The sequence below is a fragment of the Pseudaeromonas paramecii genome (assembly GCF_039540575.1).
Classification (GTDB): Bacteria; Pseudomonadota; Gammaproteobacteria; order Enterobacterales; family Aeromonadaceae; genus Pseudaeromonas; species Pseudaeromonas paramecii.
The window spans coordinates 56,051-161,556 of the sequence record NZ_BAABFC010000029.1 but is presented as its reverse complement, the minus strand read 5'-3'; the positions used below and the strand labels follow the sequence as shown (position 1 = coordinate 161,556).

Genomic DNA, 105,506 nt, shown 5'->3' with positions numbered 1-105,506 from the left:
CCACTGAAATAGAGCCCTTAGGTTATCTGACCTAAGGGCTTTTTGTTTTGCCAAGGGCCCGTGTTTGCCTGGCTTTGACGGTATCTAGTGACATGGTTCGGATCCTGGCGCCTGTGATGATAGACTGTCCGCTTAACTCTTGAGGCGGCGGCTCATGATCGACATTTCTCAGCAACAACATCTGCTTGCGCAGGTTTCGCGCAGTTTTGCCCTCACCATTCCCCTGTTACCCGCGCCGCTGCAGGACTATGTGGGCAATGCCTATCTGCTGTGTCGTATCGTCGACACCCTGGAGGACGAACCCGCCCTCGATTGCCAGCAAAAGCAGATCCTGTTGAGCCAGTTCCTGGTTGCGTTAGCGGATCAAGGTGTTGCCGCTGATTTCACCTCGGCGGCTTGCAGAGCACTGAGTTCGGCCACACCGGCGGCAGAACAGGAGCTGATGGCACTGACACCAGCCGTTCTGGCGCGTTACCGCAGTTATCCGACCGAGGTGCAAGCCGTGTTGGCTCGTTGCGCCACCATCATGAGTCGGGGCATGGCCGGCTATCAGCAACAGGACTGTTCACAGGGGCTGCCGGATCTGGCCGCCCTGGATCAGTACTGCTATTTCGTTGCCGGTGTGGTGGGCGAGATGCTGGCGGAGTTGTTCATTTTGCATTGTCCAGAGCTGTTACCGCAGCGCGATCAGCTGTTGGCCTTGGGCGTCTCGTTTGGTCAGGGCTTGCAGATGACCAACATCCTCAAGGACATGGCCGATGATAGGGCGCGCGGTGTCTGCTGGTTGCCCCGTGAATTGGCGCTGCGCCAGGGACTGGATCTGGCCCTGGAGGGGTGGGGCCAGGATCAGGCCGGCTGTCAGCGTCTGCTGGATGAGCTGGCCGGGTTAGCCCAGGGGCATCTGCAGGATGCCATGGACTTCACCTGCCGGCTGCCGGTCTCGCAGCAGGGGATACGGCAGTTCTGCCTGTGGGCCATCGGCATGGCGGCCTTGACCCTCAAGCGAGTGGTGAGCCAGCCAGGTGAGGCCAAGATTACCCGGCGCCAGCTCAAAGGGGTGGTGCTGGCGTCGCGCCTGCTGGGGCGCTCCGATACCCTGTTGCAGTGGTGGCTGGGCTGGTTGCGGCGCGGTTGTACCATTCGACGCCGTAGCCCCCAGGCGCTACGGGATCTCACCAGTCAGTGGGATCATCTGATGATGTCAACGCGCTAGGGCGGCCATGCAGGTCAACGAGCAAGTCATCACCAAGGTCAAACAGGAGCTGATCTCCTACCTGTACGACAATGGCTTCTATTCTCTGATCCTGATGCTGGTGCTGACGGTGATTGCCGGCTGCCTGTTGGTGGGACAGGTGGATGCCAATGGTTTGCTGGGCTGGTTGACCGCCATGCTGGTTGCTCTGGTGCTGCGTGGCTGGCATCTCATCTGGCGCCACAAGACCCGTCACCCCTCCCTGAACTGGTTGGAGTACGAGTATTTTGTTGGGGTGACCTCTACCTCCATTCTGTGGGGGATGGGGCTCTTGATGCACATGAGCCAGACCGGTGATACCCAGCGCGGCATCTTGATCCTGCTCTCCTGTCTCGTCATGGCCGAATCCTGCGTCTCGCTGCTAAGCAGCCGTCGCTGTGTCTATGGTGCCCTCATGCCCATCGTCCTGAGCCTGCTGCTGGAGCTGGCATCTGAACCCTTGTGGGGACTGATCTCGGTGGCGGTGTTTGTGCTCACCTTGATGCTGGCCATGCGCCGTCTCTCTCATTGGCAGCTGGAATCCCTCTATCACAGGTTCAACAATGCCAAGCTGGCCCAGGTGTTGCGCCAGCAGAGCGATGAATTGCGGCTGGCCTCCCAGCGCGACGGTCTCACCGGACTGGCCAATCGCAGTTGCTTTGACCTCTCCCTCACCGCCGCCTGGCGCCGCTGCTGTCGCACTCAGGCACCCATCTCCCTGATCCTGGTGGATGTGGATTTCTTTAAGCAATATAACGACTACTATGGCCATCTGGCCGGGGATGACTGTCTGCGCAAGTTGGCCCATGGTCTGGCGCGTATTCCGCGGCGTGACGATGACCTGGCGGCCCGCTATGGCGGCGAGGAATTCGTTCTGCTGCTGCCCTTTACCGCCGAGGCGGGGGCGTTGGCCCTGGCCAATCAATTGCGGGAGTGGCTGGCGCACCAGGCGATTCCCCATGCCGGCTCCGCCGCGGCCGAGGTGGTCACCGTCAGCCTGGGGGTGGCGACCCTGTATCCCCATCCGGGCGATCCGGCCTCCAGCCTGATTGCCCGGGCGGATGGCGCCCTGTACCGTGCCAAGTCGGCCGGGCGTAACCGTATCAGTGTGGCCTGAAGCCCAAGACCCAAGACACAGGAGAAGATTATGCAATGTCATCGTATTGAAGAGCTGTTGGAGTTGTTGCAACCGGCCTGGATCAAGGACCAGGATCTGAACCTGCTGCAGATGCTGCAAAAATTGGCCGATGAGGCCGGCTTCGATCGCCCCCTGAGCGAGCTGACCGACGATGTGCTCATCTATCAGCTGAAGATGCGCGACAAGCAGAATAACGAGATGATCCCCGGCCTGGCCAAGGATCATGTGCCGGACTTCAAGGAAGCCCTGCTCAAGGCCCGCGGCATCAAGCCCTGAGGCTGTGCATGACGGCGTCGCCGTCGTATTCCCCCCGATACAGGAGCCTCAGTGAGCCAGTTTCACTTCCAACAGTTGACCCCGGATCTGATGCTCGACGCCCTGGCCGGTGTGGGGCTCTACCCCGACAGCGGCCTGTTGCCGCTCAACAGTTACGAGAACCGGGTCTATCAGTTCCGTAACGAGACGGGCGAGCGTCTGGTGGTCAAGTTCTATCGCCCCGAGCGCTGGACGGCCGAGCAGATCCGGGAGGAGCATGCCCTGGCCGCGTTTTTGGCGGAGGAGGAGGTGCCGGTCGCGGTGCCGCTGTCGCAGGATGGAGCTACCTTGCATCGCCATGGCGACTACTGGTTTGCCCTCTGGCCCAGCCTGGGTGGCCGTCACCTGGAGCCGGATAACCTGGATCAGCTGGAGGCGGTAGGCCATCAGCTGGGCCGCTGGCATGCGGCCGCCAGTCGTTTTCAGCTGCAGGCGCGACCCCGGCTGGATCCGCGCCAGAGCCTGCCTCTGGCCCTGGCGCAGTTGGAGGCTGCCGTGCCCTGGCCGATGGGCCTGGCGGAGCAGTTGCGCCCGCAGCTGGCACGCCTGGTGCGGCAGGTGGGCGAGCGCTGGCAGACGGACTGGGCACCGCTGGCGCTGCATGGCGACTGCCATCTGGGCAATATTCTGTGGCGGGATGGCCCCCTGTTTGTGGATCTGGATGACTGTCTCACCGGGCCGGCGGTGCAGGACCTCTGGCTGCTGCTCAGCGGCGATCAGGCCGAGCAGCGTCTGCAGCTGGATACCCTGCTGGCCGGTTATGAGGAGTTTGCCGAATTCGACCATCGCCAGCTGGCGCTGATCGAGCCGCTGCGCACCCAGCGCCAGATCCAGCACCTGGCCTGGCTGGCGCGCCGTTGGGCCGATCCGGCCTTCCCGGCGGCGTTTCCCTGGTTTGCCACCGAGGCCTTCTGGCTGCAGCAGCTGCAGCAGCTGGCGGAACAGGAGCGCGCGCTGGCGGCACCGCCAATCTCGTTGACGTTCGGCCTCTAGGTGAATAGGCTGTCTTGGCCCGGCGGACAGCCGGTAATCCGTATCCCACTGGTAGGAAATAAGATGAAGAAAATCATATTGATCTGTCTGGCGATGCTGCTGGCACCGCTCACCCAGGCCGCGCCTCTGTTCAAAGAGGGTGTGAACTATGACGTGCTGCGGCAGACCGGCACGGCCAAGCCCGAGGTGATGGAGTTTTTCTCTTACTACTGTCCGCACTGTTACCAGTTCGAGCCCATCATGCAGAGCCTGCGGGCTGATCTGCCGGCCGAGGTGGCCTTCGTCCGCAATCCTGTCTCCTTCCTGGGCCGGGAGATGGGGCCCGAGCTGCAACGCGCCTACGCCTTGGCCATCATGCTGAAGGTGGAAGACAAGCTCACCCCCATCCTGTTTGATCTCATCCAGGTGAAGCGTCAGCCGCCCAAGGATCGCGCCGCGGTCAAGGCCATCTTCGAGCAGATCGGCGTGACGGCCGAAGAGTTTGATGGTGCCATCGACAGCTTTGCCGTCACCGGCCAGGTGGCCCAGTACGATCGCAACACCGCCAGCCTGAATATTCGCGGCGTGCCCAGTACTGTGGTAAACGGGAAATACCTGGTGAAGAGCGAGTCGCTCAAGAGCCAGGAGGAGTACAACCAGCTGGTGAAGTTCCTGCTGAGCAAGGCGGACTAAGCCGCGCCAGGCGGAACAACCCAGGGGCTTAGGCCTCGAGACCAAGGGAGCTGCGGCTCCCTTTTGCATTATTTGCACTCAAGGAGCCAAGGATGAAGAAGATTTTGGTCAGTGCCTGCCTGCTGGGGCAGCCGGTACGCTACGACGGCCAGGGCAAGGGGCTGACCGATCCTCGCTTGGCCCGTTGGCAGGCGCAGGGGCGCCTGGTGAGCGTCTGCCCTGAACTGGCCGGTGGCCTGCCGGTGCCCAGAGCGCCGGCGGAGCGGCAGGAGGCGCGGGTGGTGACGGTGCAGGGGGAGGATGTGACGGCGGCCTTTGCCTGCGGCGCCCAGGCGGCCTTGCAGCTATGTCAGGCTCAAGGCATCCGCCTGGCGCTGCTCAAGGAGGGCAGTCCCTCCTGCGGCAGCCAGCAGATCTATGACGGCACCTTTGCCGGCCAGCGGGTGGCCGGCGAAGGGGTCACGGCGGCCCTGCTGCGAGCCCACGGCATCCAGGTCTATGCCGAGACGCAGCTGGCCGAACTGGCGTTGGCGCTGGGCGAAAGTTGAGCCTGGCCGCCGGCCGGGTCGATTATGCGAGTCTGCCCGAGCGAGATGCCGGGCGGCGCGGGGCCATGGGTACAGTGCACAGGGTCAGACCGACTGATTAAGCCGATGCAGCAGCCGGTCCATGGCCCGGTAGCCCAGGGCCTCGGCCAGGTGTTGCCGGCGGATCTGCGGACTTTGCTCCATGTCCGCCAGGGTACGGGCGACCCGCAGTATCTTGTGCCAGGCCCGCAGGGAGAGCCCCAGCTTGTGGATGGCACTCTCCAGAAACTGGCTGTCGCTCTCGCTTAGCGGGCAGTAATGATCCAGGTCCCGGCTGTCCAGTTCGGCGTTGAGCTTGCCGGCACGCTGCAGCTGCAGGGCCCGGGTGCGGGCCACCCGCTCACGGATCTGTTCGCTGCTGTCGCCCCGCTCTGCCGGACGGGACAGGCTGCCCGGCGGCAGGGGTGGTATCTCCACCGCCAGATCGAAGCGATCTAAAAACGGGCCGGAGAGCTTGCTCAGGTAGCGCAAGATCTGCTCCGGGCTGGCCCGGCGCTGGGGCCCCTCGGCATGGCCGCAGGGGCTGGGGTTCATGGCCGCCACCAGCTGGAACCGGGCCGGAAACTCCACCTGACGGCTGGCGCGGGAGATGGTGATGTTGCCGCTCTCCAGCGGCTCCCGCAGGCTGTCCAGCACCTTGCGCTCGAACTCCGTCAGCTCATCGAGAAACAGGATGCCGTTGTGGGCCAGGGAGATCTCCCCAGGCTTGGGCTGGCTGCCGCCGCCCACCAGGGCCACCGCCGAGGCGGTGTGGTGGGGCGCGCGGTAGGGGCGCTGCCGCCAGGCGTGGTGATCGGGCATCAGGCCGCCGATGGAGTGGATGGCGGCGGTCTGCTGAGCCTCGTCTTCGTTCAGCGGCGGCAGCAGTCCCGCCAGCCGGCTGGCCAGCATGCTCTTGCCGGTGCCGGGCGGGCCGATGAGCAGCAGGTGATGCTGACCACTGGCGGCGATCTCCAACGCCCGCTTACCCACCTGCTGGCCGATGACATCCTGCAGATCACCGCGGTAGGCCGCCAGGGGCAGCTCGGCGGCGGCCTGGGGGCGGGGCAGGGGCGTACCGCCACTCAAGGCGGCGCAGAGCTGGAGTAGGTGGCGGCAGGTGTGCACCTGCGCCTCGGGCAGCAGGCTGGCCTCCTCGCCGTTGGCCTCCGGCAGGATCAGCTGCCGGCCGGCCTTGCGGGCGGCCAGTATGGCGGGCAGGGCCCCGATAATGGGTCGCACCTCACCGGTGAGGGCCAGCTCGCCGAGAAACTCCAGCTGGGTCAGTGACTGGCTGGGCAGTTGATCCGAGGCGGCCAGTATGCCCACGGCGATGGCCAGATCGAAGCGCCCGCCCTCCTTGGGCAGATCCGCCGGTGCCAGGTTGACCGTGATGCGCTTGGCCGGGAATTCGAAGTTGGCGTTGAGCAGGGCGCTGCGCACCCGCTCCCGCGCCTCCTTCACCGAGGCCTCCGGCAGGCCCACGATATGGAAGGCCGGCAGGCCATTGGAGAGGTGAACCTCCACGGCGATCTCCGGCGCGTCGATCCCCAGGGCCGCTCGGCTAAAAACGACAGCTAATGACATTATCTCGTCCTTGTTTGGTTTCTAATTCTAATGATGAATGTTTATGTGGTTATATATTCTTATTTCGATGAGTCTGAGCGGCCGCCGGCAGCACAAGCTAATCAGAAAAGCGCTTGTGTTAAAAAATAGCCTGTGCTAGTTATGTAGGCCACCCGCGGCGAGGCCGCCGCGATCCGAATCAAGTGGTTGAGTCATGCATCCGGTTATCAGCGTTGTCAGCATTATTATCGTGCGCCTAGTGGTGGTGATTATTCCCACCGCTCGGGGACTCGCAGGCTGACGGAAGAGCTAGACTCAACCAAAACCAGATAGAAACCCCCGAGCCGCCCAGACGCTCGGGGGTTTTTTTATTTTCGCAGTACAAGGAAGCACAGCATGAACGGCGCGCAATACATAGTGAACGCACTCCACCAACAGGGGGTCAGCCAGGTGTTTGGCTACCCGGGAGGCGCCATCATGCCGGTCTACGATGCCCTGTATGACGGCGGCATCCCCCACCAGCTGTGTCGGCACGAGCAGGGCGCCGCCATGGCGGCCATCGGCTACGCCCGGGCCAGCGGTCAGGTGGGCGTCTGCATCGCCACCTCAGGCCCCGGCGCCACCAACCTGATCACCGGTCTGGCGGATGCCCTGCTGGACTCTGTGCCCGTGGTGGCCATCACGGGTCAGGTGGGACGCGACTTCATCGGCACCGATGCCTTCCAGGAGATCGATGTGCTGGGCCTGTCGCTGGCCTGTACCAAGCACTCCTTCCTGGTACAGGATCCGGCCGAGCTGGGTCAGGTGTTGGCCGAGGCTTTCCGCATCGCCCAGGAGGGTCGCCCGGGCCCGGTACTGGTTGATGTGCCCAAGGACATCCAGATGATGGCGGCGGAGCCCACGGCGCCTGTGCACCTGGTGAGCCAGTGCCCCGAGCCCGAGGCCGCTGATCTGGCCTCCGCCCGTGCCCTGCTGGCCCAGGCCGGCAAGCCGGTGCTCTACGTGGGCGGCGGCGTGGTGCTGGCCGATGCGGTGGACGAGCTGCGCGCCTTCGCCAGCCAGACCGGCCTGCCGTCGGTCACCACCTTGAAGGGCATAGGCACCCTGGATCCTCATTGCCCGCAGTTTCTCGGCATGCTGGGCATGCACGGCAGCAAGGCGGCCAACCTGGCGGTGCAGGAGTGCGATCTGCTGCTGGTGGTGGGTGCCCGCTTCGACGATCGCGTCACCGGCAAGCTGGATACCTTCGCCCCCCATGCCAAGGTGATCCACCTGGACATCGACGCCGCCGAGCTGGGCAAGCGCCGTACCCCCGAGGTGGCCCTGGCCGGCGATCTCAAGACCCTGCTGCCGGCCCTGGCCCAGCCGCTGACCATCGCCGACTGGCAGGCGCACTGCGCCGCCATGGCTCGCGACTTTGCCTGGGATTACGCCCACCCCGGCGATGCCATCTACGCGCCTGCGCTGTTGCGTCACCTGAGTGACGCCCTGCCCGAGCAGGCGGTGGTCACCTGCGACGTGGGTCAGCACCAGATGTGGGTGGCCCAGCACATGCGCTTCGCCCACCCCAGCCAGCACATCTCCAGCTCGGGCCTGGGCACCATGGGCTTCGGCCTGCCCGCCGCCGTGGGCGCCAAGCTGGCCCGTCCCGAGGACGAGGTGGTGCTGGTGAGCGGCGACGGCTCCTTCATGATGAACGTGCAGGAGCTGGGTACCCTCAAGCGTGCCCAGCTGCCGGTGAAGATGGTGCTGCTGGACAACCAGCGGCTGGGCATGGTCCGCCAGTGGCAGGAGCTGTTCTTCGACGGCCGCTTCTCCGAGACCCTGCTGACCGACAACCCTGATTTCGTCGCCCTGGCGGCCGCCTTCGGCATCGCCGGTGAGACCATACACCGCAAGGAAGAGGTGGCTCCGGCCATCGCAAGAATGTTGGCCTGCCCGGGTGCCTACCTGTTGCACGTGGCCATTTGTCCGGAAGAGAATGTCTGGCCCCTGGTACCCCCCGGCGCGGCCAACCAGCAGATGTTGGAGGCAAAAGCATGAAGCAGCACCAGTTCAAGATCCTGACCCAGAGCCGCCCCGAAGTGATGGAGCGCGTGCTGCGGGTGGTGCGCCACCGGGGCTTCGCCCTGCAGGGCTGCCAGATGGAAAGCAAGAGCGACAGCAAGCAGTTGCAGATCACCCTGACGGTGGCGAGCGAACGGCCCGCCCACCTGTTATTCAGCCAGCTGGACAAGCTGGTGGACGTTACCCATGTGGAGGCCCGCGAGCTGGCCCAGGCCGCCGCCCCCCAATCTCTCCAAATTCGGGCTTAAGAAGGAAGAAGTGACAATGGCACAGACTACCAAGTACATCTGGTTCAACGGCGAGCTGGTCGAATGGGACAAGGCTCAGGTTCACGTCATGACCCACGCCCTGCATTATGGTTCCTCCGTGTTCGAAGGCATCCGCGCCTACGACACCCCCAAGGGCCCGGCCATCTTCCGCCTGAAGGAACACATCCAGCGCCTGTTCGACTCCGCCAAGATCTACTGGATGGCCATGCCCTACAGCCAGGAGCAGATCTGTGAAGCCTGCCGCGTCATAGTGCGGGAGAACGATCTCAAGTCCGGTTACCTGCGTCCGCTGGCCTTCGTCGGCAACGTGGGCCTGGGGCTGCATCCGCCCAAGGACGCCCACACCGACGTGATGATCGGCGCCCTGCCCTGGGGAGCCTACCTGGGCGAAGAGGGGCTGAAGAACGGCGTGGACGTGGCGGTCTCCTCCTGGAATCGTCTGGCACCCAATACCATACCCACCGGCGCCAAGGCCGGCGGCAACTACCTCTCGTCCCAGCTGATCTCCCGGGAAGCCAAGCGCCACGGCTATGTGGAAGGCATCGCCCTGGACGTCAACGGCTACCTGAGTGAAGGGGCCGGCGAGAACATCTTCCTGGTGAAGAACGGCGTGCTGCACACCACCCCGGCCACCTCCGCCATCCTGCCCGGCATCACCCGGGATACCATCATCACCCTGGCCCGGGACATGGGCCTGACGGTGAAGGAGGAGGCCCTGCCCCGCGAGGCCCTCTACCTGGCGGACGAAATCTTCATGACCGGCACCGCCGCCGAAGTGACCCCGGTGCGCTCCGTGGATCAGATCCAGGTGGGTGCCGGCTGCCGCGGCCCCATCACGGAGCAGATCCAGAAGGCCTTCTTCGGTCTGTTCAACGGCGAGACCCAGGACAAGTGGGGCTGGCTGACACCGGTCAACGACTAACCATATGGATGAGGAGGCGCCAGGGCGCCTCCTGTGTTTTTCATCAAAGGATTAAAGGGAGCCCAAGATGCCCAAGTACCGTTCCGCCACCACCACCCAGGGCCGCAACATGGCCGGTGCTCGCGCCCTGTGGCGTGCCACCGGCATGACGGATGCCGATTTCGGCAAGCCCATCATCGCCGTGGTCAACTCCTTCACCCAGTTCGTGCCCGGTCACGTGCACCTCAAGGATCTGGGCCAGCTGGTGGCCCGGGAGATCGAAGCCGCCGGTGGCGTGGCCAAGGAATTCAACACCATAGCCGTGGATGACGGCATCGCCATGGGTCACGGCGGCATGCTCTACTCCCTGCCCAGCCGGGAGCTGATCGCCGACTCCGTCGAGTACATGGTCAACGCCCACTGCGCCGACGCCATGGTCTGCATCTCCAACTGCGACAAGATCACCCCCGGCATGATGATGGCCGCCCTGCGCCTGAACATCCCGGTGATCTTCGTCTCCGGCGGCCCGATGGAAGCCGGCAAGACCAAGCTCTCCGACCAGCTGATCAAGCTGGATCTGGTGGACGCCATGGTGATGGCCGCCGACAGCAAGGTGAGCGACGAGGACACCGCCGAGGTGGAACGCAGCGCCTGCCCCACCTGCGGTTCCTGCTCCGGCATGTTCACCGCCAACTCCATGAACTGCCTCACCGAGGCCCTGGGCCTGTCCCAGCCGGGCAATGGCTCTTTGCTGGCCACCCACGCCGATCGCGAGCTGCTGTTCAAGAATGCCGGCCGCCGCATCGTCGAGCTGGCCAAGCGCTACTACGAGCAGAACGATGAGAGCGCCCTGCCGCGCAACATCGCCACCAAGGCCGCCTTCGAAAACGCCATGACCCTGGACATCGCCATGGGCGGTTCCACCAATACGGTGCTGCACCTGCTGGCCGCCGCCCAGGAAGCCGAGGTGGACTTCACCATGGACGACATCGATCGTCTGTCCCGCAAGGTGCCGCACCTGTGCAAGGTGGCGCCGTCCACCCAGAAGTACCACATGGAAGACGTGCACCGCGCCGGTGGCGTGGTGGGCATCCTGGGGGAACTGGAGCGTGCCGGCCTGCTGAACACCGAGGTGCGCAACGTGCTGGGCCTCTCCCTGCTCGAACTGCTGGAAGCCTATGACGTGACCCGTGGTGCCTCCACCCTGGTGAAGGACTTCTACCGCGCCGGCCCCGCCGGTATCCGCACCACCCAGGCCTTCAGCCAGGATTGCCGCTGGCCGGATCTGGATGTGGACCGCAAGGAGGGCTGCATCCGCGCCAAGGCGCACGCCTACAGCCAGGACGGTGGTCTGGCGGTACTGTTCGGCAACCTGGCCGAGAACGGCTGCATCGTGAAGACCGCCGGGGTGGATGAGTCCTGCCTGGTGTTCGACGGCCAGGCCCGGGTCTACGAGAGCCAGGACGCCGCCGTGGCGGGCATCCTCAAGGGCGAAGTGGTGGCCGGCGATGTGGTGGTGATCCGCTACGAAGGGCCCAAGGGCGGCCCCGGCATGCAGGAGATGCTCTATCCCACCTCCTACCTGAAATCCATGGGCCTGGGTAAGGCCTGTGCCCTGATCACCGACGGTCGCTTCTCCGGCGGCACCTCCGGCCTCTCCATCGGTCACGTCTCCCCCGAGGCGGCGGCCGGCGGCACCATAGGTCTGGTGGAAACCGGTGATCCCATCGCCATCAACATCCCTGAGCGCCGCATCGAGCTCAAGGTGAGCGACGCCGTGCTGGCCGAGCGCCGCCAGGCCAAGGATGTTGCCGGCTGGAAGCCGGATCGGGAACGTCAGGTCTCCCTGGCGCTGAAGGCCTACGCCATGCTGGCCACCAGTGCCGACAAGGGCGCCGTGCGGGATCGCAGCAAGCTGGAGGGCTAACGCCATGGCCGAGCAACCCACGGCGGCGGAGTACCTGCGCAAGGTACTCTTGTCGCCCGTCTACGAGGTGGCCAAGGTCACCCCGTTGCAACCGCTCAAGCGCCTGTCGGATCGGCTGGGCAACACTGTGCTGCTCAAGCGCGAGGACATGCAGCCGGTGCACTCCTTCAAGCTGCGGGGGGCCTACAACAAGATTGCCGGCCTCACCGCCGAGCAGAAGGCCAAGGGGGTCATCGCCGCCTCCGCCGGCAACCATGCCCAAGGGGTGGCCCTGTCCGGCATCAAGCTGAACATACCGGCCACCATCGTCATGCCCCTGTCCACCCCGGACATCAAGGTGGAGGCGGTGCGCCGCATGGGCGGCAACGTGCTGCTGCATGGCAACAACTTCGACGAGGCCTACGCCGAGAGCCGGCGGCTGGCCACCGAGAAGGGCTTCACCCTGATACCGCCGTTCGATGACGCCGACGTCATCGCCGGGCAGGGCACCATAGGTCGGGAGCTGCTGGAGCAGGACACCCGCCTGACCCATGTGTTCCTGCCGGTGGGCGGCGGCGGCCTGGCCGCCGGGGTGGCGGTCTACATCCGCCAGCTGTTGCCCCACATCAAGCTGATCGGCGTGGAAGCCGAGGGTTCCGCCTGCCTGCAGGCTGCCTGGGAAGCCGGCGAGCCGGTGAACCTGGCGCGGGTCTCCCTGTTTGCCGACGGCGTGGCGGTCAAGCGCATCGGCGACGAGACCTTCCGGGTCTGCCGCGAGTACCTGGACGAGGTGATCACCGTCAGCAATGACGAGATCTGTGCCGCCCTGAAGGACATCTTCGAGGACACCCGGGCCATCGCCGAGCCCTCCGGCGCCCTCTCCCTGGCCGGGCTCAAGAAGTATGCCGAGGAGCGGCAGGTGACCGGCGGGCGCATGGCGGCCATCCTGTCCGGTGCCAACGTCAACTTCCACAGCCTGCGCTACGTCTCCGAACGCTGCGAGCTGGGGGAGAAGCGCGAAGGTATGCTGGCGGTGACCATCCCCGAGCGCAAGGGGGCCTTCCTGGCCTTCTGCCAGCAGCTGGGGGCCCGCATGGTCACCGAGTTCAACTACCGCTTCTCCGCCGCCGAACAGGCCACCATCTTCGTGTCGGTGCGTCTGTCTCGGGGCAGCGAAGAGCTCAGGCAGATCATCGAGGAGCTGCAGGCCGGCGGTTACGGCGTGGTGAACATGACCGACAACGAGCTGGCCAAGAACCATGTGCGTTACATGGTGGGCGGCCGGCCCTGCCAGCCTCTGAGCGAGCGGCTCTACAGCTTCGAGTTCCCCGAGCAGCCTGGCGCCTTGCTGCGCTTCCTGCAGACCCTGGGCACCCTGTGGAACATCTCCCTGTTCCACTATCGCAACCACGGCGCCGAGTATGGTCGGGTGCTGTGCGCCTTCGAGCTGGCGCCGGCGGACGAGGATGCCTTCCACCGTCACCTGGAGGAGCTGGGCTATGTCTACCGCGACGTCTCCGACGATCCGGTATTCCGCCTGTTCCTGGCGCCGTCCGGCGTCTGTGCTTGAGCCATCCAGAGATGCAAAGGGCCGCGAATGCGGCCCTTTTCTTTTCTGGTGCGGTGACCGGCTAGGTGGGTTTACACAGCTAGGGATCCTGCGGCCGAGGGGTGAGGGGGGCCTGCTGCGCGGCGGGTGACCTGGCCAACTGGCGCAGGTAACGCCAGCCCACCAGGGCGGCCAGTAGACCCGAGAGCGCCGCCACCCCCAGGGCCCAGCGGGGGCCGAAGTGATTGGCCACCAACCCCAGCAGGGGCGCGCCCAGCGGGGTGCAGCCCATGAGGATCGCCATGCGGATGGCCATCACCCGGCCGCGCAGGGCGGGGGCCGTGGTGAGTTGCATCAGGCTGTTGGTGGTGTTGGCGAAGGTGAGGGCCGCCATGCCGATGGGAACCAGCAGCAGGGCAAACCACCCGTAGCCGGGGGCCAGGGCCGCCAGCAGGGTGCCGACGCAGAAGGCCAGCGCCGCCTGGATCAGCAGCTTAAAGTGCAGCTACTGGCGACCGGCCGCCAACAGGGCGCCGCTGACGGTGCCCACCGCCATGATGGAGGAGAGCAGGCCATAGCCCTTGGCATCGGCGTGGAAGGCCTGTACCGCCATGGTGGAGATGAAGATGGGAAAGTTGAGGCCGAAGGTGCCCAGCAGGAACAGCATGATGGCCATGGCGCGCAAGTCCGGGCGTTGCCACACCAGGCGCAGCCCCTCCAGCAGGGCGCCGGGCCGGCGACCTGCCCTGGGTTGCAGGTGTAGATCGGCGGTGCGCAGGCAGAGCAGGGCGGCCAGCACGGCGACAAAGGAGAGGCCGTTGACCACGAAGGCCCAGCCGGTGCCCAGGGTGGCGATCACCAGACCCGCCACCGCCGGGCCGACGAGGCGCGCCAGGTTGAAGGAGGTGGCGTTGAGGGAGACGGCGTTGGGCAGCTCCGCCTCGCTCACCAGCTCCGCCACGAAGATCTGCCGGGCCGGGGCATCGAAGGCCGCCGAGCAACCCAGCAGGGCGGCAAACAGGTAGACCTGCCACAGCTGCACCCAGCCCCCCAGGGTCAGGATCCCCAGCCCCAGGGCCAGCAGGCCCGAGATGGTCTGGGTCCACAGCAGCACCTTGCGCAGCGGCAGGCGATCCGCCACCAGGCCGGTCCAGGGCAACAGCAGCAGCTGGGGGCCGAACTGCAGCGCCATCACCATGCCCACGGCGGCGGCGTTTTGCTCCGTCAGCTGGGTCAGCACCAGCCAGTCCTGGGCCGCCCGCTGCATCCAGGTGCCTATGTTGGAGACCAGGGCGCCCGCCGCCCAGATGCGATAATTGCGGGTTCGCAACGAACGAAACACCGCCCCCATTGCCAGCATAACCACCTCGTCCACACCACAGCGACGGCACAGTAAAGCGCGGAATCGTCTGGCGGTCGAGGGGCAGACGGCTAGCGGCGCCAGCGTCGGGCTGCCCAAGGCCGGAAAGTTTTGCGATGATAGTCACATCTTCACCGGGGTGCGGTGACAAGGAGTCTGGCTATGAGTGTGCTGAAAGGGGTGGGGAATCGGGCGCTGGGCCTGGTGGAGGATGTGGGGCTGCTGCTGGTGGGCCTGCTGACGGTGATCGCCATGGGCCAGGAGGTGTGGACCGTGATCCTCAACCGCCATGTCTCCCTGGCGGATCTGCTGCTGCTGTTCATCTACCTGGAGGTGCTGGCCATGGTGGGCCTCTACCTCAAGTCAGGCCGTCTGCCGGTGCGTATGCCGCTGTACATCGTCATCGTCGCCTTGGCCCGCTACATGGCCCTGGACATGAAGAACCTGGATACCTGGCGCATGCTGGGACTGGCCGGCGCCATCCTGGTGGTGGCCCTGGCGATACTGGTGATCCGTTTCGGCCATACCCGTTACCCCTACGGTGAGACGGATAAGGGCTAGTCAGATTTGTCTGGAGACCTGTCCATGCATGATGTCATCCGTAACTCGGAACCCTGTGTCGACCAGACCTTTGCCGCTTTATCAGTGGCAGGCTCTCGTTGGGAGGGGCGGGTGTTCGAGTCTTGCCGTTTTCTGGGTGGCGACTTCACCCAGGCGGTGTTTCGTCGCTGTCAGTTTATCGATTGCCAGTTCACCGACTGCAATCTGAGCCTGGTTGCCTGGCCGGCCAGCCGGTTGCAGCAGGTGCGGTTTCAGGGATGCAAGCTGCTGGGTGTGGACTGGACTCTACCCGCCTGGCCCAGCCCCGCATTGGCCGCACCTATCAGTTTGCAGGATTGCCTGCTGGATGAGGGAAACTTCTTCGGCCTGATCCTGCCCGACCTGGTGCTGCGCGGCAGCCGGTTGCGTGGGGCGGATCTGCGGGAGGCGGATCTGCGGCGGGCAGACTGCCAGGGCTGTGACCTTGCCGGCGCCCTGTTTGGTCGTACCGACCTGCGGGAGGCCGACTTTTCCGAGGCGCAGGATTATCACCTCAACCCCTTGGAAAACCGCCTGCAGGGGGCTCGCTTCAGTCGCTTCGAGGCCCTGAGCCTGCTGGATGGGCTGGGCATAACGCTGGTGGACTAGTCGCCCTTCAGCGCTGTATCCCGTACGCTTCCGCCAGCCGCTGCAGGCTGCCGTCGGCCTCCATGGCCGCCAGCGTGGTCTGCCATTGGTCGAGGATGGCGGGATCCGTGTTCAAGGAGGCGGCCACCCAGGCCTGATAGTCGCTGAGCTTGACCCCCTTGACGAAGGGATTGTCCGGCAGGCCATGCAGCCGGATAAAGAAGTTCACCGCCGAGTGGGAGGAGATCCAGCCCTGGATGCGGCCGGTCATCAGCTTGCGGCCGTTGGCATCGTCCGAGTTGATCAGCTCCAACCGCGTGAGGCCCTGGCGCTGGGCGGCGATGGCGTTGGCGGCGCCAATATTGGCGCCTAACAGGGGCAGGGCCTTGGCCTCCTCCAGGGTGGCGGCACCAGGCCGGCCCTTGAGGGTATAGATGCTGAAATCATCCCGGATGATGGGGTGGAGCCAGCGCACCGTCTGCTCCCGCTCCGGGATGCGCCCCACCCACAGGCCGATGACATTGGCCTCACTCTGCACGGTGCGATTGGCCCGCGCCAGGGGCTGCACCCGTATCTGCCCCCGATAGCCCAGCCGGCGCATCACCTCCTGCCCCAGCTCGAAGGCATAGCCGCGATAGCCACCCTGCTGCTCGAAGGCAAAGGGCGAGATGCTGGAACAGACCACCTTGGGCTCCGCCGCCTGGGCCGCCGGCCAGAGCAGCAGCCCCAACAGGCCAAGCCAGCCCCAGGGGCAACGTGCCCTCCGGAGCCGCACGGGCTTCCAACAGAAAAAGCCGATTCGCCACACCATCAGCACCGTCCGCCAATGTCGTTATTGGTTCCTGACTGAATTGTAGTGGGCGGCTGAGGCCCGAGCCGTGCGCCAGGTCAGTTTGGGCTCACTTGGCTCGGAGGGCAGCCGGGCGGTGTGCCGCCCGGCGTGAGGGGCTAGGTGCGTGGCGTGATGGCGCGGGCCAGCTCTGGCATGAGTTCCGGCAGGATGGACTGCCAGTAGTGCCAGGTGTGGCCCCCCTCGGCATACTGGATGGCGGGCGTCAGGCCGGCCTGGCGCAGCTGCTGCTCCAGCTGCTGGTTGCTGGTCAGGCTGGTGTGATCCTGCTGGCCGCAGTAGAGGCGCACGGGGGGCATGGCCTGCAGACCGGCCGCCGTCCATTGCTCCTGCGGGCCATAGGCGAAGTAGCCGGAGAGGGCCGCCCCGGCGGCAAACAGCTGCGGGTACTGGTAGGCCAGGTGGACGACGCCGTAGCCCCCCATGGAGACCCCCAGCAGGGCCCGCTGGGCCGGTTGCTCGCTCAGCCCCCACCGCGGTGCCTGGGGCAGCAGCTCCCGGATCAGAAAGCGCTCAATGGGCCCCTGATAGAAACTCTTGCCGCCATCCACCATCACCAGGGCCATGGGCGGCATCTTCCCCTCGGCGATCAGGTTGTCAAGCAGGGCGGGCAGCTGGCCGTCGTCCACCCACTGATGGCGATCCATGCCATAGCCGTGCAGCGCCAGGGCCCAGGGCAGGGGCGTGCTGGCGGTTACCCCGGCCGGCCGGTAGATCAGCACCTGGCGCGGCCCCAGCTCGCTACTCTCCAGTGATACCTCCTGCAGGCGGCCCCGCTGGGCAGGATTACTCCTGGGCAGGTAGTTGGCATCCGGCTCGCCCAGCTGGATCAGGGAGTTGTAGCCGCCCTGGCCGTCGGCCTGGCGTTGCGGGTTGGCCGCATCGGTGAGCCAGCGGCCGTCCTGCACCAGCTTGTAGGCCCAGCGGCCGGGGCCCAGATGCACCGTCAGGCGCCAGTCGCCATCGGCCTGCCGGGTCATCGGCAGACTGTCGGCCTGCCAGTCGTTCATCTCGCCGGCCAGGTAGACGGCCTGGGCCTGGGGGGCATGCCAGACAAAAGTGACGGCCTGGGTGCCGGGGCGTGGTGTCAGGCAAGGTTCCGCCGGCGGCTGGGCCACCTCGGCATCGGCGCGGGTCAGGGTCACGCTGCCTTGTTGGTTGGGGCTTTGATAGGTGAGCCGCATGCTGTCGTCCTCCGGCTGATAGGTGAGGGCCATGCTGCCGCCGTCCGGGTCGCCCTCTATGGTCCAGAACAGGCTCAGGGGCTCGGTCTGGCGCACCTGGGCGATGGCATCAAATTGCAGCTCGGGCTGCTGCCATTGGGCATTGAGCTTGCGCCAGTAGTGCACCTGCATCTGGCCGTTCTCTCCTGGGCTCAGGCGCAGGGCATCCCGCAGGCCATCGCCCCAGCGGCCCTGCCAGCGGGTATGGGTGATCTCTGGGTTGGCGGCCACCGCCAGGGAACCCAGCAGCAGGCCAAGACATAGGTAGCGCAGCATGATTTCAACTCCTTTGGATAGACGCTGCGCAGACCTTATCCCGGACTGTGCTCTACCGGCTTGATAATCCGCGCCAAGTCGCCGCTCACCAGAGTTGGTAGCCTGGGCTGGGGGTGGTGCGCACCGGCAGCGTCAGCCCCAGGGCGGGTTGGCGCTCGTCGGGCAGGTGCAGCTCGACGGGGGCATCGGCAAAGTGCCAGCCGCTGTGAAAGATCCACTGGGCGAAGCAGTGGTAGAAGAACACCGGCAGCAGCTGCTCGTAGCCCAGGGTCCAGAAGCTGGCCCGGTAACCCGCCGGCAGCGTCAGGGCATCCAGCCCCGCTGGCGGCGCCCCCCGACCGGCCTCGATGGCCAGCAACAGCCGGTAGTAGCGGCACTGCTGGGGCGCGGTTTTGAAGTAGAAGAGCCGTGGCCGGATGGCGCGGCCAAACAGGCTCTGCAGATCCGCCTGCAGCTGGGCCACCTGGGCCAGCAAGGCCGGCCCGGCCATCTGGTCGCCGGTCAGGATGCGGCCCAGCCCCCACAACGGGCGGGCCGGCTGGTGGACAATCTGGGGCGGACGCTGGCGCTGGCGGCCCAGCTCCCCCAGCATGGCCTCACCCAGCACGGGGCGGTAGTAGAAGTGCTGCTGGCTGCCCTGCTGGCGATACTCGCTGGGGGTCATGAAGAAGTGGCGCGCAAAGGCGCGGGTGAAGGCCTCGTGGCTGCCAAACTGACAGTCCAGCGCCAAGGAGAGGATATCGTCGTGCCCCGCCACCAGGCGTTGCGCCGCCAGGGTCAGTCGCCGCCCGCGCACGAAGCTGGCCAGACTCTCTCCCACCGCATCGGCAAAGTGGCGCTGCAAGGAGCGCAACGACATGGCCGCCGCATCCGCCACCTCCTCCAGCGCAAAGGGATCACCCAGGTGCGCCTCCATAAAGGCCCCGGCGCGCAGCAGACGTTCTGGATTCACAAAGGGTTCCTTCCTGGGTTAGGGGTGGCGGTTGAGGCGGGAGGGCGGCTCAACTGAGATCCCGGGTAGACCACCCGGCGTCCTCGAGTGTGCGTTGCAAGGCCAAGAATGACCGCTGCGCACCGTGGCCGGGGCGCCAGTACCCCAAGCCACGGCGCCTGGCTGCGCTCATCTGCACCCTGATGCCCTCTCCGGCAAAAAAGTGAAAGTAGGGTGGCTGCGCCGTGATGTCGCGTTCACCGACACACAGCAGACCGAGAGCGGCGACGCCAGGATGACGGGCCTGCCATTGGGCGTGGCAGCTTGCCAGGTCTATCTCGATAACGCCCTGTGCCGATTCAAGTCGCAATCGGCCGTCCGCCAAACTTAGCCGGTCTTTGTCTGTCCAGGTCAGGGTTTGCATATGGTGTCTCCTGATGCAGCGCGGTGCCGTACCGCCTGGGTCGCCTTCAGCCATCCCAAGGTGTTGTGAGGCGCTGCCATCGCCGGCTCAATAGGGCCTGCCATCTTTATGCCGCACGACCCAGGCGCCGTCGTCTCCCTGGGTCAGGGTCAGATCGTCATCGGGATAGACCACCGCATCCCCCGGGGTGCGGTCGCCGACCTCCAGATAGGTCACCTCCGCCGCCGACTGGTTGACGAGCTGGTGCCCCACGCCGCCGTTGGCCGCAAAGCCCATGCAATCGCCGGCGGTCATCTCGAAGCGCTGTTCACCGTAGATCAGGGTGGCGGTGCCGCAGAGGATGTAAATAAATTCATCCTGCTTGGCGTGATGGTGCTTGAGGGCCGAGATGGCCCCGGGCGCCAGTGTGGTCAGGTTGACGCCGAAGTGGCTGAGGCCGAAGTGATCCCCCAGCTTGCGTTTGCTGCGGTGCTGGACCAGGGCGGCGAAAGGCGCAGGGTAGAGGGACTTGGCGGTATGAACCGGGATCTGGCTGGCGTCGATGGGGGTCTTGTTGGGCATGGTGCTGCTTCTCCCTGGGGTCAGTTTGCCTTGCTCTGATGCCATGGGCGATTACGCTGGGCTAATCGCCCCTACGGCTCTGGTGCCCCACGCCGCCGTTGGCCGCAAAGCCCATGCAATCGCCGGCGGTCATCTCGAAGCGCTGCTCACCGTAGATCAGGGTGGCGGTGCCGCAGAGGATGTAAATAAATTCATCCTGCTTGGCGTGATGGTGCTTGAGGGCCGAGATGGCCCCGGGCGCCAGTGTGGTCAGGTTGACGCCGAAGTGGCTGAGGCCGAAGTGATCCCCCAGCTTGCGTTTGCTGCGGTGCTGGACCAGGGCGGCGAAAGGCGCAGGGTAGAGGGACTTGGCGGTATGAACCGGGATCTGGCTGGCGTCGATGGGGGTCTTGTTGGGCATGGTGCTGGCTTCTCCCTGGGGTCAGTTTGCCTTGCTCTGATTAAATGGGCGATTACGCTGCGCTAATCGCCCCTACGGCTCTGGTCTGGTTAACTGAGCGATTACGCTGGGCTAATGGCCCCTACGGCCTGGGCTGTCTGGTGATGATGCGGCGTGCAGCGCCGGCTGTCTATGGCTCGGCGCAGGCTCAGCTCAGGCGGCGCAGTATGCTTTCGCGCTGGCGCAAGAAGGGCGCCTCCAGCGGCTTGGGCTCGCCGGGCTTGTTGATATGGGCCACCTCGCCGCTACTGAGGTAGGCGGCCATGCCCTCCCGGTTGAGCCAGTAGAAGATCCCCCAGTTGGCAAAATTCCACTCCTCGCTGTAGGGGTGGGCCTCGTAGTCGATGTAGTGCAGCCCCCGCTCGTTCAGCACGAAGTTGGTGGGGAAGAAGTCCACATGGTAGCCCGCCGCCTGTAGCCGGCCTGCCATCTGCAGCATGGCGCCAAAGTGGCGATCGTCGAGCCCTTCGCGCTGCTGGATCTCGACGATAAGCTCGCCGGCGATGTACTCCTTGGCCAGGGCGTAGTGCGCCTGGCTATAGGCCAGCAGCCGCGGGTGGGGGATGCCGCTCTCCAGCAGGCGCAGGTAGCTGCACAGCTCAAAATCGAGGATCTGGTCGAAGGGCACCGTCTCGTAGCCGGTCTGGCAGTAGCGCTTGAGCACCAGCTCCCGGGGTAGGCTGGGATGGTCAGCCTGGCGCTGGTAGAGCCAGGAGATGGCCGACTTGCCGCGCCCCAGCTCGCGGACGGCCTGATAGGGGACACCCTCCAGCCGCAGCTGTTGACCGTCCAGCTCCAGTTGACCGAGGGGGTGGGGGATGGGCCGCATAACGCCTCCGTTTGTCACGCCTGGTGCCACTGTGCCGCCAACCCGGCCTGCCCGCTTCCCGCCGGCGGGTGGAATTGACGGTAGGAGGCGCGCTGGCCAGCCCAGGTCCTGCTGGACTCCCTACCGACGGATCCCCAGCACGGCGGCCCCTATGTGATGTGGCAGGGCACCCCCTTCGCCCACATCCTGATCCCGGTGGGCGAGCGAGAATAAGCCCAGCGCGGGATGCCTTGCCGTATAACCAAGGCCCAGGCAGCCATGCCGCCTGGGCGTTAATTTGGTGAGAGGGGAAAGAGGTTAACGCCTGCCTGAATTAAGCTGAGCCGCGAAGCAGCGGCGGCTTGCATGAATTATTAGCAGTCAATCATATGGCTTGTTCGTGATTCCGAACGGAATGTGGACTGATGGAGCGACCTCGCTAGCGGTGGCAAGATGTCCGGACTGATCGTCAAAGAAAATATGCGGCTGTAGGACGTCCAAGACATGCTTCTTCTCTACCCCGCCAAGAAAGAATGCATCATTTGCCATCACTCCCCAACTCTTCAACGTATTGATAGCCCGCTCATGGGAAGGTGCATTCCTTGCCGTGACAATAGATACGCGATGATGCAATGGGCGATTACGCTGCGCTAATCGCCCCTACGGCCCTGAATAGTGCTGGAATGATTTGTTAGCATGTGCATCTCGTAATTTCAATATGACATTAAATGCCCTATCAAAGTCACCCTCTAGTAGATGTCGCTCTAAACCATAATATAGAATAAATACATAACCAATATCATTTTCAGGGCTATATGGATCTTCGAGTAGTTTTACATAGTTCCATCTTTGTTTTGGTGTTAATGTTTTGAAGTTTGGATAATAGGTTGGTCGTTGAACTTCTTCATTTTCTTTGGGCTCGATTATTTCTTTATCAAGAAATATAAGGCTCGGTTCTTCGGCACCCGAAAATGAGACCGTTACGGCATAACCATTAATTCTAAATGTATTAACTTCTTTAGGCTTGGTGGTGTGGTTTTTCATTGCGCCATCACCAAACCATAGTAAGTTTTTTATATCTGGGTGTATGGTTAAATTTTTTCTGTAAACAATTGGTGGCTGTGTATTTTCGATGGAAGGTAATGCCTTTATCTGTTTCTTTTTTCTAAAAACATCAAACAAAGACATTCATACCTTCCTAGTTGCGATTAAGCCTAACATTTTAGTTATGGGGCGCGCGTGCTTTTTGCGCGTCCCAGTGAGCGAAGCGAACGACTTAAACTATTTGTTATATGATTTTATATTATTTTTCTAATAATCAAATAATATATATCGGCGATGTCATCGTCGAGGTATGGTTCGTGGGATTGATATTTTCCGGCTGATCTTGCCTCTTCTGCATAATCAAATAGCCACTCCGACTTACGTTTGTCTTGTATTAGGACTCTAGCCTTTGTAAGGCTCTGGAATTGTGATGCTGTTATATCAATGTATTGATTGGCAACTTCTAGCCAAGCATGGCTTTTAATGCATGGGAATTTAACGCTGCTGTGTTTTATAGATATTAACGCAACATCATGCCCCAATTCTTTTAAATACACCCCAAGAAGATTTGATGCAATGTGGCACGCCCCATGAGGGAATAAGCTCAAGCCATTCCAGGCTGTTGTGCTTATCTCTAATATTTTGTGGGATTCAAATTCAATCAAATATAAGAGAGCATTTCTGAATTTATGAACATCAATTAAACACTTCAATTCGGTACCTTTTATATAACAATTTATTAAGCGGCATTTTGCCACCTATCCACGGGGCTTATGCCGCCTAGTTCCGTGATGCAACGCGGGTGTGCTCTGCAACCCATTGTCCGGGCAGTAAAAAACATGCCCTCGCTTGTCCTGTGTGGCTAGTCGGCCTATTGGCCACCTGGCCCGCAGTGGCACCGGATCCTGTTTTTTCTGGCAAGTCGTACCCTGAGCTTATTCGGCTCGCCCAGGCTACCGCCCCTGGGTCTTCAGCCCCCAACCTGCTGCCGGTGTCCCTACCTATTTTGAGTCCTATCCTAACCGTCCTTTGCGTACTTTGACATTCGCGTAGGTCACATTTGGGCATCTGTCAAACCGGGTTTGTGGCCTGGTGTCCGTTTTGTCTTGCTGCTTTGGCGCAATACGCTGCGCTATTGCGCCCTACTTGTCCTGAGTTAGTCCGTTCCGCCTTTGCCATCTCGGCGCCTCCCTGCGGCTCGTGCATTCCAATCCGCCTTCCGCTCGGCCCGGTCAAGGGGCGCCACAATCGGTGGTAGTCGTCGCTTTGGGCGTTCGTCATCTGGCGCAATACGCTGTGCTATTGCGCCCTACGGGGAATGAGTAATCCGATAACTGGGCGGCGTCTCAGGGGCTGGCTAACGGGATACGTCTCCCCTCTGTCTGGCCGAGGTGGCCGCGGGGGATAGGCGACGAGGCAGGAAGCCGAGTCAGCCATCGCCGTGTCAGGAACACGTCGATGGCGGGCCGTGATCCCCCGATGACGCCGAGGGAAGCCGTAGGCCCAGACAGTGGGGAGTGCCCGGGGTTAAGGGGCGGTGGCATGACCGCCCCTTGGCGCCCCCGCCAAGCGGGAAGCTTGAAAGGCTCGATGTGCGATCAGGGCGCAACGGGCAAAGATGTTCTGGCCCGCCCCGCCAAGCGGCAGCTTGGAAAGGCTGGGGGGCCGGGCAGGCGGAACGGGCAGCGCCGTTCTGAATGATTCATATCAACGGCGTTGAGCCACTCCAAAGCGACCCCACCCCAACCCTCCCCTTGGCAGGGGAGGGAGCCAACGCGATCTGACTCGCTTCCGCAGCCGCAGGGTGGTTAACGGCTGGATGCCGGGCAGGCGCAACGGGCAAAGATGTTCTGGCCCGCCCCGCCAAGGGGCAGCTTGGAATGGCTGGGGGCCGGGCACCCGCTTGCGGGCCAGCCATAAAAAACCGCCCAGCGGGCGGTCAAAAGGGAGAGTGGAGGTCGGTCTTATTATGTCGCGGAAGCGAAGATTCCCGCGGCGACGGCTTACTGCCGCACCGTCTGCAAAAACTGTTTCACCCGCTCGGATTTGGGATTGGTGAAGAACTCCTCCGGCGGGGCCTGTTCGATCAGCTTGCCCTTCTCCAGGAACACCACCTGATCGGACACGGCGCGGGCGAACTCCATCTCGTGGGTCACCACCACCATGGTGTAGCCCTCCTGGGAGAGCTGCTTCATCACCGCCAGCACCTCGCCCACCCGTTCCGGGTCCAGGGCCGAGGTGGGTTCGTCGAACAGCATCACCTCCGGGCTCATGGCCAGGGAGCGGGCGATGGCCACCCGCTGTTTCTGGCCGCCGGACAAGGTGATGGGGTAGACGTGCTGCTTCTCCAGCATGCCCACCTTCTCCAGCTGGGTGGTGGCGATCTGGTTGGCCTCCTCCTTGGACATCTTCTTCACGTGGAGCAGGGCCTCGGTGACGTTCTGCCGCACCGTCAGGTGGGGCCAGAGGTTGAAGCTCTGGAACACCATGCCCACCCGTTCGCGGATGCGGGCCAGCTGCTTGTTGCTCATGGGCTGCTGGGTCTGGTCGTCGATGCCGATGCGTTCCTCACCGATGTGGATGGTGCCGCGATCCGGCTGCTCCAGCCAGTTCATGCAGCGCAGCAGGGTGGATTTGCCGGAGCCGGAGGAGCCCAGGATGCTCACCACCTCGCCCTTGTTGACGGTGAGGTTGATGTCCCGCAGCACCTCGACGTTGTCGAACTGCTTGGACAGGCGGTTTACGGTAATGGCGGGTGTGTCAGACATGGCTAAATCCTCGTTGCTTGCCCAGCCGGCCCAGCCAGCGGATGGCGTATTCGATCAACAGGCTGATGATCCAGTAGAGCATGATGGCCACCAGGAAGGCCTTCATGGGGATGAAGTAGGTGGCCTGCACGCCGTTGGCGGCGGCGGTCACTTCCTTCACCGTGATGATGCACAAGAAGGCGGTGTCCTTGAGGCAGATGATCAGCTGGTTGCCGATGAGCGGCAGGCTGGTCATCACCACGTTGGGCAGAATGATGCGCAGGAACACCAGATGGTGGCGGAAGCCGTGGGCCTGGGCCGCCTCGATGAGGCCCTTGGGCATCACCCGGCGCTGGCTGCGGAAGATTTCGCAAAAGTAGGCGCCGTGGTAGAGGGTGAGGGCGATGAGCCCGGCCACATCGGCCGAGAGGCGCACCCCGCCTTGGGGCAGGCCGTAGTAGAGCAGGTAGGCCAGGATCAGGAAGGGGATGGTGCGCATGGCGTCGATAAACAGCCCCAGTCCCTGGCGCGCGCGGTTGCTCGGCCCTTCCAGCAGGTAGAGCAGCAGGGCGCCCAGCAGCAGGCCCAGCAGGGCGGAGATGCCAAACAGCTTGAGGGTGTTGAGGAAGCCGCCGAAAAAGGCATCGCGGGCATCCCAGATGGTCATCCATTCGTTCATGGCAGTCTCCTCACATGGCCAGCCGACGGGCTTTGTTTTCGGCGGAGGCCTGGGCCTTCACCATCACCCCTATCATCACCATGTAGATGAGCCCGGCGCCCAGTATGGGGTAGAGGGGTTCATAGGTGACGGAGGCGATGCGGTTGGTGACCCGGGTGAGGTCGACGAGGCCGATCACGGCGATGGCCGGGCTGCCCTTGATCAGGAAGGACATCTCGTTCACCAGGGCCGGCAGGCTGACGGTGAACAGCTGGGGCAGCATGATGCGGCGGAAGAAGGTCCAGTCGGTCATGCCGATGGCCTGGGCCGCCTCGCGCTGATCCCGGGAGAAGTTGTTGAGGGCCGAGCGCCAGATCTCGGCGTTGAAGGCGGCGGTGTTCAGGGTCAGGGCCAGGATGGCCGCCACATTCTTGTTGAGGTTGATGCCCACCGAGGGCAGAGAGAGAAACAAAAACAGCACCAGGGTCACCAAGGGGGTGGCCCGGGCCAGGCTGATATACAGGGCCAGTGCCTGATCGACCAGGGGAATCGCCTGCCGCCGGACGAGGGCGATGAGCAGGCCGGCACTGACCCCCAGCATTATGGCAATCCCCGATATCCAGAGGGTAGTCCAGGCCCCTTCCAGCAACAGCAACCATGCCTTGAGATCCATGGAACGCCTCCTTGCAGCTACAACGTACGACGTGGGTGAAACGGGGCACCCGGCTCGCCGGGTGCCCGTGATAGTTACAGACCGGCCAGCTTGTGGAACTGATCCACGTTGGTGATGGCCTCATCCGGCAGGTTGTCGAAGGACTCGCCAAACCACTTGAGTTGCAGCTCCTTGAGCTTGCCGGTGTCCTTCAGGTGCTTGACGAAGCCGTTGAGGAACTCCAGCAGTTGCGGGCTGTTCTTGGGCACAGGCCAGGCGACGAAGCCGCCACCGGACACGGCTTGGCCCTTCTCGAACACGTCACCGCGGGTCTTCACCAGGTCGTTGACGGAGATGACGGCGTTGATCACATAGTCCAGACGACCGTTGGCCAGGTCGGCATAGGCTTCCGGATAAGACTGGTATTCCACCACTTCCCCCAGCTTGCCGCCGGTTTGCTCCAGCATGGTCTTGAGCTCCGGCAGGCGGGCCAGCAGGGCGCTACCGGCCTGCACACCCAGAACCTTGCCGCTCAGATCCGCCACGCTCTTCATGCGGTCGTCACCCTTGCGCTTGACGTAGTAGTGCTGGGCGGAAGCCACGGGGGCCACGAAGTTGAACACCTTGAGGCGATCGTCGGTCACCAGGGCGCCTGTGATGGCCACGTCATACTGACCGGCGGCCACGGAGGCCAGCAGACCGGTCCAGGGCAGAATGCTCTGCTCCAGCTTGAACTTGGTGGCATATTCTTTCAGCTCGATCAGCACGTCCTTGTGGAAGCCGTCCGGCTGGCCGTCGGTGATGAAGTTGAAGGGGGCGTAATCGTCCTCGGTGGCGATCTTCAGGGCCCCGCGGGCCTCAATTTCCGGCAGATCGGCCGCCTGTACCGCGAAGGCAAAGGTCAGGGCCAAACCGGCTAACATGTGGCTAACTGCTTTTCCTGCAAAGAATTTCTTTTTCATTCGCTCACCTCACTGTGACATTCAAGAACCACTGGGTTATGGGGTTGCAACTGGGATGCCAATTTCCGCAGGTTGCATGAAAACGATATTTTTTCGCCCTCTTATTCACTTCTACCGACAGAGTTGCTGGTGGGATAGGGCCAGATTGACCGGGGAAATGGGACAGATGTTTGTGCTGAAGTTATTTCAGCAGGGCCATACGGCATATGGCTTGCATTGTTCGGTTTTTCGGCAAGGGGAGAGGGGCTCGGTATGATAGAGCAGTGTCTGCTGATTGATTTTTCAGGGGATCGGGGGCTGCAGGAACAGCTGCGGGAAGCCTTGGTCAGCCTGATCCTGGCAGGCCGCTTCCTGCCGGACGAACCCGTGCCCTCCTGCCGCAGCCTGTCGGAGCAGCTGGGGATCTCCCGCAACACGGTCGCCCTGGTCTACGAGAGCCTGCGGGACGACGGTTACCTCATCAGCCGGCCCCGCAGCGGTTACTATATCGACCCCCGCTACACCCCCCAGGCCCGCAAAGAGGAGCCACCGGTCGCCCTGGCGCCCCAAAGTGCACAGGATGCACCAAACTGGAGCGATCGCTTCCAGATCTGTCCCAGCGACATGGTCACCATCAGCAAACCGGCCCAGTGGATGAAGTATGACTACCCCTTCATCTATGGTCAGCCCGACACCTCCCTGTTCCCCATGGAGCAGTGGCGGGAGGCGGCCCGCATGGTCACCGGCAGCCTGCGGGATCACCGCTGGCTGCTGGATCAGGTGGATCAGGACTGCCCCATGCTGCTGGAACAGCTGCGCACCCGGGTGTTACCCAAGCGTGGCATCACCGCCAGCAACGACGAGATCCTCATCACCCTGGGCACCCAGAATGCCCTGAGCCTGCTCTCCCAGCTGCTGATGAACCGGGAGACCCGCCTGGGGGTGGAGAGCCCCTGTTTCCGCGAGGCCATCAACACCTTTGCCCTGCAGGGCTGTCAGATAGTGCCCCACGGGGTGGACGACGAGGGCCTGGTGCTGTCGGCGGACTCCGAGACCTGCGACTTCTTCTACGTCACCCCCAGCCACCAGGCGCCCACCGGGGTACACATGAGCAATGCCCGCCGCCAGGCCCTGCTGCAGCAGGCCATAGCGCGGGATCAGATCATCATCGAGGATGACTTCGACTCGGACACCAACATAGAGAACCACCCCAAGCCGGCATTGAAGGCCCATGACCGCAACGGCCGGGTCATCTATGTCAGCAGTCTCTCCAAGGCCCTGGCCCCCGGCCTGCGGCTGGGTTACCTGGTGGGGCCGGCGGAGCTCGTCGACGAGTTGCGGGCCCTGCGCCGCCTGCTCTACCGCCATCCGCCGGCCAACATCCAGTACCAGATGGCCCACTTCCTGGCCCAGGGGCACTACGAGACCTATCTGCGGCGCTTTCGCGAGCACTCCACCTACCGCTGGAGCCTGCTGGCCGAGGCGCTGGACAAGCACCTGCCCCAGTGCCGGCATAATGGCAACCGCGCCACCGCCTTCTGGGTGCAGGCCCCCGCTCAGATCAACACCCAGCGGCTGGCCTGGCGGGCCGCCCATGCCAGCGTGCTGATTGAGCCCGGGATCAACCACTTCCTGGAGGCGGCACCGCCCCAGCACTTCTTCCGCCTGGGCTTTCATGCCATCCGCCCCGAGGCGATCAAGCCCGGCATCCAGCGGCTGGCCGAGGCGCTGGACAAGGAGCTGCAGCGGGCCGAGCAGGGCTAACATACTAAGCGTAATAGAGCTACATTTTGGCTATGTTATTGTATTCTTTGTATTCTTTGAAAAAAGGGGGGGCTCCTATTGTAGATTTGCACGAGTCTCAATATGGACGTATCCCGAAAAACGTTGAATGGTGTTTAACTTTCGCTCAGTGACTAGGCGCAAATTGGGCTGTTTTTGCTTCACGATCCCACCCTGCATCTCAAACACTGTATCGTCGAAATTCGTCGCTTCTGACGCAACAAGAAGTAGGCAATTGAGCACGATAGATTTTGAGTCATGTTAAGGCGTTTTTTCATAAATTTATGACAGCTAACATACATATAGACAGCAGGTCATTTATCTATGACTTGTAATCATATATGGATGACTCGAACTCACAATGCTATCCTTCGAACCATGACCTATACCGAGTTTCAACGGCACATCGGCAAAGCTGGTTTGACGATAAAATCCTTTGCTGAACTGATTCAAATGAATCGAATTTCCCTATCAAACTACGCCAAGGTGGGTGAGGTGCCTTCACATCTTGGTGTCATTGCTGCATTGTTGGGGGAAATGGCCGACAGTGGTATCGACTTTTACGAGGTGTTTTCTCGCATTGAAATTTCGCCGAAAAAACCGCGTGGCGCGGGTAAAAACGGGCGATTTGGCGGGAGCTCCGAGCGTGACCTGTGTGATGCGGATAGGCAAAAAAAGTAACGCCGGATGGCGAAACCAATTGAACGATCGGATACCCTATGATTACTAAATCTAATACAGTTGTTTCACTCTCAAATACTCCAGCATTTCCGGTTGTTTCATTATTCTCTGGAGCAATGGGCTTAGACCTCGGTCTAATATCGGCGGGACTGCATGTGGCAGTTTCACAAGATTTTGACAAATGGTGTATCGAGACGATTCGTCGAAATGGTCATGTCGCGGTAGAAGGTGATATTCGTGAGCTGATCGCCAATGATCCTGCCTGTAATTTCCTTCTGTCGGCCGGAAAACTGCGCAGAGAAGATGTTTTTGCCGTAGTCGGGGGCCCTCCGTGTCAGTCATTTTCGACAGCAGGAAAACGCAAAGGTGTGGAAGATTCGAGGGGAACACTTTATGAACAGTTTTTGCATGTTGTCACGGAGATCCGGCCGCGGTTCTTTGTTATGGAGAATGTCAAAGGGTTAATTTCGATGCTGTCCGACCCAACGGACAAACAATCGGTTCCAGTGCTTGATGTGATACTAGAGCACTTTAGGGCTATTGGATACCATACGGTTCATGCGCTCGTGGATGCTGTTCACTATGGCACTCCCCAGTTCCGTGAACGATTAATTATCATTGGTAGTCGGGATGCTGAACCAATATTTATTCCTGCCCCAACGCATTTTCACATGCACCAAGATCCTGATATGCGTTGGAGAACGCTACATGATGCTATCGCAGATATTCAGAGTGAGTGTGGTTCGCATGCAAACTTCTCTCCGAAAATTGCACACTATCTAAAGATGGTTCCAGAAGGGGGAAATTGGCGATCTCTTCCTGCCAGTGTCACCGAGGAAGCTATGGGCGGTGCTTACCATTCTGGTGGTGGTAAAGTTGGTTTCTTTCGCCGTCTCTCTTATAGTGAACCGTCTCCAACCCTAGTAACAACACCAGTTCAGAAGGCTACGGTGTTGTGTCATCCGCGAGAAACTCGACCGCTCTCCGTTCGTGAATATGCTCGAATACAGCAATTCCCGGATACATGGCAGTTTGAAGGGAAAGTGGCAGATTGTTATCGTCAGATTGGAAATGCTGTTCCTGTACCACTCGGTCGAGCTATTGGCCAAATGCTCTTATCTGTGGCCCATGGTAACTCTGAGATTCGAGTCAAACGGATGCGAGGAACATCGGTTCATGCAAAAATGAAAGAAATTTCAAATTTATAACGAGGCTATCGTGATCAATGACCAAAAGTTGAAAACTAGAGTTGGTGAATTACTTGATGTTTTGTACCAGAAGCGATTTGCGAATTTACAAAAACTAACACTTACGACGCTCATCAATAAGAACCCTTATCTTTACCGAGCCATTGGCGTTGATGATCCAGCGGAATTTATTGATCAACTTCTTGCCGCACGCGTATCGAGTTCTGACGAAACAATTTTTGGCAACGACTTCTTAGAGCCGCTGGTCATTTGGTCTGCACGCGAGTCAGATCAACATGGTGATACAGGGAGGCTTGTTTCTGTAGGTGCGGGAGCTGGACAGGATGTCGCAATAGAGACGGCCACAGCCTATCTCGCTATTTCTGTAAAGTCTGGGAAAAATATCTTTAACTCTCAGAGTACAAAAGGGCAATCGACAGAGTTTGATGCTCTACAGGCTAGGTTGAAAAAGCTAAATAAACAGTTTCGTCCAATTATAGGCTATGGTTACGGTCGAAAGCGTCCCAATCTCGAGTCACCTGTTGAGAAGCTTGCAGGTCAAGCATTTTGGCAATTGCTCACTGGGGAACCAGATTATTATCTTCGCATTGCTCGTACCATCGGTGTCTTTGCTATATCACATGGTGAAGCCTATAAAAATGCTTTTTCCTTGAAGAAATCACAACTGCTTCGTGAGTTCATGCTTAATTTCGTTTCTGAATCTGGAGAGGTAATGTGGGATGCAGTTGTTACTTTTAATAGTTCAGAGAATCGCCCTAGGGCTCTCAAGAAAAAATAATTGGTGAGCAGGTCGGCGTCGTTCATCAATTCCAAGGCTGGATTGTTTCGTAGCTTGCCCAGCATCTCTGCTGGGCTGCTCTGGCTAGCGCCAGAAGGGCTTGTTCATCTCCGCCTGCCACTGCTCCCGGCTGATGCCGATGTCCTTGAGCTGATGTTCCGACAACTGGCTCAGGGCCAGCCTGTCCTGATGATTGCGCCGCCAGCGGCGCAGCAGCGCCAGCAAGACTCGAACCCCTGACTTAAGCCTTCCTAATGGTCTCAAAAAGCGACCTTCCTGGGTTATTGACTGGGCCATCGACACACCTCCTTTTCTGATGCGATGATGGCTCATCATGGTCGGTGCCCCTTGGCCGAACAAACGGGAAAAACTGCGATAGGTATTAGGTGAACTTATGTCAGATCTCATGCACCGCCTGAAGGCGCTGGCGGTGTTGCAGGCGGTGCTGGAGACGGGCTCCTTCAGCCAGGCGGCCCAGCGGCTGTTTATCACCCAGTCGGCGGTGAGCCAGCACGTCAAGCAGCTGGAGGCGACCCTGGGGCTGCTGTTTGTGCGGGGGGCCCGCCAACTGATCCCCACGCCGCTGGCGGAGGGGCTGCGGCCCTACCTCAGCCAGGGCTTTGCCCAGTTGCAGGCCGGCTGGCAGCAGGCCCAGGGACGGCATGACAACCAGGTGGTGACCATTACCGTGCTGCCGTCCTTTGCCAGCTGCTGGCTGTTTCCCCGGCTGCCCAGCTTCAACCGCTGCTGCCCCGAGATAGAGCTGCGGCTGTCGGTGAGCGATCAGGTGCAGGATCTGACGGCGGGGGCCCTGGATCTGGCCATCCGCTTCGGCCAGGGCCAGTATCCCGGCCTGGTGGTGGAGCGGCTGATGGACGACGAGTTGTTCCCGGTGGCGGCCCCCTCCTTGCTGGCCAGCCAAGGCACCCCGACCAGTCCGGCGGACTTGGCTGATTACCTGTTGCTGCGGGACAACTCGCCGCCGACCATGAACTGGCCCGGCTGGCTGGCCAAGGCGGGGCAGGGGGATCTGGCGGTGCGCTACGGCATGATGGTGTCGGATGCCGGCCAACTGCTGGGCATGGCCCAGGCGGGGCTGGGCATCGCCCTGGCCCGCCGTTCCCTGCTGGGCACCAGCCTGGAGGACGGGCGACTCACCCGGCTGTTTGACATCGGTCTGCTCAGCCCCTTTGCCTACTACCTGGTGCAGCGGCCCCAGTCCGCCGGCCGGCCGGCGGTGGGGCGCTTCGTCCGCTGGCTGCGCCAGGAGATCCGTCAGCCCGGGGCAGGCTGCGGCGCCAGCTGAGCGGCGATGGCATCGCTGATGTTGCGGGCCAGCACAGGATCCCGCGCCGCTATGCTGCGCACCTGGCTGAGGGGCAGCCAGAGCAGATCGCAGGGCCCCTCGGCGTAGAGGGTTTCGCCGTAGTGGCCGGTGAGCAGGGCCTCCAGCCCCAGCGTGCTGCCGGGGGCCTGAACGGGCTGGCCGGCACAGCGCAGGTGGCCGCGGCCCAGCACCACCAGGGCCTCCGCCGGGGCGCCGCCGTGCAGCAGCTGCTCCCCCTGGGCGTGGATGCGGCGGCGGACGCAGTGGCTTAGGGCCTGCAGGCTGCTCTCCCGCACGCCGGCGAGCCAAGGCGCCTGCTTGAGGATGGGGCGAAAGTCGGTGGGGGTGTCGAAGCGCGGCATGTGCCGCAGCCCGGCCAGCCGGCTCTCCACGTCGCGGACCAGCTTCTGGGCCTCCGAACTCTCCAGCTTGGCCTCCGCTTCCAGCTGTTCGATGAGATAGCGCTCCTTGTTCAGCATCACCCGCCGGGCGGTCTGGGTCTCCAGGCTGTAGGCCACCTCGGGAAAGCTCTCCTGCAGCTGGCGTATCATGGCGATGGCCTCCTGCTTGTTGAGGGCGATGCGGGCCTGCACCTCCTGGGTCAGGGCGTCCGACGGGCTCAGGGCTTCGGCGGTGCTGCTCATCTCCTCCTGGGCCTGGATGAAGCCCCGCGCCACCTCGTAACCCAGGGCCATGCGGCCGAACGACAGACTCAGCAGCCAGCGGTTGAGCCAGCGGGCCTGGCCCTGCAGCCCCAGGGCGCCCATCAGCCTGAGCAGGGGCGGGGTGCCCCACAGGCGGTAGAGTTCCACCCGCGGGCCGATACAGGGCTCGCCGTCCAGGGCGTGCTCCACCGCCTCGGTCAGGTGGCGCACCGCGTGGCGCTCCAGCGCCCCCTCCCGAAACAGGAGCCAGTAGTAGCGCCGCTCCGCCTCCAGGATGCGCCGCTGATAGGCCACCGCCAGCTCGCGATTATCCTGCGGGCTGCTCTCGGATAGCGACTCCCGCGGTGGGGCTTCCTCCAGCGCCAGGCTGTGACTGACCTGACGCCAGTCGGCCCGTGCCATCAGGGGGTCCGCCTGCAGATCCGCCATCTGGCGACTCAACTGCTCGGCGATGCGCCGCCGGGCGCTGGCCACCGTCGCCTGCTTGGCCGGCGGCAGGCGATTCAGGCCCAGGTGAGCCAGCAGGCTGCCCATGCTGGTGCCGTTGATGGCGATGGACAGCAGCACGATACCGGCGGCCAGGAACAGCACCTGATCCCCCACCTCAGCCGGCAATCCCGGCTGGTTGGCCACCGTCAGGGCCAGGGCCAGGGAGACGGCGCCCCTGAGCCCGCCCCAGGTGAGCACCATGGCCTTCTGCCGGTTGATGGGCATGCCCACCTTGCCCAGCAGGGGCATGAAGAGGGCGATGGCGGCGCCCCGGATGACGAACACCCCCAGATACAGCAGCCCCAGCACCCACCACCAGGCCAGCATGCCCTCGGAGATCCGCAGGGCTATGATGAGGCCCACCAGCAAAAAGATCAGGGTGTTGGCGATGTAGGCGCTGATCTCCCAGAAGTGGTGGAGGAACTGGGCCACCTCCACCGAGATGCGGGTGCGGCCCGGCCCGGCAAACAGCAGGGCCAGTATCACCACCGCCACCACCCCGGAGACATGCAGCAGGTGCTCGGCCAGGAAGTAGGCCAGGTAGGCGCAGACGATGCTGATGCTGATCTCCACCAGGGGATCGTTGTAGATGCGCTCTATCCACCACAGGGCCAGGCCCCCCACCAGCAGGCCGGTGGCGCCGCCCATCAGCACCACCCAGGCAAACTCCAGGCTGCCATCCACCAGGTCCATCTGGGCCTGCCCGGTCAGCATGGCCAGAAACAGGCTGAACAGCACTATGGCGGTGCCGTCGTTGAGCAGGGACTCGCCGTCGATCAGGGTCTCCAGCCGCTTGCGGGAGCTGACCTCCTTGAGCAGGGCCACCACGGCCACCGGATCCGTGGCGCTGATGAGGGCGCCGAACAGCAGGCACAGGGGCCAGCTCCACTCCCAGGGCAGCAGCCAGCGCAGCAGCAGGGCGGTGAGCAGCACAGCCACCACCAGCACCGGGATGGCCAGCAGGGCGATCTGGTTGGCCAGCCGGCGGAACAGGTGGGTCTCCATGGCGAAGGCCGACTCGAAGATCAGGGTGGGCAAAAACAGGAACAGCAGCAGGTGGGGCTCGATGCGGGTCAGCTGATCCAGCCCCTGGGTCAGGGCAGCCTGGGGGTCACCCCAATAACGACTGGCCAGGCCGATGAGCAGCCCCATCAGCAGCAGGGCCACGCTGTAGGGCAGGGGGCTGTGCCGCAGGCTGCGCCGCACCAGGGCGCCGAGCAGCAGCCCCACTATGCCAAACAGCACCAGGAGCACGGGGTAGTTGTGGGTCATGACGACCTCCGACCAGTTTTCTTAAAGGATAGCCCCGGGTCGGGCCGGGCACGCGGCGTCATCAAAGCGCCATGGGGTTGTCATTGGGCTGACCTTGGGCTGTCACAGAGGCTGGGAATACTGGGTCGGCTAAAGAGCATTCACTCTAAACCCATATAAGGAATAGGTTTTTCCATGAGATTACTGCGTCTTGCCCCGTCGGTGACGGCCCTGGCGGTCACCCTGGCCCTGGCGGCCTGTAATGATAGCGATAGCGCCAACAGCACTCAGGTGACCAAGGCCGCCGTGCCCACCGGCCTGGGCAGTGAGTTGAGTGTGCCGGTGCCGGCGGTCAGCTATCCGCTGCCGGCGGTGGACAACATCACGGGCAACAACGGCAAGGCCGCCACCGGCGAGTCGGTGAACAAGTACGACATAGCCTACAACCCTGTGATCAAGGTGCTTTCCGGCTTCAGCCAGATCTGGACCCTGGGGGACGAGGCCTGGGCCAGCGGCGGGGCCAATGGCTCTGGGCCGTCCGATTTCTCCAACGTCACCATAGTGGATCCCACCGTCTGGCGGGAGAACATCGCCTACGTGGTGAAGGTGACACAGGCCCGCACCTACCAACAGGCCCTGGAGGCCTACCTGGATGATCGCCGGGACAAGAACTTCAGCGTGATTGACGGCATGGGCCCCTTGACCCACGACTACCTGGCGGGGTCCGGTGCCCGTTCCAACGTCAACCATACGGTGGCGGATCTGGAGCGCGACCTGAATGACAGCGCCTACTTCAACGCCAATGAGGCTATCGCCTACGAAGAGGGGGGCGATGATGACGCCGCCAAGGGCAGCAGCGACTCCGCCCTGGGCAAGGTGGTGGATCTGGTGGCCCTGCTACGCAACAGCTCCGCCTCCACCTCGCCGGCAAAGTACTATTTCACCTCACCGCGTCCCTGGCGGATGAACGATGACGGTGAGGTGGTGGCCCTGACCGATCAGACCGAGACCCTGGGCGACAAGACTTTCCCCGTCTATGAAACCAGCGTCAGCGTGGTGCCGTCCCTCAAATATGTGCGCTCCACCTCTGGTTTGGGCAAGGATGGCGGCTATCCCAGCGGCCACACCAATGCCGGTTACCTGGCGGCCTGGGCCTATGCCTACGCCCTGCCGGAGCGCTTTGCCGAACTCATTACCCGTGGCTCCCAGCTGGGGGAAAACCGCATCCTGGCCGGCATGCACTCGCCGCTGGATGTGATAGGTGGGCGTATCCAGGCGCAGGTGGTGGCCGCCGCCGCCCTCTACAACAGCGATAATGCCGAGCTGAAGCAGGCGGCCTATGCCAACGCCGGCGACTACTTTGGCGCCCTGGCCGGTGACGACACCATCTATCAGCTGGCCCATGTGGCCGACAGCGACGATGCCTGGGCCGATCACGATGCGGTCAAGGCCCTGTACCGCTGGCGCATGACCTATGGCTTCACCCAGGACACCAGCAAGGCCGGCCAGGCGCCTGTGGTGCCGGAAGGCGCCGAGGTGCTGCTGGAAACCCGCTTGCCTTACCTGAGCGATGCCCAGCGCCGGGCCGTGCTCTACACCACGGAAGTGGACTCCGGCTACGCCGTGCTGGATGGCTCCAATGGCTGGGGGCGGCTGGACTATGTCACCGCCGCCGATGGCTATGGCGCCTTCTTGGGGGATGTGACGGTCAACATGGATGCCAGCCAGGGCCGTTTCAGTACCCATGACTGGTGGCGCAATGACATCGGCGGCAGCGGCCTGCTGACCAAGCAGGGCACGGGCACCCTGACCCTGACCGGCAGCAACAGCTACAGCGGCGGCACCCTGTTGCAGGGTGGCACCCTGGAAGGCACCTCTACCAGTGCCTTCGGCAGCGGCGATGTCTATGTGCAGGATGGCACCCTGGCGGTGGATGCCAGCGGTACCCTGGTGGTGGGCGGCAGCCTGACCATGGACGCCGGCACCCTGGCCCTGACCCTGGACGAGGACGACAGCCAGCTGAGCGTGGCCAACACCCTCTACCTGGATGGCGGTAGCCTGAGTCTGGATCTGTCCGACTACCAGCCCGCCTCCGGCACCCGCCTGACCCTGGTCAGCGCCGGCCAGCTGCACGGTGAGTTTGCCAGCGTCACCGCCAATCAGGGCTATCAGGTAAGCCTGAGCTATGGCGACAAGCAGGTGACCGCCACCCTGACCAAGTAAGCCAACCGATGATCAAAAAAGAGCGCCGTTCGGCGCTCTTTTTTTGGGGGGTGATATCCTCTCCTGCCGGCGAACTAGATCTTGGGCTCCTGCAGCCACTGGGCCACCCGCTTGGCGAAGTAGGTGAGGATGCCGTCGGCCCCGGCGCGCTTGAAGCAGAGCAGGGATTCCAGGATGCACTCGCGCTCCTTCAGCCAGCCGTTCTGGATGGCGGCCATGTGCATGGCGTATTCGCCGCTCACCTGATAGGCGAAGGTGGGCACGCCGTATTGCTCCTTCACCCGGCGCACCACGTCTAGGTAGGGCATGCCGGGCTTGACCATCACCATGTCGGCGCCTTCGGCCAGGTCCATGCCCACCTCCAGCAGGGCCTCGTCACCGTTGCCCGGATCCATCTGGTAGGTCTCCTTGCTGGCCTTGCCCAGGTTGGCGGCCGAGCCCACCGCATCGCGGAACGGACCGTAGTAGTTGGAGGCGTATTTGGCGGAATAGGCCAGTATCTGGGTGTTGACGAAGCCGTGATCCTCCAGGGCCTGGCGGATGGCGGCGATGCGGCCGTCCATCATGTCTGACGGGGCCACCACGTCGGCGCCGGCGCGGGCGTGGGACAGGGCCTGGCGCACCAGGGCGTCCGTGGTGGCCTCGTTCATCACGTAACCCGTGTCATCCAGCAGGCCGTCCTGACCGTGGGAGGTGTAAGGGTCCAGTGCCACATCCGTGATGACGCCCAGCTGGGGATAGGCGGCCTTGAGGGCCCGCACCACGGTAGGCACCAGCCCCTGGTCGTCCCAGGCGGCTTCGGCCGCTTCGCTCTTGGCTTCCAGCCCCACCACGGGGAACAGGGCGATGGCGGGGATGCCCAGTGCCACCAGCTCGCCGGCTTCGCTCAGCAGCCGATCCAGGCTCAGCCGCTCCACCCCCGGCATGCTGGCCACCGGTTCCCGGCGGTTCTCCCCTTCCAGCACAAACACCGGATAGATGAGGTCATCCACCGTCAGAACCTGCTCGCGCACCAGGCGGCGGCTGAAGTCGTGGGCCCGCAGGCGGCGCGGGCGCCTGGCGGGGAAGGGGCTGTGGACATACTGGGTCATGACATTGCCTCGTCAAGTTGGAACAGGGCCCGGGCGGCGGCGCTGGTGTGGGCCAGCAAGGCCGCCAGGGATTCGCCCCGCAGGGCCGCCACCGTGGCGGCGATGTGGGGCAGGTGGGCCGGGCTGTTGCGCCGGCTCTTGGGTTTGGGGCTCAGATCCCGCGGGATGAGATAAGGCGCGTCTGTCTCGATCAGCAGGCGGCCGGCGGGGATCAGGGGTACCAGCTCCCGCAGGGCCTGGCCACGGCGCTCGTCGCAGATCCAGCCGGTGATGCCGATGTGCAAGTCCAGCGCCAGGCACTGCTCCAGCTCGGCCCGGTCGCCGGTGAAGCAGTGCAGCACGCCGCCCGTCAGCTGCGATCGCCAGGGGGCCAGCAGGGCGGCGAAGCGGTCATGGGCATCGCGGCAGTGCATGAACAGCGGCCGCTTAAGGCGGGCCGCCAGGGCCAGCTGGGCCTCGAACACCGCCTCCTGCACCGGCCGCGGCGAGAAGTCGCGGTTGAAGTCCAGACCGCATTCCCCCACCGCCACCACCTGGGGCAGGGCCTGCAGGCCCTCCAGCCGGGTGATCCAGCCGTCCGCCACCGACTTGGCATCGTGGGGATGGACTCCGGCGGTGCAGTAACAGACGCCGGGCCAGCGGGCGGCCAGCTCGGCGGCGGCCTGGCTATCGGCCAGATCCGTGCCGGTGAGCAGCAGGGTGCGGACGCCGGCGGCCTGGGCCTCGGCCACCACGACCGCCTCGTCGCCGGCAAACTGTTCGCTGGTCAGGTTGACGCCGATATCAATCATGCTCGGCATCCTCGGGATCCCGGGGCGGCGGCGTCAGCCGGCCCAGCCAGAGTCCCAGCTCGAACAGCAGGCAGATGGGAATGGCCAGCAGGGTCTGGGACAGCACATCCGGCGGGGTCAGCAACATGCCGACGACGAAGGCGCCGACGATGACATAGGGACGCTGGCGGGCCAGCTGGTCGGGGGCGATCACGCCGCTGCGGCACAGCAATATCATGGCCACCGGGATCTCGAACACCAGGCCGAAGGCGAAGAACAGCGCCAGCACGAAGTCCAGGTAGTTGGCGATGTCGGTGGCCACCGTCACCCCCTCGGGGGCCGTGGCGCTGAAGAAGCCGAAGATCACCGGGAAGACGGCGTAGTAGGCGAAGGCCAGCCCCAGGTAGAACAGCAGGGCGCTGGAGATGACCAGCGGCAGGATCAGCCGGCGCTCATGCTTGTAGAGACCTGGCGCCACGAAGGCCCAGATCTGGTAGAGCACCCAGGGGATGGCCAGGAAGAAGGCCACGAACAGGGTCAGCTTCATGGGGATGAAGAAGGGGGTGGCCACCCCGGTGGCGATCATGGTGCCGCCCTGGGGCAGGGCCGCCAGCAGGGGCGCCGCCAGGAAGTGGTAGATGTCGTTGGCGAAGGCAAACAGGGCGAGAAACAGGCCACCCACCACGGCCAGGGCCAGCAGCAGGCGGCGGCGCAGTTCCACCAGATGGGCGATGAGCGGCAGTGATTCCTGGCTCATGAGGGTTTGTGCTCCTGGGGATCGGCCGGTTGCACCGGGGCATGGGGAGGGGCGTCGCGCAGCTGGGCCATGGCGGCATCCTCGGCGGCCTCGGGCTCATCCGCCACGGGCGGGCTGTCGGGGCGGGTCGGTTGCAGGGTCTGGGCTTCCCGCAGCTGCTGTTGCAGCTCGGAGATCTGCAGCTCCCGGTCCAGCTCCTGTTTGACGTTGTTCAAGGTGCTGCGGGCGGCGTGCAGCCAGCGGGCCACCAGGCGCACCGCCGAAGGCAGGCGCTCCGGGCCCAGCACCACCAGGCCGATGAGGGCCACCAGGGCCAGCTCCCAGAAGCCGATATCGAACATGGCTTAGGCCTTGGGCGGTTGCGGATCGTTGTGATCGTCGGACTTGCCGCCGTCCTTCTCGTCGCCTTTCTCTTCACCCTTCATGGCGCGCTTGAAGTCTCTGAGGGCGGTGCCGAGATCGCCCCCCAGGCCGCGCAGCTTCTTGCTGCCGAACAGCAGGAAGACGATGAGGGCGATGAGCAGCAGTTCTGTGATGCCAAAATTCATGATCTGTCCTTGTCTATGCGCTCGGGGTCACCGAGATCTAGGCGCCCAGGCGACTGCTGCGCCAGGCTTGCAGCCAGCTGACGGCGGCGCCCGCCAGGCTCCAGGGCGCCCAGTGAGCGTTGGGGCCATTCAATAACAGCACGCCGGCCAGCAGCAGACTGGTGCCCAGCACCAGCCAGAGGCGGTTGCGGCTCTGACGCTGCTGCTGGTGATGGAACTGCCGGTAGAGGCGGTCGAACTGGTGCTGCTGGCGTTGGGCCTGCTGCAGCACATCGTAAAGCATGTCGGGGAGCTGGGGCAGCTTCTCCGCCCAAAAAGGCGCCTTTTCCTTGATGGTGGTCCAGGCGGCCTGGGGGCCGATCTGCTGGCGCATCCATTGTTCCAGGAAGGGCTTGGCGGTCTGCCACAGATCCAGCTGGGGATAGAGCTGGCGGCCCAGCCCTTCCACGTACAGCAAGGTCTTCTGCAGCAGCACCAGCTGGGGCTGCACCTGCATGTGGAAGCGACGGGCGGTGTTGAACAGGTTGAGCAGCACCTGGCCGAAGGAGATCTCCGCCAGCGGCTTGGCGAAGATGGGTTCCAGCACGGTGCGGATGGCAGCCTCGAACTCCTCCACCTTGGTCTCGGGCGGTACCCAGCCGGAGGCCACGTGCAGCTCGGCCACCTTGCGGTAGTCGCGGTTGAAGAAGGCCAGGAAGTTCTCCGCCAGGTAGCGCTTGTCCTCCCGGTTGAGGGTGCCGACGATGCCGCAGTCGATGCCGATCCACTGGGGATCTTCGGGATGCAGGTAGGAGACGAAGACGTTGCCCGGGTGCATGTCGGCATGGAAGAAGCTGTCGCGGAACACCTGGGTGAAGAAGACCCGCACCCCCCGCTCGGCCAGCAGCTGGAGGTTGGTGCCGTTGGCCTCCAGGGCCCCCTTGTCGGAGACCGGGATGCCGTAGATGCGCTCCATCACCAGCAGATCCGGCCGGCAGAAATCCGTGTAGACCTTGGGCACGTACAGCTCGGGGGAGCCTTCGAAGTTGCGGCGCAGCTGGATGGCGTTGGCCGCCTCGCTCATCAGGTTGAGTTCGGCCTCCAGGGTCTTGCGGTATTCCACCACCACCTCCACCGGCCGCAGCCGGTTGCGGGGGAACAGCCAGGCCACCCAGCCGGCCAGGGCGGCCATCAGCCGCAGGTCGGCGTCGATGACCGGGCGGATATCCGGCCGGATCACCTTGAGCACCACTTCTTCACCCGTGCTCTTGAGGCGGGCGGTGTGCACCTGGGCCACCGAGGCGGAGGCCAGGGGGCTGATGTCAAACTCGTCGAACAGGGCTTCTATGGGCTGTTTCAGGCTGGCCTCGATGCGATCGCGGGCCGCCTCGCCGGGGAAGGGCGGCACCCTGTCCTGCAGCAGGGCCAGCTCGTCGGCCAGATCCCGCGGCAGCAGATCCCGGCGGGTGGAGAGCATCTGACCGAACTTGATAAACACCGGGCCCAGAGCCTCCAGGGCCAGCCGCAGGCGGGTGGCGCGGGACTGGTCCTTGTGGCGGTTGCCCAGCCAGAACAGGCTGTGGCGCAGCAGGCGCACCGGCCAGGGGCGCAGGGCGCGGGGGATCAGCTCATCCAGGCCGTGGCGCAGCAGCACGGCGCCGATGCGGTAGGCCCGCAGCAGCTCCGCCGGTCTCATGGCGCCACCTGGTGCAGCAGGCGCTCCACTCTCAACTGGGTCTGCTCGAAGCGGCGGCGCAGGGCGTCCACGTCGTCGCAGAAGGCCGCCACCTCCAGCGGTCCCGGTGCCAGCCGGGCCTCTTCTGTGATGTATTCGGCCAGATCCTGGCGCAGCAGTTCCAGCTGGCGGCTGGCCCCCTGATGCAGCTGGCGCAGGCCACGGCACAGGCCGTGAGCCAGCACGTCACCCGTATAGTGGGACAGCTGCTCCTCCCAGTCGATCTCCAGCCGGCCGAACAACACGGCCACGGCGTTGATGAGGCCGGGATCGCCGCTGATGTCCAGCTTCTCCTCGCGGATGTAGCGGGTCAGCAGGCCTGGGTCCTTGAGCAGCGGCAGGGCCGCCAGGGAGAGGGAGAGGCTAGCGTCGGCCTGCCCCTCATACTGCCCCAGGCAGTCCACCCGCCCCGGGCTGAACAGCAGCCACAGGGGAGGGGTGAACTCCCGCAGCTGGATCTGCACCCGCTTGCCGGCCAGGTGCTCGCCGCGGGCCCGGCTGGCGGGATCCAGGGCCAGTAGCTGGTTGATGGCCGTTTCGATGGTGGCGAGCAGCAGGCTGGGCAGGGGCATGGGATTCCTCGTTTAGAACTTGTAACCGCGGTGCAGGGCGACCACGCCCTGGGTCAGGTTGTAGTAGCTGACCTCTTCGAAGCCGACGTTTTCCATCATGCTCTTGAGGGTCTCCTGATCCGGGTGCATACGAATGGACTCGGCCAAGTACTTATAGCTGTCGCCATCCTGGGTCACCAGCTGGCCGATGCGCGGTAGTACGTTGAAGGAGTAGAGATCATAGACCTTGCTCATCAGCGGCTGGGTGGGCTTGGAGAACTCCAGTACCAGCAGGCGACCGCCGGGCTTGAGCACCCGGAACATGGAGGCCAGGGCAGCGTCCTTGTGGGTGACGTTGCGCAGCCCGAAGCTGATGGTGATGAGATCGAAATGGTTGTCCGGGAAGGGCAGGGCCTCGGCATTGGCCTGCACGTAGCGGATGTTGTTCACCAGCCCCAGGTTGCGCAGCTTGTCGCGGCCCACCTTGAGCATGGAGTCGTTGATGTCGGCCAGCACTACCTCGCCCTTGTCCCCCACCATGCGGGAGAAGCGGGCGGTGAGATCGCCGGTGCCACCGGCCAGATCCAGCACCTTGTGACCGGGGCGCACGCCCGCGCAGTCGATGGCAAAGCGCTTCCACAGGCGGTGAATGCCGAAGGACATCAGATCGTTCATCAGATCATACTTGGCGGCCACCGAGTGGAACACGCCGGCCACCAGGGCCTCTTTTTCCATCTCGGCCACCTGGGTAAAGCCGAAGTGGGTGGTTGCTTCTGTCATACCTACATCCATGGTTCCTGCGAAATCCACCGAGTTTACCGCAAAAGGGGGGTGAGGGGATCTAGCCGCGGTTGATCATCCACTGCATGCCCAGCCAGGTGAGGCCCAGACACAGGGTGACGTTGAGCAGCACGTTGAGGGCGCCCTTGAGCCAGGCGCCCTGTTGCAGCAGCACCAGGGTGTCCAGCGAGAAGGAGGAGAAGGTGGTCAGCGCCCCCAGCAACCCCACCATGATCAGCGGCCGCCAGGGCTGGGCTTCGATATAGCCCTGCTGCACCGCGCCTATCATCAGGCCCATGATGAGGGAGCCCAGCAGGTTGACGCTCAGGGTGCCATAGGGAAAGGCGCGGCCCAGCAGGCTGGCCATCAGTTCGGTGAGGCTAAAACGCAGACAGGCGCCAATGGCGCCACCACAGGCAACAAACAGATAGGTCATGGGATCCTCCCTTTAGGCTGCCAAGGATCCCGGCTGGCGGCGGCCTTGTCAACGCCGGGGCCGGCCGGATGATCCTCTGGATCCCGATTGATCCTTGCCGCGCCTTCTAAACTGCGTATAATGCGCCGCCTTGCCTGCTTCTGGCTGGCAGATGGGTTCCCTCACCCCATCGGATTGCACATCAAAAAGGACACAATATGCTGCCTGTTATCTCCGCGCCCTACCGGACGGCGCTCATTCGTCTGGCCTGGTTCCATGTGGCTGTGATTGCCGCCAGTAATTACCTGGTGCAACTGCCCATCAGCCTGTTTGGGCTGCACACCACCTGGGGAGCCTTCAGCTTTCCGTTCACCTTCCTGGCGACGGATCTGACGGTTCGCCTGTTTGGCGCGGCGCTGGCACGGCGCATCATATTGACGGTCATGTTGCCGTCCCTGCTGCTCTCCTACCTGTTGGGAGTGCTGTTCATGCAGGGGCAGTTCCAGGGATGGTCCCAGTTGCTGGCGCCCAATCCCTTCGTGGCGCGCATCGCCTGCGCCAGCTTCATGGCCTATCTGCTGGGGCAGATCTTGGACGTCTCCATCTTCAACCGCCTGCGCCAGCTGCGCTGGTGGTGGGCGGCGCCGGCGGCGTCCACCCTGGTGGGCAACCTGCTGGATACTCTGGCCTTCTTCGGCATCGCCTTCTGGCACAGCTCGGATCCCTTCATGGCCGAGCACTGGCCGGAGATCGCCACCGTGGACTACGGCATCAAGCTGCTCATCAGCCTGGGGCTGTTCGTGCCGGCCTACGGGGTGCTGCTGCGTTACCTGAGTCGTCGCCTGCTGGGCCAGTCGAGTCTGTCGCCGGCTAGCTGATGTTTTTTGCAGCAGGATGTCAGCCTTGTGATCTGTCGCACGTCGCCGGTATCGGCGTCGTGCAAAATATGGCCTCGGCCTCCGGGCGGAGCCAAACAAGACGGTTTGTGGCACGCCACGCCGTCTCCCCCAGAAAGGTTGTCCACATTTTCATGTTGGCGCCTGACGGAAGAGCGCAGTTAGCGTTCACTATCTAAGTCCTTGTAGTTTAAGACTTGTTGTCGGAAGTAATCACTGACGTCGCCGCTGTGACGCCAGCGATGGCCCCTGTCTTCAACAGAGATATCCACAGCTTTTGTTCGTTATGCACAGGCGTTCCCTTGGTTCGCCCCCCGCCCTGTGGCATCCTTAGCGCCACCTCGTCAGTTGCAGGATCCTCGTCATGACAACCGCTGCACCCCTCATACTGGTGGACGGCTCGTCCTACCTTTATCGTGCCTTCTTTGCCTCCCAGCAGGCCAACCTGCGCACCGCCGACGGCCGTCCCACCGGCGCCGCCCGGCTGATGACCAACATGCTGCGCAGCCTGCTCAAGCAATACCCGGAATCCCCGGTGGCTGTGGTGTTCGATGCCAAGGGCAAGAGCTTTCGCAACGACCTGTATGCCGACTACAAGGCCCACCGGCCACCCATGCCGGATGACCTGCGGGCGCAGGTGGCGCCCATTCATGCCATCGTCAAGGCCATGGGGCTGCCGCTGCTGATCATCGACGAGGTGGAGGCGGACGATGTCATCGGCACCCTGGCCCGTCAGGCCACCGAGCAGCAGATCGACACCCTGATCAGCACGGGGGACAAGGACATGGCCCAGCTGGTGTCCGAGCATGTCACCCTGATCGACACCATGAAGGGGGAGACCACGGATCGTCAGGGGGTGGTGGATCGCTTTGGCGTGCCCCCTGAGCTCATCATCGATTACCTGGCCCTGATGGGGGACAGCAGCGACAACATCCCCGGCATGCCGGGGGTCGGCCCCAAGACGGCGGTGGCCCTGCTGAGCGGCATGGGGGATATCGAAGCGGTGGCGGCCAATCTGGATCAGGTGGCGGCCCTGGGCTTTCGCGGCAGCAAGACCTTTGCCGACAAGTTCCGCGAGCACCTGGCGATCATCCGCCTCTCCCGCACCCTGGCCACCATCAAGACGGATGTCGAGCTGCCCCTGGGCATCGCCGACATCGGCAAACCGGCGCCGGATCTGGCCGCCTTGCAGGCTCTGTATGGCGAGCTGGAGTTCAAGGGGCTGATCGAGGAGCTGGGCGGTGCCGTGGCGGCCAAGGCCGCCAGTCAGGCCGAACTGCCGGACGCGCCCGCCGAGCTGGACTATCAAACCATCCTCACCGAAGCAGACTTTGCCCACTGGCTGGCCCGCTTGCAGGCCGCGCCCCTGTTTGCCTTCGATACCGAGACCGACGGCCTGGACTACATGCAGGCGAAGATAGTCGGCGTCTCCTTTGCCATTGAGGCGGGGCAGGCGGCCTATGTGCCCCTGGCCCACGACTATCTGGGGGCGCCGGCTCAGCTGGACCGCGACTGGGTGCTGGGCCAGCTCAAGCCGCTGCTGGAGGATCCGGCCCGACCCAAGGTGGGCCAGAACCTCAAGTTCGACCGCAATGTGCTGCAGAACCATGGCATCAAGCTGCGGGGCATCGCCTTTGACACCATGCTGGAGTCCTATGTGCTGGATGCCACCGCCACCCGGCACAACATGGACGATCTGGCCGACAAGTACCTGGGCCACAAGACCATCACCTTCGAGGAGATCGCCGGCAAGGGAGTCAAGCAGCTGACCTTCAACCAGATCGAGCTGGAGCAGGCCGCCCCCTATGCCGCCGAGGATGCCGACATCACGCTGCGGCTGCATCAGACCCTGTGGCCGCGCCTTGAGGCCGAGCCCAAGCTGGCCGAACTGTTTACCAGCACCGAGCTGCCGCTTATCGGCGTGCTGGCGGACATGGAGCGCACCGGCGCGCGCATCGACAGCCAGCGGCTGGGGGAGCAGAGCCTGCAGCTGGCGGCGCGGCTCAAAGAGCTGGAGGAGCAGGCACACCTGCTGGCCGGCGAGCCCTTCAACCTGGCCTCCACCAAGCAGCTGGGGGAGATCCTCTACACCAAGCTGGGCCTGCCGGTGCTCAAGAAGACCCCCAAGGGGGCGCCGTCCACCGCCGAAGAGGTGCTGGTGGAGCTGGCGGAGAACTACGAGCTACCGCGCCTGTTGCTGGAGCATCGCTCCCTGGCTAAGCTCAAGTCCACCTACACCGACAAGCTGCCCCTGATGATCAACGCCGCCACCGGCCGGTTGCACACCTCTTATCATCAGGCGGTGACCGCCACGGGGCGGCTCTCGTCGTCCGATCCCAACCTGCAGAACATCCCCATCCGCACCGAGGAGGGCCGGCGCATTCGCCAGGCCTTCGTACCGGCGGCCGGCTACAAGCTGGTGGCGGCGGATTACTCCCAGATCGAGCTGCGCATCATGGCGCACCTGTCCGGGGACGCGGGGCTGCTCAAGGCCTTTGCCGCCGGCCAGGACATCCACCGCGCCACCGCCGCCGAGGTGATGGGGGTGAGCCCGGAGCAGGTGACCAGCGATCAGCGCCGCAACGCCAAGGCCATCAACTTCGGCCTCATCTATGGCATGAGCGCCTTCGGCCTGGCCAAGCAGCTGGGCATTCCCCGCAGTGAAGCCCAGCACTACATGGACAGCTACTTTGCCCGCTATCCCGGGGTGCTCACCTACATGGAGCGCACCCGCCAGCAGGCCGAGGAGCAGGGCTACGTGGAGACCCTGTTCGGCCGGCGCCTCTACCTGCCGGACATCAAGGCCCGCAACCAGGGGCTGCGCAAGGCGGCGGAGCGGGCCGCCATCAACGCGCCCATGCAGGGCACGGCGGCGGATATCATCAAGCGCGCCATGCTCACGCTGGCGGACTGGATAGCCCAGCAGCCTGAGGGGCGCATCCGCATGCTGATGCAGGTGCACGATGAACTGGTGTTTGAGGTGCAGGAGGATCAGGTGGACGCCTGTTTGCCGGAGATCCGCCGGCTGATGGGCGAGGCGGCCAATCTGGATGTACCGCTGGAGGTGGGCATCGGCGTGGGAGATAACTGGGATCAGGCCCACTGACAAAATTTATGATGGTCAGGGAACTTATTCTCGAAACCACTGACTAATTAGTTACATGGAAATTGGACCATTTTGTTGACCCCGTCTTGTATGGGGTCTTTTTTTGCCCGCGATTTGGTTGGCCATGAAAATGGTCTCAATCAAGTTATGGAAAAATAAAGAGAAATAAACCGTTTTCACGATCTTTTCAGCTCGGCCGAGCTTAGTTAGATTGGGCGCGTAGGGTATAGAGGTAAGATGTTCTATCAATCAGACCTTTAATTTTTCACCTAGTGTGAGAGCTTAAACTAGCTGCCCCGGTGCGTTTGCACCGGGGTTTTTTTATGGGCGAGTGCCCGGCAAGCGGGATCAGGCGGGATCAGACGGGATCGACGAGCTCGTCGTCTTGCGCCGCGGCGTCTTCGTGCTCCAGATACCAGCGGCTCAGCACCTGGCTCACCAGCTCCACACCTATGCCTTTCAAGGAAGAGAAGGCTTCCACCTGGACGTCGCCGCCAAACTCGGCCACCTGACGGCGGACCTGCTGGACTATGGTCTTGCGCGGGCCCGGGTTGAACTTGTCACACTTGGTCAGCAGCGCCAGCACCTTGATGCCGTTGGCGGTGGCCCACTCCAGCAGCTGGGTGTCCGTGTCCTTGAGCGGGTGGCGGATGTCCATCAGTAGCACCAGCCCCTTGAGGGATTCACGCTTCTGCAGGTATTCGGACAAGGAGGCCTGCCACTTGCGCTTCATCTCCTCGGGCACCTGGGCATAGCCGTAGCCGGGCAAGTCCACCAGCCGCTTGCCGGGTTCCAGCTCAAACAGGTTGATCAACTGGGTACGGCCCGGGGTCTTACTGGTGCGCGCCAGCTGACGCTGGCCGGTGAGGGCGTTGAGGGCGGAGGATTTGCCCGCATTGGAGCGCCCTGCGAAGGCCACTTCCACACCGTCGTCATCCGGCAGGTGCCGGATATCCGGGGCACTGGTCACAAAGTGGACCTTATGAAAGTTCAGGGTCTGGTTTTCCAAGGTGAGTTCCCCGTGGTGAGTCAAAAGTGGGTCGGGCCTGTCGGGTTGACGCCGTCAAGCCCGGCAGCCGAACATAATAGCATGACTCACTCACCTGTGGATCGTCCCGTGTCCCTGTCTTCCCCGGCGTCTGCCGACGATAACCCCTTATTGCTGCCCTTGCTGGCCCGGCTGCAAGCGGCCGAGGGGCCCTGCAAGCTGCATGAGCTGATGACCCAGCTACAGGCCGACGGCCTGCTGCCGCGGGGCCAGGCCGGTGATGATCTGGGGCTGTTTCGCACCAACTTCCTGCTGATGAACGGCCTGTACCAGCTGCAGGGGCTCTTGTCCCGGCAGGGCGACTGGCTGGCGGTCAGCCCGCTGGATCTGCATATCGATGTGGGGCAGGTGTCGAGGGGGAGCCTGCAGGCCTCGGATCCTCTGCGGGACTACTACCTGGATTGGCAAAATCTCTGGCAGACCGACGAGGCCGAGGTGACGGCTCTGCTGGCGGGGTTTTGGCAGGCCTTCTGCTACCAGGTTGAGCCGGCGGCCCGTCTGGCGGCGTTGGCGGTGCTGGAGCTGCCCCAGAGCGCCTCCCAGGCCGACATCCGTCGGCGCTGGAAGGCCCTGGCCCTGGCGCATCATCCCGATCGCGGGGGTGAGGTGGGGCGCTTTCAGGCCATCGAGCTGGCCTGGCGGACCCTGCGGGATTAGCGCTCTGTCACCAGCAGGCGCAGGGCCAGGCCGGCAAACAGGGTGCCGGCGACGCGGTTCATCCAGCTCTCGGCCTTGGGCTGGCGGGCAAACCAGTTGCCCAGCCGGCCGGCCAGCAGGCTGATGAAGCCGAACACCAGCAGGGCGCAGAGGATGAAGAGCCCGCCCAGCAGCAACAGCTGCGGTGCCAAGGGGCCTTGCTCCGGCTGGGTGAACTGCGGCAGGAAGGCCAGGAAGAAGATGGAGACCTTGGGATTGGTCAGGTTCATCAGGATGCCGCGCCGGTAGAGGGCCTGGGACGACAGCTGGACCTGCTCGCGGCTCAGCCCCTGAGCGCCGGCCCGCCAGGCGCCCCACGCCAGGTAGAGCAGGTAGGCGGCGCCGCCGACTTTCAACAGGGTGAAGGCCAGGGCGGAGGCCTGAAACAGGGCGGCCACCCCCAGGGCCACGGCGGAGGTGTGGACTATGAGTCCGGTGGCCAGGCCCAGGGTCACCAGGTAGCCGGCCTTGGGGCCGCGCAGCATGGCCTGCCCCAGCACGAACAGGTTGTCCGGACCCGGCGCCAGACAGAGCAACAGGGCGCTGGTGAGAAACAGCAGCAGGGTATGGGGGTCGAGCATGACGCCTCCTTGGCAAAACAAAGGCCGCCTATCGGCGGCCTTGGCATCATAACCCCAGGGAGGCGAGCAGGTCATCCTGCTCCGAGCTGTCGCCGGACTTGCTTTCCGACTGGGCGGCGGGCTGGCTGTTGCCGGCCAGGATGGCATCGGGGTCCACCACTTCGGGTTGGAAGTCATGCAACTGGATGAACTCCGTCTTGTCCATGGCCAGTTCCAGATAGAAGATGTTGTTGCGGGTGGTATAGAAGGAGACGCGGCGGGCCTGGGGGCGGTCCAGGTTGGTGTCCACCGAGATCAGCACCTGCTTGTTGAGGGTCAGCATCTTGGGCTGGCTCTGGCTGATGGAGGTCTGCAGCTGCTGGCTCACCTTGCCGGTGAAGTCGCCCAGTATCTGGTTCATCAGCTCGCCCATCACGTTGCCCACCTCGTCGGAGGTGTGCTGGGTGGCCAGCTCCTCCTGCGGAATGCCCATGCTCATCAGGTAGCTCTGATAGACCTCCATGGCAGCCGCGGCGGTGAAGTTGATCACCACCAGGCCGGAGAAGGCGCCGTCGAACAGCACGAAGCAGCCGAGATCGGGTTTCAGCGAGGTCTTGTGGATGCGCTGCACCATGGGGGAGTAGTTGATATCCAGTCCGCTGGCGGCACCCAGCACGTCGGTGACGGAGTTACACAGCTTGATCAGAATGTCTTCTGTGGTAACGGCCTCGTTCTTTTTCATGATGTATCCCTTGAGGAGCAGGTGCCAGGGCACCTGGGGGCCTGTGTCGTTATCAAATTCTAGCCACAATAGTCCGGGCCAGGAATGGCGTCCAGCTTAGCGGCGCCGCCGGTTGAGGGCGGCCGTCACCACTATCATCTGGTGGGGGATGATGCACACCAGCCCCAGCAGGATGATCAGGGTGTCCACCCCCAGTCCGCCGAGGCTGATATACCAGTTGGCCGGCAGCAGGTGAAACAGGTCGAAGTGTTCCAGTATGCCCCAGGCCAGCAGCAGGGAGCCGATGAGGTTGAGGATGTGGGCGTACAGGGGAATGGGAATGCGCTGAGCCATGGCGAGCCTATGCTTGATAAGGATGAAGGCCGGATTCTAACGCCCTTTGCCCGGGCCCTGACAAGCGCCGGGATGCAAAAGCGTGGCCGCCGTCCTGCCGCAGTTTGGACATGCCTTGGGTGGCTCGGCCTTTCGTGGCACAATGTCGGCCCGCCGGCCTTGGCCCGGTTCACTTGATTCAGTCGGAGAGCGTCATGAAAACCAGCCCCAAACCCGCCGCCCGCAAGGCGCCCAAGCGTGAGTCTGAAGAGCAGGCCCGGGTGGCCCGCGAGCGTAAGCGCGCCGCCAAGCGCAAGGGGCTCAAGGCCGGCAGCCGGCACGGTGAGGCGACCCAGGATGACAAGGCCAAACGCGGTGGCCAGCCGGCAGATCCCCGGGTGGGTTCCCGCAAGCCGGTGAGCCTGGCCCCCAGCGCCCCCGCTAAACCCAAACCGAAGGCCAAGCCGGTCACTCAGGCCAAGCCGGATCCGGCGGCTCTGGAAAAGGAGCTGCTGGCCATCGAGAACGATGAGCGCTTGAGTCGTCTGCTGGATCGGCTGGACGAAGGTCAGCCCATCACCAGCGAGGAGCAGGACTGGGTGGATGCCCAGCTGGCCCGCCACCAGGCCCTGATGGCCGAACTGGGGCTGGACGACGAGGATGAAGACGACGAAGCGCCGGCCGATGAGTCAGCCCATAGCGAGGAGCTGTGGCAGCGTTTCATGGATGACAATTTCGATCCCAATGCCCTGGGTGACGAACCCCGCCAGGGCAAGCAATAAGGCGGCCGGCAGGCCGCGCCGATCTGAGAGGTAGCATCTTGCATCCAGTCCAGTGGGATGAGGCACTCATCCAGAAGTACAACTACAGCGGCCCTCGCTACACCTCCTATCCCACAGCCCTGGAGTTTGACGAGGGCTTCGGTTACCCGCAGTTCCTGCAGGCGGCGGCGCAGTATCCGGCGCGGCCTCTGTCCCTGTATGTGCACATCCCCTTCTGCCACATGCTGTGCTACTACTGCGCCTGCAACAAGATCATCACCCGCCAGACCCAGAAGGCCGCCGAGTACCTGGACTACCTGGCCAAGGAGGTCGCCCAGCTGGCGCCGCGCTTTGCCGGCCGCACCGTCACCCAGCTGCACTGGGGCGGCGGCACGCCCACCTACCTGAATCACGACGAGATCCGCCAGCTGATGGGGCTGCTGCGCCAGCACTTCCAGTTCGCCGACACGGCGGAGATCAGCATAGAGGTGGATCCGCGGGAGATCGCCCTGGATACCCTGGATCTGCTCAAGGAGGTGGGGTTCAACCGCCTGAGCATAGGGGTGCAGGACTTCGATGCCAAGGTGCAGGCGGCGGTGAATCGGGTACAGGACAACGACTTCATCCGCGCCATGCTGCAGCGGGCCGATGCTCTGGGCTTTGCCTCCACCAACCTGGATCTCATCTACGGACTGCCGCTGCAGACCCCGGAGAGCTTCCTGCACACCCTGGAGCAGGTGGTGGCCATGCGCCCGGGACGCCTGTCGGTGTTTAACTATGCCCACCTGCCGGCGCGTTTCCCCGGTCAGCACAAGATCAAGGATGAGACGCTGCCGACCGCGGCCCAGAAGCTGACCATGCTGCAGCAGACCATCGCCTTCCTCACCGAGGCGGGCTACCAGTACATCGGCATGGATCACTTCGCCCTGCCGGAGGATGAGCTGGCCCAGGCCCAGCGCCGCGGTGAGCTGCACCGCAACTTCCAGGGCTACACCACCCAGGGCGAGTGCGATCTGCTGGGGCTGGGGGTCTCTTCCATCAGCATGCTGGGGGATGCCTACTCCCAGAATCAGAAGGATCTGAAGACCTACTACCAGCAGGTGGACAGCCTGGGCCATGCCCAGTGGAAGGGCTGCGCCCTGAACCGGGACGATCTCATTCGCCGGGATGTCATCAAGGCGCTGATCTGCAACTTCCGCCTGGCGTTTGCCGAGATAGAAGAGCGCCATGGCCTGCGCTTTGCCGACTACTTCGCCGAGGATCTGGCGCTGCTGCAACCCTTCGTGGCCGATGGTCTGGTGACCCTCGATAGCGACGGCATCCAGGTGAGCGCCACCGGTCGCCTGCTGATCCGCAACATCTGCATGTGCTTTGATGTCTACCTGCGCCAGCGGGCCCGCCAACAGCAGTTCTCCCGGGTGATCTGAGTGCCGGGGCCAGGAGCCCCGGTCGTTTGTTCCTTCCCCTCTCACGTTTCGCCACCGACCGTTTGGCGTCCCTGTCTGCCAAGGGCTACACCTAGATCCAAGGCGGTCTGCCGTTGGCCTGTGGGGCCTAGGGGGCGGTATGCGGGTGGGTATTCCCAAGGAAATCAAGGCACAGGAGTACCGGGTCGGCCTGGCGCCGGCCGGTGTGCGGGAGCTGGTGGCCCGTGGCCATGAGGTGCTGGTGCAATGCGGTGCCGGTGCTGGCATCGGGGTAACGGATGCGGACTATGCCGCCGTGGGAGCCCGGCTGGTGGGGGAGGCGGCCAGCCTGTTTGCCGAGGCGCAGCTGGTGGTCAAGGTCAAGGAGCCCCAGCCTGAGGAGTGTGGCTACCTGCGGCCGGGCCAGCTGCTGTTTACCTACCTGCATCTGGCGGCGGCACCGGTCCTCACCCAGGCGCTGTGTGCCAGTGGCGCCAGCTGCATCGCCTATGAGACGGTGACCTCGCCCGAGGGCGGCTTGCCCCTGCTGGCACCCATGTCGGAGGTGGCCGGTCGCATGGCGGTGCAGGCCGGCGCCTGCTATCTGGAGAAACCCCGACAGGGCCGCGGCGTGTTGCTGGGTGGTGTGCCCGGGGTGCCGCCGGCCGAGGTGCTGATCCTGGGGGGCGGCGTGGTGGGCTCTCATGCCGCCATGATCGCCTGTGGCATGGGGGCCAGGGTAAGGGTGCTGGATCGCAATCTGGCGGTGTTGCGCCGACTGTGGCGCCAGTTTGGCAACCAGCTGGAAACCGAGTTTGCCACCGCCGAGGCGGTGGAGCGGCACTGCCTGACGGCGGATCTGGTGATCGGCAGCGTGCTGGTGCCTGGCGCGTCCACCCCCCGTCTGGTGAGCCGGGAGCTGGTGGGGCGGATGCAGCCCGGTGCCGTGCTGGTGGATGTGGCCATCGATCAGGGTGGCTGTTTTGCCACCTCGCGGCCCACCACCCATGGCGATCCCGTCTATCTGGTGGATCAGGTGTTGCATTATTGCGTGGCCAACATGCCGGGCGCCGTGCCCCGTACCGCCACTTTCGCCTTGAACCACGCCACCTTGCCGTTCGTACTGGCATTGGCGGATCAGGGGCTGGACGCCCTGCGGCAGGATCCCCATCTGGCGGCCGGCCTGAATGTCCATGCGGGCCAGATCACCCACGGCGGGGTAGCCGATTCTGTGGGGACCTCGTATATTCCGCCGGCACAGGCCTTGTCGTAAGGGCGGTCAGGCTGGTGTAAGCTTGCCTATGCTTAACTGTCACAGGGCCGCCAGGAGGGTGCTGATGCCCCCCATTCCATTAGGTTCAGCGAGTTGGCCTGTTCGCCGAGGAGTCTCAAGATGCAAAGCGCAAAATCGTTGTTGTGGGTTATGACGGCCGCCCTGGCGGTGACCGGGTGTGCCAATCAGAATCTCTACTCCGGGGATGTGTATACCGCCGAGCAGGCCAAGGTCACCCAGACCGTGGTCTATGGCACCCTGGTTTCCATTCGTCCGGTGAAGATCCAGGCGGGGGGAGATTCCCTGCTGGGCACCATTGGCGGTGCTGTGATCGGTGGTGTGCTGGGTAGCGCAGTCGGCGGTGGTAAGGGCAAGGATCTGGCGACCGCCGCCGGTGCCGTGGCTGGTGCCGCGGCGGGCAAGAAGGCCATGGAGTCCATGGACTTGGTGGACGGTGCCGAGCTGGAAATCAAGAAGGACAGCGGTGATATCGTGGTGGTGGTGCAGGCCCCCAACGCCGCCTATCAGCCCGGGGCTAGGGTGCGCATGGTGCAGTCTGGCAACAAGGTCACCGTCTCAGTGGTGCAATAACTGCGGTTATGATGATGAAAAAGGCGCCTGATGGCGCCTTTTGTTTTCCCTGCGTTAGGTCCGAGCGCTGGCCTGTGCCTGCAGCTGGCGTTTCTCCTCCGGGCTCAGGAAGGCCAGGGTCAGGCCGTTTAGCTGACACTGACGGATCTGCTCGGCGCTGAGGCCTGCCAGCGGCGCGGCCACCTGATACTCGTGGGGCAGGTCGATACCTTCCACCGCCGGATCATCGGTGTTGAGGCAGGCCAGGATGCCGTGGGACAGGAACTGGCGCAGGGGATGGCGAGACAGATCGGATACCGTGCTGGTCTGCAGGTTGGAGGTGAGGCAGGACTCGATGCCGATGCCCCTCGCCGCCAGGTAATCCAGCAGGGGCGGGTCTTCGATGGCTTTCACGCCATGGCCGATGCGTTCGGCTCCCAGGGCGCGTACCGCATGCCAGATGCTGTCGGCGCCGGCGGCCTCGCCGGCATGGACAGTGATGCGCAGACCGGCATCCCGTACCTGGCGAAAATGCGACTCGAACAGGGGACCGGGGAAGCCCAGCTCGTCACCGGCCAGATCCATGGCCACCAGATCCTGGGCATGGGCCAAGCAGGCATCCAGCTCCTGCTGGCAGGCGGCCTGGCCAAAGGTGCGACTCATGATGCCGATGAGGTTGGTCTTGATGCCGAAATCCCGGCTGCCGGCCCGCACGCCGTCTATCACGGCCTCCACCACGCCCTGTGGAGCCAGGCCGTGGGTCATGGCCATGTAACCCGGGCTGAAGCGCAGCTCGGCATAGTCGATGCCGGCCAGCTTGAGATCTTCCACATTCTCGTAGGCTACCCGGCGGCAGGCGTCGTAGTCCGCCAGCACCTTGACCCCCCAGTCCAGCTTGCTGAGAAAGGCCACCAGGCTGGGTTCCTTCTCCACGATTTGCACATGGGGGCGCAAGGCCTCCAGCTCGGTGGCGGGCAGGCTCAGGCCATGTTGCAGGCCCAGCGCCAGTATGGTCTGCGGGCGTATGTTACCGTCCAGATGGCGGTGCAGGTCGGTGAGGGGGAGGCGGGGATCTAGCATGGCGATTCCAAAACTGAACAGGGGAATCGGCCCATTGTAGCCGGGAAGCGCCGGCTTGGCACTGCGCCACGAATGAGGCCGGCTTGTGGGGCCGGCCTCGGTGGGGGTCATGACATGTCCAGCTCTTTGAGCTTGCGGGTCAGGGTGTTGCGGCCCCAGCCCAGCAGACGGGCGGCCTCCTGCTTGTGGCCGTGGGTGTGCTGCAGAGCGGTATCCAGCATGATGCGCTCGAATTCCGGCAGGGCTTCACCCAGGATGTCCACCTCGCCACGGGCCAGCTTCTGGGCCACCCATTGCTGCAACTGATCCTGCCAGCGCAGGGAGACGGGCTCATCGCCCCGGCTGCTGATGGGACGCTCCTCGCTGGGGCTGAGCAGCTCGGGCGGCAGATCGGAGACCAGCACCTCCTGGCCCGAGGCCATGACGGTCAGCCAGCGACAGACGTTCTCCAGCTGGCGCACGTTGCCCGGCCAGGCCAGACGGCCCAAGTAGGCTTCGGTGTCCGGATGCAGCTGTTTGGCCTCGACGTTGAGCTCCTTGGCGGCACGCAGTAGAAAGTGTTGTGCCAGACGGGGGATGTCCTCACGGCGTTCCCGCAGGGCCGGCAGATGTACCCGGATGACGTTGAGGCGGTGGAACAAGTCCTCCCGGAACTCGCCATCGTGTACGCGCTTCTCCAGATCCTGGTGGGTGGCAGCTATGATGCGCACATCCACCTGTACCGGCTGATGGCCACCCACTCGGTAGAACTGGCCGTCAGCCAGCACCCGCAACAATCGAGTCTGGACATCCAGCGGCATGTCGCCGATTTCGTCCAGGAACAGGGTCCCGCCATTGGCCTGCTCGAAGCGGCCGTGACGCACGTTGTTGGCGCCGGTGAAGGCCCCCTTCTCGTGGCCGAACAGTTCAGATTCGATCAGTTCCTTCGGTATCGCCGCCATGTTCAGGGCGATGAAGGGCTTGGCCGCCCGGGGGCTGTGCTTGTGCAGGGCGTGGGCCACCAGCTCCTTGCCGGTACCGGATTGGCCGTTGATCAGCACTGAAATGGAGGAGCGGGCCAGCCGACCGATGGCGCGGAACACCTCCTGCATGGCAGGTGCCTCGCCGATGATCTCCGGTGCGGCACTGGACGGCTGCAGTTTGGCGCGGCGCTTGTTGCGCTGCTCCTTGAGGTGGCTCTCGGCACGATGCACCAGGGCCACGGCCTCATCGATATCAAACGGCTTGGGCAGGTATTCGAAGGCGCCGCTTTGATAGGCATTGACCGCGCTGTCCAGATCCGAGTGGGCGGTCATGATGATCACCGGCATGTCCGGTTGCCGTTCCTGGATCTGTTGCAGCAGGGTGAGGCCGTCGATGCCGGGCATGCGAATGTCGGACAGTATGACCTCGGGACTATCCTGTTCCAGCTGGCTCAGCAGGCTCTCTCCATCCTCAAAGCTCTGGCACTCGAATCCTTCGGCGCTGAGTGCACGCTCCAGTACCCAACGGATAGAGCTGTCATCGTCCACAATCCAGACTTTGGCTGCCATATGATTCCCTTACTTGCGAAGCGGTAGATAAATACAGAATTCGGTGTGACCGGGCCAACTGACGCACTCGATGCGCCCCTTGTGCTGGTCGATGAGGTTCTGGGCAATGGATAGCCCCAGGCCCGTGCCGCCCTCCTTGCCCGTTACCATGGGGTAGAAGAGGGTGTCACGGATGGCCTCGGGGATGCCCGGGCCGTTGTCTATGATGCGGATCTCCGCCGCCAGCCGGTAGCGCTTGCCATGGATGGTGATCTGGAAGACGGTACGGGTCTTCAGGCGAATGGAGCCTTGATCCCCCATGGCCTCGGCGGCGTTGCGCACTATGTTGAGGAAGGCCTGTTGCAACTGATCCGGCTCCATCTCGAAGTCCGGGATACTGGGGTCATAATCGCGCTCAATCTTGATACCAGGGGGCAGCTCCAGCTCCACCAGGCGGCGCACCTGTTCCAGTACCGAGTGGACATTATGCACCTGGTGACGCCCGGGGCGTTGCGGCCCCAACAGGCGATCCACCAGGTTCCGCAACCTGTCGGCCTGGGCGATGATGATGCCGGTGTATTCCTTGAGGCTCTCTTCCGGTAAAGCCTTTTCCAGCAATTGGGCCGCGCCCCGCAAGCCACCCAGGGGGTTCTTGATCTCGTGGGCCAGGCCTCGGACCAGATCCCGGGCGGCCAGCTGTTGTGCGTGTTGCTGGATTTCCTGACTGATGCGCTTTTGCTGGTCGATCTTGCGCAGCTCCATCAGTGCCAGCTGTTCGTGATTTTCAAACACCGCCATGACGCTGACTTCCACCAGCTTGGCTTCACCCTCCACTACCAGGGTGACTTCATTATCGGTGAAGCCTTGGCCGATTTTCAGGCAGGCGCGCAGCCGCTCCAGATCCAGGGAGAGATACTCCACCAGTTGTTCCAGGCTATGACCCAGCAGGCGGCGTGCACTGACCCCCAGCAGCTGCTCGGCGGCTGGGTTGACGTAATGAACCACCATGTTGGTATCCAGCAGCACCACAGCGGTCAGCAGGTTATCCAACAGGGTCTTGGGCAAGTCAGGACGGCTATCCACGGCCGGTCTCCCTAAAATGATGCAGTGCACCAAAAAGGACTTTTAATCTACCTGTATTGGTGCAATCAGCCAGCGCTTTTAGCCTGGCGAGCCCGGTTTAGCACGGATGCCTTGTGCAGGTAGACGGTAATGGAGGATGACGATGCAAGTACCTTGCCGTCTTTATCCAGTAGTTGAAGCTGGATCTGGTGGGTGCCGCGTTCCACATTGCTTAATGAAACCGGTAACTGATTGGTCAGCGTGCTGGTCTGCTGGCCATCCAGCAGCACTTTTATCTGGAAACCCTGCTTGGGGGTAAAAGGAAGCACTCGTGCCTTGAGGGGGATTTGGCCCTCGTTATTCCACAGTGTCTCCTGATCCTTGGGACTGGTCAGCTCTAGGGTATAGGCGGTCTCTGGGGGCGTGGTCTGGTCGGCTTGCGTTGGCTGATTGGTCTGAACTGGGGCAGCCGGCGTCGGTGCGCCCTGAGGAGGCGTGGTCATTTGTAGGGTTTCCGACTGGGCGCCGGGATGAGGTTGATCCGAGAAGTGGATAACCCCCTGGGCATCCACCCAGCGATAGATGGTTTGAGCGGCCTGCAGGGGCAGGGCGAGGCTGAGCAGCAACCAGGCAAGACGCATGGGTTCCTCCTTGAGGGTAAAAGGTCTCGGGTCTCATTATTGGAGAGTCGCCAAAAAAAAACCCGCCTAGATGGCGGGTTTTGGGGACTGGCTCTGCTTATACGGAGTAGTACAGTTCGTACTCAACCGGATGCGGAGTCATGCGTACGCGATCCACGTCGGCTTGCTTCAGCTCCAGGTAGGAGTCGATGAAGTCGTCGGAGAAGACGCCACCACGGGTCAGGAACTCACGGTCGGCATCCAGAGAGGCCAGAGCCTCGTCCAGAGAACCGGACACGGTCGGGATCAGCGCTTCTTCTTCCGGCGGCAGATCGTACAGGTTCTTGTCCATGGCTTCGCCCGGATGGATCTTGTTGATGATGCCGTCCAGACCGGCCATCAGCTGAGCAGCGAAGGCCAGGTACGGGTTGGCAGCCGGATCCGGGAAGCGAACTTCGATACGACGGGCCTTCGGGCTCGGTACCAGCGGGATACGGATGGAGGCAGAGCGGTTACGGGCGGAGTAGGCCAGCATAACCGGTGCTTCGTAGCCAGGAACCAGACGCTTGTAGGAGTTGGTAGCCGGGTTGGTGAAGGCGTTCACAGCCTTAGCGTGCTTGATGATACCGCCGATGTAGTACAGAGCGGTTTCAGACAGACCACCGTACAGGTCGCCGGCGAACAGGTTAACCCCATCCTTGGCCAGAGACTGGTGGCAGTGCATGCCTGAACCGTTGTCACCAAACATGGGCTTCGGCATGAAGGTTACGGTCTTGCCGTAAGCGTGGGCCACGTTGTGGATGACATACTTCAGCACCTGAACTTCGTCAGCCTTCTTGGTCATGGTGTTGAAGCGGGTGGCGATTTCGTTCTGACCGGCAGTGGCCACTTCGTGGTGGTGAGCTTCAACCACTTGACCCATCTCTTCCAGGATCAGACACATGGCGGAACGCAGGTCTTGGGAAGAGTCAACCGGAGCAACCGGGAAGTAACCGCCCTTAACGCCGGGACGGTGGCCCTTGTTGCCATCTTCGTATTCGGTGGCGGAGTTCCAGGCTGCTTCTTCGGCATCAACCTTGAAGAAGGAACCGCCCATGGTGTTGCCGAAACGGACGTCGTCAAACACGAAGAATTCCGGCTCCGGTCCGAACAGGACGGTGTCGGCGATGCCGCTGGACTTCAGGAATTCTTCAGCACGCTTGGCGATGGAGCGCGGATCGCGATCGTAGCCAGTCATGGTGGCGGGTTCCAGGATGTCGCAACGGACGATCAGGGTCGCTTCTTCGGTGAAGGGATCCATGACGGCGGTAGAGGCGTCGGGCATCAGAACCATGTCAGATTCGTTGATACCTTTCCAACCGGCGATGGAAGAACCGTCGAACATCTTGCCGTCTTCGAAGAAACCTTCGTCGACTTGGTGAGACGGGATGGAAACGTGCTGTTCCTTACCCTTGGTATCAGTGAAGCGAAGATCAACAAATTTCACTTCTTGTTCTTTGATCATCGCCAGAACATTTGCAGCGGACATGTCAACTAACCTCCGGTGTCGTAAAAACGTATTCGAAATCAACAGTGCCTCGGAAAAGAGGTCTGCTAAAAGCGTGCCAAAAAATTAATTCCTTTAACTTACAGAGAGTAATGGCTTTGAGCCGATCCACCAAAAACCGGCATGCATCAATATGGTGCATCGAAAACCATTTTGAGGCCCCAAAATGGGTCAATTGGTTCGCCAGGTCCACTCGCTCTGGGCTCATAGTGTGAGGCAAGGCAAAATTTGATCACGGAATTTCAGTTGAATTTGCTATGAAGATCACAAGTGGCCGAGTAGAATGACTGCCCAATTTTTCCCCACTTGTTTTAGAGGCGAGGATGTTAGACAAGCTCCGCAATATTGCCATTATCGCGCACGTTGACCATGGCAAAACCACACTGGTAGATAAGCTGTTGCAACAATCCGGCACCCTGGACCGCAATAGCGAAGGCCAGGAGCGGATCATGGACTCCAATGATCTGGAAAAGGAGCGTGGCATCACCATCCTTGCCAAGAATACCGCCATTCGCTGGAATGACTACCGCATCAACATCGTCGACACCCCCGGCCACGCCGACTTCGGTGGTGAAGTAGAGCGGGTCATGTCCATGGTCGATTGCGTACTGCTGCTGGTGGATGCCGTGGACGGCCCCATGCCCCAGACCCGTTTCGTGACCCAGAAGGCGTTCGCCCAGGGTCTGCGTCCCATCGTGGTGGTCAATAAGGTTGACCGTCCTGGTGCCCGTCCGGACTGGGTCATTGATCAGGTGTTCGATCTGTTCGACAACCTGGGCGCCACCGACGAGCAGCTGGACTTCCCCATCGTCTATGCCTCCGCGTTGCAGGGCTACGCCACCCTGGATTTGGATAAGCCGTCCGACAACATGGATCCCCTGTTCCAGGCCATCGTTGATTTCGTCGAGCCGCCCAAGGCGGATCCGGCCGGCGAATTCCAGATGCAGATCTCCCAGCTGGACTACTCCTCCTACGTGGGCGTCATCGGCATCGGCCGTATCACCCGTGGCAGCGTCAAGCCCAACATGCAGGTGACCGTAGTGGGTGCCGATGGCAAGACCCGTACCGGCAAGGTGGGTCAGGTCATGGGTTACCTGGGCCTGCAGCGCACCGAAGTCACGGGTGCCCAAGCCGGTGACATCATCGCCATCACGGGTCTGGGTGAGCTGAAGATCTCCGACACCATCTGCTCCAACGCTGCCGTGGAGGCCCTGCCGCCCCTGTCGGTGGACGAGCCTACCGTCACCATGACCTTCCAGGTCAACACCTCGCCGTTCGCCGGCAAGGAAGGCAAGTTCGTCACCTCCCGTAACATCCTCGAGCGTCTGCAGAAGGAGCTGGTGCACAACGTGGCCCTGCGGGTGGACGAAACCGAAGATCCGGACAAGTTCCGTGTCTCCGGCCGGGGTGAACTGCACCTGGGCATCCTGATCGAAAACATGCGCCGCGAAGGTTTCGAACTGGCCGTGTCCCGTCCCGAGGTCATCATCAAGACCATCGATGGCGTGCGCATGGAACCGATGGAAACCCTGACCGTGGACATCGAAGAGCAGAACCAAGGCGCCATCATGGAGAAGCTGGGTGAGCGCAAGGCGGATCTGTCCAACATGGTGCCGGACGGCAAGGGCCGGGTGCGGTTGGATTACCTGATCCCGGCGCGTGGCCTGATCGGCTTCCAGACCGAGTTCATGACCCTGACTTCCGGTACCGGTCTGCTGTACCACACCTTCGAGCGTTATGACGAGTACAAGGGTGGCAGCATCGGCGAGCGGCAGAACGGCGTGTTGATCGCCAACGCCACCGGTAAGGCCCTGGGCTTCGCCCTGTTCAACCTGCAGGAACGTGGCCGTCTGTTCATCGAACACGCCACCGAGGTATACGAAGGTCAAATCATCGGTATCCACAGCCGTTCCAACGACCTGACCGTAAACTGCCTCAAGGGCAAGCAGCTGACCAACATGCGAGCCTCCGGCACCGATGAGGCCATAGTGCTGACCCCGCCTATCAAGATGACCCTGGAACAGGCCATGGAGTTCATCGACAACGATGAGCTGGTGGAAGTGACCCCCAAGAGCATCCGCATTCGCAAGAAGCTGCTCACCGAGATGGACCGTAAGCGCGCCGGTCGCGCCGCGGGCAAGGACGAATAAGGCCTTCTCCCTCTCAAGCAGAACCCCCGCCATGTGCGGGGGTTCCTTTATCTAGAATCTGCTGTCGTTTGCTGCCATGATCTGCTCAGTCGAGTCCATTCTGGGAGCCCTGCCGTGTCCATCCTCGCGTCATCCAAGCCCTTGAAGCTGCATCGGCGGCTGCTACCGTTTCTGCGCTGTTTCCTGCGGCGCAGCCGGGAGGATCGGCTACCCGTGCTGGCCGGACACCTGGCCTATGTCACCCTGCTCTCCCTGGTGCCGCTGGTGGCGGTGGTGTTTGCGGTGCTGGCCTATCTGCCGGCCTTCGAGCAGGTGCAGCGGCAGCTGGAGGCGTTCGTGTTCGAGAACTTCTTGCCCACCGCCGGCGAGGTGATCCACGACTATCTGCTGACCTTCGTGGGCAATGCCTCCCGCACCACCTCCTTCGGCCTGCTGGCCCTGATGGTGGTGGCCCTGTTGCTCATCTCGGCCATCGACGAAAACCTCAATCATATCTGGCGCAGCCGGGGCAAGCGCCGGTTGAGTACCACCATCGCCGTCTACTGGCTGGTGCTGACCCTGGGACCCTTGCTGGTGGGGGCCAGCCTGCTGGCCACCTCCTATGTGGTGTCGCTGCGGCTGTTTGATGGTGAGCTGGTGGTGGGGGTGATGAGTCGGCTGCTGGGGCTGTTGCCGTTATTGCTGTCCTTCTGCGCCATGCTGCTCATCTACCTGCTGGTGCCCAACGTCAAGGTGCAGTTGCGTCATGCCCTGCTGGGTGCCCTGGTGGCCGCCCTGCTGTTTGAGGGGGCCAAGAAGGGCTTTGCCTTCTACATCACCCATTTCACCTCGTACCAACTGATCTACGGCGCCCTGGCCGTCATTCCCATCCTGTTTGTCTGGGTCTATCTGAGCTGGCTGATCGTGCTGCTGGGGGCGGAGGTGACCGCCACCCTGGGGGAGCAGGCCCAGGGCGACGGCCCACAGTGGGATTGATGTATCCCTTGGCCTGGCGGGCCCGAGCGGTGACAATGCGGCCTTTGGTTGAGAAGGGAGTGACGGCATGATTGCCTTGATTCAGCGGGTCAGCGAGGCCAGCGTGCGGGTGGACGGCCAGGTGGTGGGGGCCATCGGCCCCGGGCTGCTGGTGCTGCTGGGGGTGGAGCGGGGCGATGACAAGACGCTGGCGGAGCGGCTGCTGCACAAGGTGAGCGGTTACCGGGTGTTCGGTGACGAGCAGGGCAAGATGAACCTCAACGTGCAGCAGGCTGGCGGCAGCCTGCTGGTGGTCTCCCAGTTCACCCTGGCGGCCGAAACCAAGAAGGGCATGCGCCCCAGCTTCGCCGAGAAGGCGGCGGCTCCCGAGCTGGCGGAATCCTTGTATGACTACTTTGTCGCGCAGGGCCGGCGGCAGGGACTGAGGGTGGAGACGGGGCGCTTCGCCGCCGACATGCAGGTGAGCCTGACCAACGACGGCCCGGTCACCTTCTGGCTGCAGGTGTAGCGATCAGCGCGGGCTGGCCCAGAGGATGCGGTTGCGGTAGCCGCTGACCTTCTGCTCCCCCTCGGGGATGAAGTAGGTTTCCAGCGCCTCCAGCAGCACCTGGCTCTCGGCATCGTCCCGGGCCGGCAGGTTGATGATGAGCCGCTGGGTGACGCAGCTGGCCAGCCGTGCATAGAGGCGGGGGGCGAACAGGCAGGCGGGCACGCCGTCGCCGCTGAACAGGTCCACCAGGGCCACCTCGACCGGCTGCTGCCAGTGCTCCAGCCAGGCCAGGGCCTCGGCCTGATAGAGGCGCGGCTTGGCATTGGCCTGGAAATACTCCTGATACAGCTCCAGCACTATGGGATCCAGCTCCACGCAGTAGTGGCGGATGGCCTTGTTGCGGGCCCGCAGCCAGCGGGTCAGATCGCCGCCCCCCAGGCCCAGCTCCAAGAAGGTGGCCAGCTTGGGGGGCAGCAGCTCCGCCACCGTCTGCTGGTGGGGCAGGCAGAGGCGGGGCGGATCCTTGCGCACCAGCACCGACTGCACCACGCCGTCCAGCTCCAGCCAGCGGTAATCGGCATTCTCCAGCACGGCACGGCGGCCGTACTCCCCCTCCACCAGACGCAGCAGCTGGCCCTGTTGCAAGGAGTCATGCAGATGAAAGGGGGGGAGTTTGGCGGCCATATCAGGGTCTCAACTTGCTTTGCCGCCCCTGGGGCGGGTAGGTGACGGGGGTGACGCGCCAGGGCTGACAACCCTGGGATTCGGCCACTTGCAGGCTGGGCTCGGCGAGAGGGCCGCTCAGACGGGCGGTCAGGGCCGGGCAGTAGCGGCTGTCCAGCAGGGCCCACTGCAGATCCCATTGCCCCTTGGCCAGATCCACACCCCCCTGCCAGGCCAGCAGGTGGGTGATGGAGGAGGCGGCGGAGCCCGCCAGGCTCAGCCGACCGGCCTGGGCGGTGAGCTGCAGCCGACTGGGATTGAAGGCGGTGTCCCCCTTGGGCAGCTGGGTCAGCAGGGTAGACCAGGGTGTCGGCTCCGGCAGCGTCTTTTGTTGCAGCAGATCGTCCAGCGCCTGATCCAGGGCGATGCCCTCCAGGAAGCCGTCGTTGACCGTCAGGCTGACCTGGCCGCTGAGGCTGCTGCCGATCTGGGCCCAGCTGTTGCCCTGGGCCTGCAGATCCAGCTGCAGCTGGCCCTTGCCGTCGAAGGGGTAGCTGGGCTGCCACAGGGCGCTCACCTGTTGCAGATCCGCCGGCTGCCAGCTCAGCTGCAACGCCTGCTGGCCGTCGGCGGCGGTGCTCCATTGGCCGCTGGCGCTCAGCTGGCCGCCCTGTAGCTGGGTGGTGAGCTGCTTGAGCTTGAGGTCGTCGGCCTGCCATTCGGCAGCCAGCTCGCCCTGGCGCCCCACCAGGCCCCCATAGGCCAGCTCCAGCCAGCTGGCCTCCAGGCGGGCGCGCTCGCCGGCCCGGTGCAACCCCTGCTCATCCAGCAGCAGATCCGTGGCGAACAGCTCGCCCCCCTTGAGGGACAGCGGCAGGGCATCATCAAACGAGATCAGGTTGAGCTGCCCCACGTCCAGGCGGCGCAGCTGCACCCTGGGCCAGCCGGTCAGCTGCTGACGCCAGTCGGCCGGCAGCTCCAGCCGTCCCTTGTCCAGGGTGGCGCGCTCCAACGTCAGGGTCTGGCCATCGGCCTCCAGCTGGCCGGCCAGGCTCAGCTGCCCCTGCCACAGGCCGGCGTCCAGCCGGAACGGCGAGCTGTCGCCGGCGTTGAGTTCCAGCTGCCCCTTGGGCTGCTCCAGGTGCCACAGGCTGCCCCAGGCCAGCTCATCGGCCTGGCCCTTGAGGCGCAGCTGAGGACGATTGCCCGCCTGCCAGTTGAGCTGATTCAGCTGGCCGTGGAAGCGGTTGAGGGCGCGGTGGGCACTGGCCTGGGACAGGCTGATGTCCTCCAGGGTCAGCTGGCCCAGCTGCAGCTGCCGCACCGGCAGCACCTGGGGGGCATGGTCCAGATCCAGCCGGTTGCCCTCCAGGCGGGCACTCTGGGCTTGCAGGCTGGCCTGGGCCGGATCCCAGGTGAGCTGCTGCAGGTCGAAGCGACCGTCCAGCCCTTTGCCGCTGAGGTGATCCAGCTGCAGGCGGTTGGCCTGCCACTGGCCATCCAGCTCCAGATCCGCCAGCTGCAGGTTGTGCCAGCGCAGTCGGCCGATGCGGCCGGTGAGGCCCAGCTGCTGCAGGGGCTGCCACTGGCCGTCCTGCACCGGTTGCCAGTTACCCAGGTGCAGGCTGACGCCCCCCAGCTGGCCGTCCGGCCAGTGGAGGGCCAGCTCCGTCAGGTTGAGATCCTCCACCTTGAGCTGGGCCAGGGGGAGGCTGGGCCAGCTCTGGCCGTCTTTCAAGGTCAAACGGGGGCGCACCAGATCCAGGTGGCGGATCACCAGGCGGCGCTGGAACCAGGAGCCTTCGGCCACCTCCAGGTAGATCTTGTCCGCCGTCAGCACCTCCCCCAGCTTGATGCCTTCCGCCAGCACTATGTTGGGGTAGAGGGGATTGTAGTCCAGCTTGTCGATGGTCAGGGGCAGGCCGGTCTGCTGCTCCACCCAGGCGCTCAGGGGCGCCCGCAGGTGGCTGGGATTGAGCAGCCCAAGGCCAATCCAGATCAGGATGATCAGCACCAGCAGGCTGTAGAGGAAAAAGCGAATCGCGGTTTGCATCGTTTTGTCTTCTGTCTCCATCCGGGTGGCCATCCGGCTACTATAGGGGCCGGGCGGGCCGTGGGAAAGTCTAGACCTGGGTGTAGTTGTCCCGCTCTCCCAGCCAGCGGCGGATCAGCGGGGTCACCCGCTCCGGCGCCTCGGCCTGCAGCCGGCGGGCCAGCTGCTGCACCAGGGGGATCAGGGGCTGGTCCCGCAGCAGGTCGGCGATCTTCAGATCCGCCAGCCCGGTCTGCTTGGTGCCCAGCAACTCGCCGGGGCCCCGCAGTTCCAGATCCCGCTGGGCGATGAGAAAGCCGTCGTTGCTCTCCCGCAGCACCGCCAGCCGCTGCTGGGCGGTCTTGGACAGGGGCGCGTGGTAGAGCAGCACGCAGTGGGAGTCCCGGGCGCCGCGGCCCACCCGGCCGCGCAGCTGGTGCAGCTGGGCCAGCCCCAGCCGCTCCGGGTTCTCGATGATCATCAGGCTGGCGTTGGGCACGTCCACCCCCACCTCGATGACGGTGGTGGCCACCAGCAGCTGCAGCTCGCCGGCCTTGAAGGCGCTCATCACAGTCTGCTTCTCCAGGGGGCGCATGCGGCCATGCACCAGGCCGATGCGCAGCCCCGGCAGCCGCAGCTGCAGCTCGTTGGCGGTATTCTCCGCCGCCTGGCAGGCCAGCACCTCAGACTCCTCGATCAGGGTGCAGACCCAGTAGGCCTGGCGACCGTCCTGGCAGGCCTGGCGCACCCGCTCTATCACCTCGTCTCGCCGGCTGTCGGCCAGGGCGACCGTGGTGACCGGGGTGCGCCCCGGCGGCAGCTCGTCGATGATGGAGGTGTCCAGATCCGCGTAGGCGGTCATGGCCAGGGTGCGGGGTATGGGGGTGGCGGTCATGATGAGCTGGTGGGGGTGGGCGCCGGCCTGGCTGCCCTTCTCCCGCAGCGCCAGCCGCTGGTGCACGCCGAAGCGATGTTGCTCGTCGATGATCACCAGCACCAGATGGGCGAAGCGCACCTGCTCCTGGAACACCGCATGGGTGCCCACCACCAGCTGCACCTCGCCGGCGGCCAGGGCGGCCAGCTGGGTCTCCCGTGCCTTGCCCTTGAGCTTTCCCGCCAGGTAGCCAATACGGATCCCCAGGGGCTCCAGCCAGCCGGCCAGGTTGACGGCATGCTGTTCCGCCAGCAGCTCGGTGGGCGCCATCAGGGCCACCTGGCCGCCGTTGCCGATGGCCTGCAGGGCCGCCAGGGCCGCCACCAGCGTCTTGCCGGAGCCCACGTCCCCCTGCACCAGCCGCATCATGGGGTGGGGCCGGGTCAGATCGGTGCCGATCTCCGCCACCACCCGCTGCTGGGCGCCGGTGGGCGAAAAGGGCAGGGCGGCCAGCAGCCGCCCGCACAACGCCGGTTGCGGGGCCAGGGGCACGGCGGCCAGTCGGGCGCTGGCGGCGCGGTGGCGCAGCACCGACAGATGGTGGGCGATGAGTTCTTCGAGGATCAGCCGCTGCTGGGCCGGGTGGCGCCCGGTCTCCAGGGTGGCCAAATCCACCTCCGGCGGGGGTCTGTGCAGCAGCTGCAGGGCATCGGCCTGACTGATCTGCTGGGGGTAGAGCCCCTCGGGCAGCAGCTCGGGCACCCCGTGCTGGCGCAGCAGCACCAGGGCCTGGTCGGTGAGGCCGCGCAGGCTCTGCTGGCGCAGCCCCTCGGTGGCGGGGTAGACGGGGGTCAGGCTGGCTTCTGTCGGCACGGCCTGCTCGTCGTCCAGCAGCTTGTACTCGGGGTGGATCATCTCCAGCCCCTGGTAACCGGCCTTCACCTCGCCGAAGCAGAACAGCCGGCGGCCGGGTTTGAGGGCCGCCTGCTGGCTCATGTGGAAGTGGAAGAAGCGCAGGGTCAGCCCCGCCTGGCCATCGTGCAGCCGGCAGACCAGCATGCGCCGCCGCGCCGGGATGATCTGACAGTCGGTGATGATGCCCTCGGTGCCGCAGCTCATGCCCGGTTGCAGGGCGTCCAGCGGCAGGCTCTGGGTGCGATCTTCGTAGCGCAGCGGCAGGTGGAACAACAGGTCCTGCACCGTCTGCAGGTGCAGGGTCGCCAGTTTCTCGGCCAGCTTGCTGCCTACGCCCTTGAGGCTGGTGATGGGGAGCTTGTCCAGATGCATGCCGGGCCCGTCATACTGTAAATATGATCAGATAATAACAAAGGCCCCCCGAAAACGGGAGGCCTGACTGGCACCTGGGGTTGCCTAGAGGATCTGGCGCAGCAGCAGGTGGGCCTTGAAGCGCTGCAGCCGGGTCAACAGCCGACGGACCTGCTCCGGGTAGTCCTTGAGCTGATCCAGCTGGCTGTAGTGGCTCAGCCGGCGGGTGTGCTGCAGTATGCTGGCCTTCTCCTCGGCAAAGGGCGCCTGCAGCAGGCCTTCGGGATCCCGCAGCAGCAGGCCATTCTCCAGATCCAGGGTCCAGGCCCGGGGATTGAGGTTGCTGCCGGTGATCAGGGTCAGGTCGGTGTCGACGAAGATGCCCTTGAGGTGATAGGAGTTGTCGTCATGCTGCCAGAGCATGACGTTCAGCTGGCCGCTGTCGATGCGCCGCTGATAGCGCTGGCAGAAGCGCCGCAGGTTGCACTCGTACAGGTAAGGCAGGCCGCCGATGGGGCTGAACTTCTCGCCGGGCGGGATGTAGAAGTCGTTGGCGGTCTTGTCCCCCACCACCAGGGTCAGCTTGACGCCGCGCTTGAGCAGCCGGCGCAGATCCTGGGCCAGGCTCTTGGGTGGGTTGAAGTAGGGGGTACAGATGAACACCTCGTCACGGGCGCTGCGCAGCAGCTGCTGTATGACCCGGTTGAGAGCGTTGTCCCGTTTGCCCAGCCCCACCAGCGGAGTGATGCTGAACTGCCCCTCCTTGCGGTGCGTCGGCAGGAAGCGGTACTTGGCCTGCTCCAGGTGCTGGCGGAACTGGCGCTGCAGCGCCTTGAACTGGCGCACCTGGGGCACATCGGGTTTATCCAGCCGCTGCACCGCCCCTTCTTCGATCAGATTGCGCCGTACATATTCCACCATGCTGTCGGCCAAGGCGCCGTCCTGGAATTCATGGTAGCGGTCGAAGCGATAGCGCCCCTGCTGGGCCAGGTAGATGTTGTTCAGGCTGGCGCCGGAGTAGAGCAGGGTGTCGTCGAACACGAAGCCCTTGAGGTGCAGCACCCCCAGCCACTCCCGCCGCTTCACCGGCACGCCGCGAATGGCGATATCCAGCTCCGGGTGAGCGGCGGCCAGCCGCTGGTACAGCATGTGGTTGCCGGATTGCTGGCCCTTGCCGATGAGACCGCGTTGGGCGCGGTGAAAGTCCACCAGCACCTGGATATCCAGGCCGGGGCGGGCCCGCTTGGCCGCATACAGAGCGTCCAGTATCTCCCGGCCGGCCTCATCATCCTGCAGGTAGAGGGCCACCAGATAGATACGGCGCTGCGCCTCACCGATCAGGGTGAGCAGGCGCTGTTTGAACGCCGCTGCCGAATGGTGGATCACCAGGGCCGTGGGGCTGACTGGCAGGGACGGCAAGGCGTCTAGCTGTTGGCGATAGTGAGTCGTGGAAAGCATACGCATACCTGATAATCAACGAGGCTCTGGGCCGAACGCGTCAATTGAAGTGGGCGGATTCTACCAATTTGACGGGGTCCTGCCAGCCTTGCCGGTGCAAAAGGCGGTGGCAGGCCCCGTTATTGGGTCAGAGCGGGGCGGTGGCCTGCTGCAGCCAGGTGCGGGTTTCTTCGTCCAGCAGCGGACCTATCTCTTGCCAAACTTGGGCATGGTAGTCGTTGATCCACTGCCGCTGGCTGTCGTCCAGCAGTTCCTGCGCCAGCAGGCGGACGTCGAAGGGCACCAGGGTCAGACGACGGAACTGGTAGCGGGTGACCTCGCCCGCCTCGGGGCAGGGTTCCACCACCACCAGGTTCTCACAGCGGATGCCGAAGGCTTCTTCCCGGTAGTAGCCTGGTTCGTTGGACAGCACCATGCCGGGCTCCAGCGGGGTCAGGCTGCCCTTGCTGGCGATGCGCTGCGGGCCCTCATGCACACTGAGGAAGTGGCCGACGCCGTGGCCGGTGCCATGGTCATAGTTGAAACCGGCCTGCCACAGGGGCAGGCGGGCCAGCACGTCCAGCTGGATGCCGGCGGTGCCCTTGGGGAAGCGGACCCGGTCGATGGCGATATGGCCCTGCAGGACGCGGGTGAACTGCTGGCGCATCTCGTCACTCACCTCACCCACCTTGACGGTGCGGGTGATGTCGGTGGTGCCCTGCAGGTACTGGCCACCCGAGTCGATCAGGTACATGCCATCCTGACCCAGGGCGCGGGGTTCGCCGTTGGTGTGCTTGTAGTGGCACATGGCGGCATTGGGGCCCAGGGCGGAGATGCTGTCGAAGCTGGGCTCCAGGTAGTCCACCTGCTCCTGGCGGAACAGGGCCAGACGGTCGGCCAGGGTGCCTTCATCGGCCCGGCCATCCCGCGCCACCAGATCGTCCAGCCAGGCCAGGAAGCGGCACATGGCCACGGCATCCTTGCGGTGGGCTTCCACCATGCCGGCCAGCTCGCTGGCGTTCTTGCGGGCCTTGGGCAACTGGCAGGGATCGGCGCCGTCCACCAGGGTGGCACCCGCCTTCTGCAGGGTGAGCTGGGTCCAGGCGTTGGAGTGGTTGGTATCGGCCAGCACCCGCAGCTTGTCCTCGCCCATGCGGGTCAGCACATCCCCCATCTTCTCCAGCGGATAGACGGTGATGTCGAAGCCGGCATGGCTGGTGAAGCTGCCGATGTCGAGCTTGTCGGTGTCGGTGAACAGCTCCAGGCTGGCGTTGCTGTAGAGCACGGCAAAGCCCAGCACCACCGGCAGGCAGGGAATGTCGTGGCCCCGTAGGTTCAGCAGCCAGTTGATGGAGTCGGCCTGGGTCAGCAGGGCGGCATCCAGCCCCTGCTTGCGCAGCTCGGTGGCCAGGGCCTCGCGCTTCTGGGTGCTGGATTGGCCGGCCAGGGATTCAGGGTAGAGCAGGGCCGGTGCCTTGCCGGGGACGGGTTTGTCCTGCCACAGGGCATCGATGAGGTTCTTCTCCAGCGTTACCAGCTCGATCTCCTTCTGCCCCAGGCTGGCTTTGGCCTTCTGGTAGCTGGCGAGGCTGTGCAGGCGGGGATCCAGCCCGACCCGCTGCTTGCGGTCCAGCTGGCCGGTCAGCCAGGTCAGGTAGGGCTCGTCGATCAGGTGATGCAGGCTGAACAGCGCCTCATCCACCTGGTTGCGGGCCTGGACCGTGTAACGACCATCCACAAACAGGGCCGCCGTGTCGGCCAGCACCAGGGCCACGCCCGCCGAGCCGTTGAAGCCAGTGAGCCAGGCCAGGCGTTCCGCCTCGGGAGGGGTGTATTCCCCCAGGTACTCATCCTCATGGGGGATGATGAAGGCGTCGAGGTTTTGCTGGGCCATCAGCTGGCGCAGCGCCTGCAGGCGGTCGCCAATCGGAGATTGCTTGGTCATCATGAGGTCAGGCCTGATTACTCAAGGAACTGTGACGGAAGAGGCGGAGAATACCACAAAGGGCCTTGGGCATAGCCCCCCTTACAAATTTCCACCCCAGTTTTTTGCGCAAAAGGATTCTCATGGCGCCGACTTTTGCTTGCGCCACTGGGGCCATTGCTGGATCAGCAGGCCGGCGACGATCAGTGCCAGCCCCAATGGGGTGGCCGGGTGTATCGCCTCGCCCACCAGCCAGCGCAGCCAGAGCAGGGAGGCAAAGGGCGACAAAAAGACGAGGTTGCTCAGTTGACTGGCCTGGCGGGCGTGGCGCAGGGCCTGCAGCCAGAACACGAAGGCCAGTCCCATCTCGAACAGCCCCACATAGAGGGCGCCGGCCCAGCCTTGCCAGACGAGGGGCGGCGGGGCGTCCCATACCAGGCAGATCAGCAGGGTGAAGGGCAGGCTGAGGGCAAAACCCAGAAACAGGCTCACCAGGGGATCGGCCTGGTGCTTGGCGTTCACCAGCCAGTAGCCGGCCCAGATCAGGGTGGAGAGCAGGGCCAGTCCCACCCCCAGCGGGCTATCGAACTGCAGGCTGGTGAGCTGGCCGCGGGTGGCGATCACCAGGGCGCCCAGGTAGGTGCAGACAATGGCCAGGCCGTCGAAGCGGTTGAGCTTCTGTCCCAGTACCGGCACCGCCAGCAGGGAGAGGGCGATGGCCCAGGTGTAGTTGATGGCCTGGGCCTGCTGGGCTGGCAACAGGGCATAGGCCTGGAACAGCAGCAGATAATAGGCCAGGGGATTGAGCAGCCCCAGCAGCAGGAACAACCGGCCACGGTGGCGTAACAACTGGCGCACCAGGGGCCACTTGCCCTGCAGGCTCAGCAGGCCGGCCAGCAGCAGGCAGGAGGTGAGGCTGGCCACCAGCAACAGCTGCAGCGGGCTGAAGTAGCCCAACGAGAGCTTGAAGGCGCTGGCCACGGTAGACCAGAGCGCCACCGTGGCCAGGGCGTAGGCCCAGGCCTTGGGCGGATTGGTCGCCATCTTATTCGTCGGCGGGACTGACCTTGTAGAGCCGGCCCTCCCGAACGTCCCGGTACAGGCCGTCCGGCAGGGGTTGCAGCACCAGGCGCGGGGTCAGGGGCAGGTGACGACGGTGCAGCAGCACCAGCATCAGGGTGCAGAAGCCGGTGAGGATGGCCAGCACGGAGAAACTGCGGATCAGCAGGCTGTTGTAGACCTCGGCCAGCAGGGCGACGCTGGTGAGCAGCCCCAGGGCGATGCCACAGGCCCGGGTGGCCGGGATCAGCAGGCGCTGGCGCCAGCCGTCCAGCTCCACCATCACGGTGAGCAGGCTATGGGTGTAGGTGAGGGTCCAGGTGAGGGCCAGGCCGCACAGCTTCCAGTACAGCGGGCTTTGCACATTGGCCCACAGCTGGATGAGCAGCAGCAGGGCGCTGAGGCTGCCCAGCCCCACCCCCAGCCAGGCGGGCCAGTGGCGGCGCAACTGGTGCCGGCACAGGGCGCAGGCCAGGCCGTTGAGGCCGGCGGCGAAGCCGATGAAGGCGCTGAGCAGGGACTTGATCTCCAGCCAGCCCAGCTCACCGGTGATCAGCACATAGATGGCCAGCAGGGCGGCCAGGGCGATGAGCAGTATCAGGCTCTGGCGCAGGTAACGACGGATCTGGCGGATATGATGCATGGCGACTCCTCAACGCGGCATGGCGGGCGGCCATCATACTCCAGAATATCCGCCCGCGCAGGCTCACACCGTCTGCGGAGCAGCCTCCCCGTCGGACTCCAGAGGCATGCGGATCTGGAAGTGGACACCCTTGCCGGGCTCACTGTCACAGGTGATCTGGCCGCGCAGCAGCTGCACCACCAGGTTGTAGATGATGTGGGTGCCCAGGCCACTGCCGCCCATGCCGCGCTTGGTGGTGACGAAGGGGTCGAAGATGCGCGGCAGTATGCTGGGCTCTATGCCCTTGCCGTTGTCCCGGTAGTCGATCTGCAGCATGCCGTCCTCCTGGGTCACCTGAATGTCCACCTGGTGAGGCAGGGGCCTATCCTCGAAACCGTGGTTGATGGAGTTGAGGATCAGGTTGGCATAGATCTGGGCGAAGGAGCCGGGGTAGGAGAGGATGTCCAGCTTGGGATCGCACTGGATGTTGACCTCGGTCTGGCTCTTCTTCAGCTTGTGGCCCAGGGAGACCACCACCTGATGCAGGTTGTCCGCCACATTGAACTTGTAGTGGGCCTGGGAGGACTGATCCACCGCCACCTGCTTGAAGCTGGAGATGAGATCCGAGGCGCGACGCAGGTTGTTTTGCAGCAGTTGGCTGGACTCATCCAGTGTCTGCAGCAGCTCGGTGAGGTAGGTGCGGGAGAGCTGCTTCTCGTCGATCTTGCGGTGGAACTCCTTGAGCCGCTCCTGCTGGAAGGAGGCGGCGGTGACGCTGATGCCGATGGGGGTGTTGATCTCGTGGGCCACCCCGGCCACCAGGGAACCCAGCGAGGCCATCTTCTCCGACTCCACCAGGGACTGCTGAGCCAGCTTGAGGTTGTCGTAGGCGCGGGTCAGCTCGGCGTTGCTCTGCTGCAGGCTGGCGGTGCGCTGCTGCACCTTGAGCTCCAACTGCTCGTTAAGCCGGCTGATCTCCCGTTCCACCCGCTTGAGTGGCGTGATGTCGTAACCAAAGGCGATGAGGTAGCGCAGGTTGTCCCCCTCGTAGAAGGGCACGAAGTTCCACTGCAGTATCAGCTCGTCGCCCTGCTGGTCGCGGGTGGTGATCTCGCGGTTTTCCAACAGCGTCATGGCGGCCAGCTCGCCGGCCACCTGGGGCCGCTCTGGTTCGCTGACGAAGAAGTGCAACCAGCTCTTGCCCTGCATCTCCTGCTGCACATAGCCGGTGAGCAGCACGGCCGCCGGGTTGATGGTCTGGATCACCAACTGTTGATCCAGGCAGCAGATGATGAGGTTGGAGGAGTTGATCAGGGTGGTGGAGAAGTCCCGCTCCTGCTTGAGCCGCTCGGTAAACTCCTGGCGGGCATGAAACTCCTGCTGTAGCGTCTGGCGGTTCTGGTTGAGGGTATGGGCCAGGACATCCAGCTCATCCGGCTTGGCGGGATTGGGATCCCGCCCTTCCAGCAACAGCTCGCCCTCCATGTTATCCAGGTTGAACTCCCGGGAAAATTGCGCCATGCGGTTGAGGTGCCTGACCACCTTCAGGTGAAAGATCAGCAAGATACAGAAAGAGACCACCAGGGTCTTAATGGTCTGGGTCACCATGATCACCAGGGATTTTTCGATCAGCCGCTGGTAGATCTGGGCCAGGGAGGAGGCGACGAACAGGCGGCCCACCTCTTCGCCCTGGTAGGTCAGCCGGTATTCCCGGGTCAGATCGTACTGGCTCTGCTCCGTGCCCAGGGAGAGCAGCCGCACCTGGCTGTCCCCCATCATCTCCTTGACCTCGACGAACTGCATGGAGGGCAGGTTCATGATGCCCTCGAGCTGCACCAGTATCTGCTCCTCGTCCAGGTTCCACAGGCTGGCGGCGATAGGCTGCACGAAGGAGCTTTCGATCTGATCCAGGCTGTTTTGTACCTGGCCCACGTCCTGGCGGTAATCCCACAACAGCTGCAGCAGGGTGATGAGCAGGGCCAGCAGGGTACTCACCGCCAGAATATAGGAGAGCAGCCGCAGGGAGAGGGTGTTGCGGGCGATGGCTTTTAGCAGGGGGCGGAAGGTGCTCGTCATGATGGCCTTAATGCTGCGAGTCTCTGGGGATGAGTCTAGCTCATCACAGGTCTCACTTTTATCGGGGGCGGCCTGGGCTAAGTCAAGCCGGGCTTGATAAATGTTGACTCAACCTACATCTTAGAAGGCCGTATTCGAGATTGTACCGATCCGGCCCCTGGCCGGTCGCAGTCCACAAAGAGGTAATGCCCATGAGCAATCCCCTGCTGAGCATGGATGGCCTGCCACCCTTTAGCCAGATCCAGCCCGACCATATCCAGCCCGCCGTGGCGCAGGCCATTGCCGACTGCAAGCAGCGCATCAACGAGGTGCTACAGGGCAACGAGCCCTATACCTGGGACAACCTGGTGGCACCGCTGGAAGAGACGGACGACCGCCTGAGCCGCATCTGGTCGCCGGTGAGCCACATGAATTCCGTGGTTAACACGGAGGCCCTGCGCCAGGCCCACGATGCCTGCCTGCCGCTGCTGGCCGAGTTCCACACCTTCGTCGGTCAGCACGCCGGCCTGTTCCAGGCCTTCAACCAGCTGGCCAACAGCGATGAATTCCCCCGCCTGAGTCAGGCGCAGCAGGAATATATCCGCCAGACCCTGCGTGACTTCCGCCTGTCCGGTATCGCCTTGCCGCCGGAGGGCCAGGCCCGCTTCGGTCAGATCGTCGCCCGTTTATCGGAGCTGGCCTCGCGCTTTAGCAACAACGTCATGGATGCCACCTTAGGCTGGCACAAGCTGATCACAGACCAGGCCCAACTGGCCGGCCTGCCGGAATCCGCCCAGGCGGCCGCCCGTCAGCTGGCGCAGAGTCGCGAGCTGGACGGCTGGCTGTTCACTCTGGACATTCCCTCCTACCTGCCGGTGATGATGTACGCCGACGAGCGGGCCCTGCGTCAGGAGATGTACACCGCCTTCGTCACCCGCGCCTCCGATCAGGGGCCCAACGCCGGTCAGTGGGACAACACCCCGCTGATGGAGGAAATCCTGGCGCTGCGCCACGAGCTGGCCCAGCTGCTGGGCTTTGCCAACTACGCCGAGCTCTCCCTGGCCACCAAGATGGCGGAGAAGCCGGAGCAGGTGCTGACGTTTCTGGACGAGCTGGCGGCCCGCTCCCTGCCCCAGGGCAAGGCGGAACTGGCGGCCCTCAAGGCCTATGCCGAGGCCGAGCACGGCGTCAGCGAGCTGGCAGCCTGGGATCTGGCCTACTACGCCGAGAAGCTCAAGCAGCACAAGTACGCCATCTCCAATGAGGCGCTGCGGCCCTACTTCCCCGAGTCCAAGGTGATTGCCGGCCTGTTCGAGACGGTGCGCCGCCTGTTCGGCCTGCGGATCCAGCCCCACCTGGGAGTGCAGACCTGGCATCCGGATGTGCGCTTCTTCGACATCTATGATGCCGAGGGCGAGCTGCGGGGCAGCTTCTTCCTAGACTTGTACGCCCGAGCCCACAAGCGCGGCGGCGCCTGGATGGACGACTGCCAGGGGCGCCGTTACCGCCAGGATGGCCAGCTGCAGCGGCCGGTGGCCTACCTGACCTGCAACTTCAACGCCCCGGTGGGCGATCAGCCGGCGCTGTTCACCCACGACGAGGTGGTGACCCTGTTCCACGAGTTCGGCCATGGTCTGCATCACATGCTGACCCAGGTGGATGTGGCCGGGGTGGCCGGCATCAGCGGGGTGCCTTGGGATGCGGTGGAGCTGCCCAGCCAGTTCCTGGAGAACTGGTGCTGGGAGCCTGAGGCTCTGGCCTTCCTCTCCGGCCATTACCAGACCGGCGAGCCCCTGCCGCAGGCCGAGCTGGACAAGCTGCTGGCGGCCAAGAACTTCCAGTCCGCCATGCAGATGCTGCGGCAGCTGGAGTTCGCCCTGTTCGACTTCCGCCTGCACCAGAACTACCAGCCGGGTCAGGCCGGCCAGGTGCTGTCGACCCTGACTCAGGTGCGGGAGCAGGTGGCGGTGGTGACGCCGCCGGCCTTCAACCGCTTCTCCCACAGCTTCTCTCACATCTTCGCCGGCGGTTATGCGGCGGGCTACTACAGCTACAAGTGGGCTGAGGTGCTCTCCGCCGATGCCTTCTCCCGCTTCGAGGAGGAGGGGGTGTTCAACGCCCAGACCGGTCAGGACTTCCTGCAGAACATCTTGGAGCAGGGGGGCAGCCGGGAGCCCATGGTGCTGTTCAAGGCGTTCCGTGGCCGGGCGCCCAAGATAGACGCCCTGCTGCGCCACAGCGGCATCCACGTCGAGGCCTGATCCTTCAGGCGACCCTCAAGGCCGGCCCGTGCGCCGGCCTTGTCATTTTTGTGTCATCCAATGGTCATAACATTCGCCTCACTCAGGATCTCGAGGTATCCCATGACCATTGCTCGTTTTTCCTTACTCTCTTCCCTGCTGCTGTTGCTGCTGGCGTTGCTGCTGGCCGGCTCCCTCTGGTTCAGCGCCGATCAGCAGCGCAGCGCCGAACAGCGCGGGCAGCAGACGGCCCGGCTGGGCCAGACGGTGAGCGTTCAGATCCAGCGGCAGTTGGCGGAATACCTGCAAAGCGGTGACGCCAGCCTGCTGAGTCAGGCCCAGCAGGGGCTGGCGGAGGTGGCGCAGCAGCTGACCTTCGGCGAGGCGGCGACGGTGCGGGAGCAGATCCAGGCCCTGTTGCCCAAGCTCGACGGCGAGTACAAGGCGGCGGGCAAGCTCTCCGGCAACACCCAGCAGCTGTTGCAACATGCCGAGAGCGAGATGAGCGCCCAGCTGCTTGCCCTGCAGCGCTACGCCCTGGCGGCCCAGCCGGTGTCGGCGGATTACCTGAGCCTCATTGGTGAACTCAGTGCCAGCCTGGCCAAGCTGACCCAGCTGCGGGAAAACCTGTTTGCCAGCGGCGATCCCCGCTTGCTGGAGGCCCTGCAGTTCGAGCTGCAGTACCTCAATGGCCGGCTGGAGAAGCTGGCGGCCCTGCCCCTGCTGGGGGTGCTGGCGGAGTCCGAGGATGACTTTCCCGCGTTAGGGGAGGAGCCGGCCGCCGCCGAGGATAAAGGCGCCGAGCCCAAGGCCGAGCTGGCGAGCCTGATTCACCGCTACCCCAAGGAGCTGGAGAATACCCGCGCCGTGCTGGCCCGCCAGGCGGATCTCAAGGCGCGCCTGACCGCCGACTTTGCCCAGGTGGAGAGCGCCATGAATGCCTTGCAGGGGCTGATCCAGGCGGATAACCACAAGCACCAGCAGGAGCGGGACGCCCTGCAGCTGGGGCTGGCCGGGGTGCTGCTGCTGTTTGCCCTCATCCTGTTCTGGTTCCAGCAAAAACTGGTGGTGGCCCGGCTGCGGCTGCTGCGGGATGCCTTCTCCCACCTGGTGCGCACCGGTCGGCCCGAGCCCTTGGCACTGGCGCGGGATCGCAGCGAGCTGGGGGCCATCGCCCAGAGCTTCAACCAGCTGATGGCGCTGCTGAGCAACCAGCAGGCCCGCAAGGCCCGGCAGTTGGGGCAGATCTCCGCCACCCTGGAGGAGATGGTGGCCCGGGTGCAGCACATCGAGGAGAACGCGGCGCAGTCGGATCAGGCCACCGCCCAGGGTGAGACCAAGATGGGCCAGCTGGAACAGCTGGCCGCCGAAGGGCACCAGGTGTCGGCGGACATCGCCGAGCATGCCCAGCACAACGCCGAGGCCATGGGCCGCAGCCAGGAATTTGTCGCCCAGCTGCAGGACTCCACCACCTCCACCGGCCGCTCTTTGGAGCGGGGCCTGCAGGCCATCGGCGATCTGGACAAGGCGGTGGTGGAGGCGACGGCCATCGTCGATGTCATCAGCCACATTGCCGAGCAGACCAACCTGCTGGCCTTGAATGCCGCCATCGAGGCGGCGCGGGCCGGCGAGCATGGCCGTGGCTTTGCGGTGGTGGCGGACGAGGTGCGCCATCTCTCCGGCAACACCCAGAACTCCCTGAGTCAGATCCTGAGCATCTTCGAGCGACTCAAGGGGGCCTGTGGCGACCTGGGGCGGGCCATCGACGGCATTGCCCAGGCGGCGCGGGATCAGCAGCAGCAGGCGGACGCCTTGTGGCAGACCGCCGAGGCGGTGCGGGAGCTGGCGGGCACCAGTGCCCAGGTGGCCCGCCAGGGGGCCCAGACCGCCGACAACCAGCAGGGCTGCATCAACGAGTTCGCCGCCCTGATCCAGCAGATGCGCAGCCAGTCCCAGGCGGTGCGCTCCCTGTCGGCCCAGGTGGCCAGCCACATCCGCGATCAGGCCCGGCTTATTACCCAGACCCTGGACGAGGGTTCGGCGGGGGACGCGGCCTAGAGGGCCGCCTTGACGTAGACGTCGAAACGGTTGTTCTTGGTGGCGATCTGCATGCTGGGGGTCTGCTGGTTGAGAAAACCGGCGTAGTCCGGGCGCTTGACCACCACCCGCTGGCTGGCCACCGCCAGGGCGGCGGGTAGCAGGGCGTCGGCATCCTCGTCGGCCCCCACCAGGGCGTGGAACACCCGCATCTCCTTCTTCACCAGGGCGCTCTTCTTCTTTTCCGGGAACATGGGATCCAGGTAGACCACCTCCGGTGTCTGCGGCAGCGCCGCCAGGGTCGCCAGCGCCGGGCCGCAGCGCAGCTGCATGCGCTCCTGCACCCAGGCGCCTATCTCGGGATCCCGTGCGGCCCGTAGCAGGCCATCCGCCAGCAGGGCGGCCACCACTGGGCTGCGCTCGATCAGGGTCACCTGGCAGCCCAGGGACGCCAGCACGAAGGCATCCCGTCCCAGTCCCGCCGTGGCGTCCACCACCTGGGGCCGCTTGCCCTGTTTGAGCCCCACCGCCTTGGCGATGGACTGCCCCAGGCCGCCGCCGAACTTGCGTCTGTGGGCCACGGCCCCGGCGACGAAGTCCACATAGATGGCCCCCAGCTTGGGTTCATCCAGCTTGCGCAGCTCCAGCCGTTCCTCTGTGTATACCAGGGCGAAGGGGGCGGGCAGTTGCAGCCCGGCCAGGCGCTCTTGCAGCTCGGCACAGGCGTCGGCCTGTCGACCGCTCTCGTCGTGCAGCGCGATGGAATACATGGATACCTCGTCATAAAAACAAACCCCCGCAGCGAAGGCGGGGGTATGGTAGCAGACTTGGTGCTAGCTCGCCGAGCGGCTGACCTGGAACTGGCCGGCCAGGGCGCTGAGCCGGGCAATGGTGTGGCGGGTCTGGCTGACGCTGTTGCTCAGCCCGCTGAGTACGGACTGCATGCTGCCGGCCACCTGCGCCACCCCTTGCGCCTCCTCGGCATGTTCCCGGCCGTGTTCGGTGAGCTGGTGTATGGTGTCGAACAGTTCCTCCACCATCTGGGTCTGCCCCAGGTTCTCCCCGGCGGCGGCCTCCGCCAGCTTGAGCCCCTCTTCCATGTTCACCATGCCCTGCTGCATCACCTCCACCGCATGGCTGGCCTGCTGCTGCACCCGGCCTATCATGGCCTCGATCTCGTCGGTGGCCTGGCTGGTGCGAGCCGCCAGGTTGCGCACCTCATCGGCCACCACGGCAAAGCCGCGGCCTGCCTCGCCGGCCCGGGCCGCCTCGATGGCGGCGTTGAGTGCCAGCAGGTTGGTCTGGGCGGCGATGGACTGGATGACGCCCACTATGTTGCCGATCTCGCGGGTGGACTCTCCCAGCTCCACTATGGTGCGGGTGGAGGTGGTCACCGTTTCACGGATGTCCCGGGTGCGGGTGGAGACCAGGTTGAACTGGCTGCGGGAGGCTTCCACCTGGGATTGCATGGCCACCTGCATCTGGCTGGCGGTGGCGGAGGCGCTGTCGAGGCGCACCCGCTGGGCCTCCAGGGAGTCGAGGGTCCGCTCCATGGCGGACATCACCTGGGAGACGGCGGCCACGCTGCTGCTGTTGTGCTGCTGCATCACCTGGTTGTTCTGCTCCAGCGCCTGGCTCGTCAGCATCACCTGGCCCAGGGTGGCGTCCAGGTTGTCCACCAGGCTGTTGACCCACTGGGCCATCACCCCGGTCTCATCGCTCACCAGCCCCTGGCGATCCAGCCGCAGCCGCAGGTTGCCTTCCCCTTCCACCACCTGGCGCAGCAAGGTGATGACGGCGCGCAACCGACGGGACAGGGCCCAGGCACAGCGCCGATTGAAGACAATGGTGCCCAGGGCCAGGCAGGCGGTCAGCACGGCACTGGCCGCCAGGCCAGAGAGGCCATACCAGCCGGTCAGCCCCATGCCCAGCGCCGCCGAGGGCACCAGGGTGCGCAGATAGCCCTGAGTCAGGCGGAAGCTCACCGAGCGGTAGCGGTACACCTCCTCCAGATCCGCCTCGCACATCATGCCCCAGGTGTCCCGGCTGCCGGGCAGGCGGAAGGTGACCCCCTTGCCGATCACCGGAATGTGGCGGTAGTCGGAGTAGCCAGGGTAGGTGACAAACAGGTTTTGCCCCTGCTGTATGGTCTCCCTGACCCCGGGGTGCAGTTGGCCGGTGGCCGGATCGTTGAAGATCAGCTCCAGCTCGGTGTGGTGACGGATCCGTACCACGCCGTAGGCGGTATTCACGCCATCCTTGAGGTTATCGCCGCCCGAAAAGGTTCTGTCCTCGAAGCGGGAGCGGGACAGGGCGGTGCCCGGGACTATGGCCGGATCCAGTACCGACTTGACCATGAACAGGTAGTTATCGCCGGATTCGTGGAAGATGTGGCCGGCCTCCCGCTGAATGAGGTCGCCGATGACATCGTTGGGGATGCGGGCACAGAGGTAGCCGGTGGGGGCCTGGGCCGGCCCCATGGGCTGGTAGAACATCAGGGTCACGGCATCGTGAAAGCTGGAGCTGCTGGCCCCCAGGCTCAGGGTGACGGGATCCACATAGGGGCCGTGCAGCAGGCGCCCCTCTGCCAGGGCCTGCAACAGAGGGGCGGCCAGCGGCGTGGTGCTCTGGCGATTGCGGGAGCTGTGCTGCAGCCGGCCCTGGGCATCCAGCACGAACAGCTCGGAGGCATCCGGCAGCAGTTGCTGCTTGTCGGCCAGCCAGCGGGCGTTCATGGCCTCCGGCGCGCTCAGCGCCTCGGCCATGGCGGCCAGCACCTGCCAGTGGCGCTCGGTCCACTGGGTCAGCAGGCTGACCCGGGTGCTGGCGAAGTTGTCGAAGGCGCTCTCGATCACCGGCAACCTGTCCCGGTTGACCCGGCAGGACCAGCCCATGGCCAGCTTGCCTGTCTTGCCCCACCAAGGCAGCCAACGACGCTCAGCCGCGCTGAGGGCCATCCTTTCACTCTGCAATGTCATGACGTCACTCTTCCCTGTGTCTTGTTGTGTCGCATTGGCCTCAAATTGTGCCATTTCGAACGGCGCGGCAGGCAAGCAAGGCCTGTGCCTGACGGCCAGAGTGGCTTGTCAGCGAGGGAAGTGTGAAAGTTGTGCTCTCATGGGGCTCTGTTCTGGTGCAATGACTCTAGTTGGTGCGTCTGGGTTGGGGTCGGTGGCGCCAGCAGACTCAGCAGCTCGCTCAGCGGGCGGGGGCGGCTGAACAGGAAACCCTGACTGTAGGCGCAGCCGTGGTACGCGACGAAGGCCTGCTGTTCGGCGGTCTCCACCCCTTCCACCACCAGTGCCATGCCCAGGTTGTGCACCAGGCTGATGAGCCCCTCCAGCAGCTGGCTGTCCCGGGAATCGGCCGGGATCTGGCTGATGAAGGCGCGATCGATTTTCACCAGATCCATGGGGTAGAGGCGCAGGTAGCTCAGGGCCGAGTAGCCGGTGCCGAAGTCATCGATGGCCATCTGGCAGCCGGCCTGGCGCAGGGCCTGGATGCGGATCAGGTGCTCCTGGTGGCCGTTCATGAACAGGGATTCGGTGATCTCCAAGGTGATGTGGGAGGGATCCAGGCCGTGCTGGCGGATCACCGTCAGCCACTCGTCGGCGCCGGGGCTCAGGCTGAGGAACTCCTGGGGGGAGCGGTTGATGGTCATGCCCAGATCGGTGAAGCCTTCCTGATGCAGCCATGCCAGGTCCCGGCAGGCCTGCTCCAGCAGCTGGGCGCCCAGGGCCTGCATCAGGCCGCCGGCCTCCGCCAGGGGAATGAAGTCCGCCGGCGAGATGCAGCCCAGGGTGGGATGATGCCAACGGGCCAGGGCCTCCAGCTTGCTGACCCGGCCGGTACGGTTGTCGATGATGGGTTGGTAGACCAGCTGGATCTGCTGTTGCACAAGGGCGTCCAGCAGTTCGCGCTGCAGCTGTTCCCGATACTGGCGGCGGGCCTGCATGGGGGAGCTGAAGGCCTGAAAGCTGATACCCTGGCGGCGCGCCTCGAACAGTGCCATGGCGGCCTGCTGCAGCAGGGCCTCGCCGTTGCGGCTGTCCCGGGGCCAGAGGGCGCCACCCAGGGTGGCGGCCAGGTGCAGCTTGCGGCGGCCCACCTGAAAGGGGCGATGCAGCAGGGCCAGCAGCGCCTCCGCCACCGCCGCCAGCTGGTGGGGATGGGTCAGTCCCGGCAGCAGGAACAGGAAGCTGTCGCCCTCCACCCGGGCCAGCAATTGGTCGGGCTGCAACCAGAGGCGGAAACGCTCCGCCAGGGCTTGCAACAGCAGATCGCCGGTCTGGTAGTCCAGTTGATGGTTGATGCGGCGAAACTCATTGAGATCCAGCTGCAGCACGGCGAACGGGGCCTGCTGCTGGCAGGCCCGATCCAGCTGCATTTGCAGGTGCGGCAGTGTCATCAGGCCGGTGAGGGCATCCTGCAGGGCGGCGGCGGGCAGGGTATCGTTGACGCGATGGCGGGGAGCGCAGAGCACCAGATAGCCCCGCCGGCCGGCCAGCGGATAGACGCTCACCTGCTCCGCCAGCCGGCGACCATCCTTGTGGCGGGACCACACCTGCCCCTGCCAGACGCCCTGGCTGGCCACCTGACGGGCGATCAGCTGCAGATGGGCCTTGGCACTGAGCCCCGCCTGTAGCGCTGGTACGGCTTGATTCAGCAGCTCGCCCAGACCATAACCGCTTTGACGCAGGAATGCGGCATTGGCGTAGCGTACCCGGGCCTCATTATCCAGCAGCAGGGCGCCGCTGGCGAGGCCGGCCACCTGCCTGGGCAGGGCCCAGGGACCGCACAGGCTCTGTCGCGCCTGCCAGCGGGCACGCAGGTGCCCCAGCAGGGCAAGGAGACGGAGCGGGCGGGCAAGGGCGAGCATGAGGACATCCTGACTGGTACGGCGTTAGGGGTTCGACCTAAGCAAGCCATATGCCATGCAACAGCCGAATGGACCGACGGATTGAGAAAGACTCGCATGTATGCGTGATCTCCGTCACGACTTTGCCTAGACTGTAGCACCGCTGTTTTTTATGGAGGGGCTATGGCTAAACCCACCCTGACACTGTTTATTCTGCTGGGCGCACTGGCGGGGCTGACGCCCCTGGCCATCGACATGTACCTGCCGGCCATCCCCACCATAGCCCATGAGCTGGGCGCCGGAGTGGAGGGGGTGCAATTGACCGTCAGCCTGTTTCTGGGGGGCTTCGCCCTGGGGCAGCTGGTCTATGGCCCCCTGGCCGACAGCCTGGGACGGCGCCCTGTGATCCTGTTTGGTTTGGCGCTGTTTAGCTTGAGCTCCCTGGGCTGTGTGTTTGTCACCGATCTCAGTCAGCTGCTGGTGCTGCGTTTCCTGCAGGCCACCGGCGGCGCGGCCGGCGCCGTGGTGGTCAACGCCCTGCTGCGGGATCTGTTCAGCGGGGAGGATCTGGTGCGCGCCATGTCCCTGGTGATCCTCACCATGACGCTGGCACCCCTGGTGGCCCCCATGCTGGGCAGCTTCTTGCTGGGGTTGGGTTGGCACGTCATCTTCGGCCTGCTGGCGCTGTTGGGCGCCGCCTTGTGTTACATGCTCTACCGCCTGGTGCCGGAAACCTTGCCGCCGGAGCGGCGGCGACCGCTGCGGCCTGCCGTGGTACTGGGGGGCTTTGCCGGTGTGCTGCGGCATCGGGTGGCCATGGGCCACCTGCTGCCGGGGATTCTCGCCTCGGCGGGCATGTTCGCCTTCATCAGTGGCTCACCCTATGTCTATATCGGCTTCTTTGGCCTGAGCCCGCTGGAGTACGGCATGCTGTTTGCGCTCAATGTGGGGCTTATGATGCTGCTGACCTTCCTCAATACCCGACTGATCCGCCGTTGGGGCCAGGAGCGCATGCTGCGGATCGGCCTGTTCGGTGTGGCACTGGCGGCCGTGCTGTTGCTGGTGGTGGGGCTGACGGGCCTCGGTGGCCTGGTGGGGCTGGTGATCCCTGTGGTGCTCTACGTGGGGCAGCTGGGCTTCATCGGCGCCAACTCCATGAGTCTGGCCATGAACCATTTTGGCAGTAGTGCCGGCACGGCTTCCGCCCTGGCGGGCACCCTGCGCTTTGGCTGCGGCGCCCTGGCCGGCTGGGGAGTGAACCTGTTGCCGGCCAGCTCCCCCCTGCCCATGGCCGGGGGGATGGCGTTGTGCGGTTTTTGTGCCCTGGGGCTGCACCTCTGGTATGGCCGTGGGGGGAGCCCCACGGCCGAGGCGGCTCAGGCTTCCAGCTGACGCAGCTGGCGGGCGGCCTCCACCATGTTGCGCAGGGCCGCTAGGGTCTCCGGCCAGCCGCGGGTCTTGAGGCCGCAATCCGGGTTGACCCAGAGGTGCTCGACGGGCAAATGCTTGGCCGCCAGGCGCAGCAGCCGCACCATCTGGGAGACCTGTGGCACGTTGGGACTATGGATGTCGTAGACGCCCGGGCCGATGGCGTTGGGGTAACCGCCTTCCTTGAGTTCCTCCAGCAGGGTCAGATCCGAGCGGGCCGTCTCCAGGGTGATGACATCGGCATCCAGGGCGGCGATGGCCGGCAGGATATCGCCAAACTCGCAGTAGCACATGTGGGTGTGGATCTGGGTCTCGTCCGCCACACCGCCACAGCTCAGCTTGAAGGCCTCCACCGCCCAGTCCAGATAAGGCTGCCACTCCTGGCGTCGCAGGGGCAGCCCCTCCCGCAAGGCCGGCTCGTCAATCTGAATCATGCCGATGCCCGCCGCTTCCAGATCCTGCACCTCGTCCCGCAGGGCCAGCGCCAGCTGGCGCGCCAGGGTAGCGCGGGGTAGATCTTCCCGGGGGAAGGACCAGCAGAGAATGGTCAGTGGGCCGGTGAGCATGCCTTTCACCGGCTTGCGGGTGAGGGACTGGGCATACTGACTCCAGGCCACCGTCATGGGGGCTGGACGGCTGATGTCGCCGACGATGAGGGGCGGTTTGACGCAGCGGGAGCCGTAGCTCTGCACCCAGCCATGGCGGGTGAAGGCGAAGCCGTTCAGCTGCTGGCCGAAATACTCCACCATGTCGGTGCGCTCTGCCTCACCGTGGACCAGCACGTCCAGTCCCAAGGCTTCCTGCTCTTCAATGGTGCGGGCGATCTCGGCCTTGAGCCCGGCCTGGTAGTCGGCGGCGTCCAGTTGGCCCTGGCGATATTGAGCCCGCAGGCTACGCACCGCCTGGGTCTGGGGGAAGGAGCCTATGGTGGTGGTGGGCCACAGGGGCAATTGCCAGCGGATCTGCTGCAGCTTTTGGCGCAGGGAAAAGGGGCTGCGACGATTGGCCAGCGCAGGATCCAGCCGGCTCAGCCGCGCCTGCACCTTAGGATCCTGTACCCGAGGGGAGTCGGCCCGGGCGGCCAGGGGCGCGGCGTAGGCTTGCAACTGGGCCAGCCGGCTGTCATCGGGCTGGTTCAGTGCCTGGGCCAGCAGGGTCAGCTCGGTGCATTTTTGCCGGGCAAAGGCCAGCCAGCTGCGCACCTCGGGTTCCAAGCCGTCCTCTTGCTGCAGATCCAGCGGTACATGCAGCAAGGAACAGCCCGTCGCCAGCCAGAGGCGGTCGCCATACTGGGCCTGCAGGCCGCGCAGCTTCTGATACCAGTTGGCCAGATCCGACCGCCAGATGTTGCGGCCGCTGATGACACCCAAGGAGAGCTGCCAGTGGGCCGGCAGCTGCGGCAGCAGATCCAGTTGCGAGGCATCGGCGCTGCAATCCAGGTGCAGACCCTGTACCGCCAGCTGGGGCAGCCAGGGCAGCTGGTGGGCTATGCTGCCAAAGTAGGGGGTCAGCAGGCGCTTGACCGGCCCGTTCAGTTGTTCATAACTCCAGAGGAAGGCCTGTTGCCACTCCTCCGGCAGATCCAGCGTGAGGATGGGTTCATCCATCTGCACCCACGCCACCCCACGCTCCGCCAGGGCATCTAGCAGCTGTTGGTAGACGGGCAGCAGGCGGGGCAGCAGGCTCAGTCGATCGAAGGCATCCCCCTTCACCTTACCCAGCCACAGCCAGCTCAAGGGCCCCAGGAGCACCGCCTTGATGGGCAGCCCCAGGGCCTGGGCCTCGTCCACCTCCTCCAGTAACTGAGTCCAGCCCAGCTGGAATTGACTCTCCTGATGCAGCTCCGGCACCAGGTAGTGGTAGTTGGTGTTAAACCACTTGCTCAGCTCGGCGGCCGGCGCCTCAGCGCCAGTGGGCGCGCGGCCCCGGGCGATACGGAACAGGGTGTCGAGATCGATGGGGCCGTCGTCCTGACGGTGGCGCGCTGGCACCTGACCCAGCATCAGGCTGGTGGTCAGCACCTGATCGTACCAGGCGAAGTCGCCCACCGGCAGCAGATCCACGCCGGCCTCCAGCTGCCAGCGCCAATGCCGCTCCCGCAGCCGGCGGCCGGTTTCCAGCAGACCGGCCTGATCCAGCTGGCCGGCCCAGTAGGCCTCCAGGGCCCATTTCAGTTCTCTTTGGCTCCCGATGCGTGGGAATCCCAGGGTGTGAGTTTGTATGCTCATGCGCTCTCCATTTGGACGTCTAGATGTTTACACATCCATAATGAGGCGCTAGGCTGCGGATTGGCCAGTGCAGCTTTTGCAACTGACATTGAGGAAATTGCATGTTTGAACTCAAGCATCTCAGGAGTTTGCGGGCGCTCTACCAGCAAGGATCCTTGGCCGGGGCGGCAACCGCGTTGCACCTGAGTCAGTCCGCCTTGTCCCACCAGCTCAGTGAGCTGGAGCAACGGCTGGGCGAGCCGCTGTTCGTCCGGCGCTCCCGCCCGTTGGCCTTGACGGCGGCGGGGCGCCTGTTATGGCAGTTGGCCGAGCAGGTGCTGCCGTCCATCGATCGGGTTGAGCGCCAGTTGCGCGGGGGCGACGGCGAGGGGGCGCCGGTCAGGCTGGCGGTGGAGTGCCATAGCTGCATTCATTGGTTGACCGCCCCCCTGGCCGCAGATCATGGCAGGTTGTTCGAGTTGGTCAGTGGTCATCTCTACGAACCGCAACAGGCCCTGCAGGCCGGCGAGCTGGATCTGGTGCTCACCAGCGAGGTGGCGGATCTGGATGGCATTCATTATGAACCCCTGTTTGACTACCAGATGCAGCTGGTGGTGGCGCCAGATCATCCGCTGGTGCGCCTGCCGCAGATCCGTCCCCAGGATCTGGCCGACGAGGTGCTGCTCTGTTATCCGGTGCCGGCCAGCCGCTTGGATATCTTGCGCCACTTTCTGACGCCGGCCGGGATCCGTCCGCGCCGCCTGCGCCCGGTGGACAATACCCAGATGATGCTGCAGATGGCCGCCGCCCGCTGGGGGGTGGCGCTATTGCCCACCTGGGCCAGCCAGGAGTACGTCGCACGGGGGGCTCTGTGTCAGCTGCCGTTGGCCGGCGGGCTGTGGCGGCGGATGTTTGGTGCAATACGGGCGTCGGCACGCCAGCGATCTCCGCTGCAGCAGCTGTTTGAGCGGTTGCGTCAGGCTCCGATCGAGGGGGCGCGCGCCCTGGCGCCCAGGGTGCCCCCCGCCAGCTGAATCCAGTGTCTAGCCGATCTGGGGTTGTGTGGGGCAGATCAAAATCCCGACGCTTGGGGTCGGACAAGTTCCGGGTGGCGATGTACTATGAATGTGCAATAAACAATCCGACTCATATGGCTCGGCGCATTGACCTCCACCACCCTCTGTTTTGTCTGGCCGGGTGTGGGGTTACCCGGCAAGTGCAATGGATAGCGCACCCGCAACAGACACGGAAAGGCTGGCAAGCATTCTCACTTAAATTGCCTTTACTCTCTTCCATTCGGCCGGCCCAGCACTGTTGTCGCAGCGCAAATTTTGCGAGCCGCGTCCGCCAAGGGTTTCGATTGACTGACATTAATAACAACAGTGAGTGAGCATCAGCGGGCCCACTCTTTACCCATCCCGATGAAGGCCCGGCCTTCTATCTATGGATACATGGCGACTGACTATGAAAAAGACGACTTCTTCACCCATGCCGACTCAGTTGGAAGCGGGAATTGATGCCCTGGAGCGTGGCGATTATGCCCAGGCGTTGAGCCGTTTGCGGCCTCTGGCCGAAGAGGGTCACGCCGTAGCCCAGTACAGTCTGGCCAACATGTATGCCAATGGACAGGGGGTCCCTAAGAATGTGGCCCTGGCCAGCCAATGGTACGGCCGTGCCGCCGAGCAGGGGCTGCAAAAGGCTCAGGAGAAGGTGCGCAGCAGCCACAAGGTCAGCTGGCAGATGGAGCATAGAACGGCCCAGGCGCTGCAGCCTGAGGCGGCCACCGACACCGCCACCCTGGTGGCACCACAACAGGTGGTTGCCGAGCCCATCGCCGTGGCGACACCTGTGCTGGCCGAGGTGGAGCCCAAGGTGGCCAAGCTCAAGCAACGTGTCAGCTGGACCATGCAAGGGGGCGATGAACCCCAGGCAGAGTCGGGGACGCCAGCAGACGAGCAGCTCGTGGCCAAACAGAATTTTGAGCGTAGTTTGCTGGAGAGTTTTGCCCGCAGTGATGTTCAGGCCAGCCGCAGCGCCAAGCAAGCGGTGACCTGGCGCATGGGGGATAGCGGTGATGGCATCGACGAAACCACCATGAAGCAGCTGCGCCGCTCTGCCGAATTCAATGATGCCGAGGCGCAGTATCGCCTGGGTGCCATGTACCGCGCCGGTCGTGGGGTGGCGCAGGATGTGCCGCAAGGCGCCTTCTGGTTACACAAGGCGGCCGAGCAAGGACACGTAGACGCGCAATTCCAACTGGGTTGCCTGTTCCGCGAAGGTACTGGCGTGGCCCGGGATGAGATGCAGGCGGCCTCCTGGTTCCGTAAGGCCGCAGAAAACGGCCATGCGGATGCCCAATATGCCCTGGCCTGCCTCTATCAGAATGCCGATTCCCCGCTGCACGAGGCGGCTCAGGCCCTGCAGTGGTTCCAGCGTGCCGCAGAACAGCGCCATGCGCTGGCACTCAATGAGCTGGGCAATCTCTACCGCCAGGGCCGGGGTGTGACGCAGGATATGGCTGCCGCCCTGCGCTACTACCAGTCCGCCGCCGAGCTGGACAATGCCGAAGCCCAATTCCAGTTGGGACGACTCTACGAAGGCGGCACCGGGGTGGGGCAGGATTATCAGCAAGCCCTCTATTGGTACCGACGCAGTGCCGAACAGGGGTTAGCCATGGGGCAATTTGCCCTGGGTGCCATGTATGACAAGGGGCGCGGCGTTCCCCAGTTCCACCAGCAGGCAGCGGCTCTCTATCTGCGGGCCGCTGAGCAGGGGGTCGGTGAGGCCCAGTTCCGTCTGGGTGAGATGTTCCGTCTGGGGCAGGGTATCCAGCAGGACTTCCAGCAGGCGCTGCACTGGTATAACAAGGCGGCCGAACAGGGGCATGTGGATGCCCAGTTTAACCTCGGCTTCATGTTTGAGCGCTCCATGTCGGCGCTCTCCGATGCGGTGGTCGACAACAGCCTGGAGGTGACCGGTCGTCAGCAGAAGGTGGCATGGAAGGTGGGGACGGGTCAGGCCCGGGCCTCTACGCCCCAGGAGCTGTTGCGGGCTTTCGAGTGGTATCAATCGGCCGCTGAACAGGGACACCCGGAGGCTCAATTCTGTCTGGCGGGCATGTACGAGCGAGGACGCGGTGTGGATGCCAGTGATGAGCTGGCGGTGCTTTGGTATCGCAAGGCGGCCGAGCAGGGCCATCCCAAGGCACAGTACAATCTGGGGTGCATGTATGAGCTGGGCCGTAGCCTCAGTCAGGATGATCAGCTGGCGGTGAACTGGTACCGCAAGGCGGCAGAGCAGGGACACGTCAAGGCACAGTTTAGCCTGGCGTTGATGTACGAACGGGGCAAGGGCATCAAGCACGATGACAAGATGGCGGCTCACTGGTTTGAACAGTCCGCCAGCCAGGGGCACGTGAAGGCCCTGTTCAAGCTGGGCACCCTGTATGAGCGTGGTCGCGGTGTCACCGTGGATCTGGAGAAGGCCGCTAACTGTTATCGCCAGTCAGCGGAACAAGGCCATAGCGCCGCTCAGTTTAATCTCGCCATGATGTATGAGCGCGGCCTGGGCGTGGCCCAGGACGATCGCCAGGCGGCCGTCTGGTATGCCAAGGTGGCGGAGCAGGGCGAAGCCAAGGCGCAGTTTATCCTGGGCCGCATGTATGATCGTGGCCTGGGGGTCGAGCAGAACGATCAGAAGGCGGCGGCTTGGTACGCCAAGGCCGCCGAGCAGGGGCATGCCGAGGCCCAGCTGTCGCTGGGGGCCATGTACGAGCGGGCACGCGGTGTGGTGCGCAGCTATCGCGAGGCCGCCGGCTGGTATCAGCGTGCCGCCGAACAAGGGGTGCCGGAGGCGCAGTTTATCCTGGCGAGCATGTACCGCATGGGGCGTGGGGTGCCACAGGAGTATCGCCAGGCCGCCTATTGGTACAACAAGGCCGCAGAACAAGGGCATCTGCAATCCCAGCTGAATCTTGGGCTGCTCTATGAACGCGGCCAGGGTGTGGCACAGGATTATCAGCAGGCCCTGGCTCGTTATCACAAGGTGGCGGAGGCCGGGTTGGCCGAGGCGCAAAACTATCTGGCCAAGCTGTTCAGCCAGGGGTTGGGCGTGCCCTGCGACTATCAGCAGGCGGCCAGCTGGTATCGCAAGGCCGCGGATCAGGGGCACACTGAAGCGCAGAACAATTTGGCTGAGCTCTACCTGCAGGGGCGCGGTATCAAGCAGGATGAGCAGCAAGCGTTCAACCTGTTCCGGCAGGCTGCGGAGCAGGGCTTCGGCGAGGCCCAGTACAACATTGGCAAGATGTTCGAAAGTGGCCAAGTGGTGCCGATGGACTTCCAACAGGCTGCCAGCTGGTATCGCAAGGCCGCGGAGAGTGGTCATGCCGCCGCTCAGTATGCCCTGGGCAGCATGTATCAAAATGGCCGCGGAGTGCCCCAGTACTACCATCAGGCGGCGGCCCTGTTTACCAAGGCGGCAGAACAGGGGCATGCCATGGCCCAGTTTGCCTTGGCGACCCTCTATCAGCAGGGGCACGGCGTGCCGCAGGATAATCAGCAGGCCTATGTATGGAGTTCCCTGGCGGTGGCTGCCGGCTGCAACCGAGCCGAGGCCGAAGCCCTGCGGGACAGCATGGCGCGCGCCATGTCACCGGCCCAGCTGGTGGAGGCGCAACAGGAAGCCGCCTCTTTCTATGAGCGGCAGGCCACGTCCTGAGGCGGTAGCAGGAAGAAAAAGGCGGAACCCCAGGGTTCCGCCTTTTTTATGTCTGTCTGTTGTGTTGCCGGTTGGTCAGCTGGCCAGCAGTACCCGCGCCGTCTTGGGGGGGATGGTGAGCTGGATTTCCCCCTTGACCACCTCGAACTTGTCGCGGTTTTCCGGGTCCGTGAAGCGGGTGGCCAGGCTGCCGGTCTGCCAGATGGGCAGCGTCATGGTGCGGGCCTTCTCCGGATGGCGATTGAGGGCTGTGATCACCACATCGCTCTCCAGGGTGCGGGCGAAGACGAAGCTGTGCTCACCGGCATACAGGGTATGAATGTCCCCCCGGCGCAGGGCCGGGTGGGTCTTGCGCAGCCGTATCATGCGGCGGTAGTGATCATGCAGCAGGTGATTCCATTCCGTGCTTTCCCAGGGGAAGCAGCGGCGGCAATCGGGATCCTTGCCTCCTTCGAGCCCGATCTCGTCACCGTAATAGATGCAGGGCACCCCCGCATAGGTGAACAATAGGGTGACGGCGGCTCGCATCAGGGCCTGGTCACCCCCCAGCAGGGTGAGGAAGCGAGCCGTATCGTGGCTATCCAGCAGGTTGAGCTGCGCCAGCTGATTGGCGTAAGGCACACCGGCCCTGGCCTGGCGCAACCACTGATCCAGCTCGGCGGCATTGATGCGTACCGGCTGGTAGGCTATGTCCAGACCGGCCAGGAAGGCGCGCAGGGGATGGGCGAAACCAAAGTAATTCATGGCGCCATCTTCCTGCTCACCCTGCAACCATTGAGTGGCTTCGAAGAAGTGCTCCCCCAGCAGATAGGCCTCGGGATTTTCCTGTTTCACCACCTTGCGGATTTCCCGGATATGGTGGGCATTGTTGGCCGCCGTACCGCGCTCCCCCAGCATGTGGGCGACATCAAATCGCCAGCCATCGATCTGGTAGGGTGGCCGTAGCCAGTGACGCAGTATGGCGTTGTCGGCGCGATAGACGATGTCCTGCACCTCGGTTGCTGCAAAATCCAGCTTCGGCAGATTCAGGCAGCCCTTCCAGCCGGTATAACCGCCGCTGGCGTCAAAGCTGTAAAAGTGGCGATGGGGTGAGTCGGGGTCGGCATAGGCCCCCTGAGACCCGAAGCGGTCGAACCAGGGATGTTGATCCGAGGTGTGATCCACCACCGCATCCAGCACGATGCGCATGCCACGCTGATGCAGGTTGTCAACGAGATCGGCCAGTTGGGCATTGTTGCCCAGGTGCGGATCCACCTGGTAGTAGTCCACCGTATCGTACTTGTGGTTACTGGGTGAGGTGAACACCGGGTTCAGGTACAGGGCCGTGACCCCCAGGGACTGCAGGTAATACAAACGGCTCTGCAGGCCGGCCAGATCGCCGCCGTAGAACTCGGTGGCGCCGGTCTGACCATGTCCGGATACGGGCGCGCCCCAGGGCTTGGCGATCACCGGATGCTGGCCATCGCCGTATTGATATTCACCGTCGGTGACGCTGATGCTGGGGTCACCATTGCAGAAGCGATCCGGGAAGATCTGATAGAACACCTGATCCTGCACCCAGAGGGGCGGACGACAGCGGGGATGCAGGCGAAAATGCACGGCCCGAGCGGGCATGCGGGGGCTGATGCCACCGGCATGCAGCCACCACTGGCGATCGCCGCTCACTATCTTGAACAGGTAGAGACTGGTTTCCTGCTCCCTGAGCAGGGGCAGCTCACCGCGCCAGATCGCCAGATGGCCATGCTGACCTGTCAGGCGCATGGGGAGCAGGGCTTCTTCATTATCCGGCTCATGGCGGAGCCAGACGCCATCCACCCGGCTTTCCTTGTCACAGAAGAGGGTCAGGGTGACGGCGTTCTGGCCTTGTTTGAACCAAGGCGCCACTTGGGGATGGAAGAAATAGGGGGTCGACATCCGTCTGTCACTCAATTGGTCAGCATGTTGGCCAGGGCATTGCCCTGCTGATGAAGTTCTTCCAGTCGATCCGCCAGATTTTGCGGCTCTATCCCCAGATGGCGCGCCAAGGGGGTGGGAAAGCGGGCAACGATGACGTGGGCGGGTACCCCGGCGTTCCAGGCAAAGGAAACAAACATGGCCAAGCGGATCAGCACGGCCTCCGGACTGACGGGGTCATGCTCAAGCGGGTCCAGCTGCTGGGCAATGGCTTGCACAAAGCTTTCGGACAGGTTCCAGCGTTGTGCCAACTCGGCGCCTACCTGGCTGTAATCGAAGCCCAGCATCTCCCGTTGTGCATCGATCCGGCTGCTGCCCTTATTGATGGCCAGGTTGATGAGCTCAGCCTCAGCCGGCAGGGCCGATTGGATCAGTAGCTCACCAATATTGTGCAACAAGGCACAGGTAAAGGCCGTTTCTGGTTCAATTTGGTGGCATTCGGCGGCCAAGGCCCGGGCTATGGTGGCGGTTTGGAAGGTATCCACCCAAAATTTGTTGCGATCAAAATTCGCTGGCGTCTTGAAACTGGTCATGATGCTGGAGGCCACCACCAGGGAGCGCAGGCGGTTGAAGCCCAGGCGGATGACGGCTTGTTCGATGGAGGTAACCTCAGCGCCGCGACGATAGGCCGCGGAGTTAGCCATCTTAAGCACCTTGGCACTGATCACCTGGTCCATGGCAATCTTCTGGGCGATGAGGTCGATGCGGGCATTTTCGTCGGAAAAGCTCTGCATCAGCTCATGCAGCAGTTTGGGAATGACGGGAAGTTGCTTGATCTTGCTAAACAGCTCGTCCATGGACATGGGGCAGTGCCTCTGCGCAGATTAGATGCTGTAATTTTGCCATAAGCCTGCCTGTGATGCGTAAAAAAATCCCGACTAACCGCAGGAGGCAGCACACGCGCAAGATGTTGGGGCGAGGGGAAAATCCCGCCCGGCTATATCCGGATAAAAAGACGGTTTTTAGGGGTGGTGCTCATGAGGGATGGGTGTGAGGCAAACCTTAGTGGCACAAGGGTTACAGCGGGTTTTGCTCTGCGGCGCCGGCAGCATTTTTCTTGAATACAATTGCAAAAAATCAAAATATAATGCGCCTGAAGTCATCTGATTTGGTCAGTCACGACTGTTTATGTGTTGCTGCTTATGGGCACGCTTATTGCTTAAAGTTAACCCGATGCGCTGGGTTTACTTACATGGGTCAGCGGGATACCCGGGTTTTCCCCGCTGCAAACTTAATGTCAAGTCAAGGAGACACACATGTCATTTGTGAAAGGAATGTTTAGCGCGACCCTGGTGGCAGCCATGTCCATCGGGAGTGCCGTGGCTCAGGAAGAGAAGGTGCTGCATGTCTATAACTGGAGCGATTACATCGCCGAAGACACGGTAGCCAACTTCGAGAAGGCCACCGGCATCAAGGTCGTCTATGACGTGTTTGACAGCAATGAGGTGCTGGAAGCCAAGCTGCTGGCCGGCAACACAGGTTTCGATCTGGTGGTGCCCAGCTCCGACTTTTTGGCACGCCAAATCCAAGCCGGTGTCTTCATGGCCCTGGACAAGAGCAAGCTGCCCAATCTGAAGAACATGGATCCGGTGGCCATGAAGCTGCTGGCGGACAAGGATCCGGACAATGCCCACTCCATCCCCTACCTGGGTGGCACCACCGGCATCGGCTTCAACCCCAAGAAGGTGGCCGAAGTCATGGGGCCGGATTTCAAGATGGACAGCTGGGACGCCGTGTTCAAACCGGAGAACCTGGCTAAGTTGAACAAGTGTGGCGTCTCCTTCCTGAATGCCCCCACCGAGATCTTTGCCACCGCACTGCACTATATGGGCAAAGACTCCAACAGCCTGGATCCCAAGGACTATCAGGAAGCCGGCAAGCTGTTGGCCAGCCTGCGCCCCTACATCACCTATTTCCACTCCTCCCAGTACATCAACGACCTGGCCAACGGTGACATCTGTGTGGCCATCGGCTGGTCAGGTGACGTGATGCAAGCCGCTGCCCGAGCCGAAGAGGCCAACAACGGGGTGGCGGTGGATTACGTGATCCCGAAGGAAGGCGCCCTGATGTTCTATGACATGCTGGCCATTCCTGCCGATGCCAAGCATCCGGAAAACGCCCTGGCCTTCATCAACTACCTGATGGAGCCGGAGGTGATTGCCAAGGTGTCCAACTACGTCTCCTATGCCAGTGCCAACAAGGCCTCTTTGCCCCTGGTGGACGAAGCGCTGCGCACCAACCCCAACATCTATCCCACCGAGGAGATGATGCCCCATATGTTCGCCCTCAAGGTGTTGCCGGCCAAGGTAAATCGCGTCATCACCCGAGAGTGGACCAAGGTGAAGACAGGCAAATAAGCCGATTATTGGATAATTAACAGGGGCGCATCGACGCCCCTTGATTGTTAATGGAGAGATCATGGCCGCAGAATCGCAAGTGAAGCCGCGAGTGAATGTCGCAGCCGCAGAACCCAAACCCCTGCTGGAAATTCGCAATGTCACCAAGAGTTTTGACGGCGCCGTTGCGGTGGACGATGTCAGCCTGACTATCAACAAGGGTGAAATTTTTGCCCTCCTGGGGGCGTCTGGCTGTGGCAAGTCCACCCTGCTGCGCATGCTGGCGGGATTTGAGACGCCCACCAAGGGGCAAATCATTCTGGACGGGCAGGACTTGTCCAAGGTGCCGCCCTACAAGCGCCCCATCAATATGATGTTCCAGTCCTATGCCCTGTTTCCCCACATGACGGTGGAGCAGAACATCGCCTTCGGCCTCAAGCAGGATCGTCTGTCCAAGGAGGACATCGCCGAGCGGGTGGGGGAGATGCTGGATCTGGTGCACATGAAGGCCTTCGCCCAGCGCAAGCCGCACCAGCTCTCCGGTGGTCAGCGCCAGCGGGTAGCCCTGGCACGCTCCCTGGCCAAGCGGCCCAAGCTGTTGCTGCTGGATGAGCCCATGGGGGCCCTGGACAAGAAGCTGCGGGAGAAGATGCAGCTGGAAGTGGTGGATATCCTGGAGCGGGTCGGGGTGACCTGCGTGATGGTGACCCACGACCAGGAGGAGGCCATGACCATGGCCGGTCGCATCGCCATCATGGATCGCGGTGAGTTTGTGCAGATCGGTGGGCCGGAAGATATCTACGAGCACCCCAACTGCCGGCTGAGCGCCGAGTTCATCGGCTCGGTGAACATCTTCGAAGGGGTGTTGATCGAAAGTGGGGCGGATTATGCCGTCATCCAGTGCGACGATCTGGCCCACCCGCTGCATGTCAATCATGCCCCCCTGGTGGCGGAAGGCTTGCAGCTGATGGTGGCCCTGCGCCCAGAGAAGATCTACATCAGCGAGACAGCACCGTCCGACCATCTGAACTATGTCCGGGGCAAGGTGGAGAACATCGCCTACATGGGGGACATCTCCATCTACCACGTGCGTTTGCCCAGCGGAAAAATGGTGATCGCCACCCTGCCTAACGTAGACCGGTTCCGTAAGGGCCAGCCTACCTGGGAAGACGAGGTGATTTTGACCTGGGATCCTGACTCTTGCGTGGTGCTGACCATATGATGATTTCCGATTCTCGCGCGCTGCCGCCGTGGCGCCGCTGGCTGCCTGCCGGTCGCCATCTGGTGATTTTCTTCCCCTATGCCTGGATGCTGCTGTTCTTCCTGGTGCCCTTCCTGATCATCCTCAAGATCAGTCTGGCGGAAACCCAGGTCGCCATTCCGCCCTACACGGCCTTGATGGAATATGCCGACCAGAAGCTGCACTTCGTCCTCAACCTGGGTAACTACCTCTACCTGTTCGAAGACGAGATGTATGCCGAATCCTACCTGCAGTCCCTGCGGGTGGCCGGCATCTCCACCCTCTTGTGCCTGCTGGTGGGGTATCCCATCGCCTGGTCCATCGTTCACTCCAAGCCGTCGGTACGCAACGTGTTGCTGATGCTGGTGGTGCTGCCCAGCTGGACCTCATTCCTCATCCGGGTCTATGCCTGGATCGGCATCCTGAAGAACAACGGTCTGCTGAACAACTTCCTCATCTGGCTGGGCGTCATTCAGGATCCGATTCCCCTGCTGCACACGGATCTGGCGGTGTATATCGGCATCATCTATGCCTACCTGCCCTTCATGATACTGCCGCTGTATACCGCCCTGATGCGGGTGGATTACTCCCTGATGGAGGCCGCCTCGGATCTGGGCGCCCGGCCCTGGAAGAGCTTCTTCACCGTGCTGCTGCCCCTGACCAAGAGCGGCATCATCGCCGGCTCCATGCTGGTGTTCATTCCGGCGGTGGGTGAGTTCGTCATTCCGGAACTGCTGGGCGGGCCCGACTCTCTGCTGATCGGCCGGGTGCTGTGGCAGGAGTTCTTCAACAACCGCGACTGGCCGGTGGCCTCTGCCGTGGCGACCGTCATGCTGTTGCTCCTGATGGTGCCCATCATCTGGTTCTATGCCTATCAGCGTCGTGAAATGGAGGTCAAGGCATGACTCCTATTCCAGAAAGCAAATCCAAGTGGCGCCTGTTGATCCTGGCCCTGGGCCTGACATTCCTCTACGCCCCCATCCTGATCCTCATCATCTACTCGTTCAACGAGTCCAAGCTGGTGACGGTCTGGTCCGGCTTCTCCATCAAGTGGTACTTCGAGCTGTTCCGTGACAAGCAGATGATGGACGGTGTGGTGCTGAGTCTGACCATAGGGGTGTTCAGCGCCACCATGGCGGTGGTGGTGGGCACCCTGGCGGCCTTCGTGTTGACCCGCATCGGTCGCTTCCGCGGTGAGACGGGCTTCGCCTTCCTCATCACGGCGCCCATGGTGCTGCCGGATGTGATCATAGGTCTGTCGTTGCTGCTGCTGTTTGTCTCCATGGCCAACAGCTTCGGCTGGCCGGCCCAGCGGGGCGCCTTGACCATCTGGCTGGCTCACGTGACCCTGACGGCGGCCTATGTCACCGTCATCATACGTTCGCGCTTGCAGGAGCTGGACATCTCCATCGAGGAGGCGGCCCAGGATCTGGGGGCCACCCCCTTGAAGGTGTTCTTCCTCATCACGCTGCCGCTGATTGCGCCGGCCATAGGTGCGGGCTGGTTGCTGGGCTTCACCCTGTCGCTGGACGACTTGGTGATCACCAGCTTCGTCTCGGGCCCCAATGCCTCCACCCTGCCCATGGTGGTGTTCTCCAGCGTGCGGTTGGGGTTAAGCCCCAAGATCAACGCCCTGGCAACCATCATCATACTGGTGGTCTCCACCGCCACCTTCATCGCCTGGTGGACCATGACCAAGGCAGAGAAACGGCGCAAGGCGGAGCTGGCCATGAGTACCAAACCGGCTTAAGCACCGTCCTCGACAAAACGGCCACCCCAGGGTGGCCGTTTTCATTTGCCGGGCTCGGTTACAGCGGCTTGTACCAGCCTGCCGCCTCTTGCAAGAAGCCTTCTGCGGCGAGAAAGGCGTTCAGGCTGGCCTGGGGCTCATCGGCTAACCCGGCCAGGCTCAACCTGGCGCAGGGGATGCCATGCTGCTGTTGCCAGGTCAGTGTCTCGGCCAGCAGGTAGTGACCCACGCCCCGGCGCCGGGTCAGGTCCCGCACCGCCAGGTAGACCAGCTGCTCCCCCTGGCTGACTGCCAGCCCCACCACGCGATCATTGAAGATGGCCAGGTGGCGGTGGCCGCTGGGCAAGTGCTCCGCGGTCAGGCCGTCGGCCGCCAGCAATTTGCTCAGGCTGTCCTGCCACTGGGGGAGTATCTGGGAATCGTGATGAATGGTCAGGCGCATACTGCTCTCCATGGTCGCGTGTGGGCGCCAGTGTAGCACCGGAAGCGGATCAGGCCGAGCCTGTGTCTGCGCCATGCTATGCTGTTGGCTCATCAGCGAGGAGTAGGTATGGAGTGTCGTTCTGGTTGTGCCGCCTGTTGTATTGCCCCCAGCATCAGTTCGCCCATTCCGGGTATGCCTGACGGCAAGCCGGCGGGGGTGGCCTGCATCCAGTTGGATGAGCGGCTGGGTTGCCGGTTGTTTGGCCAGCCGACGCGCCCGGCGGTGTGCGACGGTTTTCCTGCCCAGGCGGATGTGTGCGGTGAAAGTCGAGAGCAGGCGCTTTGGCTCATCGGCGAGCTGGAGCGCCTGACTATTTAAGCCAGCGGCTGGGGTTGACGGGCTGGCCTTGTTGGCGGATTTCGAAGTAGAGACCGGCACTGTCCTGGCCGCCACTGCGGCCCACCAGAGCGATGGTCTCACCGGCCTGGATGCTGTCACCGGCCATCTTCAACAGGGCCTGATTGCTGCCATACAGGCTGAGGTAGCCATGGCCGTGGTCGATGACCAGCACGTTGCCAAAGCCTTCCAGCCAGTCGGCGTAGACCACATCCCCGGCGGCGATGGCTTTCACCGGGGTGCCTTCGGCGGCGCCGATCAGGATCCCCTTCCAGGTGACTTGGCCGGTGCGGGGGCTGCCGAACTGGCGCAGCAGCCGACCCTGTACCGGCCAGGGCAGTTGGCCACGCTGCTTGCCCAGCCCCTTGTGCGCATTGCTGGCCAGGCGGGCTTCTTCCTTGGCCTGAGCGGCGGCTTCCGATTCCCCCTTGGCCTTGGCCTTGGCGCGGGCACGGGCCAGGGCTTCTTCCCGCTGCCGTTTGCGTTCGGCCTCCAGCTTACGGCGGGCGGCTTCGATCTGCTGCTGCATCTTCTTTTCGGCCTGCTGTAGCCGGCCCAGCTGCTGCTGATCTTCCTGCAGGGATTGCTTCAAGGCACCTAGGGTGGTTTCCCGTTGGCTGAATTTGTCCGCCAGGGCGCTGTGGTCTTGCTCCTGCCCCTTTAGCAGTGCCGTCAGTCGTTCGCTGGCGTGCCGGGTCTGCTGGCGGTTGCGCTCCAGGGCCTGCTGGGTCTGCTGGGTCTTGGCGATCACCGCCAGACGGGCCTGGTTGAGGTAGCCGTAATAGTCCAGCGCCCGCTCCATGCTGGTGGGGTCTTGCTGATTGAGCAGCAGCTTGAGGGTGTCATGGTGGCCAAAGCGGTAGGCCTGCTCCAGTTGGCTGGCCAGCAGGGCTTCCTGCTGTTGCAGCTCTCGGGTCAGGGTTTGGCTCTGGCGGTTGAGTTCGTTGAGTTCGTCGCGGGTCTGCTGCAGCTTCTGCTGGGTACCGTTGAGGCGACGAGCCAGCTGGGAGATGGCCAGCTCATCAGCCTTGAGCTGATGGTGCAGGCTCTTGATGTCCTGCTGTTGCTGCCGGATATCCTGCTGCTTCTGGGCGATCTGTTGCTGGACTTCTTTGAGCTCTTTGGCTGGCTCGGCGTTGGCTGCCGGCCATAACAAGACCGCGCCGGCCAAGAGGCCGACGCGGATCCCGTGTTGTACTGATGGATTGATTGCCCGCATGGGGCAAAATTATTTCAGAACCATCAGAGGCTTGCCAGTCATTTCCGCCGGCACTTCCATGCCCATCAGGGTCAACATGGTGGGGGCCAGGTCGGACAGCTTGCCGCCTTCTACCGCGGTGGCCGGACGGCCGAAGTAGATCAGGGGCACCGGCAGGTTGGTGTGGGCGGTGTGAGCCTGGCCGGTTTCCTCGTTCATCATCTTCTCGGCGTTACCGTGGTCGGCGGTGATCAGACACTCGCCACCCACTTCCTTCAGCGCTTCGATGACGCGGCCGACGCAGGTGTCGACGGCTTCGCACGCCTTGACGGCGGCGTCAAACATGCCGGTGTGACCCACCATGTCGCCGTTGGGGTAGTTACAGATGATGACGTCGTACTTGCCGCCCTTGATGGCGCCTACCAGCTTGTCGGTCAGCTCGCCGGAGCTCATTTCCGGTTGCAGGTCATAGGTGGCCACCTTGGGGCTGGAGATCAGTTCGCGATCTTCGCCGGGGAAGCAGGTTTCTTCGCCACCGTTGAAGAAGAAGGTGACGTGAGCGTACTTCTCGGTCTCGGAGATGCGCAGCTGGGTCTTGTCGTGCTTGGCCAGCCATTCGCCCAGGGTGTTGACCAGGGCAGTGGGCGGGTAGGCGCAGCTGGCCTTGATGTCGGCCGCGTACTCGGTGAGCATCACGTAGTCGGACAGCTTGGGTTGCTTGGCACGGGTGAAGCCGGTGAAGTCGGCATCCACGAAGGAGCGGGTGATTTCACGGGCACGGTCGGCACGGAAGTTCATGAAAATCAGGGCGTCGCCGTCATTCAGGGTGGCGGCTTCGGCACCCACCACGCTGGCCTTGACGAATTCGTCGTTCTCACCACGCTCGTAAGCGGCGGCCAGGGCCTCGCTGCCGGTGGCGTAGTTGGCGAAGGCGCTCTTGCCTTCGGTGATCAGCTCGTAGGCTTCCTGGACGCGATCCCAGCGGTTGTCACGGTCCATGGCGAAGTAGCGACCGACCAGGGAAGCGAGGCGGCCCTTGCCCAGCTTGGCGAACAGGGCGTCGAAGCGCTCGATGGACGCCTGGGCGCAGCGCGGGGCCACGTCACGGCCATCCAGGAAGGCGTGCAGGTAGATTTTCTCGGCACCGCGTTGGGCGGCCAGTTCCACCATGGCGGCGATGTGGTCTTCGTGGCTGTGTACGCCACCTTCGGACAGCAGGCCCATGATGTGGACGGCCTTGCCGTTGCTCACGGCGCCATCGACAGCCTTGCACAGGGCGGCGTTCTTGAAGAAGTCGCCGTCACGGATTTCCTTGGTGACGCGGGTCAATTCTTGGTAGACCACGCGACCGGCGCCGATGTTGACGTGACCCACTTCGGAGTTACCCATTTGGCCATCGGGCAGGCCCACGTCCATGCCGGAGCCGGAGATCAGGGTGCTGGCGTAGTTCTTGGCCAGACCATCGAGGACCGGGGTGTTGGCGGCAGCAACGGCATTGAATTCTTTCTTATCGCTGTAACCCCAACCATCCATGATGATCAGGACCAACGGCTTCTTGGCGGCGGTAGACATACGACTACGTCCTCTTGACTTTGGTTAAATAAGGAATGCGACTAATGCGTAATATTACAACATCTGCCGAATTAGTCACCTGATCCCGGCTGGGAATCCCATGCCGGGCCGTGAAGTGGCTCTCGCTG

General features: G+C 63.6%; 91 protein-coding genes and 1 pseudogene. 39 read left to right on the top strand and 53 right to left on the bottom strand.

The features are described 5' to 3' along the window. The first annotated feature begins 154 nt into the window (after positions 1-154). The 6 genes from ABD847_RS16640 (at position 155) to ABD847_RS16615 (ending at position 4,897) form a co-directional block, all read left to right on the top strand. The gene (locus tag ABD847_RS16640) at positions 155-1,213 is read left to right on the top strand and encodes a squalene/phytoene synthase family protein (protein ID WP_345015063.1); all 1,059 of its coding nucleotides are present in this window, start codon (positions 155-157) and stop codon (positions 1,211-1,213) included. A gap of 7 nt (positions 1,214-1,220) precedes the next feature. After that, on the top strand, positions 1,221-2,348 hold the full coding sequence (locus ABD847_RS16635; RefSeq protein ID WP_345015061.1) for a GGDEF domain-containing protein: 1,128 nt from the start codon (positions 1,221-1,223) through the stop codon (positions 2,346-2,348). Positions 2,349-2,378: 30 nt separating this feature from the next. Beyond that, positions 2,379-2,645, top strand: coding sequence for a YihD family protein (locus ABD847_RS16630; protein WP_345015059.1), 267 nt, complete (start codon positions 2,379-2,381; stop codon positions 2,643-2,645). A 51-nt stretch (positions 2,646-2,696) separates the two neighbouring features. Continuing rightward, positions 2,697-3,677 (top strand): serine/threonine protein kinase, encoded by a 981-nt coding sequence (locus ABD847_RS16625; RefSeq protein WP_345015057.1) that lies wholly within the window; start codon positions 2,697-2,699, stop codon positions 3,675-3,677. 63 nt (positions 3,678-3,740) lie between these two features. After that, complete coding sequence (locus ABD847_RS16620; RefSeq protein ID WP_345015055.1) at positions 3,741-4,349, top strand: DsbA family protein; 609 nt, start codon at positions 3,741-3,743, stop codon at positions 4,347-4,349. A gap of 92 nt (positions 4,350-4,441) precedes the next feature. Next, on the top strand, positions 4,442-4,897 hold the full coding sequence (locus ABD847_RS16615) for a 2-thiouracil desulfurase family protein (protein ID WP_345015053.1): 456 nt from the start codon (positions 4,442-4,444) through the stop codon (positions 4,895-4,897). A gap of 84 nt (positions 4,898-4,981) precedes the next feature. Here the strand turns inward: ABD847_RS16615 and ABD847_RS16610 are convergent, their stop codons facing one another. Beyond that, entirely contained in the window at positions 4,982-6,502 is a 1,521-nt protein-coding gene (locus tag ABD847_RS16610; RefSeq protein ID WP_345015052.1) for a YifB family Mg chelatase-like AAA ATPase, read from the bottom strand. 375 nt (positions 6,503-6,877) lie between these two features. Here ABD847_RS16610 and ilvG point away from each other — a divergent pair, with 375 nt between their 5' ends. From ilvG to ilvA, 5 genes are all read left to right on the top strand, one after another. Further along, on the top strand, positions 6,878-8,524 hold the full coding sequence (gene ilvG, locus ABD847_RS16605) for an acetolactate synthase 2 catalytic subunit (protein WP_345015051.1): 1,647 nt from the start codon (positions 6,878-6,880) through the stop codon (positions 8,522-8,524). Then, a complete protein-coding gene (gene ilvM / locus ABD847_RS16600; RefSeq protein ID WP_345015049.1) occupies positions 8,521-8,796 on the top strand; it encodes an acetolactate synthase 2 small subunit in 276 nt (91 codons plus the stop codon). The genes ilvG and ilvM overlap by 4 nt, the downstream gene beginning before the upstream one ends. A 16-nt stretch (positions 8,797-8,812) precedes the next feature. Then, positions 8,813-9,739, top strand: a complete 927-nt coding sequence (locus ABD847_RS16595) for a branched-chain amino acid transaminase (protein ID WP_345015047.1) — start codon at positions 8,813-8,815, stop codon at positions 9,737-9,739. A 67-nt stretch (positions 9,740-9,806) separates the two neighbouring features. Beyond that, the gene (gene ilvD, locus ABD847_RS16590) at positions 9,807-11,645 is read left to right on the top strand and encodes a dihydroxy-acid dehydratase (protein WP_345015045.1); all 1,839 of its coding nucleotides are present in this window, start codon (positions 9,807-9,809) and stop codon (positions 11,643-11,645) included. A gap of 4 nt (positions 11,646-11,649) precedes the next feature. Next, entirely contained in the window at positions 11,650-13,194 is a 1,545-nt protein-coding gene (gene ilvA / locus ABD847_RS16585) for a threonine ammonia-lyase, biosynthetic (protein ID WP_345015043.1), read from the top strand. 79 nt (positions 13,195-13,273) lie between these two features. Here the strand turns inward: ilvA and ABD847_RS16580 are convergent. Further along, positions 13,274-14,524: pseudogene (locus tag ABD847_RS16580) on the bottom strand (MFS transporter). Positions 14,525-14,695: 171 nt separating this feature from the next. Here ABD847_RS16580 and ABD847_RS16575 point away from each other — a divergent pair. Together ABD847_RS16575 and ABD847_RS16570 are read left to right on the top strand one after the other, a co-directional pair. Continuing rightward, positions 14,696-15,094 (top strand): phosphate-starvation-inducible protein PsiE, encoded by a 399-nt coding sequence (locus tag ABD847_RS16575; RefSeq protein ID WP_345015041.1) that lies wholly within the window; start codon positions 14,696-14,698, stop codon positions 15,092-15,094. A gap of 24 nt (positions 15,095-15,118) precedes the next feature. Then, entirely contained in the window at positions 15,119-15,721 is a 603-nt protein-coding gene (locus ABD847_RS16570; protein ID WP_345015039.1) for a pentapeptide repeat-containing protein, read from the top strand. Positions 15,722-15,728: 7 nt separating this feature from the next. Here the strand turns inward: ABD847_RS16570 and ABD847_RS16565 are convergent, their stop codons facing one another. The 14 genes from ABD847_RS16565 to ABD847_RS16500 form a co-directional block, all read right to left on the bottom strand. Beyond that, complete coding sequence (locus ABD847_RS16565; RefSeq protein ID WP_345015037.1) at positions 15,729-16,475, bottom strand: substrate-binding periplasmic protein; 747 nt, start codon at positions 16,473-16,475, stop codon at positions 15,729-15,731. A 173-nt stretch (positions 16,476-16,648) separates the two neighbouring features. Further along, positions 16,649-18,049, bottom strand: a complete 1,401-nt coding sequence (locus ABD847_RS16560; protein WP_345015035.1) for an alpha/beta hydrolase — start codon at positions 18,047-18,049, stop codon at positions 16,649-16,651. Between the two features lie 85 nt (positions 18,050-18,134). Next, positions 18,135-19,001 (bottom strand): helix-turn-helix domain-containing protein, encoded by an 867-nt coding sequence (locus ABD847_RS16555; protein WP_345015033.1) that lies wholly within the window; start codon positions 18,999-19,001, stop codon positions 18,135-18,137. A 49-nt stretch (positions 19,002-19,050) separates the two neighbouring features. Beyond that, the gene (locus tag ABD847_RS16550) at positions 19,051-19,404 is read right to left on the bottom strand and encodes a hypothetical protein (RefSeq protein ID WP_345015031.1); all 354 of its coding nucleotides are present in this window, start codon (positions 19,402-19,404) and stop codon (positions 19,051-19,053) included. An 87-nt stretch (positions 19,405-19,491) separates the two neighbouring features. Next, the gene (locus ABD847_RS16545; RefSeq protein ID WP_345015029.1) at positions 19,492-19,965 is read right to left on the bottom strand and encodes a cupin domain-containing protein; all 474 of its coding nucleotides are present in this window, start codon (positions 19,963-19,965) and stop codon (positions 19,492-19,494) included. Positions 19,966-20,026: 61 nt separating this feature from the next. Beyond that, entirely contained in the window at positions 20,027-20,365 is a 339-nt protein-coding gene (locus ABD847_RS16540; protein ID WP_345015027.1) for a cupin domain-containing protein, read from the bottom strand. Positions 20,366-20,552: 187 nt separating this feature from the next. After that, positions 20,553-21,233, bottom strand: a complete 681-nt coding sequence (locus tag ABD847_RS16535) for a BUD32 family EKC/KEOPS complex subunit (protein ID WP_345015024.1) — start codon at positions 21,231-21,233, stop codon at positions 20,553-20,555. Between the two features lie 360 nt (positions 21,234-21,593). After that, a complete protein-coding gene (locus tag ABD847_RS16530; RefSeq protein WP_345015022.1) occupies positions 21,594-21,845 on the bottom strand; it encodes a 5'-nucleotidase in 252 nt (83 codons plus the stop codon). A gap of 27 nt (positions 21,846-21,872) precedes the next feature. Next, on the bottom strand, positions 21,873-22,400 hold the full coding sequence (locus ABD847_RS16525) for a TerB N-terminal domain-containing protein (RefSeq protein WP_345015020.1): 528 nt from the start codon (positions 22,398-22,400) through the stop codon (positions 21,873-21,875). 110 nt (positions 22,401-22,510) lie between these two features. Beyond that, positions 22,511-22,969: a hypothetical protein gene (locus ABD847_RS16520; protein WP_345015018.1), complete on the bottom strand. Its 459-nt coding sequence runs from the start codon at positions 22,967-22,969 to the stop codon at positions 22,511-22,513. Positions 22,970-24,259: 1,290 nt separating this feature from the next. Then, the gene (locus ABD847_RS16515; RefSeq protein ID WP_345015016.1) at positions 24,260-25,024 is read right to left on the bottom strand and encodes an amino acid ABC transporter ATP-binding protein; all 765 of its coding nucleotides are present in this window, start codon (positions 25,022-25,024) and stop codon (positions 24,260-24,262) included. Further along, complete coding sequence (locus ABD847_RS16510; RefSeq protein ID WP_345015014.1) at positions 25,017-25,682, bottom strand: amino acid ABC transporter permease; 666 nt, start codon at positions 25,680-25,682, stop codon at positions 25,017-25,019. The genes ABD847_RS16515 and ABD847_RS16510 overlap by 8 nt, the downstream gene beginning before the upstream one ends. Positions 25,683-25,692: 10 nt before the next feature. Further along, positions 25,693-26,334 carry an amino acid ABC transporter permease gene (locus ABD847_RS16505; protein ID WP_345015012.1) on the bottom strand — a complete coding sequence of 214 codons (642 nt, stop codon included), beginning with the start codon at positions 26,332-26,334 and terminating at the stop codon, positions 25,693-25,695. Positions 26,335-26,408: 74 nt separating this feature from the next. Next, positions 26,409-27,236, bottom strand: coding sequence for a transporter substrate-binding domain-containing protein (locus ABD847_RS16500; RefSeq protein ID WP_345015010.1), 828 nt, complete (start codon positions 27,234-27,236; stop codon positions 26,409-26,411). Between the two features lie 291 nt (positions 27,237-27,527). Between ABD847_RS16500 and pdxR the strand changes: the two genes are divergently transcribed. The 4 genes from pdxR (at position 27,528) to ABD847_RS16480 (ending at position 31,703) form a co-directional block, all read left to right on the top strand. After that, positions 27,528-29,018, top strand: a complete 1,491-nt coding sequence (gene pdxR / locus ABD847_RS16495; protein WP_345015008.1) for a MocR-like pyridoxine biosynthesis transcription factor PdxR — start codon at positions 27,528-27,530, stop codon at positions 29,016-29,018. A 396-nt stretch (positions 29,019-29,414) separates the two neighbouring features. Next, positions 29,415-29,717, top strand: coding sequence for an XRE family transcriptional regulator (locus ABD847_RS16490; RefSeq protein WP_345015006.1), 303 nt, complete (start codon positions 29,415-29,417; stop codon positions 29,715-29,717). A gap of 38 nt (positions 29,718-29,755) precedes the next feature. Further along, positions 29,756-30,925, top strand: coding sequence for a DNA cytosine methyltransferase (locus ABD847_RS16485; RefSeq protein WP_345015004.1), 1,170 nt, complete (start codon positions 29,756-29,758; stop codon positions 30,923-30,925). Between the two features lie 10 nt (positions 30,926-30,935). Continuing rightward, the gene (locus tag ABD847_RS16480) at positions 30,936-31,703 is read left to right on the top strand and encodes a PmeII family type II restriction endonuclease (protein ID WP_345015002.1); all 768 of its coding nucleotides are present in this window, start codon (positions 30,936-30,938) and stop codon (positions 31,701-31,703) included. An 84-nt stretch (positions 31,704-31,787) separates the two neighbouring features. On the opposite strand, the gene ABD847_RS16475 is transcribed toward ABD847_RS16480, so the two are convergent. Continuing rightward, the gene (locus ABD847_RS16475) at positions 31,788-31,967 is read right to left on the bottom strand and encodes a DUF1127 domain-containing protein (protein ID WP_345015000.1); all 180 of its coding nucleotides are present in this window, start codon (positions 31,965-31,967) and stop codon (positions 31,788-31,790) included. Positions 31,968-32,097: 130 nt separating this feature from the next. Here ABD847_RS16475 and ABD847_RS16470 point away from each other — a divergent pair, with 130 nt between their 5' ends. Continuing rightward, complete coding sequence (locus ABD847_RS16470) at positions 32,098-33,009, top strand: LysR substrate-binding domain-containing protein (protein WP_345014998.1); 912 nt, start codon at positions 32,098-32,100, stop codon at positions 33,007-33,009. On the opposite strand, the gene ABD847_RS16465 is transcribed toward ABD847_RS16470, so the two are convergent. Continuing rightward, positions 32,979-35,456 carry a cation:proton antiporter domain-containing protein gene (locus ABD847_RS16465; protein WP_345014996.1) on the bottom strand — a complete coding sequence of 826 codons (2,478 nt, stop codon included), beginning with the start codon at positions 35,454-35,456 and terminating at the stop codon, positions 32,979-32,981. The two genes, ABD847_RS16470 and ABD847_RS16465, sit on opposite strands and share 31 nt — an antisense overlap. A gap of 174 nt (positions 35,457-35,630) precedes the next feature. Here ABD847_RS16465 and ABD847_RS16460 point away from each other — a divergent pair, with 174 nt between their 5' ends. Continuing rightward, positions 35,631-37,658, top strand: coding sequence for a phosphatase PAP2 family protein (locus ABD847_RS16460; RefSeq protein ID WP_345014994.1), 2,028 nt, complete (start codon positions 35,631-35,633; stop codon positions 37,656-37,658). 74 nt (positions 37,659-37,732) lie between these two features. On the opposite strand, the gene hemB is transcribed toward ABD847_RS16460, so the two are convergent. The 9 genes from hemB to crcB all read right to left on the bottom strand — a co-directional run bounded on the left by hemB (position 37,733) and on the right by crcB (position 44,305). Beyond that, a complete protein-coding gene (gene hemB, locus ABD847_RS16455; protein ID WP_345014992.1) occupies positions 37,733-38,749 on the bottom strand; it encodes a porphobilinogen synthase in 1,017 nt (338 codons plus the stop codon). Further along, positions 38,746-39,540 (bottom strand): TatD family hydrolase, encoded by a 795-nt coding sequence (locus ABD847_RS16450; RefSeq protein ID WP_345014990.1) that lies wholly within the window; start codon positions 39,538-39,540, stop codon positions 38,746-38,748. The genes hemB and ABD847_RS16450 overlap by 4 nt, the downstream gene beginning before the upstream one ends. Continuing rightward, on the bottom strand, positions 39,533-40,276 hold the full coding sequence (gene tatC / locus ABD847_RS16445) for a twin-arginine translocase subunit TatC (RefSeq protein WP_345014988.1): 744 nt from the start codon (positions 40,274-40,276) through the stop codon (positions 39,533-39,535). Before tatC ends, ABD847_RS16450 begins: the two co-directional genes overlap by 8 nt. Beyond that, positions 40,273-40,617: a Sec-independent protein translocase protein TatB gene (tatB, locus tag ABD847_RS16440; RefSeq protein ID WP_345014986.1), complete on the bottom strand. Its 345-nt coding sequence runs from the start codon at positions 40,615-40,617 to the stop codon at positions 40,273-40,275. The genes tatC and tatB overlap by 4 nt, the downstream gene beginning before the upstream one ends. 3 nt (positions 40,618-40,620) lie before the next feature. Further along, the gene (gene tatA, locus ABD847_RS16435) at positions 40,621-40,824 is read right to left on the bottom strand and encodes a twin-arginine translocase TatA/TatE family subunit (RefSeq protein ID WP_345014984.1); all 204 of its coding nucleotides are present in this window, start codon (positions 40,822-40,824) and stop codon (positions 40,621-40,623) included. A 37-nt stretch (positions 40,825-40,861) separates the two neighbouring features. Then, positions 40,862-42,499, bottom strand: coding sequence for a ubiquinone biosynthesis regulatory protein kinase UbiB (gene ubiB, locus ABD847_RS16430; RefSeq protein ID WP_345014982.1), 1,638 nt, complete (start codon positions 42,497-42,499; stop codon positions 40,862-40,864). Then, complete coding sequence (locus ABD847_RS16425; RefSeq protein WP_345014980.1) at positions 42,496-43,110, bottom strand: ubiquinone biosynthesis accessory factor UbiJ; 615 nt, start codon at positions 43,108-43,110, stop codon at positions 42,496-42,498. The genes ubiB and ABD847_RS16425 overlap by 4 nt, the downstream gene beginning before the upstream one ends. Before the next feature lie 12 nt (positions 43,111-43,122). Next, positions 43,123-43,869 (bottom strand): bifunctional demethylmenaquinone methyltransferase/2-methoxy-6-polyprenyl-1,4-benzoquinol methylase UbiE, encoded by a 747-nt coding sequence (gene ubiE, locus ABD847_RS16420; protein WP_345014978.1) that lies wholly within the window; start codon positions 43,867-43,869, stop codon positions 43,123-43,125. Positions 43,870-43,930: 61 nt separating this feature from the next. Beyond that, a complete protein-coding gene (gene crcB, locus ABD847_RS16415; RefSeq protein WP_345014976.1) occupies positions 43,931-44,305 on the bottom strand; it encodes a fluoride efflux transporter CrcB in 375 nt (124 codons plus the stop codon). Between the two features lie 200 nt (positions 44,306-44,505). On the opposite strand from crcB, the gene ABD847_RS16410 reads away from it, so the two are divergent. Further along, positions 44,506-45,162 (top strand): 7-cyano-7-deazaguanine/7-aminomethyl-7-deazaguanine transporter, encoded by a 657-nt coding sequence (locus ABD847_RS16410; RefSeq protein ID WP_425568477.1) that lies wholly within the window; start codon positions 44,506-44,508, stop codon positions 45,160-45,162. Between the two features lie 382 nt (positions 45,163-45,544). Next, positions 45,545-48,286 (top strand): DNA polymerase I, encoded by a 2,742-nt coding sequence (gene polA, locus ABD847_RS16405; RefSeq protein WP_345014972.1) that lies wholly within the window; start codon positions 45,545-45,547, stop codon positions 48,284-48,286. Between the two features lie 358 nt (positions 48,287-48,644). Here polA and yihA read toward each other — a convergent pair whose 3' ends face one another. Then, positions 48,645-49,295, bottom strand: coding sequence for a ribosome biogenesis GTP-binding protein YihA/YsxC (gene yihA / locus ABD847_RS16400; protein ID WP_345014970.1), 651 nt, complete (start codon positions 49,293-49,295; stop codon positions 48,645-48,647). Positions 49,296-49,403: 108 nt separating this feature from the next. Here yihA and ABD847_RS16395 point away from each other — a divergent pair, with 108 nt between their 5' ends. Continuing rightward, entirely contained in the window at positions 49,404-49,991 is a 588-nt protein-coding gene (locus ABD847_RS16395) for a DNA-J related domain-containing protein (RefSeq protein ID WP_345014968.1), read from the top strand. Here ABD847_RS16395 and ABD847_RS16390 read toward each other — a convergent pair. The 3 genes from ABD847_RS16390 to ABD847_RS16380 form a co-directional block, all read right to left on the bottom strand. Then, on the bottom strand, positions 49,988-50,611 hold the full coding sequence (locus ABD847_RS16390; RefSeq protein WP_345014966.1) for a LysE family translocator: 624 nt from the start codon (positions 50,609-50,611) through the stop codon (positions 49,988-49,990). The genes ABD847_RS16395 and ABD847_RS16390 overlap by 4 nt on opposite strands. A 46-nt stretch (positions 50,612-50,657) precedes the next feature. Beyond that, positions 50,658-51,332, bottom strand: coding sequence for a DUF3334 family protein (locus tag ABD847_RS16385; RefSeq protein WP_345014964.1), 675 nt, complete (start codon positions 51,330-51,332; stop codon positions 50,658-50,660). Between the two features lie 96 nt (positions 51,333-51,428). After that, a complete protein-coding gene (locus ABD847_RS16380; protein WP_345014963.1) occupies positions 51,429-51,665 on the bottom strand; it encodes a hypothetical protein in 237 nt (78 codons plus the stop codon). A 194-nt stretch (positions 51,666-51,859) separates the two neighbouring features. On the opposite strand from ABD847_RS16380, the gene yihI reads away from it, so the two are divergent. The 4 genes from yihI (at position 51,860) to ABD847_RS16360 (ending at position 55,675) form a co-directional block, all read left to right on the top strand. After that, the gene (gene yihI / locus ABD847_RS16375; RefSeq protein ID WP_345014961.1) at positions 51,860-52,426 is read left to right on the top strand and encodes a Der GTPase-activating protein YihI; all 567 of its coding nucleotides are present in this window, start codon (positions 51,860-51,862) and stop codon (positions 52,424-52,426) included. 38 nt (positions 52,427-52,464) lie between these two features. Further along, positions 52,465-53,832 (top strand): oxygen-independent coproporphyrinogen III oxidase, encoded by a 1,368-nt coding sequence (hemN, locus tag ABD847_RS16370; RefSeq protein WP_345014960.1) that lies wholly within the window; start codon positions 52,465-52,467, stop codon positions 53,830-53,832. A 139-nt stretch (positions 53,833-53,971) separates the two neighbouring features. Then, positions 53,972-55,084: an alanine dehydrogenase gene (ald, locus tag ABD847_RS16365; RefSeq protein WP_345014958.1), complete on the top strand. Its 1,113-nt coding sequence runs from the start codon at positions 53,972-53,974 to the stop codon at positions 55,082-55,084. 120 nt (positions 55,085-55,204) lie between these two features. Further along, the gene (locus tag ABD847_RS16360; RefSeq protein WP_345014957.1) at positions 55,205-55,675 is read left to right on the top strand and encodes an outer membrane lipoprotein; all 471 of its coding nucleotides are present in this window, start codon (positions 55,205-55,207) and stop codon (positions 55,673-55,675) included. A 54-nt stretch (positions 55,676-55,729) separates the two neighbouring features. Here ABD847_RS16360 and add read toward each other — a convergent pair whose 3' ends face one another. From add to glnA, 5 genes are all read right to left on the bottom strand, one after another. After that, complete coding sequence (gene add / locus ABD847_RS16355; protein WP_345014956.1) at positions 55,730-56,734, bottom strand: adenosine deaminase; 1,005 nt, start codon at positions 56,732-56,734, stop codon at positions 55,730-55,732. A 107-nt stretch (positions 56,735-56,841) separates the two neighbouring features. After that, a complete protein-coding gene (glnG, locus tag ABD847_RS16350) occupies positions 56,842-58,266 on the bottom strand; it encodes a nitrogen regulation protein NR(I) (RefSeq protein WP_345014954.1) in 1,425 nt (474 codons plus the stop codon). 9 nt (positions 58,267-58,275) lie between these two features. Beyond that, a complete protein-coding gene (gene glnL / locus ABD847_RS16345) occupies positions 58,276-59,328 on the bottom strand; it encodes a nitrogen regulation protein NR(II) (protein ID WP_345014953.1) in 1,053 nt (350 codons plus the stop codon). Positions 59,329-59,393: 65 nt separating this feature from the next. Continuing rightward, entirely contained in the window at positions 59,394-59,948 is a 555-nt protein-coding gene (locus tag ABD847_RS16340; protein WP_345014951.1) for a DUF4124 domain-containing protein, read from the bottom strand. Between the two features lie 97 nt (positions 59,949-60,045). Continuing rightward, positions 60,046-61,455: a glutamate--ammonia ligase gene (glnA, locus tag ABD847_RS16335; RefSeq protein ID WP_345014949.1), complete on the bottom strand. Its 1,410-nt coding sequence runs from the start codon at positions 61,453-61,455 to the stop codon at positions 60,046-60,048. A 341-nt stretch (positions 61,456-61,796) separates the two neighbouring features. Here glnA and typA point away from each other — a divergent pair, with 341 nt between their 5' ends. The 3 genes from typA (at position 61,797) to dtd (ending at position 65,106) form a co-directional block, all read left to right on the top strand. Continuing rightward, positions 61,797-63,623, top strand: coding sequence for a translational GTPase TypA (typA, locus tag ABD847_RS16330; RefSeq protein WP_345014947.1), 1,827 nt, complete (start codon positions 61,797-61,799; stop codon positions 63,621-63,623). A gap of 141 nt (positions 63,624-63,764) precedes the next feature. Next, positions 63,765-64,598 (top strand): virulence factor BrkB family protein, encoded by an 834-nt coding sequence (locus ABD847_RS16325; protein WP_345015069.1) that lies wholly within the window; start codon positions 63,765-63,767, stop codon positions 64,596-64,598. A gap of 67 nt (positions 64,599-64,665) precedes the next feature. Continuing rightward, positions 64,666-65,106 carry a D-aminoacyl-tRNA deacylase gene (dtd, locus tag ABD847_RS16320; protein WP_345014946.1) on the top strand — a complete coding sequence of 147 codons (441 nt, stop codon included), beginning with the start codon at positions 64,666-64,668 and terminating at the stop codon, positions 65,104-65,106. Between the two features lie 3 nt (positions 65,107-65,109). Here the strand turns inward: dtd and ABD847_RS16315 are convergent, their stop codons facing one another. The 8 genes from ABD847_RS16315 to ABD847_RS16280 form a co-directional block, all read right to left on the bottom strand. Beyond that, entirely contained in the window at positions 65,110-65,772 is a 663-nt protein-coding gene (locus ABD847_RS16315; RefSeq protein ID WP_345014944.1) for a polyamine aminopropyltransferase, read from the bottom strand. Position 65,773: 1 nt separating this feature from the next. After that, positions 65,774-67,804 carry an AsmA family protein gene (locus ABD847_RS16310; RefSeq protein ID WP_345014942.1) on the bottom strand — a complete coding sequence of 677 codons (2,031 nt, stop codon included), beginning with the start codon at positions 67,802-67,804 and terminating at the stop codon, positions 65,774-65,776. Positions 67,805-67,874: 70 nt separating this feature from the next. Then, positions 67,875-69,944, bottom strand: coding sequence for an ATP-dependent DNA helicase RecG (gene recG, locus ABD847_RS16305; RefSeq protein WP_345014941.1), 2,070 nt, complete (start codon positions 69,942-69,944; stop codon positions 67,875-67,877). 84 nt (positions 69,945-70,028) lie between these two features. After that, positions 70,029-71,381 (bottom strand): CDP-diacylglycerol--serine O-phosphatidyltransferase, encoded by a 1,353-nt coding sequence (pssA, locus tag ABD847_RS16300; RefSeq protein WP_345014940.1) that lies wholly within the window; start codon positions 71,379-71,381, stop codon positions 70,029-70,031. A gap of 127 nt (positions 71,382-71,508) precedes the next feature. Next, positions 71,509-73,305: an aminopeptidase P family protein gene (locus ABD847_RS16295; RefSeq protein WP_345015067.1), complete on the bottom strand. Its 1,797-nt coding sequence runs from the start codon at positions 73,303-73,305 to the stop codon at positions 71,509-71,511. 120 nt (positions 73,306-73,425) lie between these two features. Then, positions 73,426-74,328 carry a DMT family transporter gene (locus ABD847_RS16290; protein WP_345014939.1) on the bottom strand — a complete coding sequence of 301 codons (903 nt, stop codon included), beginning with the start codon at positions 74,326-74,328 and terminating at the stop codon, positions 73,426-73,428. Position 74,329: 1 nt separating this feature from the next. Further along, entirely contained in the window at positions 74,330-74,986 is a 657-nt protein-coding gene (locus tag ABD847_RS16285) for a hypothetical protein (RefSeq protein ID WP_345014937.1), read from the bottom strand. Between the two features lie 63 nt (positions 74,987-75,049). Then, a complete protein-coding gene (locus ABD847_RS16280; protein ID WP_345014935.1) occupies positions 75,050-77,041 on the bottom strand; it encodes an ATP-binding protein in 1,992 nt (663 codons plus the stop codon). Between the two features lie 191 nt (positions 77,042-77,232). Between ABD847_RS16280 and prlC the strand changes: the two genes are divergently transcribed. Beyond that, on the top strand, positions 77,233-79,281 hold the full coding sequence (gene prlC / locus ABD847_RS16275) for an oligopeptidase A (RefSeq protein ID WP_345014933.1): 2,049 nt from the start codon (positions 77,233-77,235) through the stop codon (positions 79,279-79,281). 102 nt (positions 79,282-79,383) lie between these two features. Then, a complete protein-coding gene (locus ABD847_RS16270; RefSeq protein WP_345014931.1) occupies positions 79,384-81,318 on the top strand; it encodes a methyl-accepting chemotaxis protein in 1,935 nt (644 codons plus the stop codon). On the opposite strand, the gene ABD847_RS16265 is transcribed toward ABD847_RS16270, so the two are convergent. The 3 genes from ABD847_RS16265 to ABD847_RS16255 form a co-directional block, all read right to left on the bottom strand. Beyond that, positions 81,315-82,067, bottom strand: coding sequence for a class I SAM-dependent methyltransferase (locus ABD847_RS16265; RefSeq protein WP_345014929.1), 753 nt, complete (start codon positions 82,065-82,067; stop codon positions 81,315-81,317). The genes ABD847_RS16270 and ABD847_RS16265 overlap by 4 nt on opposite strands. A gap of 63 nt (positions 82,068-82,130) precedes the next feature. After that, positions 82,131-84,275: a methyl-accepting chemotaxis protein gene (locus ABD847_RS16260; RefSeq protein ID WP_345014927.1), complete on the bottom strand. Its 2,145-nt coding sequence runs from the start codon at positions 84,273-84,275 to the stop codon at positions 82,131-82,133. 137 nt (positions 84,276-84,412) lie between these two features. After that, positions 84,413-86,176, bottom strand: coding sequence for a putative bifunctional diguanylate cyclase/phosphodiesterase (locus tag ABD847_RS16255; protein WP_345014925.1), 1,764 nt, complete (start codon positions 86,174-86,176; stop codon positions 84,413-84,415). 162 nt (positions 86,177-86,338) lie between these two features. Between ABD847_RS16255 and ABD847_RS16250 the strand changes: the two genes are divergently transcribed. Further along, a complete protein-coding gene (locus ABD847_RS16250) occupies positions 86,339-87,547 on the top strand; it encodes a Bcr/CflA family multidrug efflux MFS transporter (RefSeq protein ID WP_345014923.1) in 1,209 nt (402 codons plus the stop codon). Here the strand turns inward: ABD847_RS16250 and metE are convergent. Next, the gene (gene metE, locus ABD847_RS16245) at positions 87,532-89,811 is read right to left on the bottom strand and encodes a 5-methyltetrahydropteroyltriglutamate--homocysteine S-methyltransferase (protein WP_345014921.1); all 2,280 of its coding nucleotides are present in this window, start codon (positions 89,809-89,811) and stop codon (positions 87,532-87,534) included. The genes ABD847_RS16250 and metE overlap by 16 nt on opposite strands. Before the next feature lie 101 nt (positions 89,812-89,912). Here metE and ABD847_RS16240 point away from each other — a divergent pair, with 101 nt between their 5' ends. Both ABD847_RS16240 and ABD847_RS16235 read left to right on the top strand, forming a co-directional pair. Further along, positions 89,913-90,824 (top strand): LysR substrate-binding domain-containing protein, encoded by a 912-nt coding sequence (locus ABD847_RS16240; RefSeq protein ID WP_345014919.1) that lies wholly within the window; start codon positions 89,913-89,915, stop codon positions 90,822-90,824. Positions 90,825-91,254: 430 nt separating this feature from the next. Then, entirely contained in the window at positions 91,255-94,509 is a 3,255-nt protein-coding gene (locus ABD847_RS16235; protein ID WP_345014917.1) for a tetratricopeptide repeat protein, read from the top strand. Positions 94,510-94,584: 75 nt separating this feature from the next. On the opposite strand, the gene malZ is transcribed toward ABD847_RS16235, so the two are convergent. After that, the gene (gene malZ, locus ABD847_RS16230; protein WP_345014915.1) at positions 94,585-96,423 is read right to left on the bottom strand and encodes a maltodextrin glucosidase; all 1,839 of its coding nucleotides are present in this window, start codon (positions 96,421-96,423) and stop codon (positions 94,585-94,587) included. Between the two features lie 11 nt (positions 96,424-96,434). Continuing rightward, positions 96,435-97,265, bottom strand: a complete 831-nt coding sequence (locus tag ABD847_RS16225; protein ID WP_345014913.1) for an HDOD domain-containing protein — start codon at positions 97,263-97,265, stop codon at positions 96,435-96,437. A 453-nt stretch (positions 97,266-97,718) separates the two neighbouring features. Between ABD847_RS16225 and ABD847_RS16220 the strand changes: the two genes are divergently transcribed. The 4 genes from ABD847_RS16220 to ABD847_RS16205 all read left to right on the top strand — a co-directional run bounded on the left by ABD847_RS16220 (position 97,719) and on the right by ABD847_RS16205 (position 101,788). Beyond that, positions 97,719-98,819 carry an extracellular solute-binding protein gene (locus ABD847_RS16220; RefSeq protein WP_345014911.1) on the top strand — a complete coding sequence of 367 codons (1,101 nt, stop codon included), beginning with the start codon at positions 97,719-97,721 and terminating at the stop codon, positions 98,817-98,819. A gap of 61 nt (positions 98,820-98,880) precedes the next feature. Beyond that, positions 98,881-100,020: a putrescine ABC transporter ATP-binding subunit PotG gene (potG, locus tag ABD847_RS16215; RefSeq protein ID WP_345014909.1), complete on the top strand. Its 1,140-nt coding sequence runs from the start codon at positions 98,881-98,883 to the stop codon at positions 100,018-100,020. After that, positions 100,017-100,943 carry a putrescine ABC transporter permease PotH gene (gene potH, locus ABD847_RS16210; RefSeq protein ID WP_345014908.1) on the top strand — a complete coding sequence of 309 codons (927 nt, stop codon included), beginning with the start codon at positions 100,017-100,019 and terminating at the stop codon, positions 100,941-100,943. Before potG ends, potH begins: the two co-directional genes overlap by 4 nt. Continuing rightward, a complete protein-coding gene (locus tag ABD847_RS16205; RefSeq protein WP_345014906.1) occupies positions 100,940-101,788 on the top strand; it encodes an ABC transporter permease subunit in 849 nt (282 codons plus the stop codon). The genes potH and ABD847_RS16205 overlap by 4 nt, the downstream gene beginning before the upstream one ends. A gap of 58 nt (positions 101,789-101,846) precedes the next feature. Here ABD847_RS16205 and ABD847_RS16200 read toward each other — a convergent pair whose 3' ends face one another. Then, the gene (locus ABD847_RS16200) at positions 101,847-102,230 is read right to left on the bottom strand and encodes an acetyl-CoA sensor PanZ family protein (RefSeq protein ID WP_345014904.1); all 384 of its coding nucleotides are present in this window, start codon (positions 102,228-102,230) and stop codon (positions 101,847-101,849) included. 108 nt (positions 102,231-102,338) lie between these two features. On the opposite strand from ABD847_RS16200, the gene ABD847_RS16195 reads away from it, so the two are divergent. After that, positions 102,339-102,590 (top strand): YkgJ family cysteine cluster protein, encoded by a 252-nt coding sequence (locus tag ABD847_RS16195; RefSeq protein WP_345014902.1) that lies wholly within the window; start codon positions 102,339-102,341, stop codon positions 102,588-102,590. Here the strand turns inward: ABD847_RS16195 and envC are convergent. After that, positions 102,583-103,764, bottom strand: a complete 1,182-nt coding sequence (gene envC, locus ABD847_RS16190; RefSeq protein ID WP_345014900.1) for a murein hydrolase activator EnvC — start codon at positions 103,762-103,764, stop codon at positions 102,583-102,585. The genes ABD847_RS16195 and envC overlap by 8 nt on opposite strands. 72 nt (positions 103,765-103,836) lie before the next feature. After that, the gene (gpmM, locus tag ABD847_RS16185; protein WP_345014898.1) at positions 103,837-105,378 is read right to left on the bottom strand and encodes a 2,3-bisphosphoglycerate-independent phosphoglycerate mutase; all 1,542 of its coding nucleotides are present in this window, start codon (positions 105,376-105,378) and stop codon (positions 103,837-103,839) included. Positions 105,379-105,506 lie beyond the last annotated feature (128 nt).

Coding starts and splice junctions, on each gene's coding strand:
- ABD847_RS16260 (WP_345014927.1), bottom strand. CDS start 84,275: ATGACATTGCAGAGTGAAAGGATGGCCCTCAGCGCGGCTGAGCGTCGT.
- ABD847_RS16425 (WP_345014980.1), bottom strand. CDS start 43,110: ATGCCCCTGCCCAGCCTGCTGCTCGCCACCATCGAAACGGCCATCAAC.
- ABD847_RS16460 (WP_345014994.1), top strand. CDS start 35,631: ATGAGATTACTGCGTCTTGCCCCGTCGGTGACGGCCCTGGCGGTCACC.
- ilvM (WP_345015049.1), top strand. CDS start 8,521: ATGAAGCAGCACCAGTTCAAGATCCTGACCCAGAGCCGCCCCGAAGTG.
- ABD847_RS16615 (WP_345015053.1), top strand. CDS start 4,442: ATGAAGAAGATTTTGGTCAGTGCCTGCCTGCTGGGGCAGCCGGTACGC.
- malZ (WP_345014915.1), bottom strand. CDS start 96,423: ATGTCGACCCCCTATTTCTTCCATCCCCAAGTGGCGCCTTGGTTCAAA.
- ABD847_RS16200 (WP_345014904.1), bottom strand. CDS start 102,230: ATGCGCCTGACCATTCATCACGATTCCCAGATACTCCCCCAGTGGCAG.
- metE (WP_345014921.1), bottom strand. CDS start 89,811: ATGAGCATACAAACTCACACCCTGGGATTCCCACGCATCGGGAGCCAA.
- hemB (WP_345014992.1), bottom strand. CDS start 38,749: ATGACCCAGTATGTCCACAGCCCCTTCCCCGCCAGGCGCCCGCGCCGC.
- ABD847_RS16510 (WP_345015014.1), bottom strand. CDS start 25,682: ATGAACGAATGGATGACCATCTGGGATGCCCGCGATGCCTTTTTCGGC.
- prlC (WP_345014933.1), top strand. CDS start 77,233: ATGAGCAATCCCCTGCTGAGCATGGATGGCCTGCCACCCTTTAGCCAG.
- ABD847_RS16340 (WP_345014951.1), bottom strand. CDS start 59,948: ATGCGTCTTGCCTGGTTGCTGCTCAGCCTCGCCCTGCCCCTGCAGGCC.
- pssA (WP_345014940.1), bottom strand. CDS start 71,381: ATGCTTTCCACGACTCACTATCGCCAACAGCTAGACGCCTTGCCGTCC.
- ABD847_RS16360 (WP_345014957.1), top strand. CDS start 55,205: ATGCAAAGCGCAAAATCGTTGTTGTGGGTTATGACGGCCGCCCTGGCG.
- ABD847_RS16280 (WP_345014935.1), bottom strand. CDS start 77,041: ATGACGAGCACCTTCCGCCCCCTGCTAAAAGCCATCGCCCGCAACACC.
- ABD847_RS16550 (WP_345015031.1), bottom strand. CDS start 19,404: ATGCAAACCCTGACCTGGACAGACAAAGACCGGCTAAGTTTGGCGGAC.
- ABD847_RS16505 (WP_345015012.1), bottom strand. CDS start 26,334: ATGGATCTCAAGGCATGGTTGCTGTTGCTGGAAGGGGCCTGGACTACC.
- polA (WP_345014972.1), top strand. CDS start 45,545: ATGACAACCGCTGCACCCCTCATACTGGTGGACGGCTCGTCCTACCTT.
- ABD847_RS16205 (WP_345014906.1), top strand. CDS start 100,940: ATGACTCCTATTCCAGAAAGCAAATCCAAGTGGCGCCTGTTGATCCTG.
- ABD847_RS16270 (WP_345014931.1), top strand. CDS start 79,384: ATGACCATTGCTCGTTTTTCCTTACTCTCTTCCCTGCTGCTGTTGCTG.
- ilvA (WP_345015043.1), top strand. CDS start 11,650: ATGGCCGAGCAACCCACGGCGGCGGAGTACCTGCGCAAGGTACTCTTG.
- ABD847_RS16240 (WP_345014919.1), top strand. CDS start 89,913: ATGTTTGAACTCAAGCATCTCAGGAGTTTGCGGGCGCTCTACCAGCAA.
- ABD847_RS16500 (WP_345015010.1), bottom strand. CDS start 27,236: ATGTTAGCCGGTTTGGCCCTGACCTTTGCCTTCGCGGTACAGGCGGCC.
- ABD847_RS16575 (WP_345015041.1), top strand. CDS start 14,696: ATGAGTGTGCTGAAAGGGGTGGGGAATCGGGCGCTGGGCCTGGTGGAG.
- ABD847_RS16385 (WP_345014964.1), bottom strand. CDS start 51,332: ATGAAAAAGAACGAGGCCGTTACCACAGAAGACATTCTGATCAAGCTG.
- ABD847_RS16545 (WP_345015029.1), bottom strand. CDS start 19,965: ATGCCCAACAAGACCCCCATCGACGCCAGCCAGATCCCGGTTCATACC.
- potG (WP_345014909.1), top strand. CDS start 98,881: ATGGCCGCAGAATCGCAAGTGAAGCCGCGAGTGAATGTCGCAGCCGCA.
- ABD847_RS16630 (WP_345015059.1), top strand. CDS start 2,379: ATGCAATGTCATCGTATTGAAGAGCTGTTGGAGTTGTTGCAACCGGCC.
- ABD847_RS16540 (WP_345015027.1), bottom strand. CDS start 20,365: ATGCCCAACAAGACCCCCATCGACGCCAGCCAGATCCCGGTTCATACC.
- pdxR (WP_345015008.1), top strand. CDS start 27,528: ATGATAGAGCAGTGTCTGCTGATTGATTTTTCAGGGGATCGGGGGCTG.
- ABD847_RS16195 (WP_345014902.1), top strand. CDS start 102,339: ATGGAGTGTCGTTCTGGTTGTGCCGCCTGTTGTATTGCCCCCAGCATC.
- tatC (WP_345014988.1), bottom strand. CDS start 40,276: ATGAGCCAGGAATCACTGCCGCTCATCGCCCATCTGGTGGAACTGCGC.
- ABD847_RS16490 (WP_345015006.1), top strand. CDS start 29,415: ATGACCTATACCGAGTTTCAACGGCACATCGGCAAAGCTGGTTTGACG.
- ABD847_RS16285 (WP_345014937.1), bottom strand. CDS start 74,986: ATGCATCATATCCGCCAGATCCGTCGTTACCTGCGCCAGAGCCTGATA.
- ABD847_RS16310 (WP_345014942.1), bottom strand. CDS start 67,804: ATGCAAACCGCGATTCGCTTTTTCCTCTACAGCCTGCTGGTGCTGATC.
- ABD847_RS16525 (WP_345015020.1), bottom strand. CDS start 22,400: ATGTCTTTGTTTGATGTTTTTAGAAAAAAGAAACAGATAAAGGCATTA.
- tatB (WP_345014986.1), bottom strand. CDS start 40,617: ATGTTCGATATCGGCTTCTGGGAGCTGGCCCTGGTGGCCCTCATCGGC.
- ilvG (WP_345015051.1), top strand. CDS start 6,878: ATGAACGGCGCGCAATACATAGTGAACGCACTCCACCAACAGGGGGTC.
- ABD847_RS16640 (WP_345015063.1), top strand. CDS start 155: ATGATCGACATTTCTCAGCAACAACATCTGCTTGCGCAGGTTTCGCGC.
- ABD847_RS16265 (WP_345014929.1), bottom strand. CDS start 82,067: ATGTATTCCATCGCGCTGCACGACGAGAGCGGTCGACAGGCCGACGCC.
- ABD847_RS16610 (WP_345015052.1), bottom strand. CDS start 6,502: ATGTCATTAGCTGTCGTTTTTAGCCGAGCGGCCCTGGGGATCGACGCG.
- glnA (WP_345014949.1), bottom strand. CDS start 61,455: ATGTCCGCTGCAAATGTTCTGGCGATGATCAAAGAACAAGAAGTGAAA.
- ABD847_RS16560 (WP_345015035.1), bottom strand. CDS start 18,049: ATGCTGCGCTACCTATGTCTTGGCCTGCTGCTGGGTTCCCTGGCGGTG.
- ABD847_RS16290 (WP_345014939.1), bottom strand. CDS start 74,328: ATGGCGACCAATCCGCCCAAGGCCTGGGCCTACGCCCTGGCCACGGTG.
- crcB (WP_345014976.1), bottom strand. CDS start 44,305: ATGACCTATCTGTTTGTTGCCTGTGGTGGCGCCATTGGCGCCTGTCTG.
- ABD847_RS16220 (WP_345014911.1), top strand. CDS start 97,719: ATGTCATTTGTGAAAGGAATGTTTAGCGCGACCCTGGTGGCAGCCATG.
- ABD847_RS16485 (WP_345015004.1), top strand. CDS start 29,756: ATGATTACTAAATCTAATACAGTTGTTTCACTCTCAAATACTCCAGCA.
- ubiB (WP_345014982.1), bottom strand. CDS start 42,499: ATGAGACCGGCGGAGCTGCTGCGGGCCTACCGCATCGGCGCCGTGCTG.
- ABD847_RS16450 (WP_345014990.1), bottom strand. CDS start 39,540: ATGATTGATATCGGCGTCAACCTGACCAGCGAACAGTTTGCCGGCGAC.
- gpmM (WP_345014898.1), bottom strand. CDS start 105,378: ATGTCTACCGCCGCCAAGAAGCCGTTGGTCCTGATCATCATGGATGGT.
- ABD847_RS16380 (WP_345014963.1), bottom strand. CDS start 51,665: ATGGCTCAGCGCATTCCCATTCCCCTGTACGCCCACATCCTCAACCTC.
- ABD847_RS16515 (WP_345015016.1), bottom strand. CDS start 25,024: ATGTCTGACACACCCGCCATTACCGTAAACCGCCTGTCCAAGCAGTTC.
- ilvD (WP_345015045.1), top strand. CDS start 9,807: ATGCCCAAGTACCGTTCCGCCACCACCACCCAGGGCCGCAACATGGCC.
- ABD847_RS16390 (WP_345014966.1), bottom strand. CDS start 50,611: ATGCTCGACCCCCATACCCTGCTGCTGTTTCTCACCAGCGCCCTGTTG.
- ABD847_RS16295 (WP_345015067.1), bottom strand. CDS start 73,305: ATGACCAAGCAATCTCCGATTGGCGACCGCCTGCAGGCGCTGCGCCAG.
- ABD847_RS16470 (WP_345014998.1), top strand. CDS start 32,098: ATGTCAGATCTCATGCACCGCCTGAAGGCGCTGGCGGTGTTGCAGGCG.
- glnG (WP_345014954.1), bottom strand. CDS start 58,266: ATGGCAGCCAAAGTCTGGATTGTGGACGATGACAGCTCTATCCGTTGG.
- ald (WP_345014958.1), top strand. CDS start 53,972: ATGCGGGTGGGTATTCCCAAGGAAATCAAGGCACAGGAGTACCGGGTC.
- ABD847_RS16250 (WP_345014923.1), top strand. CDS start 86,339: ATGGCTAAACCCACCCTGACACTGTTTATTCTGCTGGGCGCACTGGCG.
- yihI (WP_345014961.1), top strand. CDS start 51,860: ATGAAAACCAGCCCCAAACCCGCCGCCCGCAAGGCGCCCAAGCGTGAG.
- tatA (WP_345014984.1), bottom strand. CDS start 40,824: ATGAATTTTGGCATCACAGAACTGCTGCTCATCGCCCTCATCGTCTTC.
- ABD847_RS16255 (WP_345014925.1), bottom strand. CDS start 86,176: ATGCTCGCCCTTGCCCGCCCGCTCCGTCTCCTTGCCCTGCTGGGGCAC.
- ABD847_RS16620 (WP_345015055.1), top strand. CDS start 3,741: ATGAAGAAAATCATATTGATCTGTCTGGCGATGCTGCTGGCACCGCTC.
- ABD847_RS16595 (WP_345015047.1), top strand. CDS start 8,813: ATGGCACAGACTACCAAGTACATCTGGTTCAACGGCGAGCTGGTCGAA.
- ABD847_RS16535 (WP_345015024.1), bottom strand. CDS start 21,233: ATGCGGCCCATCCCCCACCCCCTCGGTCAACTGGAGCTGGACGGTCAA.
- ABD847_RS16635 (WP_345015061.1), top strand. CDS start 1,221: ATGCAGGTCAACGAGCAAGTCATCACCAAGGTCAAACAGGAGCTGATC.
- dtd (WP_345014946.1), top strand. CDS start 64,666: ATGATTGCCTTGATTCAGCGGGTCAGCGAGGCCAGCGTGCGGGTGGAC.
- ABD847_RS16225 (WP_345014913.1), bottom strand. CDS start 97,265: ATGTCCATGGACGAGCTGTTTAGCAAGATCAAGCAACTTCCCGTCATT.
- add (WP_345014956.1), bottom strand. CDS start 56,734: ATGCTAGATCCCCGCCTCCCCCTCACCGACCTGCACCGCCATCTGGAC.
- potH (WP_345014908.1), top strand. CDS start 100,017: ATGATGATTTCCGATTCTCGCGCGCTGCCGCCGTGGCGCCGCTGGCTG.
- ABD847_RS16570 (WP_345015039.1), top strand. CDS start 15,119: ATGCATGATGTCATCCGTAACTCGGAACCCTGTGTCGACCAGACCTTT.
- typA (WP_345014947.1), top strand. CDS start 61,797: ATGTTAGACAAGCTCCGCAATATTGCCATTATCGCGCACGTTGACCAT.
- recG (WP_345014941.1), bottom strand. CDS start 69,944: ATGCATCTGGACAAGCTCCCCATCACCAGCCTCAAGGGCGTAGGCAGC.
- ABD847_RS16315 (WP_345014944.1), bottom strand. CDS start 65,772: ATGGCCGCCAAACTCCCCCCCTTTCATCTGCATGACTCCTTGCAACAG.
- ubiE (WP_345014978.1), bottom strand. CDS start 43,869: ATGACAGAAGCAACCACCCACTTCGGCTTTACCCAGGTGGCCGAGATG.
- ABD847_RS16235 (WP_345014917.1), top strand. CDS start 91,255: ATGAAAAAGACGACTTCTTCACCCATGCCGACTCAGTTGGAAGCGGGA.
- ABD847_RS16465 (WP_345014996.1), bottom strand. CDS start 35,456: ATGACCCACAACTACCCCGTGCTCCTGGTGCTGTTTGGCATAGTGGGG.